Raw genomic sequence first — 114,830 nt, 5'->3', positions numbered from 1 at the left:
GGTGGTCACGGCTGCTTCCAACTCCCCATGCGGAACGGGTGGTTTACGTACATACGCGAGCTATACGGGTCCATTCTCCGCGAGGTCGGCCCAGAGGTGGGCGGCCGTCTCGGCGCCCTTCGCGAGAAGGTCCAGCTCGACCTTCTCGTTGGGCGCGTGCCAGCCGTCGGACGGCACCGAGATGCCCAGGAAGAGCACCGGAGCGCCCAGGACGTCCCGCAGATCGGCCGCCGGTCCCGATCCGCCCTCGCGGGTGAAGCGGATCTTCTGGTCGAACGCCCGCCCCATGGCCCGTACCAGGGACTGAAGGGCGGGGTGGTCCAAGGGGGTCAGGCAGGGGCGGGTCGCGCCCCAGAAGGTGATCTCGTGCCGGATCCCGGCCGGGAGGGACGCCGCGACCCACTCCCGCACCGACCGCTGGACCCGCTCCGTGTCCTGACCGGCCACCAGCCGGAAGGACAGCTTCAGCTGGGCGGTGGACGGCACGATGGTCTTCCCGCCCGGCCCCTGGTAGCCCCCGGCGATGCCGTTGACCTCCGCGGTCGGGCGGGCCCAGATCCGCTCCAGCGTGGTGTACCCGGCCTCGCCGAGCAGGCCGTGCGAATGCGCGGTGCGCAGCCAGCCCGCCTCGTCGAAGGGCAGCTCGGCGAAGAGTTCGCGCTCGCGGTCGGTCAGCTCCACGATGCCGTCGTAGAAGCCCGGGACGGCCACCGTGCGGTCGTCGCCGTGCAGCGCCGCGGCCAGCCGGGCGGCTTCGGTGGCCGGGTTGGGCACCGCGCCGCCGAAGGAGCCGGAGTGGATGTCCTGGTCCGGCCCGTACAGGTCGATCTGGCAGTCCGTGAGGCCCCGCATCCCGGTGCAGACGGTCGGGGTGTCCTCGGACCACATGCCGGTGTCGGAGACGATCACGGTGTCGCAGGCGAGCCGGTCGGCGTGCGCCCGGACCAGCTCGGGGAAGTGCGGGGAGCCCGACTCCTCCTCGCCCTCGATCAGCAGCTTGAGGTCGACGGCGGGCGCGGTGCGGCCGGTCGCGGCCAGATGGGCGCGCACCCCCAGGGTGTGGAAGAGGACCTGCCCCTTGTCGTCCGCGGCGCCGCGCGCGTACAGCCTGCCGTCCTCGACGACCGGGTCGAAGGGGTCGGTGTGCCAGCCGTCCTCGCGGGCGGCGGGCTGGACGTCGTGGTGCCCGTAGACGAGCACGGTGGGGGCGTCCGGGTCGCCGGACGGCCAGGCGGCGAACACCGCCGGGGCGCCGGGCGTCTCCCAGATCTCGACCTCCGGGAAGCCGGTCGCGGTGAGGTGCGACGCGAGCCACTGGGCGCTGCGGCGGACGTCACCGGCGCGCGCGGGGTCGGCGGATACGGAGGGTATGCGCAGCCACGCGCCGAGGTCGTCGAGGAAGGCCGCGTAGTGGTCGTCGACGAAGGCGCGGACGGCGTTGTCCGTGTCCGGGGTGGTGCTCATGGATGTGAGCCTATCCGGCGCGCGGGAGCGCCAGAGCCTGGGTCTCCGGGCCGCTCATCCGCGGTCGCCCTCGGTCACGGTTCGACGTCGATGAAAGCGTTACGGACATCCTCGGGCTCGCGCGCATCGCCCGCCTCGCCAGGCTCCTCCGCCTCGTCCGCCTCCTCCGCCTCGCCGGTCAGGATGCGTTCCAGCTCCGCGCGGCCGGGCAGCTCCGCGGGGCGCACGATCTCCCCGCTGCGTACATGGAGGAACGCCGCCGAGACCGCCGACAGCGGCAGGTCGTGCTGCTCGGCCCAGGCCAGGCGGTAGATGGCCAGCTGGAGCGGGTCGGCGTCCTGGGAGCGGCCGGTCTTCCAGTCGATGATCTCGTAGCCCTGGCCGCCCCCGGGGCCCGACGCGGGCTCCCGGTACACCGCGTCGATCCGGCCGCGCACCGTCCGCCCCGCCAGCGTCAGCTGGAACGGCACCTCTACGCGGTGCGGGGTGCGCCGGGCGTACGGCGTGCGCGCGAACGCCTCCTTGAGCGCCGCCAGCTCCCGCTCGTCCGCGATCTCCGGCTCGTCGTCCTCGCCGCCGGGCAGCTCGTCCGGGCCGAGGAACGGCAGCGGCAGCGCCTCGAAGCGCGACTCGACCCAGGCGTGGAAGCGAGTGCCGCGGCGGGCTGCGGCGGACCGCGGCGGGCGCGGCATGGGGCGGGCCAGCTCCCGCGCGAAGCCGTCCGGGTCCGCGGCGAGCCGCATCAGCTGGGTGGCGGTCAGGGTGTGCGGTACGGGCACCTCGTGCACGGTCGCGCGGGCACGCCGCAGCTCCCCGGCGAGCGCGTCCAGATCCCGGTCCCAGGAGTCGGCCAGCCGCGCCTCCTCGGGGGCCAGGTCGCCGTCCGGCACGGGGTCGCCGTCCGACGCGGGGTCGCCGTCCGACGCGGGGTCGCCGTCCGGCGCGGGGTCGCCGTCCGACGCGGGGTCGCCGTCCGGCGCGGGGGGCGGGTCGGGCAGCGCATCGGGAGCCGCGTGCTCGGCGTCATACGGGTCGCCGTACGGGGCGTCCTCCTCGTACGCGTACGGGTCGTCGTACGGGTACGCCTCCTCGTCCTCGTACGGATACGGCTCGTCCGCGAACTCCGGCCAGGCCGGGTCGTCCTCCGCAACCGGCCCCTGCAAGGCCGCGGCGGGCGGGCCGTCCGCCGCCTCCAGGCGGGTCAGATGGGCCAGGACCGCGTCCGCGGCCCGGCGGCGGCGGGCCAGGGCGACCGGGTCGAGCGGGAGCGGCCAGGCGCGGTCGGCGGTCGTCTCGCGCAGGGCCGGGTTCTCCGCGCCCTCCTCCGGCTCGTCCGCCCACGCCTCGACCTCGCCGTAACCGGCTTCACAGTGCGCCCGCAGCGCCTCCAGGAAGGAGGACGGGCCACGGCGGCGCTTCTGGGACGGGCCCCACCAGTGCCCGGAGCCCAGCAGCAGCGAACGCGGCCGGGTGAAGGTGACGTAGCCCAGGCGGAGTTCCTCCGTCCGCTGGTGCTCCTTCATGGCGTCCTTGAAGGCGTTCAGCCCCTTGGCGTCCCAGGCCGTGACCTCCGGGAGGGTGGCGGCATCGCCGCGCAGGGCGTGCGGCAGGACCTTGGCGTTCGCCGTCCAGGACTCGCGGCTCTGCTCGCTCGGGAACTGCCCCGCGACCAGTCCGGGCACCGCCACCACGTCCCACTCAAGACCCTTGGATTTGTGCGCGGTGAGCACCTTGACCGTGTTCTCACCGCCGGGGAGCGCGTTGTCGAGCCCCTTCTCGTACTGTGCGGCGGTCCGCAGGAAGCCCAGGAACGACTGAAGGGTGGCCTCGCCGTCCACGGCAGGTCCCGCCTGGGCGGCGAAGGACGCGGCGACGTCCAGGAAGTTGCCCAGCGTCTCGCGGCGGCGGGCGGCCAGGGCGTGGGGCGAGGCGGACAGCTCGACCTCCAGGCCGGTGGTGGCGAGCACCCGGTGGAGGACGTCCATGAGCGGGTCGGCCAGCGAGCGCCGCAGCTCGCGCAGTTCGGCGGCGAGGCGGGCGAAGCGCACCCGGGCCTCGGCCGAGAACGGCAGCCCGTCGTCCGGGCCGCCGCCGGAGTCCAGGAAGGTGTCGAGGGCGTCGGCGAGCGAGATGATCTCCGCCGGGTCGACGCCCTCGACGGCCTCGGCGAGCCGCCGGTCCGGGTCGTCCTCCGCGTCGCCGGGACGGCCGTGGGAGTCGCCGGGACGGCCGTGGGAGACGAGCGCGCGGGCGCGGCGGCCGAGCAGCGCCAGGTCGCGGGGGCCGATGCGCCAGCGCGGGCCGGTGAGCAGCCGGACCAGCGCCGCGTTGGCGCCCGGGTCCTGGAGCACCTCGCAGACCGCCACCAGGTCGGCGATCTCGGGCAGGTGCAGCAGCCCCGACAGGCCCACGACCTCCACCGGAACGTCCCGCTCCACCAAGGCGCCCTGGATCTCGGCGAAGTCACCGGCCGTACGGCACAGGACCGCGATCTCGCCGGGCGGGGTGCCGGTGCGCACCAGGTGGGCGATCGAGTCGGCGAGCCAGGCCAGCTCCTCGGCGTGGGTGGGCAGCAGCGCGCAGCGCACCTGGCCGTCCCGCTCGGCGCCGGGCGCGGGGCGCAGCGCCTCGACGCCGTGGTGCATCGCGCGCAGCGGGGCGGCGAGCCCGTTGGCGAGGTCCAGCAGGCGGCCGCCGCTGCGCCGGTTCTCGCTGAGCGCGTGGCGGCGGGCGGGGCTGCCGTCCTGGTGCGGGAAGTGCGCGGGGAAGTCGTCGAGGTTGGCCACCGAGGCGCCGCGCCAGCCGTAGATGGCCTGGCACGGGTCGCCGACGGCGGTGACGGGGTGTCCGGTGCCGCCGCCGAACAGCCCGGACAGCAGCAGCCGCTGGGCGACGGAGGTGTCCTGGTACTCGTCCAGCAGGACGACCGCGAACTGCTCCCGCAGGATCCGGCCGACCTCCGGGCCGCTGCGGGCCAGGGTGGCGGACAGCGCGATCTGGTCGCCGAAGTCGAGCAGGTCGCGGCGGCTCTTCTCGGCGCGGTACTCCTCGACCAGCCCGAGGAGTTCGCGGCGCGCGCGGGCGGCCTCGGGGACCTTGCGCAGCGCGTCGTTGGTCAGCTTCACCGCGTCGAGGGTGTCCAGCAGCTCGGTGTCGTGGCGGCGGAGCCGCTCGGCGGGGACCAGGTGCTCGGCCAGCTCGGCGTCGAGCGCGAGCAGGTCCGTCACCAGGTCGGCGAAGGGGCGGGTGAGCGCCGGGTAGGGGCCGGGGGCGGTGCGCAGCACGCGCGCGGCGAGCTGGAAGCGGGTGGCGTCGGCGAGCAGCCGGGCGCTGGGCTCCAGGCCGATGCGCAGCCCGTGTTCCTTGAGGAGCTGTCCGGCGAAGGCGTGGTACGTGGAGATGCTGGGCTCGCCCACGGCCTCCTCGGCGGCGCCCGGATCCGGGTCGGGGTCCACGACGCCCGCCTTGATGAGCGCCTTCCGCACCCGCTCGGCCAGTTCGCCCGCGGCCTTGTTGGTGAACGTGAGGCCCAGCACCTGGTCGGGTGCGACCTGGCCGGTGCCGACCAGCCACACGACGCGCGCGGCCATCACCGTGGTCTTGCCGGAGCCCGCTCCGGCGACGATCACCTGCGGGGCGGGCGGCGCGGTGATGCACGCCGTCTGCTCCGGGGTGAACGGAATCCCGAGCAGCTCCTTGAGCTCCTCGGGATCGGCGATGCGGGCTGACACTCCAGTGAGGCTATCGGTCGCCACTGACAAGCCGCGCACAAGGGGGACAAGCGCCCACATCTCCCGCCGACGACAACGGACATGTCCCCACAAGCCATCTCATCCCCCGTCACTCCGCCCCGCGGGTCACTCCACCACGTGGCGGCCCTCCGCGCGGGCGCTGCACGCGGCGCGGAACGCGCAGCGCTCGCAGTGCGCCCCGGTGCTCGGGGCGAAGCGTTCGTCGAGGACGCGTCCGGCCGCGGTGGCGAGGAGTTCGCCGACCCACTCCCCGTCGGGCCCCGCGGGCGGGTCCTGCGCCTGGACCTTGGGGACGGTATCGCCGCCCTCCTTCGTTGGGGCGCCCTGCCGGAGCTGGACCAGTTCGGCGCCGCCGGGTTCGGGGCGGTCGTCGCCGAAGAGGCCGTCGACGGCGCCCTCGCGCACGGCGAGCTGATAGACCGCCAGCTGGGGGTGGTGGGCGACCTCACCTCGGGTCACGGGCTGCTTGCCGGTCTTGAAGTCGACGACGTACGCCCGCCCCTCGCCGTCCGCCTCGACGCGGTCCATGCTGCCGCGGATGCGCACCTGGTAGGTCTCGGCGTCGAGGGTGACGTCGAAGCCGTGCTCGGAGGCGACCGCCGTGCGGCCGCCGCGCTCCATGACATGCCAGCGCAGGAAGCGCTCCAGGGCCGCCCGGGCGTGCTCCTTCTCCTGCCGCGACTTCCAGGGGGCGTCGAAGGCGAGCGCGTCCCATACGGAATCCAGGCGCTCCATCAGGACGGCGAGGTCGGCCGGGGTGCGGCCGGACGCCACCTCGTCGGCGAGGACGTGGACGACGTTGCCGAAGCCCTGGGCGGCGGTCGACGGGGCGTCCGCCTTGACCTCGCGCCCCAGGAACCACTGGAGCGAGCAGGTGTTGACGAGCTGGTCGAGCGCGCTGCCGGACAGGGCCACGGGCCGGTCGCGGTCGCGCAGCGGCACCTCGCTGTGCGTCGGCTCGTGCAGGCCCCACCAGCCGGAGGGGTGGGCCGCGGGGACGAGCGGCCGGCCGTCCTCGTCGCGCAGCGCCGCGAGCCGCGCCAGCCGCTGCGCGGCGGCCTCCCGCAGGGCGTCCGAGGCGTCCGGGTCGACGGTGGTGGCGCGCAGCTCGGCGACGAGCGCGGCGACCGACAGCGGGCGGCGCGGCCGCTGGGTGACGTCGACCGGGGTGACGCCCAGCTCGGTCAGGAACCGCGAGGGCTGGTCGCCGTCGTCGGCGGCGGCCTTGACGGCGGTGACCACCAGCCGGTCCCTGGCGCGGGTCGCCGCCACGTAGAACAGCCGCCGCTCCTCGGCCAGCAGCGCGCCCGGGGTCAGCGGCTCGGCGAGCCCGTCCCGGCCGATCCTGTCCGCCTCCAGGAGCGAGCCGCGGCGCCGCAGGTCCGGCCACAGCCCCTCCTGGACGCCCGCGACGACCACCAGGCGCCACTCCAGCCCCTTGGAACGGTGGGCGGTCATCAGCCGCACGGCGTCGGGGCGGGCGATGCGGCGCGAGAGGGTGTCGGCGGCGATGTCCTGGGCGTCGAGCTGGTCGAGGAAGTTGAGCGCGCCGCGGCCACCGGTGCGCTCCTCCGCGCGCGCGGCGGTCTCGAACAGCGCGCACACCGCGTCCAGGTCGCGGTCGGCGTTGCGCCCGGCGGCCCCGCCGCGCTGGACGGCGCCCTCCAGCCGCCCGGGCCAGGGGGTGCCGTCCCACAACTCCCACAGCGCCTGTTCGGCGGTGCCGCCCCCGGCCAGCGCGTCCAGCGCCGTGCGCAGCAGCAGGCCGAGCCGCTGGGCGCCGCGCGCGTACGCCGGGTCGTGGACGGCCAGCCGCTCGGGCGCGGCCAGCGCCTCGGCGAGCAGGACGTCGGAGGGGCGCGGTACGGCGTGTCCGGCGGCCCTCTCCTCCTCGCGCAGGGCGCGGCCCAGCTTGCGCAGATCGGCGGCGTCCATGCCGCCCAGCGGCGAGGTGAGCAGGGTGAGGGCGGTCTCGACGTCGAGGGCGGCGGACAGCCCCCCGGAGTCGGGCAGCGCGGCCGTCGCGGCGGCCCGCAGCGCCGTCAGCAGGGGGGCCACGGCGGGTTCGTGGCGCAGCGGGATGTCGTCGCCGTCCACCTCGATGGGCACCCCGGCGGAGGTGAGCGCCCGGCGCAGGCCCGGGAGCGAGCGCCCCCCGGCGCGCACCAGGACGGCCATCTCGCTCCAGGGCACCCCGTCCTCCAGATGGGCGCGGCGCAGGATGTCGGCGACGTTGTCGAGTTCGGCGCCCGCGGTGGGGTACGTGAACACCTCGACGCCGCCGCCGTCGCGGGTCGCCGTCAGCTCCCGGTGGGCGCGCACGGCGTGCGCCGGGAGGCGGGTGAGCGGCATCCGGCCGGTGAGGAGCCGGGTCGCGGCGAGCAGCCGGGCGCCCGAGCGGCGCGAGGTGGTGAGGACTTCGACGGGCGCCGGGCGGCCGTCCGCGCGCGGGAAGTCGTCCCGGAAGCCGAGGATGCCGTTCACATCGGCGCCCCGGAAGGCATAGATGGACTGATCGGGGTCGCCGAAGGCCACCAATCTTCTGCCGCCGCCCGCCAGCGCGCGCAGCAGCCGGGTCTGGGCCGCGTCCATGTCCTGGTACTCGTCCACGAACACCGCGTCATAGCGCGCGGCCAGCTCCGCCGATACGTCCGGCCGCTCGGCGAGCAGCACCGCGCGGTGCACCAGCTCCGCGTAGTCCAGCACCCCCTGCGCGTCCAGGACGTCCAGATACTCGGCGAGGAAGGCCGCCGCCGCGCCCCAGTCCGGGCGCCCGGTACGGGCCGCGAACTCCCCCAGCGACCGCGGGCCGAGCCCCAGCTCCCGGCTGCGGGCGAGCACCGCGCGCACCTCGTCGGCGAAGCCGCGGGTGGTCAGGCAGGCGCGCAGATCGTCGGGCCAGCGGGCCGAGGCGCGCCCCGCGCGCTCCAGTTCGGCCTGTCCGGCGAGCAGTTCCCGTACGACGACGTCCTGTTCCGGGCCGGACAGCAGCCGCAGCGGATCCGCGAACAGGTCGACGTCCTGGTGGGCGCGGACCAGCGCGTAACAGAAGGAGTGGAAGGTGGTGGCCCGCGGCCCGGTCGCGCCCTCCAGTCGCACCGTCATCCGGTCGCGCAGCTCGACGGCCGCCTTGCGGCTGAAGGTGAGCACCAGGATCCGCTCCGGGTCGGCGCCCTCGCGCACCCGCCGGGCGACGGCCTCCACGAGCGTCGTGGTCTTCCCCGTGCCCGGCCCGGCGAGCACCAGCAGCGGACCGCCCTCGTGCTCAACCACGGCGCGCTGCCGTGCGTCCAGGACAGGAGAGGCCACCGGATCCGGCCGACTGCGGACCAGGCGGTACGTGCCCGCGGACGGCAGCCGCAGATACGGCTGCCGTCCCCGCCGCTGTCGCGGCAGGGACGAGGAGGAGGTACTCACATGGATCGCCGGTCCTGGTGGGTTGGCTGGGTGCGGGACAGCGTCTCATGTGCCGCGGTACGTCACCCGAATGGCTGTGGACAACCCCTATCCCGCGCTGCCGCCCCCGCCCTCCGTGCCGTCCCAGCGGGCCCGGCGCATGTCGATCCTCGGCAGATGACCCTCGGCCGAGCGCGGCGCCTGGCGCAGCGGAGTGCCCTCCTCGCGGTAGTGGCCGAGCGCCCGCAGTTCGCTGCCGGGCAGCAGCGCGCCGTCCGCGCGCACCACGCGCCACCACGGCACGGCGCCCCCGTAGAGGGCCATCACCCGCCCCACCTGGCGCGGGCCGCCCTCCTCCAGCCACTCGGCGATGTCCCCGTAGGTCATCACGCGGCCCGGCGGGATCAGGTCGGCGACGTCCAGCACCCGCTCCGCGTACGCGGGCAGCTCGTCGTCGGCCCGCGGCTCCTCGCTCTCCCGGCTCATCCCGCCCATCCTGCCGCACACCACCGACACCGACGCCGACACCGCCCCGCGCGGTACCGTCGAAGGCTCTGCGGACGACAGGGGGGTTCGATCACGCATTGTGCGGGAAACCCCTACAGGGCGTACGATCCGAGGCTCACATCCCCGAAATGCACCCTGATGCCCTCCTCCGCAGCCCGGGCATGCCACCATCTTCCGGGCGGTGACTGGTGATACGAGATCAAGAAGAGACGGCGAAGCAGCAGGGTGCGCAGCCTCCGGAAGAGGAGGCCCGCACCCCTGAGGCGCTGCCGCGCTCGAAGGGCTCAGACGGCACCGACGGCACCGACGGTCCGCACGGCCCCGGGGACCACGGCGGCGCCGAGGACCCCGACGGGCCGAACGAGCCGGACGATCCGGACGGCCCCCAGGGGCACAACGAACGGGTCTCGGGCGACGAACCGCTGCTGCCCGCCCGGGTGCACCGCCCCTCCGACCTGATGCGGCTGCTGCTCGGCGCGCTGGGCATCGGCATCGTCCTGGCCCTCGCGGCCTTCGCGCACGGCACCACCGCGGGGCTGGAGAAGGACATCGGCCACGGCGCCAACCAGGCGCCCCCGCTGATGATCGACTTCGCGGGGCTGACGGCCAGCATCGCCGTGCTCGTCCTGCCGGTGGCATTCGCGATCGAGCGGCTGGTCAAACGGGACGGGCTGCGGATCGCGGACGGCGTCCTGGCCGCGGTCCTCGCCCACGGCATCTCCCTCGCCACCGATCTGTGGGTCGCCAGGGCCGCGCCCGACTCGATCCGCGAGGCCCTCACCCAGCCCGCGCCCGGCGGCGCCCTGAGCGATCCCGTGCACGGCTACCTCGCCCCCGTCATCGCCTATATGACGGCCGTCGGCATGGCGCGCCGCCCCCGCTGGCGGGTGGCCATGTGGGGCGTGCTGCTGCTCGACGCGTTCGCGGTGCTCGTCGGCGGCTACACCACCCCGTTCTCGATCATCATCACGGTGCTCATCGGCTGGACCGTCGCCTACGGCACGCTCTACGCCGTCGGCTCCCCCAACGTCCGGCCCACCGGCCAGCACCTGCTGGCCGGGCTGCGCCGGGTCGGCTTCAACCCGGTCAGCGCGGCGCGCGCCGAGGAGGCCGTCGACGAGCACGGCAACCACAGCGACCGGGGCCGCCGCTATCTGGTCACCCTGGAGGACGGGCCGCCGCTGGACGTCACCGTGGTCGACCGCGAACAGCAGGCCCAGGGCTTCTTCTACAGCGTCTGGCAGCGGCTGACGCTGCGCACGATCACCCCGCCGCGCAGCCTCCAGTCGCTGCGCCAAGCCTTGGAGCAGGAGGCGCTGCTCGCGTACGCGGCGATCGCGGCGGGCGCCAACGCGCCCAAGCTGATCGCCACCTCCGAGCTGGGCCCGGACGCCGTGATGCTCATCTACGAGCACATCGGCGGCCGTCCGCTGCACGCCCTGCCGGACGAGGCGATCACCGACGAGCTGCTGGCCGGGGCCTGGCACCAGGTGCAGGCGCTCCAGTCACGGCGCATCGCCCACCGGCGGCTGGACAGCGACGCCCTGATGGTCGACCGCTCCGGCGCGGTCATCCTGACGGATCTGCGCGGAGGCGAGATCGCGGCGGGCGACCTGGTGCTGCGGATGGACATCGCCCAGCTGATGACCACGCTGGGGCTGCGGGTGGGCGCCGAGCGCTCCGTGGCCGCCGCGGTCGACGTCATCGGGCCGGACGCGGTCGCCGACAGCCTCCCCCTGCTCCAGCCCCTCGCCCTGGGCCGGGCCACCCGGGCCACGCTGCGCCACCTCGCCCGGGAGCGCGCCCAGCGGCAGCGGGAAGCGGTGCTGGAGGCGTCCCGCGCCGCCAAGGAGGCCAGGGCGCGGGAGGCCGAGGAGGCCCGGGAACGGGCCCCGGGAGAGGCCGACGGCGGACGCAGGGCCGAACCGGTCGTCAGCGACCGCAAGACGGCCAAGGCCGAGAAGCAGGCCGAGAAGCGGGCGATCGACGAGGCCCTTGAGGAGGCCCGCGAGGAGGATCTGCTCGCCCAGATCCGCCGTCAGGTGCTGCTGGTGCGGCCGCAGGCGCCGATCGAGCCGGTGCGGCTGGAGCGCATCAAGCCGCGCACCCTGGTCAGCTTCTGCGCGGGCGCCTTCGCCGCGTACTTCCTGCTGTCCCAGTTCACCCACCTCAAGCTGGGCGCCCTGGTCGGCGAGGCCAACTGGATCTGGGTGGTGTTCGCGCTCCTCTTCTCCGCGCTCACCTATGTGGCCGCGGCGCTGAGCCTGCTCGGCTTCGTCCCGGAGAAGGTGCCCTTCGGGCGTACGGTGCTGGCGCAGGTCGCCGCCTCGTTCGTGAAGCTGGTGGCCCCCGCGGCGGTCGGCGGCGTCGCCCTCAACGCCCGCTTCCTCCAGCGCGCCGGGGTGCGGCCGGGGCTCGCGGTGGCGAGCGTCGGCGCCTCACAGCTGTTCGGCCTGGCCAGCCACATCGTGCTGCTGGCCACCTTCGGCTACATCACCGGCACCGAGCGCACCCCGACGCTCTCCCCCTCCCGGACCGTGATCGCCGGGCTGCTGACGGGCGCCGTGCTGACCCTCGTGGTCACCGCGGTGCCCGCACTGCGGAAGTTCGTTTCCACCCGGGTGCGTTCGCTGTTCGCCGGCGTCGTGCCGCGCATGCTGGACGTGCTCCAGCGGCCCAGGAAGCTGCTCGCCGGAATCGGCGGCATGCTGCTGCTGACCGCGGCCAACGTGATGTGCCTCGACGCTTCCATCCGCGCGTTCGGCGGCGACCTGAGCTACGCGAGCATCGCGGTCGTCTTCCTCGCGGGCAACGCCCTGGGATCGGCCGCGCCCACCCCGGGCGGCGTCGGCGCCGTCGAGGCCGCCCTGATCGCCGGACTCACCTTCGCCGGGCTGCCGTACGAGACGGCTGCGCCCGCGGTGCTGCTGTTCCGGCTGATGGTCTTCTGGCTGCCGGTGCTGCCCGGCTGGCTGGCGTTCACCCACCTCACCCGCCGAGAGGCGCTGTAGCCGCGCCGACGGCCTTGCGTCGCGTCTTCACACGGCCCGCCGGGCGCCCTCACCCGTACGCCCGCGCTGTGCGCGCGCGACCCCGCCGGGGCCCGCAGGATGGCGGTACGCCGCCACCCCGGGAGAGCCGCCGTGTCCCGACCCCTGCGCACCGGTGCGCTGTCCGCCGCCGCCCTGCTGCTCGCCGCCACCGCCGGATGCGGCGGCGACCCCGGACGGCCGGACACCACCGCGGGCCAGAAGCTCCGCTGGAGCACCTGCCCCGCCCCCTCCGACAGCGAGGACGGGGCGACCACCAAGGCCCCGGGCCGGGAGTGGGAGTGCGCGACCCTGCACGTTCCGCTCGACTACACGAAGCCGAGCGGCGCCACCGTCGGCATCGCGATGATCCGCGCCAAGGCCACCGACCCCAAGAAGAGGATCGGCTCGCTGATCTTCAACTTCGGCGGCCCCGGCGGCTCCGGCGTCGCCACGCTCCCCGCCCTCGCGGGCACCTACCAACAGCTGCGCACCCGCTACGACCTGGTCAGCTTCGATCCGCGCGGGGTCGGCCGCAGCAAGGGGGTGCACTGCCTCGGCGACCGGCAGCTCGACGCCTACTACGCGGCCGACGCCACCCCGGACGACTCCGCCGAGGTCACGTCCCTGGTGCGCCGGGTCAAGGGCTACGCCGCCGGGTGCGAGAAGCGGTCCGGCGCAGTGCTCCCGTACGTCGGCACCACCAACGCCGCCCGCGACATGGAGCTGATGCGCCGCGTCCTCGGCGACCGCAAGCTGTACTACTTCGGCGTCTCCTACGGCACCGAACTGGGCGGCGTCTACGCCCATCTGTACCCGAAGAAGGTGGGCCGGGCGCTCTTCGACGGGGTCGTGGACCCCACCCAGAACCCCGAACAGGGCGCCCTCGGCCAGGCGAAGGGGTTCCAGCTGGCGCTGGGCGACTACCTGAAGGAGTGCCGCGGCACCGCCGCGGCCGGCTGTCCGACCCAGGCCCAGATCCAGGCCCTGCTGAAGCGCCTCGACCGCCATCCGGTCGCGGGCAGCGGCAACCGGAAGCTGACCCAGTCGCTGGCCGACGGGGGCATCGCGCAGGCCCTGTACTCACGGGACTTCTGGCCGTACCTCACCCAGGGGGTCGCCGCGGCCCGGCAGGGCGACGGCGGGATCCTGCTGGCCCTCGGCGACGCCATGAACGGGCGCGACGAGAACGGCGACTACAGCACCCTCCAGTCCTCGCTCAACGCCGTCACCTGCGCCGACTTCAAACAGCGCTACACCCTGGCCGACATCCGGGAGAAGCTGCCCACCTTCCGCAAGGCGTCCCCGGTGTTCGGCGACTTCATGGCCTGGAGCCTCACCCAGTGCACCGACTGGCCCGTCCGCGGCGCCTGGACCACACCCGACGTGAGCGCCCGCGGCGCCGCCCCCATCCTGATCGTCGGCAACACCGGCGACCCGGCCACGCCGTACGCCGGGGCGCGCAAGATGGCCGAAGAACTGGGGCCCGGGGTCGGCGTCCAGCTCACCTACAAGGGCGAGGGCCACGGGGCGTACGACAGCGGCAGCAGCTGTGTGCGCAAAGCCGTGAACGCGTATCTGCTGGACGGCCGGGTGCCGGAAAACGGCAAGGTCTGCACCTAGATTCCCGGGGCCCGACCGTCGCGGCTGTGACCGTATGGAGAACAAGCGCGCACACTCCCGCTCATACCATCCTCATAGGATCACCGACCATGTCGAGTTCCCTCCGCACGATACGGACCAGGGCGACCAAGGCGCTGGTCTCCGCGACCGCCGCGGTCACCCTCATCGCCGTCGCCGGCTGTAGCGGCGGCGGAAAGGACCAGGGCAAGGCGTCGGCCACCCCGTCCTCCGGCCGCTCGTCCACCGCCCCGGCCGCGCCTCCGGGCTCCCCCGGCCTGCCGGGCTCGCTCACGGGCCAGAAGCCGCGCTGGAAGGGGTGCGAGGCGCCGACCGCGCTCCAGGGCACCGGCAAGGCGCCGGGCGGCGACTGGGAGTGCGCCGACCTCGCGGTGCCGCTGGACTGGGCCAAGCCGAACGGCGCGACCATCGACCTCGCGATGATCCGCGCCAAGGCCACCGACCGGGACAAACGGATCGGCTCCCTGGTGTTCAACTTCGGCGGCCCCGGCGGTTCCGGGGTCTCCTCCCTGCCCGGATTCAGCGGGGATTACGAGAAACTGCGCTCCCGCTATGACCTGGTCAGCTTCGATCCGCGCGGGGTCGGCGAAAGCGAGGGCGTGACCTGCCGGAGCGACAAGGAGATCGACGCCGCGGAGGCGGTGGACGGCACTCCGGACGACGCCGCCGAAATCAAGGCGGCGACGGCGGACGCGAAGAAATACATCGCCGGATGCGAAAAGCGGTCCGGAAAGATGCTGCCCCACGTCGACACCGTGAGCGCCGCCCGCGACATGGACCTCATGCGGCAGGTGCTGGGCGACCGGAAACTCTCGTATTTCGGCATCTCCTACGGCACCGAACTCGGCGGCGTCTACGCCCATCTGTACCCGCGGCATGTGGCCCGCGCGGTCCTCGACGCCGTGGTCGACCCGTCCGCGGACACCGAACAGGGCTCCCTCGCCCAGGCCAGGGGGTTCCAGCTCGCGCTGGACAACTACCTCCGGGACTGCGCCAAGAAGGGACTCGGCTGCCCGGTCGGCAACGATCCGAAAGCGGGCGCCGAGAAAATTGTCACGCTGCTGAAGAAACTCGACAAGAAGCCGCTGGACACCGACAGCGGCCGCAAGCTCACACAAGGCGGGGCGCTCGGCGGTATCGCCGCCGCGCTCTACTCCAAGGACAGCTGGAAATACCTGACGCTGGGCCTTCAGGAAGTGCTGATGCTCGACAAGGGCAATCTGCTGCTCGCGATGGCGGATTCGATGTCCGGACGCGATGACAAGGGCCGCTACAGCAATGTCAACGCGGCCAATACGGCGGTCAACTGCGCCGACGAGAAGAAGCGCTATACGGTGAGCGAGGTCAAGGAGCGGTTGCCGCGGTTCCGGAAGACCTCGAAGGTCTTCGGCGACTATCTGGCCTGGTCGCTGCTCGCCTGCACCGGCTGGCCGGTCGCCGGTAAGGCCGACACCCCGGACGTGAGCGCCGAGGGCTCCGCGCCGATCCTCGTCGTCGGGAACACCGGCGACCCGGCCACCCCCTACGAGGGGGCCCGGACCATGGCCCGCGAACTGGGCCGGGGCGTGGGCGTCGAGGTCACGTACCGGGGGCAGGGCCATGGCGCATACAACAGCGGCAACGCCTGCATGACGAAGACCGTGAACGGCTATCTGCTCGACGGGAAGGTGCCCGCGAGCGGCAAAACCTGCGGGTGAACGACGAGGGGCCCGGACCGCCGGTCCGGGCCCCTCGCGCACACAGCGGTCAGTAGACCGGCTTGTCGGGCTCGATCTGGTTGACCCAGCCGATCACGCCGCCGCCCACGTGGACGGCGTCGGAGAAGCCCGCGGACTTCAGCACGGCCAGGACTTCCGCGGATCGGACACCCGTCTTGCAATGCAAGACGATCTTCTTGTCCTGCGGCATGTCCTGGAGGGCGGTGCCCATCAAGAACTCGTTCTTCGGGATCAGCCGGGCGCCCGGGATCGAGACGATCTCGTACTCGTTCGGCTCGCGGACGTCGATGATGTCGATGGCCTCGCCGTCGTCGATCCACTCCTTGAGCTGCTTGGGAGTGATCGTCGCACCGGCCGCCGCCTCCTGGGCCTCGTCCGAGACGACACCGCAGAAGGCCTCGTAGTCGATGAGTTCCTTGACCGTGGCGTTCGGGCCACAGACCGCGCAGTCCGGGTCCTTGCGGACCTTGACCTGCCGGTAGGTCATCTCCAGGGCGTCGTAGATCATCAGGCGGCCGACCATCGGGTCACCGGCCCCGGTGAGCACCTTGATGGCCTCGGTGACCTGGATGGAGCCGATGGATGCGCACAGCACGCCCAGGACGCCGCCCTCGGCGCAGGAGGGGACCATGCCGGGCGGCGGGGGCTCCGGGTACAGGCAGCGGTAGCAGGGGCCGTGCTCGGACCAGAACACCGACGCCTGGCCGTCGAAGCGGTAGATCGAACCCCAGACGTACGGCTTGTTCAGCAGCACGCACGCGTCGTTGACGAGGTAGCGGGTGGCGAAGTTGTCCGTACCGTCGACGATCAGGTCGTACTGGGAGAAGATCTCCATCACGTTGTCGGCTTCGAGGCGGCCCTCGTGCAGCACGACGTTCGTGTACGGGTTGATGCCGAGGACGGTGTCGCGCGCGGACTGCGCCTTCGGGCGACCGATGTCCGCCTGGCTGTGGATGATCTGGCGCTGGAGGTTGGACTCGTCGACCTCGTCGAATTCGATGATGCCGAGCGTGCCCACACCGGCGGCGGCCAGGTACATCAGGGCGGGCGAACCGAGACCGCCCGCGCCCACACAGAGCACCTTGGCGTTCTTCAGCCGCTTCTGGCCCTCCATACCGACATCCGGGATGATCAGATGGCGCGAGTACCTGCGGACCTCGTCGACGGTGAGCTCGGCAGCCGGCTCGACCAGGGGTGGCAGCGACACAAGGACTCCGTAGTGGGTAGGAGCGGTGGTCAGCCCCGCGTGAGCGGGGATTGTCTTCTCGTCTCCTCGTAACACTGCCACGCCCCATCTCATTCCATGACACACGGTCCGATGCGCGAGACGAGGTCGTCCCAGTGTCCGGGCAGCGTCTCCCAGAGGGCGGCGGAGTCGGAGCGCCGGCCCGGGCGGGTCGTACGGTCCGTGAAGAAGACCGTGCCCGCCCCCTGCCAGCGGGCGATGCGCAGCGCCTCGTCCAGATGCGGCCGGGGCACCCCGTGCACCAGATGGCAGAACCGTTCGGGCGGATAGCCCGCCGTCCACTCCGCGACCTGGGACCAACGGTAGTCGGCCCACCGGCCGCGGAAGGTCACCAGCTGGTCGGCGATCTCCGCGTACTCCTGGTACGGATGGGTGTCCTGGCCCAGCACCGTGAACGCCCCGCCGCGCAGCGTGCGCAGCGTGGTGACGATCCGGCTGACCTCCGCCAGGCCCGGGCGCTCCGACGGGCAGCGGTCCAGATAGAAGCCGTCGGGCCGGTACCAGTCCAGGTAGCGGCCCGCGTCCGAGACCAGCTCGCCGAACGGGCGGGTGCCGAACCTCACGTCCAGCCGCCCCAGCACCCGGACGCCCGCGGCCCGCAGCCGGGCCACCGCGGTGGCGCAGTACGGGTCCGGGCACGAGCCGGGGCCGCGCGCGACGTCCAGGACCGCCCAGTGCACCGGGGTGCCGCGGCGGGTCAGCTCACCCCATTCGACGGGCGCGACCAGCGGGTGCGCCCAGCCCGGCACCCCCAGGCCGAGCCCCGCGGCGGGCGGCGGCGCCGGGCCGGGCCGGGGCCCCGGGGAGATCAGATGCGACACGCGGCCTCCATCCAGATGTCTGCGAGGGACTCCTCCAGCGGAATCCGGGCGCGCCAGCCGAGCCGGTCGCGCGCGGTGCGCACATCGGCCTGCTGCCAGCTGCCGCAGCCGTCCGGGTACGGGTAGGCGGTGGCGCCGCCGTGCTCCCCCGGTCCGGGGGCGTGACCGGGGGCGTGCGGGGCGGGGGCCGGAGCGTGACCGGGGGCATGCGCCGGGGCCGGGATGTGGGCGGCCGGGTGCAGCGGATTGCGCCCGGGCGGGGCGTCGACCTCGTGCAGGGTGCCGCCGAAGCCCGCCACCCGGGCCAGCACGGAGGCCGCCTCGCGCAGCCGGACGGCGCGCCCGGTGCCGATGTTGACGACGCCCTGCGCGGCCGACAGCGAGGCCGCGTGCACCGCCCGCGCCACGTCCCGTACGTCCACGAAGTCCCGCTGCACCCCGAGGCCGCTCAGCTTCAGCTCGCTGTCCCCGGACTGCATCGCGCGCCGCATCGCCTCGGCGAGCCGGCCGAGCGGGGAACCGGCCGGGGTGCCGGGCCCGACCGGCGAGAAGACCCGCAGCACCACCGCGTCCAGACCGGAGCCGAGCACCAGCTCGGTCGCGGCCAGCTTGCTCACCCCGTACGGGCCGCCGGGGCGCGGCACGGCGTCCTCGGCAGTGGACGAACCCGGCTGGGAGGGCCCGTACTCGGAGGAGCAGCCGATCTGGACGAGCCGGGCGCCGCAGCCGCTGCGGCGCAGCGACTCGCAGACGGTCGCGACGGCCACGGTGTTGTGCCGGGTCAGCTCGCGGGCCCCGCCGCGGGTCGCGCCCGCGCAGTTGATCACCACGCCGGGGTGGACCGCGTTCAGGAAGCGGGTGAGCGCGCCGGGGCTGCCGTTGGACAGGTCGAACCGCACGTCGGCGTCGTCGCCGCGGCCGAGCGCGGTGAGCTGGACGGCGGGGTCGGCCAGCAGGTGTTCGGCGACGTAGCGGCCCAGGTAGCCGCCGGAGCCGAGCAGCAGGACTCTCATCGTCGTGCCTCCCCGGGGATGGCGTGTGGGGCGGTCGTCTCGACGCTCATGGAGGTGCTCCTCGTAGGGATGGGAGGGGGTGACGGTGTGGGGGGCGTGGTGGGGGCGGTGTGGGCCGAGGCGCGGGACAGCGCGGCGCACGCGTACACCAGCAGCGCGAGCGCGGCGGCCCCGCAGGCCACGGCGGGCACGGCGGCCGTGCCGTGGGCGGCGGCCAGCCGCCGCACCGGCTCGCCGAGCGCCGCGCAGCCCGGCAGCCGGGCGGCCGCGGCGGCGGCCGGCACGGCCGCCTCGGCGGCGCAGGCCACGGCGGTGCCGGTGGCCGCGGCGGCGCGGAAGCCGTGGACGGTGAGCAGCCGGGCGAGGAACAGCAGCCCGGCCAGCGCGGCGACGCCGGCCTCGGTGGTGGGGTCCGCGGCGGCGCCGGGCACCGTGAGCCGGGCCGTGAGCACCAGCGGCGGCAGGGCGAGCAGGAAGGCCAGGGCGACGGCCGCGCACAGCGGACGGACGCCCGCCGCGAACTCGTCCAGCCCACTGCTGGCGGCCAGCCTGCGGCGCGCCCGTACGGCGAACCAGCGGGCGCACCACGCGGCGGGCGCGACGGCGAGGCCGAGGACGACGGCGGCCTCGCACGCCACCGCCGGGTCGTACGGCCCGGGGGCGAACGGTCCGGGCGCGCCGTCCGTACGGCCGGTGAGCCCGGCCAGCAGCCAGTCGCCGCAGGCGGCGTAGGCGAGCAGCCAGCCGGTGCACAGCGCTCCGGGCAGGGCCGCGAAGAGGGCCGCGAGCAGGCCCGCGAACCGGCCCGCGCGCCGAGGCGTCCGGCCGCGCCGTCCGCCGGTGCCGAGCGGGCCGCGGCGCAGGCACGGCCACAGCGCGCCCGCCGTCAGCGCGGCACCGGCCGCGGCCACGGCGACGGCTCCGGTCCGGTACGTGCCGATCACGGTCGCCGCGGCCAGCGCGCCGGGCAGCAGCCGGAGCAGCCCGAGCGCCGCCCGCACGGCCCGGGGACGGGCCGGGGCGGTCGCCTGGCGGGGCGCGCCGTCCCCGGCGTCGCCGTCGCGCGGGACCCGGGCGTACAGCTCCTCGGCGAGCGAGAAGACATCGCGGTGCCGGAAGCGGGCGGCGGTGCGGTCGGTCACCCCGTGGGCCTCCAGACCGGCCGCGATCTCCAGCGGATCGACGGCCCGGGCGCACAGCTCGCGGTGGCGGTGCATCAGCGCCCGCACCGGATCCACCGAGCCGCGCCGCGCCTTGGCGCCCCGCTCATGGGCCGACGCCGGGGCGCTGGGCTGTTCGCGTCGTGCCCCGGACGCCCCCGGCCGGTGGTCGGGCCCGGTCATGCGCCCTCCTCGGACAGGGCGGCCAGGGGCTGCCGCGGCGGCGGCCGGTCCTCCGCCCAGCGGGGGGTGTGCGCGAGCCGCCGGCCCGCGGTCCAGCGGCCCGGGATGTGGGCCTCCGCCGGGCGGGCGAACGGCAGCGGCGCACCGCCCGCGCCGACCTCCTCGCGGCGCACCGGGCAGTGCGACATCAGCTCCAGGTAGATGCCCCGGAAGGCGACCACGTTCTGCTCGGCGGTGAAGAGTTCCAGCGCCCGGGCGCGCGCGGCGGCGCCCAGGCGGGCGCGGCGCTCGGGGTCGCGCAACAGCGCGAGGCACGCGTCGGCGAGCGCCCTGGGGTTGCGCGGCGGCACGACCAGGCCGGTGCCGCCGATGGCCTCGCAGACGGCGCCCGCGTCCGTCGAGACCGTGGCACGGCCGCAGAACATCGCCTCGACCAGCCCCACTGGAAAGCCCTCGACCACGCTGGAGAGCACGACGACGGCGCCTGCCGCGTACGCGTCCGCCAGGGTGGGCACCTCGGGGTCGCCGACGTGCTCGAAGGAGACCGGGTTGTCCCCGGGCGTATGGGCGTTCGCGGCCTCGTCGGGGAAGAGGTGGTCGGCCAGGGCACGGCAGTGGGCCGGGTAGCCGTCGCCGGGGGTGTCATGGCCGGACGGGGCGTGACCCGACGGGCCGTGGCCGGACGGGCCGTCGCCGGGCCGGGTCTCGATGACGCGCAGCCGCGCGTCCGGCTGCCGGCGGCGCACCTCGGCGAAGGCGTGCAGCAGCGCGACGACGTCCTTGGCGGGTTCGAGCCGCCCCACCCACACCAGCGTCCGGTCGTCCGCGGCCGCGGCCGCCGCGCCGCCCTCGCCGACCTCGGCGAAGCGGGCGGCGTCCATGCCCGGGTAGACGGTGCGCAGCCGCTCCGGGGAGGCGCCGCACCGCTCCTGCCAGCGGCGGGCGTGGGTATTGCCGGGGGTGATCAGCGCGGCCTGGGCGTACGCCTCGGCGGCCAGCCTCCCCTGGAAGGCGGCCAGCAGGGCGCGGACCGGCCCGGAGCGGCCGTCGCGCCCGGCGGTGCTCCGCAGGTAGTGCTCGCGCAGCCGTACGCCGTACTCGGTGACCAGCAGCGGCGTACCGAACCGGCGCTTGGCCAGCAGCCCGGGGAGCGCGGCCGCGCCGCCGGAGGTGGCGTGGCACAGGTCCACGCCGGACAGCCCGGGGTCGCGGCCACCGCCGCCGTACCAGTCGAGCGAAAGGGGGCGCAGCGCCCGCTCCAGCGCCTCGGTCACGGCCAGCAGATCGGTGACCCGCGCCCGGTGGGCAGCGCGCGGCGCGCCGGGGGTGTGGCAGGCGCGCTCCAGGGTGCGGACGGCGTCCTCGGAGCGGAGCGCGGCGGGCAGTCCGCCGGTGTCGCGGGCGAGGTCGGCGAGGCCGTGGAGACCACTGGCGAAACGGTCCGCCTGGGCGCTGTCGGGCCCGCCCGGGACGCTGATCGCCACCGCCAGCTCCCCGAAGTGCTCGGCGAACCGCCGCCGCTGCCGCCGCCCGTACGACCGCCGCCGCCCGGTCGGCTCGCCCCACAGCGGCGCGGTGCGCACCCGGCGCACCTGCGCGGGCAGCTCCGCCCGGCCCGCGGCCTCCTGGCGGGCGTCGCGGCTCAGCGCGTAGACCTCGAAGTCGTGCTGGTCCAGCCCGCGCACCAGCCGGTCGCACCACACCCGCCCCTCACCGGTCGCATACGGGTACCCACCCTCCGTAAGCAGTCCCACGCGCATGAGCGCACCCCCGATCTCCCATGTGGGCAAGCCGTCATGCCGCGGTTCGGCACGTCGGGCAGCGGGAGCACGTTATGCGCGCACGGCCATGGCGCGACGGACGGTTGTCCGTCGCGCCACCGGAAGGGGTGAACACCCGTGACCTTCCTGGTCTTCAGGCGTTGTCGGGCGCTATAGGGGCCGTCAGCGGCCGGTCGCCCCCTGGGGAACGGCCGTCAGCCCTTGGGGAACGGCCAGGCGTTGGGGCGGCACGTGACGCCGTCCGTCGCGAGGAACTTGGTCTGCTGCATCATCACCGGGGCGAGCGCGCCCTGCTCGGTGCACGTCTCGTGGTTGTGCCCGAGCCGGTGCCCGACCTCGTGGTTGATGAGCATCTGGCGGTACTCGTTCATCCTGTCGTCACCGAACGTACGGGCGCCCTGCGCCCACCGATAGGCGTTGATCATGACGCGCTCGGTGGACGCCGAGTCGCACGAGACGTTGTCCTCGGTGGTGTCCAGGCCGGACTTCCCGCACCACACCGCGGTGGTGCCGGGGCTCGCCAGGGTGATGACGAAGTCGGGGCGTCCGGACGAGACCCGCTCGAAGGTGCGGGTGCCGCCGTGGCCCCAACTGCGGTCGTCGTTGAGCGTCTTGTGCACCGCCTCGGCGAACAGCGCGCCGTCGAGCGGCAGCCCCTTCTCGACGTCCACCCGGTAGCGCATGACCTGGCCCTTGCCGGGCGCCTTGTCCTGCCCGGGGACGGTCGTGAAGGCGCCCGAGCCCTTGAGCTTCGGGTCGAGCGGATACGGGGCGGCCATCTTCTGGCCGTACGTGGCGAGTTCGGGGGACGCGGAGGCGGACGGGGTGGCCCCGCCGTCCGTACGGGACGACGCGGCGCCCCCGTCGCCGCGCTCGGGACCGCCCTTGGACTGCGCCTTGCCGTCGCTCTGCGGGCCGTTCGCCACCTGCCCGGCCACGACGACGGCCAGCACGGTGGTCACGGCCGCGGCGGCGACACCGGTGAACGTGCGCCCCTTGCCGCCCCTGGCAACCCCGCGCGCGTTCTTCCCCGGCGGCTCGGTCCCGTCGTCCCCGTCGGCCGCCGCGGCGTCATCGAGGCCATCCGAGGCGTTCTCATGGCCGTCATCGGCGCCCGCGCCGGGGCGGGTACGGCGCGGCGGCGGCACCGCTCCGGGCGCACCGGCGGCGAAGACGTCCTCGCCGTCGGCGTCCCCGGCATCGGGGGCGTCAGGGGCCTCGAACGCCTCCAGGTACTCCTTGCGCGGTCCGGGCATCAGCCCGCCCGCACCACCGCCCGGTGCGCCGCTGCCCGGTGCGCCACCGGCGGCGGGTCCTCCGGCGGACCCGCCGGGGCGCTGCGGCGCGTTCATGGTGGCGGTGCCGAAGGCGCTCCAGCCGCCGCCCTGTTCACGGCGTCCGGGGTGCCCGGCGGGGCCGGGGTGTCCGGGCGGCCCGGGGTGGCCCGGGTGTCCTGGATGGCCGCCCCTGGAGCGCGCCGGGGGCGAGGCCGCTCCGAGGGCCGTCCGCGGCATGCCCTGCGGCGGCGTCACGGCCGGGTCCTGGGCGCCGGGCGCGGCGGAGCGCCGCCGCCGTCCCGCACCGGGGCCGGAATCCGCCTCGGCGGACCCGGGGTCCCGGTCCTCCTGGCTGCTCCGTGCGCTGTGCTTACCCACGCGCCGCACCGCTCCCGTCTGTTCCGGGCACCGGTACGCCCCGTATCTTCCGGCTGTCCCGTCCGTCTCGTACTTCTTGTGCTTCTTGTGCTTCTTGCCCGTCTCGTACGCCGACCGGTCGACCGTCGACGTCGTCGAGCAGTTCGCGCATGCTCCGCGCCACCGCTCCGGGGTACTCCATCATCGCCACGTGTCCGGCGTCCAACAGCGTCAACAGACGCGAGTCGCGGAAGGTTGCGCTCGCCCGCCGGGCCATCCGGAAGGACACCAGCTGGTCGCGCATCCCGTAGACGAGCAGCGTGGGCGCGAGGACCCGCTCGGCCTGCCGCCACATCGCGTGCTGGCCGCCGAGCGCGTAGGTGTCGATGAGGCCGCGCGCCGAACGGGCGAGCGCGTCCCAGAAGTACGGCAGGGCGAGCCGCCGCTCGTACTCCTCGACCGCCAGCGCGAAGTCCTCCTGGCTGACCTGCCGGGGGTCGCCGTAGGTGAGCGCCAGCAGCTCCCGGGTGCGCCGCTCCGCGTCCCAGTCGCGGGTCGCGCGACTGAAGAGGCGGGTCGCCCCGGGGATCGCGAGCAGCCCGGTGGGCACCGCGGTGCGCTGCGGGCGCCGCTCGGGCAGCGCGGGCGAGACGAGGGTGAGACTGCGCACCAGGTCCGGCCGCACGGCCGCGACGCGGATGGCGATCGTGCCGCCCATGGAATTTCCGGCCAGATGCACGGGGGCGCGGCCGCTCGCGTCGAGGTGGCGGATGACGGCCCGGGCGTGACCGGCTATGGAGTAGTCGCCGTCGTCGGGCGGCGGGGAATCGCCGAATCCGGGCAGGTCGGGGGCTTCGATATCGAGCCGGTCCGCGAGCTGTTCCATCAGCACCGACCAGTTCTGGGAACAGCCGCCCAGACCGTGGAGAAAAACCGCGGGCGGCAGCCCTGAAACCGCCGGCGGGCGGGTACGCACGTTCAGTGTGAGACCGGGCAGGCTGGTGGTACGCAGCTTTTCACCCGCTCCGACCCGCACGGGCCGCGCGGGGGGCACCGCGGCAACGATGCGGGCTTCCGGCGGCTCGGTCGAAGACATGCCGCAATGTTACGAGACGATCACATGGCTGACCGTGTGTTCACCCTCACAGACCACGTAGCGTCCGAAAGTGACCTCTCCTAGGCTCGTTATACACAGGGGCGATCATCTGCCTCTGGGAAGGGGAGTACATGTCCGTCGATCCGAGCGACCCCGAGACCTTCGCGAACGACCTCGAGAACCTCGAGAACAACGACAGCTCCGCCCCCTACGGCGTAGAAGCCCCCGAGGCGGACGCCGCCGAACAGCACCACGACCTCGTCCCCCACCGCGACGACCGCCGGACCGCCGACGAACCGCTGGAGGCCAATGAGGCCGACCGCGCGGAGCAGGCCAGGGTCGTCGAGGAGAACGAGGAGGACTACCGATGACCAGCACCCTTGGTGGGCCTTTCATAGAGTCCAGTCCGTGAAATTCTCCGCACGGACCGCGCGCGGCCCTGTTACCCAAAAGTACGATGGCGGGCGCGGTGGACACCGTGCTCGGAACATTCAATGGGAGGCGGCGTGACAGCCATCGAGCAGACCGAGGCGCGCCCGCGGGGTACGCGCCTGCCGCGCCGAGCCCGACGCAATCAGCTCCTGGGGGCAGCCCAGGAGGTCTTTGTCGCACAGGGCTATCACGCGGCTGCGATGGACGACATCGCCGAGCGCGCGGGAGTCAGCAAGCCCGTGCTCTACCAGCACTTCCCGGGCAAGCTGGAGCTGTATCTCGCCCTGCTCGACCAGCACTGCGAGGCGCTGCTCCAGGCGGTGCGCACCGCGCTCGCCTCGACGACCGAGAACAAGCAGCGGGTCGCCGCCACGATGGACGCGTACTTCGCGTACGTCGAGGAGGAGGGCGGCGCCTTCCGGCTCGTCTTCGAGTCCGACCTCACCAACGAGCCCGCCGTGCGCGAGCGCGTGGACCGGGTCTCGCTCCAGTGCGCCGAGGCGATCAGCGAAGTCATCGCCGAGGACACCGGGCTCTCCAAGGACGAGTCCATGCTGCTGGCCGTCGGGCTCGGCGGCGTCTCGCAGGTCGTCGCGCGCTACTGGCTCTCCAGCGGCAGCGCCGTCCCCCGGGACACCGCTGTGCAGTTGCTCACCTCGCTCGCCTGGCGCGGTATCGCGGGCTTCCCGCTGCACGGAGCGGAGAGCGGACACTGACCGTGTTCGCTGCGGGCTTGTCCCGCACCGCCCAGCGGGCCCGATTCCCGGGCTAATGTGTGCTGCGTACAGCGCGGACGGCCGCGCACCAAATGACCGTCGGAGGGACAAGGCCGTGGAGGTCAAGATCGGCGTGCAGCACGCGCCCCGCGAGATCACCTTGGAGAGCGGGCAGTCCGTCGAGGACGTCGAGCGCGCGGTGTCCGACGCGCTCGCCGGCAAGGCGCCGGTGCTGAGCCTGGTGGACGAACACGGCCGCAAGGTCCTGGTTCCGGCCGACCGGCTCGCCTACGTCGAGATCGGCGAGCCGAGCGCCCGCAAGGTCGGCTTCAGCGCGCTCTGAGGCGTTGCCGCAACGGCGGCGGGGCCCGGTGGGAAAGATCCCACCGGGCCCCGCCGCCGTTGTGCCCACCGGCCCCGCCGCCGTTGTGCCCACCGGCCCCGCAGCCGTTGTGCGCCGGTACGCCGCAGCCCGCCCCCTCGATCAGGGTTGCCCCCGCGTGGGCCCGGGTAGGACCGGCAGGACCGACGCGTGATCACGCTTCGGTCCCGATCCGCTCACGGGAAGGACGCGCCATGATCTTCTGGGAAGCGCTCGGCTCGGTACTGATCGGTCTCGCCGTCGCGTACGGAGCGAGCCGACGGCTGCCCCTCCGGCTGCCCGCCACGCCCCTCGTCCTGTCCACCGGCCCCGGCGCGGCGCTCTTCGGCGCGATGATCGCGCACACGGTGCTGGGTTCGGGCTACCCGGCCGTCGTCCTGCTGGTCGCGCTCGGCTTCGCCGCGGCCCTGCTGTCGCTGCTCATCCGGCCCCGCGCCGGCCGCCGCCGCTCGGTCCCGGCCTGAGCCGTCCGCCGAATCCGAGCCGTCCCCGGCTCGCCGGGGCGCGGCGCGCGAAGGGCTCCGGAATCCCGGAGCCCTTGCCCACACCCGCGGCCCGCGGGGTCCTAGGCCGCCAGGCCCAGCGCCGACATCCGCTTGGTGTGGGCCTCGGTGATCCGCGAGAACATCCGGCCGACCTCGGCCAGGTCGAAGCCGTCGGCCAGCCCGCCCACCAGCATCGTGGACAGCGCGTCGCGGTCCGCGACCACCCGCTGCGCCTGCGACAGCGCCTCGCCCATCAGCCGCCGGGCCCACAGCGCCAGCCGTCCGCCGACCCGCGGGTCGGCCTCGATCGCGGCGCGCACCTTCTCCACCGCGAAGCTCGCGTGGCCGGTGTCGTCCAGCACCTGGAGCACCAGGGCGCGGGTGTCCGAGTCGAGCCGGGCCGCCACCTCGCGGTAGAAGTCACTGGCGATCGAGTCGCCGACGTACGCCTTGACCAGGCCCTCCAGCCAGTCGGACGGCGCGGTCTGGCGATGGAACCCGTCCAGCGCCGCCGCGAACGGCTCCATCGCCGCGGTCGGCTCCTCGCCGACCGCCGCCAGCCGGTCCCGCAGTCGCTCGAAGTGGTGGAACTCGGCCGACGCCATCTTCGCCAGCTCCGCCTTGTCCTCCAGCGTGGGCGCCAGCTTGGCGTCCTCCGCGAGCCGCTCGAAGGCGGCCAGCTCGCCATAGGCGAGCGCCCCGAGCAGGTCCACCACCGCGGCCCGGTACTGCGGTTCGGCGGCGGCCGTGTCCCAGTCCTGGGCGGCGATCCCGGTCGGGGTCTTCTCGGTCTCAGGCGTGTCAGACGTCTCCATGGAGCGCACAATAGTCCGCCCGGCGGGGCGAGGAAGGGCCTGGTCAGCCAAGTCACCCCCCGCCTCGGTTCGGGTTGGCCGGTCACAGATGCGCACTTCCGGGGTACAGTGGTATTTGCACCCGTCGAGTATCGGCGGGTCGTTCCACGAATGCGGATGCCCGGTCGGTGGCCCGATCGGCTCCTAACACCCGACCGCCCTCCGCGCGGCGCGCATCTCATGCGTACGGCAGGAGGGACCCGCTCGCGGCGTGAGCGCTCGAGCGAGGGCAGTGGTCCCGCGCCGAACCGGCCGCCCAAAGCCGGTGTACCCCGGGCGCCGTGCGACCCCCTTCGCCGCCTCTCGCCGCGTCTCACAGAAGAGGCAAGCATCCTGACCACGTTCCGAGAACTCGGGATCCTCCCCGAGACAGCCGAGGCCCTCGAGGCCGTCGGCATCACGTCCCCGTTCCCCATCCAAGAGATGACGCTTCCGGTGGCCCTCTCCGGCTCCGACGTCATCGGTCAGGCCAAGACCGGCACCGGCAAGACGCTGGGCTTCGGCCTCCCGCTGCTGGAGCGCGTCGTCGTCCCCGCGGACATCGAGGCGGGCCGGGCCGAGCCCGACCAGCTGACCGACGCCCCGCAGGCGCTCGTGGTCGTCCCCACCCGCGAGCTGTGCCAGCAGGTCACCAACGACCTGCTGACCGCCGGTAAGGTCCGCGCCGTCCGCGTCGTGTCGATCTACGGCGGCCGCGCGTACGAACCGCAGGTCGAGGCCCTGAAGAAGGGCGTCGACGTGGTCGTCGGCACCCCCGGCCGGCTGCTCGACCTCGCGGGCCAGAAGAAGCTGCGGCTCTCGTCCGTCAGGGCACTGGTCCTCGACGAGGCCGACGAGATGCTCGACCTGGGCTTCCTGCCCGACGTCGAGAAGATCATCCAGCTGCTGCCCGCCAAGCGCCAGACCATGCTGTTCTCGGCGACCATGCCGGGCCAGGTCATCTCCCTGGCCCGGCGCTACATGTCGCAGCCCACGCACATCCGCGCCACCGCGCCGGACGACGAGGGCCAGACCGTCGCCAACACCACCCAGCACGTCTTCCGGGCCCACTCCCTGGACAAGCCGGAGGTCGTGGCGCGCGTGCTCCAGGCCGAGGGCCGCGGGCTCGCGATGATCTTCTGCCGTACGAAGCGGACCGCCGCCGACATCGCCGACCAGCTCTCCCGCCGCGGGTTCGCCTCCGGCGCGGTCCACGGCGACCTCGGCCAGGGCGCCCGCGAGCAGGCGCTGCGCGCCTTCCGCAACGGCAAGGTCGACGTCCTGGTCTGCACCGACGTCGCCGCGCGCGGTATCGACGTCGAGGGCGTCACCCATGTGATCAACTACCAGTCCCCCGAGGACGAGAAGACCTACCTGCACCGCATCGGCCGCACCGGCCGCGCGGGCGCCTCGGGTACGGCCATCACGCTGGTCGACTGGGACGACATCCCGCGCTGGCAGCTGATCAACAAGGCGCTGGACCTGCCGTTCAACGACCCGGAGGAGACGTACTCGACCTCCGCCCATCTGTTCGAGCTGCTGGGCATCCCGAAGGGCACCACCGGTGTCCTGCCGCGCGCCGAGCGCACCCGGGCCGGGCTGGCGGCCGAGGAGATCGAGGACCTCGGTGAGACCGGCGGCCGCGGCCGCCGCTCCTCCACCACGGAGGAGCGCCCCGCGCGCCGCACCCGCACCCCGCGGGTCCGCCGCCGCACCCGCGGTGGCCAGACGGTGGACGCCACGGCTCCCACGGAGACGGAGGGCACCGAGTCGGCGACCGAACCGCGCCGCCCGCGCCGCCGTCGCCGCACCCGTTCCGGTGCGGCGGTCGAGGCGGACACCGCGGCCGTGACCGCCGTCGACACGGCGGAGGCCCCGGCAGAGGCCCCGGCGGAGGAGACTCCCGCCAAGCCCCGCCGCCGTACCCGTACGAAGGCCGACGCCGCCGAGACTGCCGTCGCCACGGCTGAGGGCGCGACCGAGGCAGCCGAGGAGGCCCCGGCCAAGCCCCGCCGCCGCACCCGCACCAAGGCGGCCACCGCCGAAACGGCCGTAGCCACCGCCGAGGGCACGACCGAAACGGCCGAGGAAGCCCCCGCCAAGCCCCGCCGCCGCACCCGCACCAAGGCGACGGAGACGGCCGGGACCGAGGCGGCGGAAGCCGCCACGACCACGCCGCGGCGCCGTACCCGGGCCAAGGCCGCCACCGCCGAGACGGCGGTCGCGGAGGCCGAGGCCCCCGCCAAGCCGCGCCGTCGTACCCGTACGACGGCCAAGGCCGCGGAGCCGACCGCGACGCAGCCCGACGAGGCCGAGGCGAAGCCCGTACGCCGCCGTACCCGCACCAAGGCCGCGGCGGACACCACCCCCGAGGCCTGACGGCACCCAGCACCCCACGGGGCCTGATCCGCACCGCGGATCAGGCCCCGGGCGCGTCCAGGCCCGGTGCGTCGGCTCCTGGTGCACCGGACCACCGGCGCGCAGGCCCACCGGGCAGCCACCGTTGCGCGCCCTACGCCGGGTTCCCGCAGGGGCGTTCGTACGCCCCCGCCGAACCTGCGGGGCGGGCCCGCGCCCCCGAAGCACCGTCCCCGGCGCACCAGCCAGCCCATCGGGTACGCCAGCCCCAGGACGCCAGGCACCAGCACGCCAGCCCCCGAGGAGCCCGCCCGAGCGCACCAACCCCTCGGGTACGCCACTCTCATCACGCCAGGCCACCCGCACGCCCCGAGGCCCCCGGGCCGGCACGCCCGAGGTACATCGGCGGCCGCAGGCGCGGCCCCGCCCGCCCCGCGACAGGCCCGGGCGTGCGTGCACCCCCGCGCGGAGCGGGCCCGGCGGGGCCTCCAGGGCCCTGCCCCCGAAACCCCTGCGGAAGGCACAACGCAGTGTTCACGCCGCGTTCTCAGCGTCCTGTATAGCCTCGTCCTCATGAGCAGGCCGCCGTTTCTCACCCTTCCCTCGGGCGCCCGCGCCCTTCGGCTGTCGACCGCGCGCGGCGAGTTCGCCGTGCATGACGCGCGGCCCGGGCGCGCGGCGCGGGGGACCGTGCTGCTGGTGCCGGGGTTCACCGGGAGCAAGGAGGACTTCATCGCGCTGCTGGAGCCGCTGGCCGCCGCCGGGTTCCGGGCGGTCGCGGTCGACGGGCGGGGGCAGCACGAGAGCCGCGGGCCGCGCGACGAGGCCGCGTACGCGCAGGACGAGCTGGCGCGGGATCTGCTGGCCCAGGCCACGGCGCTGGCGGACGGCGCGGGGCCGGTGCACGTGCTGGGGCACTCGCTCGGCGGGCTGATCGCACGGGCCGCCGTGCTCCGCTCCCCCGCCGCCTTCGCCTCGCTCACGATCATGAGTTCCGGGCCAGCGGCCATCGCGCCTCCGCAGCAGACCCGCACCAAGCTGCTGATCGACGCGCTGGGCACGATGGACATGGGGTCCGTGTGGCAGGCGATGCGCGAACTCGATCCGCCCGAGGCTGCCGATGAGGTGACCCCGCCCGGCGTACGGGACTTTCTCCACACGCGCTGGATGGGCACCGTTCCGGAACAGCTGATGGCCACCGGGCGGCAGCTGAACGGCGAGCCGGACCGGGTCGGGGAGCTGGCCGCGACGGCGCTCCCCAAGCATGTGCTGTCGGGCGAGGTGGACTACGCCTGGCCGGTGCCGCTGATGGACGCGATGGCGGAACGGCTGTCCGCCCACCGGACCGTGATCGAGGGCGCGGAGCACTCCCCCAACGCGGAGCGGCCGCATCCCACGGCGGACGCGCTGATCACGTTCTGGGAGAGCATCGCCTAATACTGCGCCTGGAGGTGCTCCCAGAAGCCGTCCCGCAGCGCGCGCCGCAGGTCGGCGTGGGCGCGCAGGGACAGCCGCAGCATCCCCTCCGCGTCGATCAGCAGCTCCTGGTCGACCGAGCCGGGCAGATAGGGGTGGCCGGGCAGCAGGTCGGCGAGGTTTTCGCGGCCGCGTGCGGAGAGCCACTGGGCGGCGATCTGGGCGCCGATGAAGCGCACCTCGTCGCGGGAGGGCGCGGGCCCGCACAGCGGTGTGTCGCCGTTCGGCTCGTAACCGGTGGCCCGCCGGGTGACGTACGGCTTGCAGAAGTCGAGGTCGAAGGTGCGCTGGCTGTCGACCTCCCACAGCAGCGGCTCGGCCTGGTTGCGCCCGTCGAGGGCCTCGATGCCCCACAGGTGGACGCGCGCTCCGTAGCCCTGCGCGGCCTCGACGGCGGAGACCAGGTCCTCGTCGCCGCCGATGAGCACGGCGTCGCCGATGGCCCGGTGCCGGGCGAGGGATTCGAGGTCGGAGCGGATGAGTGAGTCGACGCCCTTCTGCTGGTTGTTGGCGTTGAGGTTGCCCAGCCGGACCTTGACGTCGGGCAGCTCGGCGATGCTCTGCTGCTCCGGGGTGTGGATGCGGCGCCGGGCCCCGTCGAACCAGTAGACCCGCAGCAGCCGGCTGTCCGGGAAGATCGTCCGGGCCTTGTCGATGAACGCCTCGATGATCCCCTCGGCGTCCAGTTCGAAGGCCCGGCGGTCCTCCGTTCCGGCGACGAGCCGCCCGGCGGCCGCGTAGACATATCCGGCGTCCACGAAGATCGCATGAGTGGAGGGCGTGGTCGCGACCTCGGCCAGCACACGCTGGAGCAGCTCATTGGTGCGCTCGATGCCGTCGACGATCGAGGCGAGGTCTGGTTGGCCCGGGGGCATCACGTCACTCATACGCGGTTCATTCTCCGGGCCCCTTCCGGAGGGGCACAACCGGACTCCGTCCGATCGGCGCCCGACCAGGGAATGCTTAGTCTGGCGAAAAATTTCATTAGCGTAGGGAATGTTTTCGAGGCATGCTTCGTTGAACAGGTTGTGGAACGCGCGGCAGCGACGCCGCGCGTCTCCCGTACCCACCAGTTCTCCAGCAGGAGGATCAGACGAAGGGAGAAGCCTTGCAGCGCTTCGAGATCATGCGTCTTGACGATGTCGACGGCAACGCCGTGGACAGCACCGTCGTGGACGCCGCCTCCGTCAACCGGATCGTGCAGCAGGCCGCCGCGATCGGCCAGCGCATCTACATCCGTCCAGCCGAAACCGCAGCCCGGTAGCAGCACCGACGCAGAAGCAGCAACAGCAGACACGGACGCAGACGGGTCACCGACGAGACGAGAGTGACCGCACCCGACGCATTACCGCAGCCGCCCCCGTACGCCGTCGTACGGGGGCGCTTCGCGTGGGGGTGGGTCCTTCTGGCGGATCTCCGTGGGAGAAGGAGCGGCGTCCGGTGCGTGCTCTCGGCGTGCCGCGCGGAAGCCCTCGTAGCGGAGCTACTTGGGGTTTCGTGCGGTGCGGTGAGAGTGCGTGCAGGGCGTCGCGACGCCGCGGAGATCCGTCAGGAGGGCCCTCGCGCCGCCCGGCGCACGATCTCGGCGTAGACCTCGGGGTCGGTGGTGTACTCGCCGAGCCGACAGGCCTTACGGCTGCCGTGGTAGTCGCTGGAGCCCGTGGTGAGCAGCCCATGCTCGGCGGCGATCGCGCGCAGCCGGGCCCTCGTCGGCTCGTCGTGGTCCATGTGGTCGACCTCGATGCCGTCGAGACCGGCCGCGGCCAGCTCCCCGATCGCGCTCTCCGGTACGCATTCGCCGCGCTTGACGGCCAGCGGATGCGCGAAGACGGCGACCCCGCCCGCGCCCTTGATCAGCCGGACCGCCTCGAAGGGGTCCAGCTCGTGCTTCTCCACGTACGCCCGGCCGCCGTTCGCCAGCCACTCCGAGGAGAACGCGTCCGAGACGCTCTCCACGACGCCCGCCTCGACCATCGCGGTCGCAACGTGCGGCCGTCCGACGGCCCCGTCCCCGGCGATCTCCGCCACCCGCTCCCAGGTCACGGGCACGCCCAGTTCGCGCAGCTTCGCGACCATCCCCTTGGCCCGGGGCACCCGGTCGTCGCGCACCAGCTCGCGCTCGCGCGCCAGCTCGGGTTCGGCCGGATCGAAGAGGTACGCCAGCATGTGCAGGCTCACCCCGCCCAGGCGGCAGGACAGCTCGGCGCCGGTGACCAGCGTCAGCCCCTCCGGCAGCGCCCCGGCCGCCTCCTCGTAACCGCCGACCGTGTCGTGATCGGTGAGCGCGACGACGTCCAGACCGGCCGCGGCGGCATTGCGCACCAGCTCGGCGGGGGTGTCCGTACCGTCCGACGCGGTGGAGTGGGTGTGCAGGTCGATGCGCACGAACGCGGGCTCCCAGCGGTAACAGGGTGAACAAGCAGCCTGCTTCAGGGTAGCCGCAGTCCCGGGCATGCCCCGCGTCAGGGGGTGATCATCGCGGTGCTCGTCACGTACGTCAGGACAGCAGCCGCGGCGACAAGGCACCGCACGGCACCAGGTCCACCTCGGCGCCCGCGTCCCGCAGATCGGTGAGCACCATCTCGTCGTACATCAGCAGCCCGGTCTGCTCGGGCCAGACCACCGCCCACAGCCACAGCCCGCACGCCTCGCCCGCGAAGACCGCGCGGTCGTCCGGGGTGCCCTCGACGTGCCACAGCGGGGTGGGCCGCCCGGCGGCCAGCACCTTGACGTGCGGCGGCTTGTCCACCCGCATCCCGGGTCCGGGGTCGGGGCCGGGGATGCCCGCGTACCGCGCGCCGAGCCCCACGCCCAGCTCCTCCGCGATCAGCAGCAGTTCCCCCGGGCCGCCCAGCGGGCCGGGGCCCGAGCAGGCCACGACGGTGGCGCGGCCGCCGCTGCGGTCGTCACCGGCGCACGCGACCCCGGTGAACAGCCAGCCGACGGGCAGCGGCCACGGCATCCATACGGGCACCCGGGCGCGGTTGGTGACCACCACGAGTGCTTCCACGCTCGGCGGGACGACCGGCTGAACGGGGTGCACCGTGCCGTGCACACCGCACTGCCAGGAGTCGGCGAAGAGACCGGGCGCACGCACCCGGCCACCGCACTTCGGGCAACTGGGTTCGCCCCTCATAGGGCCCCACGGTCCTCCCCGCCCGTCCCCACGTCAAGGACGATCACCCGTGTGGAGGGAACGGGCGTCCGACGGGCACACGACGGGCACACGACTCGTTTCCGGCGGGCTTCACACGAGCGGCACACCGGACCTGGCCGGGTCGCGGAGGTCCGTGCCGTGCCGCAGCCAGCGGTCCTGGAGCGCGCCGGCACCGTGGACCCGCTTCCACGCCGCCTCGTTGCCGGTCATCGGCAGCAGCGGCAGGAAGCGCACCGGCTCCATCGGCTCGATCAGCTCCAAGTCCTGGACCAGGCCGCCCGGTTCACCGACGAGTACGGAGGTGAAGGGCGCCCCGGGCCACAGCGGGCCGCCCAGGTCCAGGGACGCGCCCGGGGCCACCACCACGCCCTCGACCTGCGGCGAGGCGGCCAGTACGGCGAGCGGGCGCAGCACCTCGTCCAGGACGGCGGAGGCGGGGCCGGGGGCGCCGCTGCGCATTGTGAGGACCAGCTCGGCGCGCGGGCCGCGGAGCTGGTCGGCGACGGCGGCGGTGGGGTCGGTCATCGGATGGTCCGACATGCCGAGGGTGACGTACCGCACGACGTTCCCGTCCGCGCGGAAACGCAGCACCTCGATGCGGTCCGTACCGACGAACGTGACGGCGGCGCGGGCGTCCGGCTCGCCCAGCGCCGTGATCAACCGGGCCTCGACCAGCTGCGTGACGTCTGACATGCGGTGAGCATAGATCGCGTATCGAACGGGCAAAGCGGCGGCTTAACGGTTCTGCCGACTGATAGCCTGGCTGCCTGCCCAGGGAAATACGTCGTCCCCCAAGGGGGACCGGCCGGAGGAGGTGGGGCTGCGGTGGATCCGAGTCGACCGTGCAGTACCGACAGTTCTCCCGTCGTTTCCCCTTGGTATGCGGCTTCATGATCTGAAACCTTCCGTACCCCACCGCCTCGCGGTGAAACACGTGAAGTCTTCTCGCATCAAGGGCATGTGACGGCAGAGCGCCTTCGTATCGCATCTGTTCTTTGTTCTCCGCGAACTTCCGTCAGCGCCATCGCACGGAGCGCCGCCCGCTTTGCGGACGTACGCCTCAAGGGAGTGCCGTACGTCCACCTTCCGGGCGCCGCGCTGCGCCGCGCGCCCGCCGCTGACGGCCGGCCCGTGAAGGAGCCCGTCATGTCGATGATCCGTGACCTGCGTGCAGCCGTCCGCCCCGCCCTGCGCCTGACCCACAAGGCCAGCAACTACGACACCACCCGCGACCCGTCCGTCACCAGCGCGATCGTCGACTGCGCCGTCTACCGCGACGGGAAGCGGGTCAGCGACCACGTCAGCCCGGCGCAGGCGATGGAGCGGGTGCGCGCCGAGGGCGGCTTCGCGTGGATCGGTCTGCACGAGCCGAACGAGCGCGAGTTCGCGGGCATCGCGCAGGAGTTCGGACTGCACCCACTGGCCGTCGAGGACGCGGTGCAGGCGCACCAGCGGCCGAAGCTGGAGCGGTACGACGACAGCCTCTTCACCGTCTTCAAGACCATCCACTACGTGGAGCACGCCGAACTCACCGCGACCAGCGAGGTCGTGGAGACCGGCGAGGTGATGTGCTTCACCGGCCACAACTTCATCGTGACCGTGCGGCACGGCGGCCAAGGCTCGCTGCGCGCCCTGCGGCACCGGCTCCAGGAGGACCCGGAGCTGCTGGTCAAGGGCCCCTCGGCGGTGCTGCACGCCATCGCCGACCAGGTCGTGGACGGGTACCTGGCGGTCGCCGACGCCGTCCAGGACGACATCGACGAGGTCGAGATCGAGGTCTTCTCGCAGGCCACCTCCCGGCGCGGCGGCGACGCGGGCCGGATCTACCAGCTCAAGCGGGAGGTGCTGGAGTTCAAGCGGGCCGTCTCGCCGCTGCTGCGGCCGATGCAGCTGCTGAGCGAGCGTCCGATGCGGCTGGTGGACCCCGACATCCAGAAGTACTTCCGGGACGTCGCGGACCACCTGGCCCGGGTCAACGAGCAGGTGCTGGGCTTCGACGACCTGCTGAACTCGATCCTCCAGGCGAACCTGGCGCAGGCGACGGTCGCCCAGAACGAGGACATGCGCAAGATCACATCCTGGGCGGCGATCTGCGCCGTTCCGACGATGATCGCCGGGATCTACGGCATGAACTTCGACTACATGCCGGAGCTGCACTGGAGGTTCGGCTACCCGATGGTGCTCGCCGTCACGGTGGGGATCTGCGTCACGATCCACCGCGGGTTCAAGCGGAACGGCTGGCTCTAGGGGGTGTCTCGCCGATCATGCCGGGCTCCCGACGTCTGGCACGGCACCTCGCGGCCCCGCACTCGTCGCTCCCCCAGCTACCGCTGGGCGGTGCCCCCTCGCGCCTCCCCCAGCTACCGCTGGGAGGTGCCCCCTGACGCCGCTCGCTGATCCGGCCTGATCGACAGGACACCCCTTAGTCGGCCGTGCGCGGGTCGTCCCGCGGCTGCTTGCGGTCCGCCAGGACCACCAGGGCGAGCCCGCCGAGGATCACCACGAGCGCCGGGTAGGCGGCGACCGGCGGCTGCTGGCCCAGCCACACCGCCGCGATCAGCGCCGCGCCCGGCGTCTCCAGCAGGATCGCGGTCGACGTCACGGACGGGCCCAGGCCCTTGACCACCCGGTTGATCAGCGTGTGCCCGAGCAGCTGCGCGGTGACCATCAGCAGCACCAGCTTCAGCCAGGTGTCCCCGCCGTAGCCGTGCAGCCGCGCGCCCGCGGCCAGGCAGGTCAGCAGCAGGCACACGCTGGTCGTGGAGTAGCAGACGTAGGTGTACGCGGTCGTGCTCGCCACCCGGCGCACCTCCGCCCCCAGCAGCACGTACCCGGCCGCGGCCACGCCGCCCACCAGGGCGAGCGCGTCGCCCGCGAGGGCCTGCGGGGAGGCGGACAGGTCGACCCCGGTGAGGATCACCACACCGAGGAACGCGAGCACCGTGCCGAGGGTCGCCGCCGGGGGCGGGCGGTGGCCGCGCAGCCGCAGCAGCAGCGCGGTCCAGATCGGGGTCGTGGTCACCAGCGCGGTCGAGGAGGCCACGGACGTCATGTGCAGGCTCGGCAGCCAGGTCCCGAAGTGCACGGCGAGCAGCGCCCCCGAGGCGGCCGAGAGCGCCACCGCCCGGCGCCCCATCCGGCGCAGCTCGCCCCGGTGCCGCCACAGCGCGAGCGGGGTGAGGGCGCCGACCGCCAGGGCGTTGCGCCAGAACGCGACGGCGAGGGCCGGGGCCGCGGTCGCGGCGGCCAGCGGGGCGGAGAGCGACACCCCGGCGACGGCGACGGCCAGCAGGGCCGCGTCCAGGGACGGGTGCGGTGCGGTGGTGGCGGCGGTGGGTGTGCGGGAGGGGCGGGTGGAGCGCGTCGTGGGCACACCGCTCAGCGTAAGGTGCGTGTGCCGCGTATGGAACTGTCATCCCGCTGGATGGGATGCGCGGAGGGCACCGGCCGCGCTGTCCTAGGCTGTTCGCATGACGCAGACGCCGACGCCGCTGGACGCCATGGACCCCATCGACCGCGCCCTGGTCGAGGAGGCGTCCAAGAAGTCCGCCCTGGTCTGGGTTCAGGGCTCCGAGGGCGCCGCCCGCGCCCTGTGGCACATCTGGCACGAGGGCGCCGTCTGCCTCGTCGGGGACGGCCCCGACGAGCAGCCGCTGACGGGGCTCGGGCTGGTGGACGGCGGCACCGCGACGGTGACCGTGCGCAGCAAGGACAAGGGCGGGCGGCTGGTCGGCTGGCCCGCGCGGGTGGTCGAACTCACCCCGGGCGGCGAGGCGTGGACCGCGGCCGTCGGCGAACTGAAGGGCAAGCGGCTGAACGCGGTGGACGCGGACGCGATCGAGGACCGGTGGGCGCGGGAGTGCCGGGTGCTGCGGTTGGAGCCGGTGGCTGACGCGGCGCTGGTGTCGGCGGGGACGGGGTCGCTGGCCGCGGCGCCCCTGCCGTCGCCCGCCGTGACGCGGCGGCCGATTCCGGCGGGGTTGCCGAAGCTGTTGGCGCGGGGGAAGCGGGGGCGGAAGGCGGGCTGACTTTCCCCACCCCGCCCCTTCCCGCAGTACCGGTATGCGGCTCCGCCGCGTGGCGGGGCAAGCCCCCGGCCCCCCGATGCGGGGCTCCGCCCCTGGACCCCGCTCCTCAAACGCCGGAGGGGCTGGGGGTTACGCCCGGAGGGGCTGGGTGCCCGGAGGGCTGGGGGTTACGCCCGGAGGGCTGGGGGTTACGCCCGGAGGGCTGGGGGTTGCGGTGAGGCTGGGGTGCCTGCGGGGCTGGAACTACGTCCCCGTGGGGATCTGCCGGCCGTAGTCGACCACGTGGTCCTCGTCCGGCGCGGACAGCTTGAAGTCCTTGTTCCAGTCCTCCAGCCGGATCACCCCCGCGCCCCCCGCGCGCTGGAGCCGCAGCGGGTACGGGCGGCCCTTCAGGGAGACGTCGAGGGAGCCGCCGTCGCCCTCCTTGCCGCCCAGGATGCGGATCGTGCGGATGCCGCCGACCTCGCCCCGCTCGCCCGCGGTGATGGTGCCGTGCAGGCCGAGCAGCCCGTCCAGCATGACGCTCTTGTCCGTGAAGCCGCTGAGCCGCTTGTAGGAGGGGTCCCCGGACGGCACCTTCACGTACTTGTCGTCGAGCTTGTCCGCGGCGGCCGCGTCGCCGCTGTGGCCGCCGCTGGCGCCCTGGTGGGCCCAGAAGCCCGCGTCCGCCTTGAGGTACAGCTCCTCGCCCACCCGCAGCAGTTCGTAGCGGGAGCCCTTGGTGGAGACGACGCCGGTGCCGCCGTCGCCCTTCAGCTTCATGTCGAGCTTGTAGGTGCGGCCCTTGGAGACGAGGCTGCCGGACAGATGGACCGCGTCCGCGCTCCCCGCCGCCGTCCGGGCCTTGCTCTCGATCTTCTTGGCGGGGAACTTGCCCACGCCGTTCGTTCCCGCGTCGGGGTCCGCCTTCTCCCCTTCGCCGCCGCACGCGGTGAGCGCGGCCAGTCCCGCGCACATCACCGCGACGAGAGCCGTGTTCCGGATGCGCACGTCCGCTCTGCCTCCTGATGCCGGTCCGGTGCAGTACGGCAGCGTACCGGTGCCGTACGGAAGTGTGCGCAGGGTCCCGGGGGCCGTTCGTCCGGCGGCGGGGCAGAACGGGGCAGGCTAGCCTGAACCCGGTGAATACGCACCGATGCGTAGCGGGCCACCACGCAGCGGGAAGGAGGCGCATGACATGCCGGCAGGCGCCTCACGGATCTATGTCTCGCATCTGGCCGGTGTCGCCGTCTTCGACCCGAACGGCGACCAGGTCGGGCGGGTCCGCGATCTGGTGGCGATGCTGCGGCTGGCGGGGCGGCCGCCGCGGGTGCTCGGGCTGGTCGTCGAAGTGGTCACCCGCCGCCGCATCTTCCTGCCCATGACGCGGGTGACCGGCGTGGAGTCGGGCCAGGTCATCACCACTGGCGTGGTCAACATGCGGCGCTTCGAGCAGCGCCCCACCGAGACGCTGGTCCTCGGCGAACTGCTGGACCGCACGGTGCGGGTGGTGGAGACCGGCGAGCAGGTCACGGTCCTGGACGTGGGGATGGCCCAGCTGCCCGCGCGCCGCGAGTGGGAAATCGACAAGGTCTTCGTGCGCCGCGGCAAGAGCGGTGCGCTGCGCCGCCGCGGCGAGACGCTGACCGTGGACTGGTCGGCCGTCACCGGATTTTCGCTGGAGGAGCACGGGCAGGGCGCGGAGAACCTGCTGGCCACCTTCGAGCAGCTGCGCCCCGCCGACCTCGCCAACGTCCTGCACCACCTCTCCGCCAAGCGGCGCGGCGAGGTCGCGGCGGCACTGGACGACGAACGGCTCGCGGACGTCCTGGAGGAGCTGCCCGACGACGACCAGGTGGAGATCCTCGGCAAGCTCGAGGAGGAGCGCGCGGCCGACGTCCTGGAGGCCATGGACCCGGACGACGCGGCCGACCTGCTGTCCGAGCTGCCCGAACGGGACAAGGAGCGGCTGCTGACCCTGATGCGGCCCCGGGACGCGGCCGACATGCGGCGGCTGATGTCGTACGAGGAGGGCTCGGCGGGCGGGCTGATGACGACCGAGCCGATCGTGCTGCGGCCGGACGCCACGGTCGCGGACGCCCTCGCGCGGGTGCGCAACCAGGACCTCACCCCGGCGCTCGCCGCCCAGGTGTATGTGTGCCGCCCGCCCGACGAGACGCCCACCGGGCGCTATCTGGGCACCATCCACTTCCAACGGCTGCTGCGCGACCCGCCGTTCACCCTCGTCGGCGCGGCCGTGGACACCGATCTGCGGCCGCTGCGCCCGGACACCCCCCTGCCCGTGGTCGCCGGGCACCTGGCGACGTACAACCTGCTGGCGGCGCCGGTCGTGGACGAGGGCGGGGCGCTGCTGGGCGCGGTGACCGTGGACGACGTCCTGGACCATCTGCTGCCCCCCGACTGGCGGGAGCGCGAGCTGTACGGCGGCGTGAACGTGCCGGAGGTGGGCGGTGGACGGTGACGGCGGCCGCCTCGACCGGCCCAGGGAGCCCCGCCGCAGTCCGCTGCCGCGCTGGGACCCGGAGGCGTTCGGCAGGGCGTCGGAGCTGATCGCCCGCTTCCTGGGCACCGGCCGCTTCATCGCCTGGATGACGGTCTTCGTCGTCGCCTGGCTGGCCTGGAACACCCTGGCCCCGGGCCCGCTGCGGTTCGACCCGTTCCCGTTCATCTTCCTGACGCTGATGCTGTCGCTCCAGGCGTCGTACTCGGCGCCGCTGATCCTGCTCGCCCAGTACCGGCAGGCCGACCGCGACCGCGTCAACTACGAGCAGGACCGGGCGCGGGACGAGCGGTCCATCGCCGACACCGAGTTCCTGACCCGGGAGATCGCGTCACTGCGCGCCGGGCTCGGCGAGGTCGCGACGCGGGACTGGATCCGCTCCGAGTTCGAGGCACTGGTCCGGGAACTGGACGAGGGGCGGGCCGAGCCGTCGCGCGCTCCCTCGCGTGAGGAACGCGACCGCTGACGGGCTTACCGACGCGTACCCCCGGCGCCGTACCATCTCTTTATGGCTACCGACACTGTCCCGGCACCGAGCGAAGACGCGGTGCGCGCCGCGCTCGCCACGGTCAACGACCCGGAGATCCACAAGCCGATCACCGACCTCGGCATGGTCAAATCCGTCGCGATCGCGTCGGACGGCACCGTCGCGGTGGAGGTCTACCTCACGGTCGCCGGCTGTCCGATGCGGGAAACGATCACCAGCCGGGTGCGGGACGCGGTCGGCCAGGTCGGCGGGGTGACGGGCGTCACGGTCGAGCTGGACGTGATGAGCGACGAGCAGCGGCGCGAGCTGGCGACCTCGCTGCGCGGCGGCCAGGCCGAGCGCGAGGTGCCCTTCGCCAAGCCCGGCTCGCTGACCCGGGTGTACGCGGTCGCGTCCGGCAAGGGCGGCGTCGGCAAGTCCTCGGTGACGGTCAACCTGGCCGCCGCGATGGCCGACGACGGGCTCAAGGTCGGCGTCGTGGACGCCGACATCTACGGCCACTCGGTGCCGCGCATGCTGGGCGCCGACGGGAAGCCGACCCAGGTCGAGGACATGATCATGCCGCCGTCGGCGAACGGCGTGAAGGTGATCTCGATCGGGATGTTCACCCCGGGCAACGCCCCGGTGGTGTGGCGCGGGCCGATGCTGCACCGCGCCCTCCAGCAGTTCCTGGCCGACGTCTACTGGGGCGACCTCGACGTCCTGCTGCTGGACCTGCCGCCGGGCACCGGTGACATCGCGATCTCCGTCGCCCAGCTGGTGCCGGGCGCCGAGATCCTGGTGGTGACGACGCCGCAGCAGGCCGCCGCCGAGGTGGCCGAGCGGGCGGGCTCGATCGCCGTCCAGACCCATCAGAAGATCGTCGGCGTGGTGGAGAACATGTCCGGGCTGCCCTGCCCGCACTGCGACGAGATGGTCGACGTCTTCGGCACCGGCGGCGGGCAGACCGTCGCCGAGGGCCTGTCCCGGACCACCGGGACGACGGTGCCCGTGCTGGGCGCCATCCCGATCGACGTCCGGCTGCGGGAGGGCGGCGACGACGGCAAGCCGGTCGTACTGTCCGACCCCGACTCCCCCGCGGGCAGCGCGCTGCGCGCGATCGCGGGCAAGATCGGCGGGCGGCAGCGGGGCCTGGCGGGCATGTCGCTGGGCGTCACGCCGCGCAACAAGTTCTGAGCGGTCGTACGGGCGCGGGGGCGGCCTCATGGGCTCATCCATGAGGCCGCCCCCGCGCAGCCGTACCGCTATGCGTCGTAGCCGGTGATGTCCTTGATCACCGAGAAGCCCAGGCCGTAGGCGCTCATCCCGCGCCCGTACGCCCCGATGTGCACGCTCTCGCCCGCCGACCCGGCCAGCACCCAGCCGTACTCCGACTCGCGGTAGTGGAAGTCGGTCGGCACGCCGTCCACCGGCAGCGACAGCGCGGACCACTCCTCGCCGTCCAGGGCGTCCGCCAGCTCCCAGGCGATCGCGGTCTGCTGGTCCAGCCAGTCCTGGCGCAGTCCCCGCTCCATACGGGTCGGCCAGGTACATGACAGCAGGCCCGAGCCGGCCAGCCAGGCGGCCGAGGAGACCGAGGTGGCCTCCAGCTTGCCGGTGCCGTCCGCGCTGTCGCGCACGGGGCGGCCGCCGACGGTCACCACGACCGTGAAGCGCTGCTGGTCCATATCGGTCTCGACGCGGAGCGACGGCTCCTCGCCGTGCCCGGTCGAGCCGTATTCCACCCGGCCGTCGGCGGCCGTACCCACCTGCATGAGCCAGCGCGGCCCGGTGAACGCCTCGTCAAGGCCGTACCAGGGGAAGGCGGCCATCAGATAGCCGTCGACGCTCCGCCGAGCCTCGGCGGGCTTCCCCTGCGCCGTACCGTCCACCCCATGCACCCCTAGCCGACTCGTCGTGCCCATGTGCGCGGAGCCTCCTCGTTGCCCTTCGTCGTGGGCGGCCCGCCCCCCTTCGGGCGACCTCACCCCGGACAAAGGGAGGATAGCCATACGGGTCAACCAGCCCGGGCATACGGGGGGATCAAGTGGCGTCGGAGTCGAAAGGCGGACGGTCCTCGCGAGGCTGGTCATCACGCTTGCGCAGCAGGTCAGGGGTGCCGGAATCGCCCTTGGACAGGGACGGCGGAGTGGCGCCGGAGCCCCCTGAAGAGCCGTGTGCGACGTCACTCTCCCGGCCGTTCACGGAGTCGGCGACCTCGGCCATCTCCTTGCGGAGGTCGAACCCGTTCTGGATCTCCTTCAGGCCCAGCTCATCGGAGTCGAGCACATGCTTGCGCACGAAGGTCTTGGGGTTCAGGTCCTCGAATTCGAAGTCCTTGAACTCGGGCCCCAACTCGGAGCGGATGTCCTCCTTGGCGCTGTCGGAGAACTCCCGGATTTTGCGGATGAACTGCGACACGTCCCGGATGACCTTCGGAAGCTTGTCCGGGCCGAAGATGAGCACCGCAAGGACAACGAGCGCGATGAGCTCGAGAGGTCCTATGTCCAACACCTTGCAGCTCCTAGAAGACGTCCGAAACCCTGCGTGGGCCACTCAATACCGTACCTGTCGGCGGGGGCGCCGCGGGAGACGCCCGGGCCAACATCGGGCGCCAGGGAGCCGTCTCCGGCCGCCCTGGCGCCCCGGCCGTCATCCAGTCTCGGCCCTCAGCCGTCGCCTCCAGGGGGCCTTGTCGATCAGGCTGGATCAGCGAGCGGCGTCAGGGGGCACCTCCCAGCGGTAGCTGGGGGAGGCGCTGCGCGCGACGAGCGCGGCGCCGCGAGGTGCCGCCCGCCGCGGCAGCGGCTGATGTCACAGCGGCGTCGGGAGCCCGGCATGATCGGCGAGACACCCCCTAGCCGTCGCTGCTCGCCGAGCCCAGCGTCAGCTCCACGGTGCGCTCGTCGCCGTCCCGTTTGAGGGTCAGCCGGAGCCGGTCGCCGGGGCGGTGACTGCGGATCTTGACGATCAGCTCCTGGCCGCTGTGCACCCGGACGCCGTCCACCTCGGTGATCACGTCACCGGCCTCGATCCCCGCCTTGTCGCCCGGCCCGTCCGGGGTCACCGGCGGCCCGGCGGCGCCCTTGCCGTTCACCCGGGCGCCGTCGCCCGTGTACTCCATGTTGAGCGTGACGCCGATCACGGGGTGGGTGGCCTTGCCGGTGTTGATCAGCTCCTCGGCGACCCGCTTGCCCTGGTTGATCGGGATCGCGAAGCCCAGGCCGATGGAGCCGCCCTGACCGCCCAGCTCGGCGCCGTCGTCGGCGGCCCGGATGGCGCTGTTGATCCCGATGACCCGTGCCTTGCCGTCGACCAGCGGGCCGCCGGAGTTGCCCGGGTTGATCGGGGCGTCGGTCTGGAGCGCGTCGACATACGAGATGTCGCTGCCGTCCTCCTTCTCGCCGCCCGCGGTGATCGGGCGCTCCTTGGCGCTGATGATCCCGGAGGTGACCGTGCCCGCCAGGTCGAACGGGGCGCCGATCGCCACCACCGGGTCGCCGACCTGGACCGATTCGGAGTTGCCCAGCGGCAGCGGGCTCAGCCCGGAGACGCCATCGACCCGGATGACCGCCAGGTCGTACCCGGCGTCCCGGCCGACCAGCTTGGCGCGGGCGGTCTGGCCGCCGTTGAACGTCACCGATATGTCGCCCTCGGAGCCCGCGGGCGCCACGACATGGTTGTTGGTGAGGATGTGGCCCTGCTTGTCGAGGACGAACCCGGTGCCGGTGCCCTCCTCGGAACTGCCGCTGACATGGATGGTCACCACGCCCGGCAGCGCGCTGGAGGCGATGCCCGCGACGCTGCCCGGAGGGCGGGTGCCCTTCTCCAGCGGGGCCTGCGGAAGCTTCACGTCGACGCCGCCCGAGGCCCGGTCGCGCTCGACGTACGCGCCGATGCCGCCGCCCAGGCACCCCGCGATCAGCGCGATCAGCAGGACGGCGACGAACGCGCGGCGGCGGGAGACTACCTTGCGCTCGGCGGGCGGCGGGGCCGCGGTCCAGGGGTCGTAGGCCTGCCACTGGGCGGGGACCGGGGCGCCCTCGGCGGGAGGCGGCATCTCGGAGTGCGGAGCGGGTGGCGGCGGCGCGCCAACGCCGCCGGGCGGCAGCTGGGTGCCGTGCGCCGGGGTCATCATCCCGGGCTGAGCGGCCCCGGGCTGCGGCATCCCGGGCTGCGGAGCGGGCTGCGGTACGGCGCCCGGGGGCAGCTGCGTGCCGTGCGCCGGGGTCGCGCCCGGGTGCTGTACGGGCGGGGCCGGGGCCCAGGGGCCGGGGCCGCCGTAGGGCGGGGTGCTGTACGGATCGGGATCGTGGAGCGGGCGCCCGGCGCCCGCACGGGCCCCGTCCACCGCCTCGCGTCTGTCGTCGGCACCGCCCGGCCGCTCGGGCTCCGGCCCGGACGGCACCGCCCGCTCGGCCGCCGACTCCGCTGCCGTCTCCGCCGGGGGCTCCGCGCCGGTCTCCGCCGCGTCGTCCGACTGCCGGTCGCCGGGCCCTGCGACCGGACGGCTCCACCACTTCGGCTTGGGCCCGGGGGCCTTCCGCTCGTCCATGATCTCCCCAAGTTCCCGCAAGCGGGCGCCCATCGCGCCGCCCGGGTCATACGTCACCGCGACTCTTCGGCTCACCCGCGGCCACCGTCGGGGGTGCCCCCGACAGGGCAGGGCTGCCCGAAAGCGATTCAATCAGTCCGCCCGGGCCCGCGTGCGCGGAACGAGGGGAACGACCGGACGTGTGAGCGATATTGCGCAGAATCCCACGATCCCCGGAATCCACGTGATCCCCAGGGGGTGTCTTGTCGGTCAGGCCGGATCAGCGAGCGGCGTCAGGGGGCACCTCCCAGCGGTAGCTGGGGGAGGCGCTGCGCGCGACGAGCGCGGGGCCGCGAGGTGCCGCCCGCCGCGGCAGCGGCTGATGTCGCAGCGGCGTCGCGAGCCCGGCATGATCGGCGAGACACTCCCTAGTGCCGCGTCACCGAGTAGGCCCACTACGAGGCCGATCCGGCGCCTTGCATCTGACCGCACCAGGACGCCTCGCTACCGGGCAAACCTTGACTGACGCGGCACTAGGGCGGGGGTGTGCTGAAGCCCAGGTAGGGGGTGCTCGACGCGGGCTGGGTCGGGCCCTCCAGCTGGGTCGGCGCGGGCGCCGCCGGGGTGGAGGTCGGGGCCCGCAGCAGGTCCGTGACCGACAGGACCGGCTGTATCAGCGGGTTCACCGCGGCACCGGAAGGGCTCAGCACCGGACGGCTCGGGGTCGCGCTGGGGGACAGGAGCCCGGCCGGGCGCGTCTCGGTGGTGGCCAGCAGGCCCACGTCGCGGCCGGTCCGCTCGCGGGTGCCCGTGCCGACGGCGTCGGCGTCGACCGGGGTGACCGCGGTGTCCGAGCCATCCGCGCGGGGGCCGGGGTCGACCGCCGCCTCCAACGGCAGGGCCGCGCCGAGCGCGAAGGCGGCCAGGGACACCGCGCCCGCGGCCGCGAAGGCGAAGCGGCGGCGCGGCGCGGGGCGCTCAACCTCATGGATCCGGAAGCCGCGCTCCCGGTGTGCCGACACCGCGGCGACCGGGTCCACCGGTGCCACCGCGGGCAGATAGGCGAACGTCTGCTCCCGTCTGCGCTCCGACGGCCGCACCTCCGGTGCGTCGCTCCGTACGTCCCGCGCGCCGCCGCGCAGGCCGATGACGCCCGGGTCCGCGAAGGGGGAACCGCTTCCCGGGCCGTCGTCGCCGCCGATGGCCGGGAGGCCCTGGAGACGGGCGAGGAAACCTTCGGACGGCCCCGGGGGCGCCGTCTCGGCGAACACGCTCTTCAGCCGCCGCTGCGCGTCGGCCTCCGCCTTGCACTTACAGCACGTCGCCAGGTGTGCGAGGACGCGCTCACGCGCGTCATGCCCGAGTTCACCGTCGACCAGAGCCGCAAGGCGGTCGCCGAGATGCTGCTCGGCGGGGGACGGACCGCCTGATCGGGTCACGCGATCCCGACCTCCCCACTCAGCCGCGGTCCGGAGACCCGCGGCGCCACCGGGGCGACCTCGCGCTGCTGCTCGGCACGCGCGCCCGCCGGAGCACGGTGCTGGAGCGCCTTGCGCAGATGGGAGCGGCCCCGGTGGATCCGGCTGCGCACGGTGCCCAGCTTGACACCGAGCGTCGCGGCGATCTCCTCGTACGACAGCCCCTCGATGTCACAGAGCACGACGGCCGCGCGGAACTCCGGCGCGAGGGTGTCGAGCGCCTGCTGCACATCGGCGTCGAAGTGGGTGTCGTTGAAGTGCTGCTGGGGGGAGGGCTCGCGGCTGGGGAGCCGCTCGGCCGCGTCCTCGGCGAGGGCGTCGAAGCGGATGCGCTGACGACGGCGGACCATGTCGAGGAAGAGATTGGTGGTGATGCGGTGCAGCCAGCCCTCGAAGGTGCCCGGGGTGTACGTCGACAGCGAGCGGAAGACGCGGACGAACACCTCCTGGGTGAGGTCCTCGGCGTCGTGCTGGTTACCGGTGAGCCGGTAGGCGAGGCGGTAGACCCGTGCGCTGTGCGTGCTGACGATCTCCTCCCAGGTGGGAGGCGTCCACGCCGGGGAATCCCCCTCCGCACCGAACGACGCGGTAGTGGCAAAGGTCGCGGTGGTGGAGTCGGCGGAACGGGAACGGTCAGCGGTGTCGGTCACGGATTTCGGCTCGCCCGCTGACCTGCGAAAGCGCCTCAGCACTCTCCGGTCACCGGCCGTAGCCGCACCTCCCCTGTCGGCTCTGGTGGTGTCCAGTAGAGCCCCTACCATATCCACCTCGCCCGTTAGCTCCGGATAAGTATTTTTGACCTGCATTTGGCCGTGATCCATACGGTCCCCCCTTCTCCCCTCAACGCTTGGTCCCATCTGCGGGTTCCCGTGCGCAGCGGATACAGTCACCGTTGCGCCAACTACGGGGACAGGAGAGGGTCATTACCGGCAACCGGCAGACGAGCTGGGCGTTCGCCGACGCGTTCGTCGCCGAGGACGAAGCCCTTCACTGGGCCCGTGACCGGGCCCGGGAGGCAGGGCTGCGCTCGGTGTCCGCGGGCACCGGCGCTGCGCTGCGCCTGCTCGCCGCCGCCGCGGACGCCAAGGCCGTCGCCGAGATCGGCACCGGGACCGGCGTCTCCGGCATCCATCTGCTGCACGGGATGCGCCCCGACGGCGTGCTGACCACCGTAGACACCGAACCCGAGATGCAGCAGTTCGCCCGGCAGGCCTTCCGGGCCGCCGGCTTCGCCGGCAACCGGGCGCGCTTCATCCCCGGCCGCGCCCTGGACGTCCTCCCCCGGCTCGCCGACGGCGGTTACGACCTGGTGTTCTGCGACGGTGACCGGCTGGAGTGCCTGGACTACCTGGAGGAAGCCCTGCGGCTGCTGCGGCCGGGCGGTCTGGTCTGCTTCGAGGGGGTCTTCGCCAACGGGCGGACCGTGGACTCCGCCGCCCAGCCCGCCGAGGTGCTGCGGCTGCGCGAGCTGCTGCGCACCGTACGCGAGTCCACCGTGCTCCAGTCCTCGCTGCTCCCGGTCGGGGACGGCCTGCTGTGCGCGGTCAACCGCGGCGGCTGAGACCGAACCGGAACCCTACGGCGGCGGCCCGAGGCCCCGCACGTGTCCCGCACACAGCGCCGCCCCGGCGTCCGGTTACCTCTGACCGGACGCCGGGGCGGGGCTCGGGTGATGGGGGCCGGTGGCTCAGCCGACAACCTTCTTCAGTGCATCGCCGAGCGCGTCGGCCTCGTCGGGTGTCAGCTCGACGACGAGCCGACCGCCGCCTTCGAGCGGAACGCGCATGACGATGCCCCGCCCCTCCTTGGTCACCTCGAGCGGGCCGTCGCCCGTCCGCGGCTTCATGGCCGCCATGCTCGTTCCCCTTCCTGAAACCAGCTCATCGCAGCCGACAACCCAGGCGTCACCGGCATCGAACACGTTGCTTCTCATTCATTATCCCGCATGCCATGACCCGATGACCAACATCGGTCGGCAACCCCCGTGCACGGCGCTCCCCCAAAACCACTCAATTCGGGGAGGCGATCGCGATAACGTACGCCCGCCGCGTCCGAACACCTGCCCACGGGAGGGCCGCATATGACCGACACCGTGCTCTACGACCTGGCCGACGGCCTCGCGACGATCACTCTGAACCGTCCCGACGCCATGAACGCGCTCAACATCGACACCAAGGTGGCACTGCGCGACGCGCTGCTCCAGGCCGCGGAGGATCCGGCGGTCCGGGCCGTCCTGCTCATCGGCACCGGGCGCGCGTTCTGCGTCGGGCAGGACCTCAAGGAGCACATCGGGCTGCTGGCCGCCGACCGCGAGGCGCACGCCCACGGGGACCAGGGCGAGGGCGCGACGATGAGCACCGTCTCGCTGCACTACAACCCGATCGTGACCGCGATCGCCGGGATGCCGAAGCCGGTGGTCGCCGCGGTGAACGGGGTCGCGGCCGGGGCCGGGGCGGGCTTCGCCTTCGCCGCCGACTACCGGATCGTGGCCGACACCGCCTCGTTCAACACCTCGTTCGCGGGCGTCGCGCTCACCGCCGACTCCGGCGTCTCCTGGACCCTCCAGCGCCTGATCGGCCACGGCCGCGCCGCCGACCTGCTGCTCTTCCCGCGCAACGTGAGTTCGGCGGAGGCGCTGGAGCTGGGCATGGTCAATCGGGTCGTGCCCGCCGCGGAGCTGCCCGCCGAGGCGGCGGCGGTCGCCCGGCGGCTGGCCGAGGGCCCGACCGCGGCCTATGCGGCGATCAAGGAGTCGCTGGGCTACGCGGCCTGCCACGGCCTCACCGACTCCCTGACCAAGGAGGACGAGCTACAGCGCCGGGCGGGCGCCTCGGAGGACCACCGCACCGCGGTGGACGCCTTCGTCCAGAAGCAGCAGCCGCGGTTCACGGGCCGCTGACCCGCCGCGGGGCGCCGGGTCCCGGCGGTCAGACGCGATCGCGGACGTGGCAGTCGGCCAGGTGGTCGTTGACCAGGCCGCAGGCCTGCATCAGCGCGTAGGCCGTGGTGGGGCCGACGAAGCGGAAGCCGCGCTTCTTCAGCGCTTTGCTGAGCGCCGTGGACTCCGGGGTGATCGCCGGGACGTCGGCGAAGGTGCGCGGGACCGGGCGGGTGGCGGGGTCGGGGGCATGGGACCAGATCAGCTCGTCCAGCTCGCCCTCGGCCATCTCCGCCGCCGCCCGGGCGTTCCCGATCGTGGCCGAGATCTTGGCCCGGTTGCGGATGATGCCCGGGTCGGCGAGCAGCCGCTGCTCGTCGGCCTCGGTGAACTCCGCGACCGCCTTGATCCGGAAGTCGGCGAAGGCCGCCCGGAACCCCTCCCGGCGGCGCAGGATCGTGATCCAGGACAGCCCGGACTGAAACGCCTCCAGAGAGATCCGCTCGTACAGCGCGTCATCGCCGCGGACCTGACGGGCCCACTCCGTGTCGTGGTACACCCGGTAGTCCGCCATGGACTCGGTCTCCAGCCCCCACGGGCAGCGCGCCAGGCCGTCCGCTCCGACGACCGTCCCCTGACCGCTCACGATCCGCTCCCCTCGAAATCCGCCGGATAGTCCGGCGGGTAGTCCCCCGGCCCCTCGGCCGGCTCGCCGCCCCCGAAGCCCGGGGTCCGCGCGCCCGCCAGGGCCTCCTCCAGCTCGGCGATCCGGGCGTCCCGCTCGGCCAGCTCGGCACCGAGCCGCCCCAGCACATCGTCCACGTCCGCCATCCGGTAGCCGCGCAGTGTCATCGGCAGCCGCAGCGCCTCCACGTCCGCCCGGTCCAGCGGCCGGTCGGCGGGCAGCGGGTCGTCCAGCCGGTCGGGCGGCGCCTCGGACAGCTGGCCCCCGTCGCCGCCGCCGACGACGGCGAGGGTGACTGCGCCGACCACGACGACCAGCGTGATCAGCAAGAACAGGAACACGGTGATCGTTCTCCTCGGTTAGGACGGCCCGGCCATGACGCCGCGAGGGGCGTCGGCCCCGTCAACTGTCTGACCCGATCGTGCCATGCCCCACTGACAGTTATCGTCGCTGCCGGACACCTGAGAGGAAGTACGCATGCTGCGGCTTGGCCGACGCGAGTTCGACGAGAACGAGCGAGTGATCATGGCGATCGTCAACCGGACCCCGGACTCGTTCTACGACCAGGGTGCGACCTTCCGCGACGAGCCCGCGCTCACCCGCGTCGAGCAGGCCGTCGCGGACGGCGCGGCGATCATCGACGTCGGCGGGGTGAAGGCCGGTCCCGGGGACGAGGTGAGCGCGGACGAGGAGGCGCGGCGCACGGTCGGCTTCGTGGCCGAGGTGCGGCGGCGCCATCCGGACGTGGTGATCAGCGTGGACACCTGGCGGCACGAGGTCGGCGAGGCGGTCTGCGCGGCGGGCGCGGACGTGCTCAACGACGCCTGGGGCGGGGTCGACCCCAGGCTCGCCGAGGTCGCCGCCCGGTACGGCGCCGGGCTGGTCTGTACGCACGCGGGCGGGGCCGAACCGCGCACCCGGCCGCACCGGGTCGGCTACGACGACGTGGTGGCGGACATCCTGCGGGTCACCGTGGGGCTCGCGGAGCGCGCGGCCGCGCTGGGCGTCCGGCGCGACGGGATCATGATCGACCCGGGCCATGACTTCGGGAAGAACACCCGCCACTCGCTGGAGGCCACCCGTCGGCTCGGGGAGCTGCGGGAGACCGGCTGGCCGGTGCTGGTCTCGCTGTCCAACAAGGACTTCGTGGGCGAGACGCTGGACCGCCCGGTCAAGGAGCGGGTGATCGGGACGCTCGCCACGACCGCGGTCTCCGCCTGGCTGGGCGCCCAGGTCTACCGGGTGCACGAGGTGGCCGAGACCCGTCAGGTGCTGGACATGGTGTCGTCCATCGCGGGCCACCGGCCCCCGGCGGTCGCCCGCCGGGGACTGGCCTGAGGCCGGTCACGCCCCCCGGGGGGCGTCAGCCGGACTCCTTGGTCACCAGGTCGACCACCTCGTCGATGTCGTCGGTGAGGTGGAACAGCTCCAGGTCCTGCTGGGACGCCTTGCCCTGGCCGATCAGCGTGTTCTCCAGCCAGTCGACCAGACCGCCCCAGTAGGAGTTGCCGAAGAGGACGATCGGGAACCGGGTCACCTTCTTCGTCTGCACCAGGGTCAGCGCCTCGAAGCACTCGTCGAGGGTGCCGAGACCGCCGGGCAGCACCACGAACCCCTGCGCGTACTTCACGAACATCGTCTTCCGCACGAAGAAGTAGCGGAAGTTCACGCCGATGTCGACGTACGGGTTCAGCCCCTGCTCGTACGGCAGCTCGATGCCGAGGCCGACGGAGACCCCGCCCGCCTCGCTCGCGCCGCGGTTGGCCGCCTCCATCGCGCCGGGGCCACCCCCGGTGATCACCCCGAACCCGGCCTCGGCCAGGGCCCGCCCGATCTTCACCCCGGCCTCGTACTCCGGTGACCCCTCGGGCGTACGGGCGGAGCCGAACACGCTGACCGCCTTGCCCAGTTCGGCCAGGGTGCCGAAGCCCTCGACGAACTCCGACTGGATGCGCATCACCCGGAACGGGTCCTCGTGCACCCAGTGGGTGGCGCCCTGGCTGTCCAGCAGCCGCTGGTCGGTCGTACCGGGCCGCATCTGGTGGCGACGGCGCACGACCGGGCCCAGACGCTGCTCGTGCAGCGCTCGCTCTTCCTCGGCGTTGCCCATCACTGTGCTCCCTTCGCCAAGATCTGCCAAAGATCTGTGGTTCAGCGTAGGCCCACCGGGCGGCGAAAAGCCGAAATCCGCGCCACGCTCATCTGTTCTCTGATCTGCGAAGAAGCGGATGCCGGGGTTCGGCTCAGCTGGTCAGCCAGACCCGCAGCCGCTCCTCGGCCGCCAGGATCAGGGCCGTGTCCACGTGCTCCTCGCGGGTGTGGGCCAGCTTGGGGTCGCCGGGTCCGTAATTGACGGCGGGCACGCCGAGGGCCGAGAAGCGGGCCACATCGGTCCAGCCGAACTTGGGGGCCGCGTCCTCGCCGATCGCCGCCACGAAGGCGGCGGCCGACGGGTGGGACAGCCCGGGCAGGGCGCCGGGCGCGGAGTCGGTGGCGGTCACCTCGAAGCCGTCGAAGACCTCGCGGACGTGGGCCAGCGCCTCGGCCTCCGAACGGTCCGGCGCGAAGCGGTAGTTCACGGTCACGGCGCAGGCGTCGGGGATGACGTTGCCCGCGATCCCGCCCTCGATCCCCACCGCGTTCAGCCCCTCGCGGTAGGTGAGCCCGTCGATGTCCACGTGCCGCGGCTCGTACGCGGCCAGCCGGTCCAGGATCGGGGCGGCCTTGTGGATGGCGTTCTCGCCGAGCCAGCCGCGCGCGGAGTGGGAGCGGTGCCCGCTCGTGGTCACCCGCACCCGGAGCGTGCCCTGGCAGCCGCCCTCGACCTTGCCCTCGGTGCCCTCCAGCAGCACGGCGAAGTCGGCGGCCAGCCACTCGGGGTGGTGCTCGGACAGCCGCTTCAGCCCGTTCAGCTCGGCGGCGACCTCCTCGTGGTCGTAGAAGACGAAGGTGAGGTCGCGGTTGGGCTCGGGCACGGTCGCGGCGATGCGCAGCTGCACCGCGACGCCGGACTTCATGTCGGAGGTGCCGCAGCCCCACAGCGTGCCGTCCTCGTCCAGCCGGGAGGGCACGTTGTCGGCGATGGGCACGGTGTCGAGGTGTCCGGCCAGCACGACCCGTTCGGCACGCCCCAGGTCGGTGCGGGCGACGACGGCGTCCCCGTCCCGGTCGACGGTCAGGTGCGGCAGGGCGCGCAGGGCCTGCTCGACGGCGTCGGCGAGCGCCTTCTCGTCGCCGCTGACCGAGGGGAAGTCGACGAGCCGGGCGGTGAGCCGGGCCGCGTCCAGGGACAGGTCGAGTGCTGGGTGTGCCATACCCGCGACCCTAGCCCGTCCGTTCCGGCGGCCCGGCGCCAGGAGTGCCGGGCGTGGCCTTCCCCACCCGCGGCCCCTGTGCGGCACCGGTGTCGGAGCCACCCAGTAACGTGGTCGGCGTGCCCCGGTCCGTGTTCTCCAGCCGTCCCCGCCTGCTCCGAGCCGCGGTCGCGTGTGCCGTACTGCTGGGGCTCGCCGCGTACGTAGCGGTACACCTGCTGACCGGTGGCAGCGGGCCGCCGCGCTGTGTCGCGCGGGCGGAGGGCGGCGACGTGCTGCTCGACCCCGAACAGGCCGTGAACGCCGCGACGATCGAGGCCGTGGCCGCCTCCCGCGGGCTGCCCGAACGGGCCGTCACCATCGCGCTCGCGACCGCGCTCCAGGAGTCGGGGCTGCGCAACATCACCCACGGCGACCGGGATTCGCTCGGCCTGTTCCAGCAGCGCCCGTCGCAGGGCTGGGGCACGGCACGGCAGATCCAGGATCCGGTGTACGCGGCCGGGAAGTTCTACGACCACCTGGTCAAGGTGCCCGGCTACTCGCGGCTGCCGCTCACGGTGGCGGCCCAGCGGGTGCAGTACAGCGGCTTCCCGCAGGCGTACGCCAAGCACGAGACGGAGGCCGTCGTGCTGACGGCCACCCTCACCGGGCGATCGGCGGCGGCCTTCAGCTGCCCGGGGCCGCCGGACGACGGGAAGGCGGGCGATCCGGGGCGCGTCCGGGCGGCGCTGGAGCGGGAGTTCGGGGCGGACGCCCGGTCGCGGCTGAGCGTGACGGGGCCGGGCGGCGGCAAGCACGCGACGGTCCCCCGGGAGGTGCTGGTCCCGGTGGCGGACGCCTCGGCGCGCGGCGGCCGGACGGAGCGCGGCTGGGAGCTCGCCTATTGGGCGGTGGCTCACTCGGACGAGTTGCGCATCGAACGGGTCTCTTACGGCAAGCACGTATGGAGCGCGCGGAATTCAGGGGACGGCTGGCGCACGTCCGACAAGAGTTCCGGGTCGGATATACGCCTCGGCCTGACCCGATAACGGGAGAGATCGCCGCAGCTCAGCGCCGTTGACGGGGCGTTGGGCCGCCGTTGTGGGCGCACGTTTTGCGCGTAAACGGATAATGTGACGCATTATCAATTCTTTACCTTGAACTACCGCAACCTTCGCGCGGCTCACGCGATATTCACTGCGTCCGATCGCTGGACACTTCACGCTAAATGTCCCCCCGTCAAAGGAGAATCATGTCCCTCCCTCTCACGCGTCGGATCGCTCGGGCCGCCCTGTTGGTCGCAGCGAGCGCGACCCCCGTGGTCGGTGCCGCCGACGCCGCGAGTGCGGTGGATCCGGCCCTGCCGCACACCCCCAAGCTGGGCGGGCTGAGCTCGCTGGACCCCTCCTCCGTCGGTGAGCTGGCCGACAGCGCGTCGCAGCAGGCCGGGCGGACCGTCAAGGCGATTCTCCCGGCCAAGGCCGCCCCGGCGCAGACCGCTCCGGCCAAGTCCGCCCCGGCGGAGAAGGCCGCCCCGGCCAAGAGCACCCCGGCCAAGAGCAAGGGGAAGGGCGGCGCCCACGCCAAGGGCAAGGGCGCCCTGCACGCCAAGGGCAAGGGCAAGGCGGCGGGCATGAGCAAGGGCCTGGCCAAGGGCAAGGGTGCCCACGCCAAGGGCGCCCCGGTCCGCCCCGCCCCGGCTCCGCTCCCCGCCCCCGCCGCTGCCCCGGCGCCCGCTCCGGCGCCGCAGCAGGCCGCGCCGAGCACCCCGCAGCAGGCCGACGAGCTCCCGGTCAAGGGCCTGCCCTCGATGAACGGGCTGCCGCTGCTGGGCTGACCCCGTCCTTTTAGGGGCTCGGGCCAGGCGCCCCTGCTCCGGCCGCTGCGGCGGCGGGGCAGGGGCGCCCTGTATGCGTCTCGTCAGGCGGTCAGGCGGTCAGGCGGTCAGGCGGCGGACCGCCGCCGCCACGCGTTCGTCCGTCGCGGTGAACGCGACGCGGACGTACGCCCCGCCCGCCGCGCCGTAGAACTCGCCGGGCGCCACCAGGATGCCCAGCTCGGCCAGCGCGCCCACGGTGTCCCAGCACGGCTCGTCGCGGGTCGCCCACAGGTACAGCGACGCCTCGCTGTGCTCGACCCGGAAGCCGTACCCTTCCAGCGCGCCGCGCAGCGCCGCCCGCCGCGCCTCGTAGCGCTCGCGCTGCTCCGCGACGTGCTTGTCGTCGCCGAGCGCGGCGACCGTCGCGGCCTGCACCGGAGCGGGCACGATCATCCCGCCGTGCTTGCGGATCTTCAGCAGTTCGCCGAGCACGCTCGCGTCACCGGCGAGGAACGCCGCGCGGTAGCCCGCCAGGTTGGACCGCTTGGACAGCGAGTGGACCGCGACCAGCCCGTCGAAGCTCCCGCCGGAGATCTCCGGGTGCAGGACGGACATCGGGTCCGCCTCCCAGCCCAGCTCCAGGTAGCACTCGTCGCTGACCAGCAGCACCCCGTGCGCCCGCGCCCACGCGACCGCGGCCCGCAGCTCGTCCTGGGACAGCACCCGGCCGGTGGGGTTGGACGGCGAGTTCAGCCACAGCAGCTTCAGCCCCGCCGGGTCCAGCTCCGTAGGCTCGTCGTACGGCACCGGCTCGGCGCCCGCGAGCCGCGCGCCCACCTCGTACGTCGGGTAGGCGAGCCGCGGGAAGGCGACCTTGTCGCCGGGGCCGAGGCCGAGCTGTGCGGGCAGCGAGGCCACCAGCTCCTTCGAGCCGACCACCGGCAGCACCTGCGTATGGGTGACCCCCTCCGCGCCCAGCCGCCGCTCGACCCAGCCGGTCAGCGCGTCCCGCAGCGCGGGGGTGCCCCAGACGGTCGGATAGCCGGGGCTGTCCGCGGCGCCGGCGAGCGCGGTGCGGATCAGCTCGGGGACCGGGTCGACGGGGGTGCCCACCGAGAGGTCGACGATGCCGTCCGGATGGGCGGCGGCGGTCGCCTTGTACGGTTCGAGCCGGTCCCAGGGGAAGACCGGGAGGCGGGCGGAGACGGGTGGCACGGGGGCTCGCTTTCTTTCTCTTTTCCACGGCCCGGGAAACAGCCCGGTCCCGCAGGCCACATGCCATACGGGACCGAAGGCCGCGCCGGGTCTACTTCCCGGGCAGGGTCACTCGTCGTGCTCCTGCGGCGGAAGCGCGGCGATGAACGGGTGGTCGCGCTCGATCAGGCCGAGCTTGCTCGCACCGCCGGGCGAACCGAGCTCGTCGAAGAACTCGACGTTCGCCTTGTAGTAGTCCTTCCACTCCTCCGGAGTGTCGTCCTCGTAGAAGATCGCCTCGACCGGGCAGACCGGCTCACAAGCCCCGCAGTCGACGCATTCGTCCGGGTGGATGTACAAGGACCGCTGGCCCTCGTAGATACAGTCGACGGGGCACTCCTCGATGCACGCCTTGTCCTTCAGGTCGACACAAGGCTGCGCGATGACGTAGGTCACGCTGTCGTTCCTCCTCTTAGGGCTGTATCGCGCGGGAGCGCGGCGTCGTCGATGCCCGCACCTAGTATCTCCGTTCCTGGGCACCAGACGCACATGAGGGGTTGGCAGAGCAGTGGATTTCACCACCGGCGGACGACTCGAAGTCCGAATCACCCCCGATGACGTGCACAAACGAGTATCCGTGAGGCTGCTTACGGGCGACCTGAGCGGCCCGGATAAGTTCACGGACGTGGTCGGGGTTCTCACATCGTGGACCGGGGGTGTGCTGCACATCACCCGGCGCACCGGCGAGTCCGTCCGGATCGAGGAGTCGTCGCTGGTCGCCGGCAAGGTGGTGCCCGCCGCACCGGCCCGCCGCCGGGGCCCGGCGGCGAACGCGCGCGAGCTGGACCGGGTCGCCGCGCGCGGCTGGCCGCCGACCGAGCGCGAGCCGCTGGGCGAGTGGGAGCTGCGCGCGTCCGGCGGGTTCACCCGGCGCGCCAACTCCGTCCTGCCGCTCGGTGACCCCGGCTGCGGTCTCGACGAGGCGCTGCGCCGGGTGACCGGCTGGTACGCCGAGCGCGGGCTGCCCGCGTACGTCCAGGTCAGCACGGGCGCCGAGGGCACCCAGGAGTCGCTGGCCGCGGAGCTGGAGACGCGCGGCTGGACCCGGGAGGTCTCCGCGCAGGTGCGCATCGCGGCCCTGGCCCCGATCGCCGACCAGGACGCCGACGTCGCGGCGGTGACGCTCTCCCGGCAGATCGACGAAGCCTGGCTGGCCCGCTACCAGCGCTCCTCCCGACCCACCCCCGAGGCGCTGTCGGTGCTCTCCGGCGGCCCGTCGGTGTGGTTCGCGACCATACGCGGCGAGATGACGGAGGCTGCCCCGGCCGCGATCGGGCGCTGTGTGGTGGACGGCCGCTGGGCCGGGTTCGCGGCGGTGGAGACCGCGCCGGAGCAACGGCGGCAGGGGCTGGCCCGGGCCGTGATGACCGCGCTGGCCCGCCGGGCGCTGGAGGAGGGCGCCTCGGCCGCGTACCTCCAGGTCGAGACGGACAACGGCGGTGCCCACGCCCTCTACGAGGGCATGGGGTTCACCCTCCACCACAGCTACCACCACTGGCGCGCGCCCAGCACCGACAGCGCATGAAGGACATGAACGACACGGACGAGACGTCACCACGCCGCAGATTCGCCGACGCGGCCCGCGAGGAGCGCCCCGACCTGGCCCTGCTGTGCCTGCTGATGGGCATGGAGGCCGACGACGGGCTGGACGAGGCCGGGCTGGACGAGGCGCAGATCGAGCTCGACCGGCTGGCCGGTGAGGTTCCGTTCGCCCCCGGCGGGCCCGCCGCCTGGGCCGACGCCCTCGCCCGGGTGCTCGGCGAGCGGTACGGCTTCCGGGGCTCCGCGGCCGACTACCGGCGGCTGGACTCCTCGCTGCTGCACCAGGTGCTGCGGCGCCGCCGCGGGCTGCCGATCCTGCTGTCGCTGGTGTGGATGGAGGTCGCGCGGCGGGCGGGCGCACCGGTGTACGGGGTCGCGCTGCCGGGCCACTTCGTGGTCGGCTTCGGCGATCCGTACGGGGACCATGTGCTGGCCGACCCGTTCGACGGCGGCCGGAGGCTGTCCGGCCAGGACGCGGCGCTGCTGGTGTCGGGGGTCACCGGCGCGCCGCCGGAGCCGTCGGTGCTGGGCCCGGCCGATCCGCTGGACATCATGCTGCGGATCCTCAACAACGTCCGCGCGTGGGCCGCCGCCCGCCCCGAGCGCACCGATGTCCAGCTGTGGGCGGTCGAGCTGGCGCTGCTGCTGCCCAGCCATCCCGCGCGGCTGCGCTACGAGCGCGCGCAGCTGCTGGTCGAGCGCGGTGACTTCCTCACCGGGGCGCGGGAGCTGGAGGAGTACGCGGAGGTGGTGGCCGTGATGGAGCCGGAGGCGGCGGAGGCGGTACGGCGCCAGGCGCGCGCGGCCCGGGCGCGGCTCAACTGAACCCTCTTACAGCCAGCCCTTGTCGCGGGCGATGCGGACCGCCTCGGCCCGGTTGCGGGCGGCCGTCTTCTGGATGGCCGTGGAGAGATAGTTGCGGACCGTGCCCTGCGACAGGTTCAGCGCCCGGGCCAGCTCGGCGTTGGTCGAGCCGTCCGCGGAGGCGCCCAGCACCTCGCGCTCCCGCGCGGTCAGCGGGCTGGCCCCGTCCACCAGGGCGGCCGCGGCCAGGGTCGGGTCGATGACCCGCTCGCCGCCCAGCACCCGCCGTATCGCGTCGGCGAGCTGGGCGGCGGGGGCGTCCTTGACCAGGAAGGCGTCGGCGCCGGACTCCATGGCGCGGCGCAGATAGCCGGGGCGGCCGAAGGTCGTCAGGATCACGATCCGCACCCCGGGCTCCGCCGTGTGCAGCGCGGCGGCGGCGTCGATGCCGCCGAGGCCCGGCATCTCGATGTCCAGCAGCGCGACATCGGGCCGGTGGGCCCGGGCCGCGTCCACGACCTCGTCACCGCGGGCCACCTGGGCGACGACCTCGATCTCGTCCTCCAGCCCGAGCAGCGCGGCCAGCGCCTCGCGCACCATGGACTGGTCCTCGGCCAGCAGTACCCGGATCATCCGGGCAGCGTATCGGGCGGCGGGCGGTCAGGGCTCGGGGGCGTGTTCGACGGGGGGCAGATCCGCGCCGCTCCGGGACAGCGGGGCCAGGGCGCGGAGGGTGAAGCCGCCGTGGTCGTTCGGGCCGGTCTCCAGGCGGCCGTCGGCCAGCTGGAGCCGCTCGGCGAGGCCGGTCAGCCCGTTGCCGTGCGGGCCGGTCGCGCCGCGGCCGTCGTCGGTGACGGTCAGGCACAGCTCGTCGCCCACCTCGGTGAGGACCACGGTGCAGCGGCGCGCCCCGCTGTGCCGGACCACGTTGGTGACGGCCTCGCGCAGCGCCCAGGCCAGCGCGCCCTCCTGGTCGGGCGGCAGGTCCGGGTGGTGGGCGCCGGCCCGGTGCAGGTCGGCGGTGATGCCCGCGGCGGCGAGCGCGGTGCGGGCCCCGGCCAGCTCGGCCTCCAGGGTGGGGCGGCGGAAGCCGCTCACCGCCTCCCGCACGTCGACCAGGGCCTGTCGGCTGACCCGTTCGATGTCGGCGACCTGCTGCGCCGCCTGTTCGGGCTTGCCGGGCAGCATCCGCCCCGCCAGCTCGCTCTTGAGCGTGATCAGCGAGAGCGAGTGGCCCAGCAGGTCGTGCAGGTCGCGGGCGAGCCGCAGCCGCTCCTCGTTGGCGGCGAGCTGGGCGACGGTGGCGCGGGCCTCGCGCAGCGCCCGGGTCGTACGGACCATCTGCCCCACCGCGCTCATCGCGAAGCCGCCGAGCAGGGAGGGGACGACCAGGGCGGACATGAGATCGTGCGAGCTGCGGACCAGCAGGCCGACGCCCACCATGGCGACGGTGTTCAGCGGGATCGCCCACCGGGCGAGCCGCGGCTTCAGGACCGCGCCGAAGGCGACGGAGACATAGACGGCGAGCACCAGCCAGGCGTCGCCCAGGGTGACCGTGAGGACGGCGGCGAGCGCGCAGATCGCCCCCAGCGCCCGGGTGATGGCGGTCCGGTCCAGGTTCCGGCCGGTGTACCGGAACACCAGCAGCAGATAGACGGTGACGAAGACCAGCAGGCCGAGCGCGCCGAACACGGTGGCGGGCACGGTGTGGTGGCCCTCCGCGAGGTCGCTCACCGGCGCGCCCAGGTAGGCCATCCAGATCCCGATCCACATCAGCTTGATCAGGGCCTGCCGGCGGTTCTCGGGGCTCCGGCCGATGGCCGGAGCGTTCGTGTCCTCGTCGTCGGCCGCCGCGTCGCGCCACCAGGTCGGCCGGTTCATGTCGTGCGGGTGTCCTTGCGGTACAGCCAGGCCGCCGCGCCCGCGAAGAGGACCAGATAGCCGGCGAGCAGGGCCACGTCCCTCGCGTGCGGGGCGTTGCCCACCTCGATGGCCTGGCCGAGGGCGGCGTAGGCGTGGGTGGGCAGCCAGGCGCCGATGTCCCGCAGCCACTGCGGGTAGGAGGCCATCGGCATCCACAGGCCGCCGAGGATCGACAGACCGAAGTAGATGATCATCGTCAGGGGCCGCACCGCGTCGCCGGTGGCCAGATAGCCGATGGCCACGCCCAGGGCGGCGAAGACGAGCGAGCCCGCCCAGATGGCGCCGGTCAGCGCGAGCCACTGCCAGGCGGCGTCCAGCCGCACGCCCTTGGCGGTGGCGGCCACGATGAAGACGATCACGATGGAGGGCAGGGTGGAGACCGCGGCCGAGGCGATCTTGGCCGTCACATAGCCGCGTCCGGGCAGCGAGGTGAGCCGCAGCTGCCGCACCCAGCCGCCCTCGCGCTCCTTGGCGATCTGCTCGCTGTTGCCCATCAGGGCGGCGGTCAGCGCGCCGAAGGAGGCCATCGCGACCATGTAGTAGAGCGGCATCGACAGAGGGGTGCCGGGGGCGATGTCCGTCTTCTTCGAGGCGCCCGCGATCATCAGGAAGAGCAACGACGGGTAGATGACCGTGAAGAACATGAACCTCTTGTTGCGCAGTGCGCGGACGATCTCCAGCTTGGCCAGGGTCGTCATCGTCACGCCTCCTCGGGCGTCGTGGCGGCGTCGGTGATGGCGAGGAACGCCTGCTCCAGGCCGAGCCCGGCGACCTCCAGGCCGCGCGGGTAGAGCCCGAGTCCGTACATCGCGTGCACGGTCGCGTCCGCGTCGGTGGACCGCATCCGTACCGTACGCCCCGCTACGTCGAGGCCGGTCAGGGCGGGGAGGGCGCGCAGCGCCGCCTCGTCGGGCGGCCCGTCCAGGGTGAAGGAGATCCGCCGGACCCCGGCCATCTCCTTGATCTCGGCGGACGAGCCGTCCGCCAGCACCCGGCCGCGGTGCAGCACGATCACCCGGTCGGCGATCTCGTCGGCCTCTTCGAGGTAGTGGGTGGCGAACAGGATGGTGCGGCCCTGCCGGGCCTGGTCGCGCATCGAGCCCCAGAAGGACTGCCGGGACGAGACGTCCATCCCGGTCGTCGGCTCGTCCAGCACGATCAGGTCGGAGGCGCCCGCGGTGGCGAAGGCGAAGCGCAGCCGCTGCTCCTGGCCGCCGGAGAGCTTGTTCACCTTGCGGCCGGCGATCTCGGTGAGGTCCGCCCGCTCCAGGACCTCGTCGACCGGGTGGCCGTGGGGGTGCAGATCGCAGGCGAGCCGCACCAGCTCGCGGACGGTGACTTCCTGCATGAGGCAGCCGCTCTGGAGCATCGCGCCGACCCGGCCGCGGGCGATGGCCTGCCGCGGGGTGGTGCCGAAGACCTCGACGCGGCCGCTGTCGGGGGTGCGCAGTCCGAGCAGCAGATCGAGGGTGGAGGACTTGCCCGCGCCGTTGGGTCCCAGCAGGGCGACGGTCTCGCCCGGGTGGAGGTGGAGGTCGAGGCCGTCCACGGCGCGCACGGTGCCGTAGCTCTTGCTGACGCCGGTGAAGCCGACCACCGGCGGGGAGGCCGCGGTGTCGGCCCGCTCGCCGGTGGCGGAGGGTGCGGTGGTCGCTGTCATGGCCCCGAGCTTCACCGAGCGGGGACCTCCGGCGGCAGTGTCTGTGGTCGTGACCTGGAGATGACAGATGTCATGGGTCAAGACCGCGGCCCCCGCCCGGCGGTGCCGGGCGGGGGCCGTCATGACCTGACGGACGCCGCTAGTTGGGCGAGGTCTCGATGACCGCCGTCCGGTCGGCGGGGGTCTTGCCCCGCAGCGCGGTCTGCATGGCGATGGCCACTTCCTGCGGGGTGACCGGCTTCTTGGCGCCGTTGGCGCGCTCGATCAGCACCCCGTCGAAGGTCTGGCCGTAGAGCCTCTTGATCGCGTCCAGGTCGAAGTGCGGCTGGAGCTTGCCGTTGATCGGGCGCATCGAGAGGATCTGCGGCAGCGAGCGGTCCGGGCCGAACTGGATGGCATGCGCGTCATCGGTCTTGATCGTGACCAGACCGGACATCGCGGGCTCCGCGAAGGACTTCATCTTCGCGTTCACCTCGGACTTGCTGATCGTCGGCCGCTTGGCGACGACCGGCAGGTCCACCGGCTTGTCCTTGCCGGTCTCCGCCCGCTCGCGGTACGCGTCGGAGACGGCCGTGACCGCCTTGTCGATGTCCAGGCCCCGGCCCTCCCGGCCGTAGACGGGGACCGCCTTGCCCGGCTTGAACGTGATCGTGCCCTCGCGCGCCGTGCCCGAGTTGCCCGCGAGCCGCCCGAGGGCGTCCCGCAGCTTCTCCTCGTCGACCGTCACGGTGGGCTCGACCTCGTGGGTGCCGCCGAAGAGCGAGCCGATGACCGTCATCGGGTTGTAGTCGCGGCCCGCGACGTTCCGCACGGTGGCCTCGGTGTCCAGGGTCAGGCCCGCGACGGACGGCTTGACCTCCTTCTGATCGCCGTCCACGGTCACCTTCAGCGGGGCACCGGTGCGGCCGCCGAGCGCGGTGTCCAGCTTGTCGATGGCCACCTGCTTGGAGGAGCCGCCGATGTCGACGCCGAGGACGGTGGTGCCGTTGGGCACGTCCGCGTGGTTCATCACCAGGCCCGCGGTGTACGCGACACCGGCCGCGGCCACCAGCAGGGCGCCCAGCATGACGAGCTTGGAGCGGCCCTTCTTCTTGGGCTTGCCCGCCTTGCCCGCCGCGGGCGCCTTGGGCGCCGGGCTGCTCGGCGGGGCGCCGTCCCCGGCGGGCGGCCCGGCCCGGCCGGGCCCGGCGGGCGGACCGGCGGCATCGGCCGGAGGCACCACGGGCACCCCGCTGACCAGGGTGTCGCTGGACGCCTGGTCCGCCCCGCCGGGGGAGGTGAACTCGGGGTCGCGGAAGAGCGACGGCGACGGGTCGGCGTCCGCACCGGGACCGCCCAGCGGACCGGCCGGACCGGGCTGCACCATCGGGGTCGCGCCCGTGGTGGCGCCGAGGCTGCCCAGCGGCGAGCCGCCGGGCGGGGTCGGGGGCTGCCCGGCCGCGCCGTTCAGCGGCCCCACGCCCGAACTGTCGGGCAGGCCCGGGCCGGTCGGCGCGCCCGGACCGGGCGGCGCCAGCAGGTCCTCGTCCCGCGCCGGAGCGCCGGGCATCCGCATCTCGCCGGTGACCGGGCCGGTCGTCGGGCCGCTGGGCTCCGGCGCTCCGGGGAGGCCGCCGCCGTCCGTGAAGTACGGCAGGTCGGCCTGCGTTCCGCCGCCCAGGGGCGGGGCGGGGAACTGCTGGGTGGTCTCCGGCGCCGGAGGCAGCGGGGTGCTCTGGGTGGTCGAGGAGCCCTTGGGGCGGCGGGGCGGCGCGAACCAGTCGCTGGTCTTGTCGCCGTCACCCTTGCCGCCCTTGCCGCCCTTCTCGCGGCTCTCGCGGTCCTTGGCGTCCGCGCGCCCCTCCGCTGCCGCCGCGCCCAGCTCCGGGCTGCGGACGGCATCGGGCCGGGGCGTGGCTCCGGTGCGCTCGTCGTCCCCGTCGTCCTCACCGGAGCGGGGTGCGGGCACGCCCTCCCCGTCGACGGTCTTGCGCATGACGACCGGCGGAATGGGCCGCGAACCCGGGATGTTGATCCGGATGCGGGTCGTCAGAGTGGTTTCGGTCTTCGGATCCTCCGGCTTGGCCGCGGCATCCGCCTCACCGTCACCGACGCCGCCCTGGAGGGCCTCCGGCGACGGGGACAGGCGGGATCCGTACGGCGGGGTGCCCGACGGATAGGCGGCACCGCCGCTACCCCCCCGGGCCCCGGAGGACGAACTGTCAGATTCACGGCTCAAAGCAGGTTCTCCCAGTTAGCTCCGCCGCCCGTCAGACCTCGCGCGGGCGGCTCGGCGGCGCGCACCACCATACTGGGCGCCGCGGTCGCGTACTTGACGGCCGCCCCATGACCGCACCGTGTGGGCCTCGTGCATCGGCGGAGGACCGTCCGGGATCCCGGGAACATCGCGCCGGGCCCCGGGGGCGTCACGCCGTAAACGTCACGTCACTTACCAAGTCGGGCGGCCAGTGCGCCCGGTTGCGAGACCACCGGCAGGGTGGCACACATCACACCGACGAACATGCCGCCCAGCAGGAAGACGTACGACCCCAGGCCCGCGCCGAAGAGGAAGTCCCCTTCCGGGCGGGGGCTGGTCAGCAGCAGGACCACCAGCGTCCACGCCCCGGCGGGCAGGCCGCCGCCCATGCGCCGGTCGGTCGCCTTCACGCCGCCGTAGCAGACGGCCGCGAGGCCGAGCAGCGCGAGCAGCAACCCGCCGGGGAACCAGAGCCCTTGGACCACCGCGCCCGCGACGGCGACCAGGGCCCCGAGAGCGGCGAGCAGCGCGTATCCCGCGAGACGGGCGACCGTCATGCCGTCACCCCCGCGAACAGGTCGTCCTCGCGCTCCGCTCCCGGCTCGCCACTGACGAGCCGGTAGTGCTCGTGGACGAACAGCGGCTGGCCCAGGTCGTTGGAGAGCGCGAAGAACGGCGCGTCCACCGCGATCTGGGTGGCGTGGGCGCGCATCGCGGCGATCTTGGCGTCGGCGTACGCGGTGCCGTCGATCACCGCCGAGACCTCCGCGTCCTCCACCACGCCGGGGATGTCGTCGGCGGTGGCGACACCGGGGAAGGGGGCCTCCTCGCCCGCCGCCCGCAGCCGCGCGAAGCCCTCCTCGACGGCCGAGCGCGGCACACAGTTCCAGTAGACCTTGCGCATCTCGTGCGGATCGCCCAGGTCACGGCGGAAGACCGGCTCCGCGGCCAGCTCCACCGCGCGCATGGCGACGCGATGCGCCTGGATGTGGTCGGGGTGTCCGTAGCCCCCGTCGGCGTCGTACGCCACCAGGACCTGCGGCCGGATCTCGCGGATCACGGCCACCAGGTGGGAGGCGGCCTCGTCGAGGTCGGCCTGCCAGAAACAGTCGGGGCGGCCGTTCTGCGGGGCGCCCATCATGCCCGAGTCGCGATATCTGCCCGGACCGCCCAGGAAACGGTGGTCGTGGACGCCCAACGCCTTCATGGCCGCGGCGAGTTCACCGATCCGGTGGCTGCCGAGGGTGTCGTCGCGGTCGGCGGCGAGGTGGGCCAGGTCCGCCGGAATGACCTCGCCTTCCTCACCGAGGGTGCAGGTCACCAGGGTGACGTGGGCGCCCTCGGCCGCGTACTTGGCCATGGTCGCGCCGTTGTTGATCGACTCGTCATCCGGATGCGCGTGTACCAGGAGCAGACGACGGGCGGGAAGAGCGGTCATGACCACAGCCTACGATTCGCCCACCGGTGCCCGCGGACCGCGGGCACGGGCCCCCGTGGATCATCGCTTGTGTGTCGCCGGTGGTTCCCGGTGGCTCAGAGCTTCACGTCTCCGATCATGTTCGCCACGTTGGTGGTGAGGTCGTCGATCGTCGGTGCGACCGACGAGCTGGCCAGGTAGAAGCCGAGCAGCACACAGATGAGCGCGTGCGCGGTTTTCAGCCCGGCCTTGTTGACGAGCATGACGACGATGATCAGCAGCAGCACAGACAACGAGATCGAGAGCGCCACAGCGACTCACCTCCAGGAACACGCGCTCGGACAGACAACATATTGATGCCACACGGGGCCTACCCACTATGCGCAATCGATCATAACTATCGGCGCGTGCGCACGAGTCGGTGCACGGGAGCATGACAGGGGCGCATGCCTGATCGCACGAACTGGCGCCTGGCCAGGGAGACTTCCCGCTGCTTATCCGCCATCTCGCCGCCGCCGAAGCTGGCTTGTTCTCACCCCCGGGACGGCTGGACCGTGCCCCTGGCAAGAGAGGGCAAGGGCCCCGGGCACGCGACCGCACGGGCCGGTCCGGCCCGATCGATACGACACCCCTTGCGGCCCCGACGCGTGTACCGGTCAGTACGCCCCTCGCGATCTTCATGACCCGTACGCTCGCCCTATGACCGGACAGCTCTCCTTCCCTCGGCAGCACGCGCGCACCCAGCGCTTCACCCTCGGAGCGCCCCGGGCCTTCAGCGTGGCCCCCGACGACTCCCGCGTGGTCTTCCTGCGGTCCCGCGGCGGCACCGACCGGGCGGGCCTGCTGTGGGTGTACGACGTCGCCGGGCAGCGGGAGTACCCGGCCGCCGATCCGGTGGCCCTGCTCGGCGGCGCGGACGAGGAACTGTCCGCCGAGGAGCGGGCGCGCCGCGAGCGCAGCCGCGAGGGGTCGGCCGGGGTCGTCGGCTACGCGGTGGACCAGGCCGTCGAAACGGCGGCCTTCGCCCTCTCCGGGCGGCTGTTCGTCTCCGATCTGATCGGCGGCCAGTCCCGTGAGCTGCCCGCGCCGGGTCCCGTCGTGGACCCGCGCCCCTCCCCCGACGGCCGCCACGTCGCCTATGTGGCGGGCGGCGCGCTGCGCGTCACGGGCGCGGACGGCGACGGCGACCGGGCGCTCGCCGAACCGGAGGCCGACACCGTCACCTACGGTCTCGCGGAGTTCATCGCGGCCGAGGAGATGGACCGCACGCGCGGCTTCTGGTGGTCCCCCGACGGCGACGCCCTGCTGGTCGCCCGCGCCGACGACGCCCCCGTACGCCGCTGGTGGATCGCCGACCCCGCCCACCCCGGCCAGGCGCCCACCGAGGTCGCCTACCCGGCCGCCGGCACCGCCGACGCCGAGGTGCGGCTCGTCCTGCTGGGCCTGGACGGCTCCCGTACGGAGATCGAGTGGGACCGGCAGCGCTACCCCTACCTCGCCCGGGTGCACTGGTCGGCCTACGGTCCGCCGCTGCTCCTCGTCCAGGCCCGGGACCAGCGCAGTCAGCTCTACCTGGCCGTGGACACCGGGAGCGGGCGGACCAGCACCGTGCACGCCGACGAGGACGCGGTATGGCTGGATCTCTTCCCCGGCGTGCCCGCCTGGACCCCCGACGGGCGGCTCGTCCGGATCGCGGACGAGGGCGGCGCCCGGGCCCTGATGGTCGGCGACCGCAAGCTCACCTCCGGCGCCCTCCAGGTGCGCGCGGTGCTCTCCGTCGGCGAGGACGACGTGCTGTTCTCCGCCGCCCCCGGCGCCGAGGCCGCGCTGCCCGACCAGCCCGGCGAGCTCGACGTCCACCGCGCCTGGTTCCGCGGCAGCGGCGACCAGGGCGGCTGGGAGCCGGTCGGCAAGCGGCCCTTCCCCGCGGTGCACTCCGCCGTGCGCGGCGACCGGCTCATCGTGCTCAGCCACGCCGGGACGGAGCGGCCCGGTGCCCGCGTGGAGCTGCTGCGGGCCGCGGACCACGGGGCGGGCGAGACGGTCGCCGAGATCGCCTCGTACGCCGAGACCCCCGTCATCACCGCACGCCCGCGGCTCACCTTCGCGGGCAAGGACGACATCCCCTGCGCGGTGCTCCTGCCGACCGGGTACGACGAGGGCGACGGGCCGCTGCCGGTCCTGATGGACCCGTACGGCGGACCGCACGGCCAGCGCGTGGTCGCCGCCCACAACGCGTACGTCACCTCGCAGTGGTTCGCCGACCAGGGCTTCGCGGTGATCGTCGCCGACGGGCGCGGCAGCCCCGGGCGCTCCCCCGCCTGGGAGAAGGCCGTCCGCGACGACCTCGCCGCCGTCACCCTGGAGGACCAGGTCGAGGCGCTCACCGCGCTCGCCGGGCGCTACCCGCTGGACCTCGGCCGGGTCGCCATCCGCGGCTGGTCCTACGGCGGCTACCTCGCCGGGCTCGCCGCGCTGCGCCGCCCCGACGTCTTCCACGCGGCGGTGGTGGGCGCGCCGGTCACCGACTGGCGGCTGTACGACACCCACTACACCGAGCGCTACCTGGGCCACCCCGACGAGCAGCCCGCGGTGTACGCGGCGAACTCGCTGGTGACGGACGAGGGGCTGTCCGGCGTGGCGGAGGGCCCGGCCCGCCCGATGATGATCATCCACGGGCTGGCGGACGACAACGTGGTCGTCGCCCACTCGCTGCGGCTCTCCTCGGCCCTGCTGGCCGCCGGGCACCCCCATGAGGTGCTGCCGCTGTCCGGGGTCACGCACATGACCCCGCAGGAGCAGGTCGCCGAGAACCTGCTCCTGCTCCAGGTCGATTTCCTGAAGCGGTCGCTCGGGCTGAGCTGACTCACCACCCCGGCGGCGGGGACGGCGGAGGCGGCGGGGCCGTGGGCGGCGCGGTCGGCGGAGGCGGGGCGTAGCCCGGCGGAGCGGCGGGCGGCGGGGCGTAGCCGCCGCCGTAGCCGCCGTGGCTCCCCGCCCCGTACGCCGGGGCCGGGGCGTCCGCCTCGCCCCGCCGCGCCAGCACGAGCAGCGCCACGAGCCCCGCGAGCAGTTCGAAGAACGCGGTCAGCACCGACAGCACCCCGACGGTCGGCAGATCGTCGAAGTGCTCGACGTACTCCCGCTTGATGTAGAGCGAGACCGCGCTCACCCCGGTCGCCAGCACCAGCGCCGCGGCCACCATCCCCAGCGGCCGTGACAGCGGGGCGCGGCCCAGGGCGGCGGCGGCCGCCACCAGGCAGAGCGCGACGAGGGCCCAGGCCTGCCAGGCGGAGGGCGGCGAGAGCAGCGTGATCAGGCTGTGCTTGCCGGTCAGCTGGTACTTGTACATGTCCCACTCGGCCTTCTGCGCCCAGTAGATCTGCCAGGCCCCGAGGACCGCCCCCGACGCCCCCAGCAGCAGCGCACCCGTCATCGCGGCCCCCGGCGCCGGCCGCCCGGGCGGCTGGTCGGCGGGCGTGGCGGCGTACCCGTCGGCGGGCCGCCGGGCCGCGGCGACGGTGGCCAGCAGCAGCGCCCCGAGCACCACCCCGGCCCAGGCGGTCAGATCGGCCCGCGTCTTGAGGTCGTCGGGGATGCCCTGCATCCAGTCCGCGTTCAGGTTCCACAGGCTCGGCAGCCGCAGCACGACGGTGACGGCCGCGACGGCACCGAGCGCCCCCGCGGCGGCCGGTGAGCGCAGCGCGGCGAACCCGGCGACGACGCAGAGCGCGAGCAGGACCAGATCGAAGAGGGAGGAGCCGAAGAGGCTCCCCGAGGCCCGGAACGGCATTCCGGACCATGTCCACCACAGGTGGCTCGCCTTGTCCGCCTTGTCCAGGTCCCGGACGATCCACGCCAGTGAGATCATTCCGAGCACCGCGCAGACGAGTGCGCCGAAAACACGCGCTCCGCGTGTGAGTATCCGTCCCTGCCCCATAGCCGTAGGTTTCCCCCACCGCACACCCCGGGCAATCGTCGCGACGCGAAGAAGCCCAAAAAAGCCGAAGAAGTGCGCGGATCGTGACCAACCGGATGCCGGCCGGGGCGACATGGCGCACCCCGGCCGGTTTACGGCACCCGCACGGCCGTACGCAGTTCAGCCTGGCGCGTCCGTATATCGGTGTGACGTCGGTCGAGTTGCCTGTGCGTTAACGCGATTTCTCCATGGTGACCACGCTTCGTGGCCATTTCGCGATCGCTGTCAAGCACGCCCGGACCTCGATCTGCCAAATGTTCGCTCAAGACTTACGAAGCCGGGCACATCCGCTCTTGCCCGCCCCTTGACCCGACTGTGAATACGTTGCGACAGTCCGCTGAACCCGCCACAACGCGGGTAGATAAACACCGAGTTGACGGTTTGTGCGACGGGGCGGATCACCATGGGGGGCGCTACGCGATGACGACTCCATCCCAGCTCACCGTGGCCGGGAAGACCGCACCGGCCGGGGAGGACGGACTGGGCGGGCAACCGACCGGCTTATCGCCGCGCCAGCTGATGTGGCGGCGCTTCAAGCGCGACCGGACGGGCGTGATCTCCGCCTGTGTGGTGCTGTTCTTCTTCGCCGTCGCCGTGCTGGCCCCGGTGATCTCCTCGCTGTACGGCAAGGACCCGTACACGACGTACGGCCTCGACCGGCCCGAGCTGCTGGATCCGCTCACCGGCTATCCGATGAAGCCCAACGGCGGCATCGACGGCGAGTTCTGGTTCGGCATCGAGCCCAAGCTCGGCCGGGACGTGCTGACGCAGCTGGTGTACGGCATCCGCACCTCGCTGCTGATCGGGCTGGCCGCGACGCTGCTGTCCACGCTCACCGGCATCGTCATCGGCGTCGTCGCGGGCTATCTGGGCGGGCGCACGGACTACTTCCTGGGCCGGCTGATCGATCTGCTGCTGTCCTTTCCGCAGCAGCTGTTCTTCGTCGCCTTCATGCCGGTGGTCACCGCGCTGTTCGTCAGCCCGCAGAAGGAGACCCCCACCTATTTCCGGGTGACGGCCCTGGTCACGGTGTTGTGGCTGCTGGGCTGGATGCAGCTGGCCCGGCTGCTGCGCGGTCAGGTGCTGTCGCTGCGGGAGCGCGAGTTCGTCGAGGCCGCGAAGGTGACGGGGGCCTCGCCGTGGCGGATCGTCCGCAAGGAGCTGCTGCCGAATCTGGGCACGCCGATCCTGGTGCAGTCGACCTTGATGCTGCCCAACTTCGTGACGACGGAGGCGGCCCTGTCGTTCCTCGGCGTCGGGGTGGTCGAGCCGACCCCCGACTGGGGCCGGATGTTCGCCAAGGGCGCCAACTTCTACGAGGGCGACATCACCTACATGTTCTTCCCCGGCATCGCCATGGTGATCTTCGTTGTCGCCTTCAACCTGCTCGGGGACTCGGTCCGGGACGCCATGGACCCGAAGACCACGCGTTGACCAGCACCACCCTTCCGTCCGACGAGCTCCAGCGAGGCAGGTGCATCGACCACCATGACGTTGAACAGCAGGCGCAGAGCACGCAGTTACGCCGCCGCCCTGGCCGCGGGGGCGCTGGCGCTCTCGGCGTGCAGCAGCGGGGGCGGCTCGGCCCCGAAGCAGTCCAGCGAACCGAAGATGACGGCGCAGGGGATCACCCTGGGCAGCGCCGCCGACTCCACCGGACCCGCCAAGGAGCTGCCGGGCGCGAAGAAGGGCGGCACGGTGTCGGTGCTCCAGCGCGACGCGTTCGAGCACCTGGATCCTGGCCAGATCTATGTCAGCGATGAGCTGATCATGCAGACCCTCTACAACCGGACGCTGACGAACTACCGGATCGACGACAAGACCGGGAAGGTCACGCTGGTCGGCGATCTGGCGACCGACACCGGGAAGTCCTCCGACGGCGGCCGGACGTGGACGTACACGCTCAAGGACGGGCTGAAGTTCGAGGACGGCACGCCGATCACCTCCAAGGACGTCCGGCACGCGGTGGAGCGGCTCTACGCCCCGTATCAGACCAACGGGCCGACGTACCTCCAGCAGTGGCTCTCGGGCGAGGGCCAGAAGTACCGCAAGGCGCTGCCGGACGGCCCGTACAAGGGCAAGCACCTGCCGAAGACGGTGCTGGACACGCCGGACGAGAAGACGGTCGTCTTCCACTTCGACCAGCCGCGGGCCGAGGTGCCGTTCGCCGTGGCCATGCCCAACATCGGCGCGGTGCCGCCGGGCAAGGACACCAAGGAGAAGTACGACAAGGCGCCGGTGGCCAGCGGCCCGTACAAGATCAAGAACTTTAAGCCGGGCAAGGGCATCCAGTTCGTCAAGAACGATCAGTGGGACCCCAAGACCGATCCGATACGCCATCAGTACGTGAACAGCTTCGATGTCTCCTTCGGTCATCAGTGGGTGGACTCCACCCGCCGCCTGGTGGCCGACAAGGGCGCCGACAAGAACGGCATGACCTGGACCAACGCGGTCGATCCCTCGCAGATCTCGGCGGTCCTCAAGAACAAGGACGCGATGGCCCGGTCGATGACCGAGACCCAGCCCTATGTGGACGTCGTCTCGATCAATATGGACCGGGTCAAGAACAAGAAGGTGCGCGAGGCGATCGCCTGGGCGTTCCCCAGCGGTCAGTACCTCCAGCAGTTCGGCGGCCCCAAGGGCGGTGAGATCGCGGGCGGCCTGGTCGGCCCGACGCTCAAGGGCTACAACCCCGACTTCGACCCGTTCCAGAAGAAGAAGTACCCCGGCGGCAACGCCAAGAAGGCCAAGGAGCTGCTGAAGGAGGCGGGCGAGGAGGGCTACGAGCTGGTCTACGCGTACGGCAACGGCGACACCCACCAGGACGCCTCGGTCGTCGTCCAGCAGGCCCTGGAGCGGGCCGGGTTCACGGTCCAGAAGAAGGAGATCGACCAGACCACCTACTACACCCAGATCGGGAAGGTGGACAACAAGTACGACCTCTACCGGTCCTCCTGGTCCGCCGACTGGCCCTCCGCCTCGACCGTCGTTCCTCCGGTGTACGGCGGAAAGAACGTCTACAACGGCTCGGCGAACTACAGCCATCTGAACGTCCCGGCGGTCGACAAGGAGATCGACCGGGTCGCCAAGGTCGGCGACCTCGGCAAGGCCACCACGGAGTGGATGAAGCTCGGCGAGAAGGTCCTCACCGACGAGGTACCGGCGGTCCCGACCTTCTACAACCGGCTGTTCACCCTCTGGGGCTCGGGCATCGACGGGACGAAGTGGAACCCGATCTACGGGGCCGTGGACCCGACGGCCGTCTTCATCAAGTAGCGGCGGCCGCTCCCAGCCGTCGTCAGGAGCCCGGCCGCGCCGTCACCGCCGTACGATCCGGCGGCGCGGCGCGGCCGGTACCCGCCCCGACCGGAAGATCCATGACGCCATGTTGAGATTCCTCGCCCGCCGCTCCCTCGGCGCGATCGTGATCCTCCTGCTGATCAGCGCGATCACCTTCTTCCTCTTCTTCGCCCTGCCCGCCGAGCCCGCCCGGCTCGCCTGCGGCAAGAGCTGCGACCCCGCCTCGCTCGCGATCATCAACAAGAACCTCGGCCTGGACGAGCCGGTGCCGGTGCAGTACGTGAAGTTCATGGCCGGGATCGTCGCCGGGCGCGACTTCGCGGTCGGGCACTGCGACGCCCCCTGCTTCGGCTACTCCTTCGTCAGCCAGGAGCCGGTGTGGGGCACCATCGTCGACCGCTTCCCGACCACCCTCTCGCTCGCCCTGGGCGGCGCCGCGGTGTTCCTGGTCTGCGGGATCGGCATCGGGATGGTCGCGGCCTGGCGGCGCGGCACCTGGATCGACAAGTTCTTCAGCTCGCTGTCGCTGCTGGGCGCGTCCCTACAGATCTACTTCGTCGGCGTGCTGTGCCTGGCCTGGTTCGTCAGCGGGCTGGGGATCATGGACCAGCCCGCCTACTACCCCTTCACCGACAACCCGGCGAAGTGGTTCAGCGGCATGCTGCTGCCCTGGCTGGTGCTTTCGCTGATCTTCATGGCCAACTACAGCCGCATGACCCGCTCCCAGATGGTCGAGCAGCTCCAGGAGGACCACGTCCGCACGGCCAGGGCCAAGGGCCTCTCCAGCCGGACGGTCTTCTTCCGCTACGCCTGGCGCGGCGCCATCGCCCCCATCGTCACCATCTTCGGCATCGACCTCGGCTCGCTCTTCGGCGGGGCGATGGTCACCGAGTACACCTTCACCCTGCACGGCATCGGACGGCTCGCCGTGGAGTCCGTCCAGCTGACCGATCTGCCGATGCTGATGGGCGTGATGCTGGTCAGCGCCGCGGCCATCGTGGCGTTCACCATCCTGGTCGACGCCGCCTACGCCGTCATCGACCCGCGCGTACGCCTCGCCTAGAAGGACGCCCGACGTGACCACCGACGCGACCCCAGCCTTCCTGTCCGTGACCGACCTGCACGTCCGCTTCGCCACCGAGGACGGCACCGTCAAGGCCGTGGACGGCCTCTCCTTCGACCTCGAACGCGGCCGGACGCTCGGCATCGTCGGCGAGTCCGGCTCCGGCAAGTCCGTCACCAACCTCACCGTGCTCGGCCTCCACGACCCGCGCACCACCACGGTCACCGGCGAGATCCGCCTCGACGGGCAGGAGCTGACCGGCGCGCCCGAACGCACCCTGGAGCGGCTGCGCGGCAACACCATGGCGATGATCTTCCAGGATCCGCTGACCGCCCTCTCGCCGTACTACACCGTCGGCCGCCAGATCGCCGAGCCGTACCGCAAGCACACCGGCGCCTCCAAGCGGGACGCCCGGCTGCGCGCCATCGAGATGCTGGAGAAGGTCGGCATCCCCAACCCGCGGCTGCGGGTGGACGACTATCCGCACCAGTTCTCCGGCGGGATGCGGCAGCGCGCCATGATCGCGATGGCGCTGGTCTGCGACCCCGATCTGCTGATCGCCGACGAGCCGACCACCGCCCTCGACGTCACCGTCCAGGCGCAGATCCTGGACCTCCTCAAGGAGCTCCAGCAGGAGTTCGGCTCCGCGATCATCCTGATCACCCACGATCTGGGCGTGGTCGCCAACACCGCCGACGACCTGCTGGTGATGTACGCGGGCCGGGCCGTCGAGCGCGGTACGGTCCGCGAGGTGCTGCGGGCGCCCCGGCATCCGTACACCTGGGGGCTGCTCAGCTCCATGCCGCGGCTGTCCTCCGCGGTCGACGAACCGCTCAGTCCCATCCCCGGCACCCCGCCGAGCCTCCTCGCCCCACCCCCCGGCTGCCCGTTCCACCCCCGGTGCGGGTACGTGGCGCAGGTGACCGATGACCGCTGCCGGGGCGAGCGCCCCGCGCTCCCGGACGGCCGGGGCGCCGCCTGCCACCTGGGCGCCGAGCGGACACAGACCCTGTTCACCGAGCAGATCAAGCCCCGGCTGGGCTGAGGAGCGCCTTCATGAGCATCGAGTCGGGCACCCCCGAACCCCTGCTGGTCGCCGAGAAGCTGACCAAGCACTTCCCGATCATGGGCGGCTTCCCCTTCCGGCGGAAGGTGGGCGCCGTCCAGGCCGTCGACGGCATCGACCTGACCGTGCACCCGGGCGAGAGCTTCGGGCTGGTCGGCGAGTCCGGCTGCGGCAAGTCCACCACCGGGCGGCTGCTGACCCGGCTGCTGGAGCCCACCGCCGGGCGGATCACCTACCGGGGCCGGGACATCACCCACGCGGACCGCAAACAGCTGGCGCCGGTCCGCTCCGAGATCCAGATGATCTTCCAGGATCCGTACTCCTCGCTGAACCCCCGGCAGACCGTCGGCACCATCATCTCCGGGCCCATGGAGATCAACGACATCCGCCCGCCCGGCGGCCGCGAGGCGCGGGTGCGCGAACTGCTGGAGACCGTCGGCCTCAACCCCGAGCACTACAACCGCTTCCCGCACGAGTTCTCCGGCGGCCAGCGCCAGCGCATCGGGGTCGCCCGCGCCCTCGCCCTCGAACCCCGGCTGATCGTCGCCGACGAGCCGGTCTCGGCGCTCGACGTCTCGATCCAGGCCCAGGTCGTCAACCTGCTCCAGCAACTCCAGCGCGAGCTGGGCATCGCGTTCCTCTTCATCGCCCATGACCTCGCCGTCGTACGGCACTTCTCGCAGCGCGTCGCGGTCATGTACCTCGGGAAGATCGTCGAGGTCGGCGACCGCGACTCCATCTACCGCCGCCCCCGCCACCCGTACACCCACGCCCTGCTGTCCGCCGTCCCGGACGCGGCCGTGGTGATGGACGACGACTCCCCCGCCGCCCACCGCGAACGCATCCGCCTCGCCGGCGACGTCCCCTCCCCCGTCGCCCCGCCCTCCGGCTGCCGCTTCCGCACCCGCTGCTGGAAGGCCCAGGACCTCTGCGCGCAGCAGGAGCCCCCGCTGCTGCGCATCGAGGGCAACCGCGAGGGCCACCTGTCCGCCTGCCACTTCCCCGAGGCCCCCACCACCGAGGCCCGCGACCAGGACATCGTCCTCGACCCGGCGCTGACCGCGGCCGACCGTTCGGGCAAGGACTGAACCGGGAACGTGTCGGAAAACCTTGACACGTCGGGAATCCCCGACGCATAGTGACGGTCATGGCGGCAGTCGATGTGTTCAGCGCTCTGGCCAATCCCGTACGACGCAAGCTGCTGGAAGTCCTCCAGGCCGGGCCGCGCTCGGCGGGCGACCTGGCGGGTGAGTTCGAGCTCAGCAGACCCGCGGTCTCCGAACACCTCACGGTGCTCAAGAACGCCCGGCTGGTGCGCGAGGAGCCCCGGGGGCGGCATCGCTACTACCACCTGGAAGCGGCGCCGCTCGCGGAAGTGGGCGAGTGGCTCCATCCCTTCGAGCACTACTGGCGCGCCCGCATGGGGGCGCTGCGCGATCTGATCGACGAGGAGAACCCGTGACCACCGACGACCCGGCCGCCATCCACTGCGACCAGTTCATCGCCCATCCGCCCGCCACCGTCTGGAAGGCCCTGACCGAGCCCGAGCTGCACGCGCGCTGGTGGGCCGCCGGGGACGTACGGCCGGTGGTGGGCCACCGGTTCACCCTGGACATGGGGAAGTGGGGGCAGCAGCCGTGCGAGGTGCTGGACGCCGAGCCCGAGCGCCTGCTGCGCTACAGCTTCGCCACGGGCACCCTCGACACCACGATCACCTGGCGGCTGGAGCCCGAGGGCACCGGCACTCGCCTCTTCCTCGAACACTGCGGCTTCGACCTCGACTCCCCGCTCGGCAGGACCGCGCTCGACGGCATGGGCGGCGGCTGGCCCGGCGTCCTCCGGACCATCGAATCGGCCCTGACCGCCGCCCAGCGCTAGGGGGTGTCCGCAAAGTCGCGTTGGATCAGCCCGCGGCGTCAGGGGGCACCTCCCAGCGGTAGCTGGGGGAGCGTGCCAGGCGTCGCGGGCCCGACGGGACTTTGCGGACACCCCCTGGTCAGCGGAAGCGCGAGAAGACGTGGGAGCGGCCCACGGTGGTGAAGCCGCGGCGCGCGTACCAGTGGCGCGGCCAGTCCTCCCCGTCGGCCACCAGGAACCGCAGGGCGCACCCCGCGGCCGCCGCCCGCTGGAGGGCGCCGGACAGCACGGCGTCGGCGTACCCGCGGCGCCGGGCGTGTTCGGCCGTGGCCACCTCCTCGATCTGGGCGATGCCGTCGGCGGGCTCCATGTAGAGGTCGGCCCAGGACGCGACCTCGCCGTCCTCGTCGTGCACGGCCAGGAACCGCACGTCCTCGGCCCCGTTCCGCCGGGCCGCCCGCCGTCCCACCATCTGACGCACCGTCTCCTCGTCGGCATCGGGCATCCACAGCCGCTGCTGGTTCGCCAGCGCCCGCCACAGCGGCCCGTACGGATCGGGCCCGAGGTCCATCTCCACGACCTGCCCCCGCCCGGGGGCCGGTTCCGGCACCGGTCCGGTGTGCGTCATCACCAGCTCGACCCCGTGCTCGTACCCCGCCAGGGTCAGCGCGGGCGCGCACGCGAGCCCGAGCCGGTCGTCGTGGACGCTGATCCGCCGGTGCGGCAGGTCCGCCATCGCCGCGTCCACGACGGCCGGTAGCTCCGTCGGATCGACGGGCCCGTCGATGTGGATCTCGTTGTGCTCGTGCGAGCGCGCGTACTGGTCGTGCCGCACCAGGAAGCCGCCCGGCACCGGCCTGACCTCGGCGGACTGGCGCCGCGCGAAGAGGAGCCGGAAGTCGACGGCGCGCTGAAGATCGTAGGGTCGTGCCATGGCTGTTTCTCGCCCTCCGGTCTATCAGGAGTACTACACCCGCACACCTTTTCAGTTTTTCTCGGGCGTCGGCTGGAAGCGGCTGGTCGCCTTCCGGGCCGATGAGCAAGGCGTCTTCTTGGGCGGCCCCCCGATCCGCTACCACAAGTTCAGCGTCACCGTGCCGTGGAGGGACATCGAGGCACTCGTCCTGTGGACGACGAAAAAGTTCATGGAGAAGCGGATCCGGCGCATCGGCCTGAAGCTCCGGCCGGACGTACCACACCTTCCCGGCCCCGACGAGAACATCTCGCCGGGACTCGCCGCGAGCGTCGCACCGCACATCGAGTATGAGGTCGTCAGAAACAACCGCGTCATCGCCTTCTGGAAGGTCGACCACGCCCGGCTCGCCACCGCCGTCCAGGCGTTCGCTCCCGATGTGCGGCGGGTCACCCACCCGCTGTACCGGCTCGACGACCGGAAGGGCGGCGGACCGGCGGACGTGCCCGATGTGCCCGACGTCTTCGGTCTCTTCTGAGGTCAGACGGCGGCGCGCTCCTCCGCGAAGTGGCACGCCGACGGGTGCGCGGCCCCGCCCGTCAGGGCCGTCGGCACCGCCAGGGCCGGGGCCTCCGCCGCGCAGCGGGCCTCGGCTCGCCAGCAGCGGGTGCGGAAGCGGCAGCCGGTGGGCGGGTCGGCCGGGGAGGGGACGTCGCCGGGGAGGAGGATGCGGGTCCGCACCTCCCGCGCCTCCGGGTCGGGGACCGGGACGGCGGACAGCAGGGCCTGGGTGTACGGGTGGGTCGGGTGGTCGTAGATCTCGGGGCCGGTGCCGGTCTCCGCGAAGCGGCCCAGGTACATCACGGCGACCCGGTCGCTGATGTGCCGGACCACCGACAGGTCGTGGGCGATGAAGACGTAGGAGAGGCCGAATGCGTCCTGGAGGCGTTCCAGCAGGTTGACCACCTGGGCCTGCACCGAGACGTCGAGCGCCGACACCGGTTCGTCCGCGACGATGACCTCGGGGCGCAGGGCCAGCCCGCGGGCGATGCCGATGCGCTGGCGCTGGCCGCCGGAGAACTGGTGCGGATAGCGGTTGATGTGCTCGGGGTTGAGGCCGACGACGTCCAGCAGCTCCTGGACCGCGCGTCGGCGGTCGCTCTTGGGGGCGGCCTCGGGGTGGATCTCGTACGGCTCTCCGACGATGTCCCCGACCGTCATCCGGGGGTTGAGCGAGGTGTACGGGTCCTGGAAGACCATCTGGATGTTGCGGTGGACGGCCCGCAGGGCGCGCCCGGACAGCCGCGCGATGTCCTCGCCCCGGTAGCGGATCGAACCGGCGGTCGGCCGCTCCAGACCGACCAGCAGCCGGGCGAGGGTGGACTTGCCGCAGCCGGACTCGCCGACGACACCGAGCGTCTCGCCGCGCCGCAGGTCGAAGGAGACCGTGTCGACCGCCCGGACCGCTCCGGTCTGCCGCTTGATCAGGGCGCCCCGGGTCAGCGGGTAGAGCTTGGCGAGGTCGCGTACTTCGAGGACGGGCGGGGCGGGGTCAGCCGCCGAGGGGGCCGACGGTACCGGCGGTGCCGAGGGGGTCGAGGGGGTCGAGGCCATGCAGCTCCTCCTTCCAGAAGTGGCAGGCGCTGGCCCGCCCCCGGGCCCCGGCATCGGTCACCTCGTACAGCGGCGGCCGGTCGGTGCGGCAGACGTCGCGGGCGCGCGGACAGCGGGGGTTGAAGGGGCAGCCCTGGGGAAGTGCGAGCGGGCTGGGCGGCAGCCCCTTGATCGCGTACAGCTCGCCGCCGCGCTGGTCCACGCGCGGGATGGAGTCGAGCAGTCCGCGGGTGTACGGGTGGGCGGGGCGCCGGTACAGCTCGCGCACCGGCGCGGTCTCCACGATCCGGCCCGCGTACATCACGGCGATGGTGTCGGCGACGTCGGCGACCACGCCCAGGTCGTGGGTGATGAGGATGAGCCCCATGGCGTACTCGCGGCGCAACTCCGCGAGCAGATCCATGACCTGGGCCTGGACGGTGACGTCGAGCGCGGTGGTCGGCTCGTCGGCGATGATCAGCTCCGGCTCCAGCGCGATCGCCATCGCGATCATGATGCGCTGGCGCATGCCGCCCGAGAACTGGTGCGGGTAGTCCCCGGCCCGCGCCGCCGCGGCCGGGATACGGACCCGGTCCATCAGCTCGACGGCCCGTGCCCGGGCGTCCTTGCGCGACATGCCGCGGTGCACCTGGTACATCTCGGCGAGCTGGGCGCCCACCGGGATCACCGGGTTGAGGGCGGACAGCGCGTCCTGGAAGATCATCGACATCTTGGCGCCGCGGATCCGGCGGCGCTCCTCGCCGCTCAGGGTCAGCAGGTCGCGCCCCTGGAAGAAGACCTTGCCGCCGGTGACGAGGGCGGGCGGGGAGTCGAGGATGCCCATGATCGCCTGGGCGGTCACGGACTTCCCCGACCCCGACTCGCCCAGCACGGCCAGCGTCCGCCCCGCGTCGACGGCGTAGCTCACCCCGCCGACGGCCTCGGCGACGCCGTCCCGGGTGCGGAAGGCGACGCGCAGGTCCCGTACGTCCAGCAGGCGGGCCACGGCTAGCGCAGCTTCGGGTCGAGGGCGTCGCGCACCGCGTCGCCGAGCATGATGAACGCGAGCACGGTGATGCTGAGCGCCGCCGCGGGCCACAGCAGCATGTGCGGGGCGTTGCGGATCTGGGTGGACGCGGACGAGATGTCGATGCCCCAGGAGACGGTGGGCGGCTTCAGCCCCACGCCGAGGAACGACAGGGTCGCCTCCAGCGCGATGTACGTGCCGAGCGCGATGGTGGCGACGACGATGACGGGGGCGACGGCGTTGGGCGCGATGTGCCGCAGCAGCATCCGGCCGTTGCCCGCCCCGAGGGTGCGCGCCGCGAGCACGTAGTCCTGCTGTTTGACGGTGACGACCGAGCCGCGGGCGATGCGGGAGATCTGCGGCCAGCCCAGCAGCACGATGAAGCCGACCACCGGCCACACCGAACCGCTGGTGACCACCGACAGGAAGACCAGGCCGCCGAGCAGGATCGGGATGCCGAAGAAGACGTCGGCGATCCGCGAGAGCAGGGAGTCCCACCAGCCGCCGAAGAATCCGGCGAGGCCGCCCAGCACGCTGCCGAGCAGGGCCGCGCCCGCGGTGGCGCAGATGCCGACGGTGATGGAGGCGCGGGCGCCGTAGACGGTGCGGGTGTAGACGTCCCGGCCCTGGAGGTCGAAGCCGAAGGGATGGCCGGGGGCCGGGCCGTCCTGCGCCTTGGCCAGGTTGCCCTGGTACGGGTTGCCGTCCGCGATCAGCTGCGGCCAGACCGCGATGGTGACGAGGAAGAGGATGACCAGCGCGGAGACCACGAAGACGGGGTTGCGGCGCAGATCGTGCCAGGCGTCGGACCACAGCCCGCGCGACCCGGGCGCCGGGCCACCGCCGGGGGCCGCGCCCCCGGCCGCCGCGCGCCGCGCGGCGAGGCTCAGCCGCAGCCGCGGGAGGGTGAGGCGGCGCCACGGTCGGCCCCGTGGCCCGCCCTCCAGGGTCGCGGTGCCGGTGGCGGCGAGGTCCACCGGCCGGTCGGAGGGCGTATCGGGTGGCGCTTCAAGGGGCTCATAGGGCTCAGGCATACCGGATCCTCGGGTCGAGCACGGCGTAGAGGAGGTCGACGAGCAGATTGGCGAGCAGGAAGACGATCACCAGGATGGTGACGAAGCCGACCACGGTCGGCGAGTTCTGGCGCAGGATGCCCTGGTAGAGCTGGTAGCCCACGCCATGGATGTTGAAGATCCGCTCGGTGACGATGGCCCCGCCCATGAGCGCGCCGATGTCGGTGCCGATGAAGGTCACCACCGGGATCAGCGAGGTGCGCAGCAGATGCCGGACGACGATCCGGCGGCGCGGCAGCCCCTTGGCGACGGCGGTGCGGACGTAGTCGGCGCGGGCGTTCTCGACGAGCGAGGTGCGGGTGAGGCGGGTGGTGTACGCGAGGGACACCAGACCCAGCACCACCCCGGGCAGCAGCAGTTCGGTGAACGGTGCCTCCGGGGCGACGGACGGCCGGGCCCAGCCCCACCGCACGCCGAACACGTACTGGAGCACGGTGCCGCTGACGAACGTCGGGATGGACACCACGACCAGGGTGAGCAGCAGCACCGAGGTGTCCAGGCCGCGGCCGCGGCGCAGTCCGCTGAGCACGCCGAGGGTGATGCCGAGCGCCATCTCGAAGACGACGGCGACGATGGTGAGCCGCAGGGTGACGGGGAACGCGTCGGCCATCAGCTCGGTGACCGGCTGGCCATTGAAGGCGGTGCCGAACCGGCCGCCGAAGACCTGCCCCATGTAGTGGACGTACTGGCTCCACAGCGGTTCGTCGAGGTAGAGGTCCTTGCGGATGCGGGCCGCTGTGGCGGGGTCCGGGGCCTTGTCGCCGAACAGGGCGGCGACCGGGTCGCCGAGCGCGTAGACCATGAAGAAGATCAGGAAGGTGGCGCCGAGGAAGACCGGGATCATCTGCGCCAGCCGCCGCAGCACATAGCGGCCCATGGCTCAGCCGACCCTGATCTGGTGGTAGACGGGCACGCTGAACTGGTTGAGCGTCACGTCGCGGAGCCGGGGCGCATAGCCCGCGCTGCCGTTCTGGTACCACAGCGGGATGGCGGGCATCTGCCGGGCGAGGATCTTCTCGGCGTCCTGGAATGCGGTGATGGAAGCCCCGTCGGCGGACGCCGCGTTGGCCTGGTTCACCAGCCGGTCGAAGCCGGTGTCGCTCCAGTGGCCGTCGTTGGAGGAGGCGTCGGTGTAATACAGCGGCTGGAGGAAGTTCTGGATCAGCGGATAGTCCATCTGCCAGCCCGCCCGGAAGGGGCCGGTCATCCGCTTCCCGGCCATCTTGTTGCGGTAGTCCGCGAAGGTGCCGACCGGTCTGCCGACGCACGCCCGGTCGCTGCGCAGCACGGTGTTGATGCTGTTGCAGACGGCGTCGACCCAGTCCTTGTGGGAGCCGGTGTCGGCGTTGTACGTGATCGTCATCCGGCCGCCGGGCAGCCCGCCGCCCGCCGCGATCAGCTTCCGCGCCCGGCCCGGGTCGTAACGGCAGGCGTCCCCGCACAGCCCCGGCTGGTAGCCGCCCTGGCGGCGCAGCACCGGGGAGGTCCAGTCGGTGGCGGGGGTGCGGGTGCCGCGGAAGATCCGGTCGGTGATCTGCGCGCGGTTGATCGCCATGGAAATGCCGCGGCGCAGCTTCGCCCGGGCGGGACCGCTCCACGCCTTGTCGTACATGGGGAAGGTGAGGGTCTGGATGATCCCGGCGGGCTGGTTGATGTAGCGGTCGCCGAGGTCGGAGCGGACGAACTTCAGCTGCTGGGCCGGGACATCGTCCACCAGATCGAGATTGCCCGCCTGGAGATCGGTGTAGGCGGTGTTGCTGTCGGTGTAGACGCGGAGGTCGACGCCTTTGTTACGGGCCTTGTCGGGGCCCCGGTAACCGTCCCAGGCGCGCAGCTTCATGACCGAGCCCTTGTCGTACGACCGCACCTGGTACGGGCCGTTGCCGACGGGCTTCTTCAGCCATGCCGCGTGGTCCTCGAAGAAGGCCCGGGGCAGCGGCGCGTAGGCGTTGTAGCCGAGCGTCTTGGGCCAGGAGGAGAACTTCTGGGTGAGCCGGACGGTGAAGGTCCGCTCCCCCGTCACCCGCAGCCCGGAGAGGGTGCGGGCGGTGGGGCGGCCGGTGGCGGGGTGGACCTTGGCGTATCCCTCGATGTACTCGAAGAAGTAGGCGTTGCGCTGCTTGTTGTCGAGCAGGGCGCCGTAATTCCAGGCGTCGGTGAAGGACTTCGCGGTAACCTTCTCGCCGTTGCCGAACCGCCGCCCCTTCTTGATGGTGACGGTGTACGTGCGCTGGTCGTCGGTGGTGATCCGGTCCGCGAGCGCGTCCTTGGCCTCGCCGGTCGCCGGATCGTACCGCTTGAGCCCCCGGAAGATCATGTCGAGGACCTTGCCGCCCTGGACGTCGTTGGTGTTGGCGGGCTCCAGCGGGTTCGGCGGGTCGCCCCAGGAGGAGCGGACGATGCCGTCGGCCGAGCCGGAGTCGCTTCCGCAGCCCGCGAGGGCCGGGACGGCGGCCACGCAGAGGGCGCACAGCACACACCGGGCACGCAGGACGTGCTGGGCTCCGCGCATGGCGCCTCCCGAGGATCCGGTCCAAGATCGCCTCAGATCCTCATGACACCCCAGGGCAGGGCGGTGCGCACGCCGGTGACCGCTGTCCGTGGCAGCGGCCCGGTAGCACCCGGAAACGGCATCAGGAACGCCATTGGTAAAGCGCGAGCCGAGCGGTACGTCCCGCGCTCGGCAAGCGCTTTCTATTCACTGTCGCCCATGGAGCCCCATGTTTCAAGAGCGCTTCCACGAGTTGTCATCGATGTGTTAAATCGATTCAAGCACCACCACGCACAAGCGCTTCAGCGATCTTGGGGTGGCCGAGAAGCGGACCGCTCGCCCTGCTCGCGCCGGCCTGGCGGGAGGGGGCGAGGGTCGAGGGGCAGCGCACGGCGATCCGGGGCTGTGCCACGGCTGGGGCGGGCTGCTGCACGACCGGGACCGCGCTGGCGCTGGACGCCTACGCCGAGGGCGGCACCCGGGCCGGGTGGGACATGGCCCTGCTGGTGGCCTGAGGCGGGGAAACGCGAAGGGCACCCGGCCGATGGCCGGGTGCCCCGCGTCGAGCGTCACGCGTGCTACGCGTGCACCACGTCCTTCTCCTCGGCGAAGTGGCACGCCGACTCATGCGCCGCGAGCGAGTCGGTACCGGCGAAGCGCTCGGGGATGGCGAGCAGCGGCACCTCCTTGGCGCACTTGTCCTCGGCCTTCCAGCAGCGGGTGCGGAAGCGGCAGCCCGAGGGCGGGTTGGCCGGGGAGGGGACGTCGCCGGTGAGGATGATGCGCTCCCGGCCCTCGCGCGCCTCCGGGTCCGGGACCGGGACGGCGGACAGCAGGGCCTGGGTGTACGGATGCGTCGGGTGGTCGTAGATCTCGGCGTCGGTGCCGATCTCGGCCATCTTGCCCAGGTACATCACGCCGACCCGGTCGGAGATGTGGCGGACGATGGACAGGTCGTGGGCGATGAAGATGTAGGACAGGTTGAACTCGTCCTGGAGCTTCTCCATCAGGTTGATGACCTGCGCCTGCACCGACACGTCCAGCGCCGAGACCGGCTCGTCGCAGATGATGATCTCCGGGTTGAGCGCGAGGCCGCGGGCGATGCCGATGCGCTGGCGCTGACCGCCGGAGAACTGGTGCGGATAGCGGTTGATGTACTCGGGGTTGAGGCCGACGACGTCCAGCAGCTCCTGGACCTTGCGCCGCCGGTCGCCCTTGGGCGCGGCCTCGGGGTGGATCTCGTACGGCTCGCCGATGATGTCGCCCACCGTCATCCGGGGGTTCAGCGAGGTGTACGGGTCCTGGAACACCATCTGGATGTTGCGGCGGACCGCCCGCAGGGCGCGCCCGGACAGCTTGGTGATGTCCTGGCCCTTGTAGAACACCTCGCCCGCGGTGGCGCTCTCCAGGGTCATCAGCAGCTTGGCGACGGTCGACTTGCCGCAGCCGGACTCGCCCACGATGCCGAGCGTCTCGCCCTGGTAGAGGTCGAAGGAGATGCCGTCGACCGCCTTGACCGCGCCGACCTGCTTCTTGAAGAGGATGCCCTGGGTCAGCGGGAAGTGCTTGACCAGGTTGCGCACCTGGAGGATCGGCTCCCCGCTGCCGACCTCGGCATCGAGGGCGGCCACCGCCTCGTCCTCGGTGGCGGCGTCGACCGTCGTCACCTCGGTGATGCCGTGGGGGGCGGCCGCGGCTTCCGTGGCCTTGGTGACGTCCACGGCCTTGTCGTTCTTCTCCGTCTCAGCCATGGATCGTCTCCTTCCAGAAGTGGCACGCACTGCCGCGGCCCAGCAGTTCGGTACCGTCCTGCTCGGCGACCGCGGCGAGCGCCGGGACCTCCGTGGTGCAGATGTCCTGGGCCTTCGGGCAGCGCGGGTTGAAGGCGCAGCCGGTGGGGATCTTGAGCAGGTTGGGCGGCAGCCCCTTGATCGCGTACAGCTCCTGGCCCTTGTGGTCCAGCCGCGGGATGGAGTCGAGCAGTCCCTTGGTGTACGGGTGGGCGGGGCGCTTGTACAGCTCGTGCACGGGGGCGGTCTCCACGATCCGGCCCGCGTACATCACCGCGATCTTGTCGGCGACGTCCGCGACCACGCCCAGGTCGTGGGTGATCAGGATCAGGCCCATGTTGTACTCGCGCTGGAGTTCCGCGAGCAGGTCCATCACCTGGGCCTGGACGGTCACGTCGAGCGCGGTGGTCGGCTCGTCGGCGATGATCAGGTCCGGCTCCAGGGCCAGCGCCATGGCGATCATGATGCGCTGGCGCATACCGCCGGAGAACTGGTGCGGGTAGTCGCCCACTCGCTGCTTGGCGGCGGGGATGCGGACCCGCTCCATCAGCTCGATGGCCTTGGCCTTGGCGTCCTTCTTGGACAGCCCCTGGTGGACCCGGAACATCTCGCCGAGCTGGTAGCCGACGGAGAGCACCGGGTTCAGCGCGGAGAGCGCGTCCTGGAAGATCATGGCGATCCTGCGGCCGCGGATCTTGCGGCGCTCCTCCGGGACCATGGTGAGCATGTCCTCGCCGCGGAAGAGGATCTGACCCTGCGGGATCTTGCCGGGCGGCATGTCCAGGATGCCCATGATGGCCTGCGCGGTCACGGACTTGCCGGAGCCGGACTCGCCGAGCACGGCGAGGGTCTCGCCCGCGCTCACGGAGTAGCTGACGCCGTTGACGGCCTTGGCGACGCCGTCCCGGGTGTGGAACTCCACGTGCAGATCGCGGACTTCCAGCAGCGGCCCGCCGCCTGTGTCCTCGACGCGCGCGGAGGGCTCCGCGCCGGTCTTCTCGATGGTGGTCACGTACGCCTCCCTCAGCGCAGCTTGGGGTCGAAGGCGTCGCGCACCGCGTCGCCGAGCAGGATGAACGACAGCACGGTCAGGCTCAGGAAGGTGGCCGGGACGAGCAGCACGTGCGGGGCGTCCCGCAGCACGTTCTGCGCGTCCGAGATGTCCACGCCCCACGAGACCGTCGACTGGAGCCCGATGCCCAGGTAGGACAGGGTCGCCTCGGCGGAGACGAAGCCGCCGAGCGCGATGGTCGCCACGACGATCACCGGGGCCAGGGTGTTGGGCAGGATGTGCCGGAGCAAGATGCGGGTGGTGCCCGCGCCGAGCGCCCGGGCCGCCGTCACGAAGTCGGCCTGCTTCTGGGTGATGACCGCGCCGCGCATCACGCGGGCGAGCGGCATCCAGCCGAACGTGGCCAGGGCCAGCACCACGGTCCAGATCGTGCGGTGGGTGAACGCCTGGAGCAGCACCATGCCACCGAGCAGCAGCGGGATGCCGAAGAAGATGTCGGTGAGCCGGGAGAGCAGCGTGTCGAGCAGGCCGCCGAAGTATCCCGCGAACATGCCGATCACACCGCCGACGAGGGTGACCCCGAGGGTCACGCAGAAGCCGATGATGACCGAGGCGCGGGCGCCGTAGATCGTCCGGGCGTAGACGCTCTGGCCCTGGCCGTTGTAGCCGAACCAGTCCGGCTGGAAGAAGTGCCCCCACTCCGGCTTGCCCAGGTAGTGGTTGCGCAGATCGGCGTGGCCCGGGTCGGTGCTGGTGAACAGGCTGGGCACGGCCGCCATCAGCAGGAAGAGCACGAGCAGCACCGCGGAGACCCAGAAGATGGGGTTGCTGCGCAGCTCGCGCCAGGCGTCCTGGCCCAGGCTGCGCGCCTTGGTGATCTCGCTGCCGCCCGGCAGGGGCGCGGCCGCGGCCGCCGTTACGGGCCCGCCCTCGGGGGCCAGAGTTTTCTCAGGCATAGCGGATCCTCGGGTCCAGGACTGCGTACAACAGGTCGACGACCAGGCTGCTCACCAGGTAGACGAGGACGAGCACGGTCACGATGCCGACGACGGTGGGACCCTCACTGGTCTGGATGGCCCGGAAGAGCGTGTTGCCCACACCCTGGATGTTGAAGATGCCCTCGGTGACGATCGCGCCGCCCATCAGGGTGCCGAGGTCGGTGCCGAGGAACGTGACGACGGGGATGAGCGAGTTGCGCATCAGGTGCACGCCGATGATGCGGCGCCGCGGCAGGCCCTTGGCGAGCGCGGTGCGCATGTAGTCGGCGCGCAGGTTCTCCACCACGGTCGTCCGGGTCAGCCGGGACACATAGGCGAGCGACAGCGCGCCCAGCACCAGGGCCGGCGCGAGGAGCTGCTGGATGTCCATGGAGTCCTGGACGGTCGGGGTGATGACCTTCCATTTGAGGCCGAACAGGAACACGGTGACGAAGCCGATCACGAACACCGGGATCGAGGTCACGATCAGGGTGAACACCAGCACGAACCGGTCCAGGAACTTGCCGCGCATCAGACCGGTCACCACGCCCAGGGTGACGCCGATGACGATCTCGATGCCGAAGGCGAGCAGCGCCAGCCGGATGGTGACCGGGAAGGCGTCGGCCATCAGGTCGGCGACCGGGCGGCCGGTGAAGCTCTGCCCGAAGTCGCCCTTGAACAGCCCGGTGATGTAGTCCCAGTACTGGGTCATCAGGGGCTTGTCGAGGCCGAATTGATGGCGCAGTCGCTCGACCGTTGCGGGGTCGGAGGCCCGCTGGCCGAAGAGCGCTTTGACGGGATCGCCGGGCAGCGAATACACCATCAGAAAGATGAGCAGTGTGGTCCCGATGAAGACCGGGATCATCTGGAGCAGTCGCCTCGCGACGTATCGCCCCATGGGTGTCCTCCTGTCGCCGACGCGGCCGGTGACCGCCCGTCCGTGAGGGGACGGGCGGTCACCGGGGCTGCGTCACTGCAATCCGTACGACTACTTCTTGACCTCGACGTCGGTCCAGATCGCCTGGCGGAACGTGTCGAACTTGACGTTCTGGACGTTCTTGGAGTGACCGCCGTTGGTGTGGTCGAAGAAGAGCGGGATGGAGGGCATGGTGTCCTTGAGCTTCGCCTCGGCCTGCGCGTAGAGCTTGTTGGACTCCTCGATGGTCTTGGCCTTGTCGGCCTCCTCCATCAGCTTGTCGAGCTTCTTGTCGCTGAAGCCGGAGTCATTGGCGCCGGCGCCGGTGCGGTACTGCTCGGCGATGAAGTTGGAGATGTTCGGGAAGTCCTGGACCCAGGCCATCCGGAACGCGCTGTTCATCTTGTGCTCGGTGATCTCGGTGCGCAGCTGCTGGAACGTCGCGCGGGGCTCGGCCTCGCACGGGACGCCGGCGTTCTGCTTGATGTCGTTGCAGACCGCCTCCGCCCATTCCTTGTTGCCGCCGTCGGCGTTGTAGGCGATGGTCATCTTGTTGCCGGGGACGCCGCCGCCGTCCTTGATGAACTGCTTCGCCTTCTTCGGGTCGAACTTGCAGTACTCACCGCAGGCGCCTGGCTGGTAGCCCTCGACGACCTTCGGGGTCCAGCCGTCGGCCGCGTCCTTCGAGCCCTTGAGCGCGGTCTTGGCGATGGTCTCGCGGTCGATCGCCATGGACAGACCCTGACGGACCTTGGCCTTCTCCGGCTTCGCCCATTCCTTGTCGTACAGCGGGAAGGCGATGGTGGTGTTGCCGCCGAACATCTGGTCGGCGGCGCGGTCGCCCAGGTCGGTCTTGTAGACGTTGATCGACGACGGCGGGACCTGGTACATCACGTCCAGCTTGTCGGAGACCAGGTCGTTGTAGGCGCTCTCGTCCTTGTTGTAGAACTTGAAGATGATGCCGCCGTTCTTGGGCTTGTCCACACCCGTGTAACCGGCGTACTTCTTCACCTTGAACTGGACCTTGTGCTCCCACTTGCCGTCGACCTCGTAGGGGCCGTTGCCGATGGGGGCCTCGCCGAACTTCTTCGGGTCCTTGTAGAAGGCCTTGGGCAGCGGGTAGAAGGCGTCGTAGAAGAGCCGGTCCTTGAAGGTGGAGACCGGGTGCGACAGATCGATGGTGAACTCGTTGTCGTTCACCACCTTCAGACCCGACATCTTGTCGGCCTTCGGGTCGCCCTTCTCCGGGTGGACCTCGTCGTAGCCCTTGATGTCGGCGAACCAGGAGGAGTTCAGCTGCGCGTTCTTGGCGTTGGCGCCGTAGTTCCAGGCGTCCACGAAGGAGCTGGCCGTCACCGGCTCACCGTTGTGGAACTTCCAGCCCTTCTTCAGCTTCACCGTGAAGTGCTGGTTGTCCTTCGACTCCACGCTCTGGGCGACCTGGTTGCGCAGGTTGCCCTTGACGTCGTAGTCGACGAGGCCGCGGAAGAGGTTCTTCAGGATGTAACCGCCGCCGACCTCGTTGGTGTTGGTCGGGATCAGCGGGTTCTGCGGCTCGACATCCTGATAGGTGTACACACCGTTCGGGTCGACGGCCGCATTCTCGCCGTCACCGCTGTCACCGCCGCCACCACAAGCGGTCGCGCCCAGTGCCACGACCGCGGCCATCGCGACCCACTTGGCGCTCTTGGCACCACGCATGGGTTTGCCTCCTCCGGAGTCCTCTGCTGCTACGAGAGGGGTGTCCGGGAATGCGCTGACACCCCTGACAGCGAAAGGGACCGGACCCCCCAGGTGTGCTCGTAGGTCCGCGCTCCCCACAGCGTGCGACCCGTTGACCCGAGCTCAATGGACCCCATGATTGAGCACGCCAGCCCCGTAAACCACACCTTATGGGTCTCGCTTTGGTCACATCATCTACGCGCGGAGCTTCGAAATCCGGACAAAACTGCCGCAGACAGACACACGCGAAACGGACTGTTAACACATCATGCGGAGCCCGAACTCCGATATCCGGACGCCACGTGCCGGATATCCGCTTGACGGGCAGCCCCCTCCCTGACACGACGGCAGCCCGGGCTCCGCCGAGAAGCGGAAGCCCGGGCTGCCGGGGCGTACGGAGGCGTACGTCAGCGCTCGACACGCACCATCAACGCTTGGCGCGCGACGCGGCGCGGCCGCGCTCCTTCTGGTCGAGCACGACCTTACGGATGCGGACCGTCTCCGGGGTGACCTCGACGCACTCGTCGTCGCGGCAGAACTCCAGGGACTGCTCCAGCGAGAGCAGCCGCGGCGGCACCAGGGACTCGGTCACGTCCGCGGTCGAGGACCGCATGTTGGTGAGCTTCTTCTCCTTGGTGATGTTCACGTCCATGTCGTCGGCGCGCGAGTTCTCGCCGACGATCATGCCCTCGTACACCTCGGTGCCCGGCGAGGTGAAGAGCACGCCGCGCTCCTGGAGGTTGGTCATCGCGAAGGCGGTCACCGCGCCCGAGCGGTCGGCCACCAGGGAGCCGCTGTTACGGGTGCGCAGCTCGCCGAACCACGGCTCGTGGCCCTCGAAGATGGAGTGCGCGATACCGGTGCCGCGGGTCTGGGTCAGGAACTCGGTGCGGAAGCCGATGAGGCCGCGGGACGGCACGATCCACTCCATGCGGATCCAGCCGGAACCGTGGTTGGTCATGGTCTCCATGCGCCCCTTGCGGGTCGCCATCAGCTGGGTGATGGCGCCGAGGTGCTCCTCCGGCGCGTCGATGGTCAGGCGCTCGATCGGCTCGTGGAGCTTGCCGTCGACCTCCTTGGTGACCACCTCGGGCTTGCCGACGGTCAGCTCGAAGCCCTCCCGGCGCATCGTCTCGACCAGGATCGCCAGCGCCAGCTCACCGCGGCCCTGCACCTCCCAGGCGTCGGGGCGCTCGGTCGGCAGCACGCGCAGCGAGACGTTGCCGATCAGCTCCTTCTCGAGGCGGTCCTTGACCAGCCGGGCGGTGACCTTGTGGCCCTTGCCGCCCTTGCCGACCAGCGGCGAGGTGTTGGTGCCGATGGTCATCGAGATCGCGGGCTCGTCGACGGTGATCAGCGGCAGCGCGATCGGGTTCTCCGGGTCGGCCAGGGTCTCGCCGATCATGATGTCCGGGATACCGGCCACGGCGCAGATGTCGCCCGGCCCGGCCACCTCGGCGGGCTTGCGGGTGAGCGCCTCGGTCATCATCAGCTCGGTGATGCGGACGTTGGAGATCGAGCCGTCGCGCTTGATCCAGGCGACGGTCTGGCCCTTCTTCAGCTCGCCCTGCTCGACGCGGAGCAGCGCGATCCGGCCGAGGAAGTTGTCCGCGTCCAGGTTGGTGACGTGGGCCTGGAGCGGGGCGGCCGCGTCGTACTCGGGCGCCGGGACGGTCTCCAGCAGGGTGACGAAGAACGGCCAGAGGCTGTCGCTGTCGGCCGGGACGGTGCCGTCCTCCGGCTTGGTCAGCGAGGCGACGCCGTCACGGGCGCAGGCGTAGACGATCGGGAACTCGATCTGCTCCTCGGTCGCGTCCAGGTCCAGGAACAGGTCGTACGTCTCGTTGACGACGTCGTCGATCCGGGAGTCCGGGCGGTCCGTCTTGTTGATGCACAGGATGACCGGCAGCTTGGCCTGGAGCGCCTTGCGCAGCACGAAGCGGGTCTGCGGCAGCGGGCCCTCGGAGGCGTCCACCAGCAGCACCACGGCGTCGACCATGGACAGACCGCGCTCGACCTCACCGCCGAAGTCGGCGTGGCCGGGGGTGTCGATGATGTTGATGGTGACGGGGTCGCTGCCGTCCGCCGGGTGGTACTTCACCGCGGTGTTCTTCGCGAGAATGGTGATGCCCTTCTCGCGCTCCAGGTCGTTGGAGTCCATGACCCGGTCGTCGACCTGCTGGTGCGCGGCGAACGCGCCGGCCTGCTTGAGCATGGCGTCGACGAGGGTCGTCTTTCCGTGGTCGACGTGGGCGACGATGGCAACGTTACGAATGTCGTGGCGCGTGGGCATACGAGCGCGCTTCTCCCGGTTTCGTGGGTGGCAGCGCGCTCCTTTGTCCGGCGCGCCTTTCCGCCGGGCTGCTTACGCCACGGCCTCACCCCATGGTAAGGGGACGGCGCGGGGACGGATGCCGCCACCCGTCCCCGCGCCGTCCCGCCCGCTCACCGCACGGCTTCTCGCCTACTTACGGAAGCCGATGTCCTGGTAGCGGGGAGTGGCGAAGCCGAACGCTCCGGCGTTGCCCACGGTCTTCCGGACGGCGACCAGCTGCGGGGGCTGGTACAGCGGGATCGACCCGGCCGCCGCCCAGATCCGGGCGTCCGCACGGCCGACCAGGGCGCGCGAGGCGCCGCCGTCCAGCTCGGTGAGCGCCTCGTCGAAGAGCTGGTCGATCTGGTCCGTACCGACCCGGGTGTAGTTCTGCTCCACCACCAGCGAGCCGTCCGCGGCGGGCTGGGGCTTGGCATAGATCGGGCGGCCGTCGGTGGCCGGGTAGGCGGAGGCGGGCCAGGAGTAGAGGGCCAGGTCGTACTTGCCGGTGGCGATGTGGTCCTTGAAGAAGGAGTCGCTCTTCACCTTGGTGATCTCGGTGCGGACGCCGATCTCCTCCAGCATCCGGCCGATGCGCGTCCCGACGGCGCGCAGCGAGCCGCCGGAGTCGGACGGGACGACGAAGCGCAGCACCAGCGGCCGTCCCTTCTTCCGCACGACGCCCGGGCGGGCGCGCCCGGACCGCTCGTCCGTCTTGCCGTCGACGGACTTCTGGCGGGCGGAGGAGCCGCCGGGGCGCCAGCCCGCGTCGGCGAGCAGGGACTGCGCGGCCTGGGTGTCGGGGCCGCCGAGGGCGCCGCTGTGGTCCTTGTAGCCCTTCTGCTCGGACATCAGCAGATGGTTGCCCAGCGGCTCGGTGGGCAGCCCGAACGGCTTCAGCACGAGCTTGGCGAGCGCCTGCCGGTCGATCGCGCGGGCCACCGCGCGGCGCACCCGCTCATCCGCGAGCGGGCCCTTGGTGCCGTTGATGGCGAGCTGGGTGTACGCGGGGTCCAGGGCCGTGCGCAGCGCGTACCGGCGCAGGGCCACCGCCTCGGAGCGCTCGACCCCCTGCGCCTTCCCGGCGTCCGCCCGCTCGGCCTCCGCCCGGGCGCGCGTGGCGTCCGCGGCGTCCTGTCCGTGGGTCTCCAGCCCGGGCGCGCCCGCCTTGCCGGAGGGGTGCAGCCTGGCCCCGGCGGCCCGCTTCCCGGCGGGCTCGGCGGCCTGGATGCGGCGCGCCGTCGACCGGTCGACCTCGGCCATGTCGAGGGTCCCGTCGACCAGGGCGGCGGCCCGCTTGCCCGCCGGGACGGCCTCGAAGACCAGCCGGTTCAGCCGCGCCCGGTCGCCCCACCACGTGGGGTTCCGTACGAGGGTGACGGAGGTGTCCTTCACCGCGCGGACCATGAAGGGGCCGGAGGTGACGGGGAGCCCCTTGCGGGCCCCGGCGTTGAAGACGGCCGGGTTGCTCATCATGCGCTTCGGGTACAGCGGCGTGAACAGCGACCGCCAGTCGGTGTACGGCTTGGCGAAGGTGACCTTGACCTCGTGGTCCTTCTCCCCCGGCTGGATCCTGGCGATGCGGTCGTACCCGGCGTTGCGCGCGGTCCAGTAGGCGTTCTCCGTGCCGCGCAGGGCCTTCCACTGGGCGGAGAAGTCCTCCGCGCCGAGCGGGCGGCCGTCGCTCCACACCGCCTTGGGGTTGAGCTTGTAGACCACGACCTGCTTGGGCTCGCGCGAGACCACCTCGGCGGACTCCAGGTAGTCGCCGTTGCGCTGCGGGCGGCCGCGGGCGTCGAGGGTGTGGAGCGCGGGCAGCACGGCCCCGGCGATCCGCTCGGTGCCGGTGTCGGCGGAGGTCTGGAAGGCGTTGAAGGTCGCGGGCCGGGCGTCCAGCGCCCAGCGCAGCGTGCCGCCGGGGGCGGTCTGCGCACGGGAGGCCGGGGCGATGTCCCGGGCCGCGGGCGACGGAGGTCCGTCGTCGTCGCCGGAGCTGCACCCGGTGAGGGCGGGCAGCGGCAGCAGCACTCCCGCGGCGAGCAGCACGGCGCAGCGTCGCTTGTCGATGGACATGGCTCGTGACCTCCGGGGTGTGCCGATATTAAGCGCATTTCGCACATTTTGACGCCTGTCGCATATACTCCTTACTCAAAGCGACGGATCATGAGACAGCACCTCGGGACGGCCATGGAGGGGACAGGATCACCCGACCGGATCAGTGCGACCGGCGCGCACCCCGGCGCACGGCGGCGTGATCACGCCGGTGACTCCGCCAATCGCGGCAGATCCCTTCCCAACCAGGACTGTGACGCGTAACACTCGCTGTCGCATGAGCGCCGCCAACCGCAACCGCGGAAGTGAGGGCAAGTCATGTCCTTGAACGACGACTTGACGGCCGTCCAACGCTGTCTCGACGAGCTGGTCCGTTCCGTCACCCGGCTGGAAGACCGGGTCGGCGCCGGCGGGCTGGAGATACGACGGGTCCGCACCGATGCGGACCACCTGCGCGAAAGTCTCGCCCTGCTGCGCGATACGGCCCCCGGCGCGGAACGGCCGCGCCCCGAGATGGTCCCGGTCCCCGACGCCCCGTACAACAGCGCGCTGTGGTCGGACGTCGACGACGAGGGTCTCGGCGCGCGCGACCGTCACGCTCCTTAAACGGGGTCGCCCGGCGCGTACCCGGCCCGACGGGTCCGCGCCCGACCGTCCCCCACACCACTCCACCGCGGAGTTTTCCTTGGCCACTGGCACCGACCCCCAAGCCGCCACGCCCTCCGAGCGGGAAGCGGCCACGAGCGGCGTGCGCAGCCCGTCGCGCGCCGCCATCCCCGCCCGCCATCTGCGGACCGACCGCTGGTGGCTGGCGCCCGCGGTCACCGCCGCCGGGCTGTTCGCGTTCATCGTCTACTCGACGTGGCGGGCCTTCGCCGGCGACAACTACTACGCCGAGCCGTACGTCTCCCCGTTCTACTCGCCGTGCATCGCCCAGAACTGCGTCCCCATGAAGGGCGGCGCGAACTGGGAGATCTTCGGCGCGTGGTGGGGCCTGTCCCCCGCCCTGCTGATCCTGATCTTCCCGCTCGGCTTCCGGCTGACCTGCTACTACTACCGCAAGGCGTATTACCGGGGCTTCTGGGCCTCACCACCGGCCTGCGCGGTCGCCGAGCCGCGCGCCAACTACACCGGCGAGACCCGCTTCCCGCTCATCCTCCAGAACATCCACCGCTACTTCTTCTACTTCGCGGTGATCGTCGCGGGGATCCTCACCTATGACGCCGTGCTCGCCTTCCGGGACGAACACGGCCGGTGGGGTCACATGGGCCTCGGCACCCTGGTGCTGCTCGCCAACATCGCGCTGATCTGGGCGTACACCCTCTCCTGCCACTCCTGCCGGCACATCGTCGGCGGCCGGCTCAAGCACTTCTCCCGGCATCCGGTGCGCTACCGGCTCTGGGGCTGGGTCAGCTCGCTCAACGCGCGCCACATGGAGCTGGCCTGGGCGTCGCTGATCAGTGTCGCCGTCGCCGACTTCTATGTGTTCCTGCTGGCGAGCGGCGCCTTCGACGACCCCCGGTTCTTCTAGGAGAGGTGCCTCAACGATGACGCAAGTCGAACGTCAGGCCTGGGACGTGGTCGTGATCGGCGCGGGCGGCGCCGGGCTGCGGGCCGCGATCGAGGCACGCGAACAGGGCATGCGCTGCGCCGTCATCTGCAAGTCGCTGTTCGGCAAGGCCCATACGGTGATGGCCGAGGGCGGCATCGCCGCCAGCATGGGCAATGTCAACGAGGGCGACAACTGGCAGGTGCACTTCCGCGACACCATGCGCGGCGGCAAGTTCCTCAACCACTGGCGGATGGCCGAGCTGCACGCCCAAGAGGCCCCGGACCGGGTCTGGGAGCTGGAGACCTGGGGCGCGCTCTTCGACCGCACCCCGGACGGCAGGATCTCCCAGCGGAACTTCGGCGGCCACGAGTACCCGCGGCTCGCCCACGTCGGCGACCGCACAGGACTGGAGCTGATCCGCACCCTCCAGCAGAAGATCGTCTCCCTCCAGCAGGAGGACAAGGCCGAGACCGGCGACTACGAGTCCCGGCTCAAGGTCTTCCAGGAGTGCACGGTCACCCGCATCGTCAAGGACGCGGCGGGCGAGAAGGTCGCCGGGGTCTTCGGCTACGAACGGGAGTCCGGCCGCTTCTTCGCGATCGAGGCCCCGGCCGTGGTGCTGGCCACCGGCGGCATCGGCAAGTCCTTCAAGGTGACCTCCAACTCCTGGGAGTACACCGGCGACGGCCACGCGCTGGCCCTCCTCGCCGGGGCCCCGCTGATCAACATGGAGTTCGTGCAGTTCCACCCGACCGGCATGGTCTGGCCGCCCTCGGTCAAGGGGATCCTCGTCACCGAGTCGGTGCGCGGTGACGGCGGAGTGCTGCGCAACAGCGACGGCAAGCGGTTCATGTTCGACTACATTCCGGACGTCTTCAAGGAGAAGTACGCCCAGTCCGAGGACGAGGGCGACCGCTGGTACGAGGACCCGGACCACAACCGCCGCCCGCCCGAGCTGCTCCCCCGCGACGAGGTGGCCCGCGCCATCAACTCCGAGGTCAAGGCGGGCCGCGGCTCCCCGCACGGCGGGGTCTTCCTCGACGTCTCCACCCGGATGCCCGCCGAGGTGATCACGCGGCGGCTGCCGTCCATGCACCACCAGTTCAAGGAGCTGGCCGACGTCGACATCACGGCCGAGCCCATGGAGGTCGGCCCCACCTGCCACTACGTGATGGGCGGGGTGGACGTCGACCCGGACACCGCGGCCGCGAGCGGCGTCCCCGGCCTCTTCGCCGCGGGCGAGGTCGCGGGCGGTATGCACGGCTCCAACCGGCTCGGCGGCAACTCCCTCTCCGACCTGCTGGTCTTCGGCCGCCGCGCCGGGCTCCACGCGGCCCGGTACGCACGGGAGACCGCCGCGTCCGGCACCCGCCCGGTGCCCGACGACGCCCAGCTGGACCTGGCGGCGGCCGAGGCGCTGCGGCCGTTCAGCGCCGAGGACGGCGAGGTGCCGTCCCCCGTGTCCGCGGGCTCCGCGGCCGAGCAGCCGCCCGGCCCCGCCGAGAATCCGTACACGCTGCACCAGGAACTCCAGCAGACCATGAACGACCTGGTGGGCATCATCCGGCGGGCCGGTGAGATGGAGGACGCGCTGCACCGGCTGGCGGCGCTGCGGGTCCGGGCGCGGCGGGCCGGGGTCGAGGGCCACCGGCAGTTCAACCCCGGCTGGCACCTGGCCATCGACCTGCGCAACATGCTGCTGGTCAGCGAGTGCGTGGCGCGCGCCGCCCTGGAGCGCACCGAGAGCCGCGGCGGGCACACCCGCGACGACTATCCCGAGATGGACCGCGAATGGCGCCGGGTCAACCTGGTCTGCCGCCTCTCCGACCCGTCGGCCGGTCTCGCCGCGCCGGCCGATCCCGGGCGCGGGCAGATCCGGCTGGAGCGGCGCGAGACGCCGCCCATCCGGCCCGACCTGCTGAACCTGTTCGAAAAGGACGAGCTGGTGAAGTACCTGACGGACGAGGAGCTGACCCAGTGAGCGCGTACGAGGCCCACTTCAGGGTGTGGCGGGGCGATGTGGACGGCGGCGGTCTGCGGGACTTCCGCGTCGAGGTCAATGAGGGCGAAGTCGTTTTGGACATCGTCCACCGCCTCCAGGCGACCCAGGCACCGGACCTGGCGGTCCGCTGGAACTGCAAGGCGGGCAAATGCGGCTCGTGCAGCGCCGAGATCAACGGACGGCCGCGGCTGCTGTGCATGACGCGGATGTCGGTTTTCAGCCGCGACGAGACGATCACCGTGACGCCGCTGCGGGCCTTCCCGGTCGTCCGTGACCTGGTCACGGACGTGTCCTACAACTACACCAAGGCCCGGGAGGTGCCGTCCTTCGTCCCGCCGGAGGGACTGGGCCCGGGCGAGTACCGGATGCAGCAGGAGGACGTGGGGCGCTCGCAGGAGTTCCGCAAGTGCATCGAGTGCTTCCTGTGCCAGGACACCTGTCACGTCCTGCGCGACTTCGAGCAGAACAAGGAGGCGTTCGCGGGTCCGCGCTTCCTGATGCGGGTGTCGGAGCTGGACATGCATCCGCTGGACGCGGCGGGCGAGGCCGGGATCGACCGCAAGCGGACCGCCCAGGACGAGCACGGTCTCGGCTACTGCAACATCACCAAGTGCTGCACGGAGGTCTGCCCCGAGGGGATCAAGATCACCGACAATGCGCTGATCCCGCTCAAGGAGCGGGCCGTGGACCGCAAGTACGACCCCCTGGTCTGGCTGGGCAACAAGATCCGCCGCCGGGAGGGCTAGTCTGGCGTCTCGCGGGCCCGTGGTGACACGGGCCCGCGCCTCACCACAGGCTGAGCAGCGCTTCCACCGAGTCCGGGCCCGAGGACTCGCCGTCCGGGAGGGCCAACTCGAACCAGACCGTCTTGCCGTGCGGGGTGCGGCGGCTGCCCCAGCCCGCGCTGAGGAGGCCGACCAGCTGGAGCCCGCGGCCGCCCTCGTCGGTGTCGCGGGCGCGCCGCCGCCGCGGCTGGACCAGGTTGCCGTCCCAGACCTCGCACACCAGCGTCCGGTCCAGCAGCAGCCGTAGCCGTATCTCGCCCTCGCCGTACCGCAGCGCGTTGGTCACCAGCTCGCTGACCAGCAGCTCGGTGGTGTCGACCAGGCCCTCCATGCCCCAGGACTCCAGCTGCTCACGGGCGAGTTCCCGGGCCCGTCCGACCGACTGCGGGTCACTCGGCAGCTGCCAGTCGCCGACCGACTCGCTCGGCAGGCCCTGCACCCGGGCCATGAGCAGGGCGATGTCGTCCTCGCCGTGGTGGGTGTCGAGGCTGCTCAGGACGTGGTCGCAGATGTCCTCCAGCGAACTGTCGGGCCGGTCGGCGCCCTCGCGTGTGGACAGGGCGTTACGGAGGTCCTGGAGCCCCTCGTCCAGGGCGTGGTCACGGGATTCGACGAGGCCGTCGGTGTAGAGGGCCAGCAGCGCGCCGTCCGGCAGCTCGACCTCGATCTCCTCGAAGGGCTCGCCGCCGACCCCGAGCGGCATCCCCGGCGGCACCTCCATCAGCAGGGCGCCCTCCCCCGGTTCGATGATGGCGGGCGGCAGATGGCCCGCGTTGGCGAAGGTGCAGCGCCGGGTGACCGGGTCGTAGACGGCGTAGACGCAGGTGGCGAGGTAGACCTCGGACAGGTCGGAGGAGCCGTCGAAGGACCGCCCCGCGGCCCGGGCGCCCGCGTTCGAGCCGGCGGGCGCGCCGAGCCCCCGGGCGATCTCGTCCAGCGCGGAGAGCACCTCGGCGGGCTCCACGTCCAGCAGGGCGAGGGTGCGGACGGCGGTGCGCAGCTCGCCCATCGCGACGGCGGCCCGCAGGCCGCGTCCCATCACGTCGCCGACCACCAGCGCGGTGCGGTGCCCGGGCAGTTCGATGACGTCGAACCAGTCACCGCCCACCTCGGTGGCCGCGTTGCCCGGCAGATAGCGGCAGGCGATGTCGAGCCCGGCGGCCTCCGGGTCGCCGGGCGGGAGCAGGCTGCGCTGGAGGATCAGCGCGCGTTCGTGTTCTCTGCGGTAGAGCCGGGCGTTGTCGATGGAGACGGCGGCGCGGGCGGCCAGTTCGACGGCGAGCGCCCGGTCCCGTTCGCCGAAGGGTTCGCTGCCCTTCGTACGGGAGAACTGGGCGAGGCCGACGACGGTGTCGCGCGCGACCATCGGCACCAGGAGGGTGGACTGGAGCATGGCGCCGAGCTCCATGCCCTCGCCGCTGTCGCGGCCGGTGACGACCCGGACCTGGGCGGTGCGCAGGGCGTGGGCGCACAGCGAGTGGAAGGGGTAGCGGTGCACCTCGCCGACCTCGATGGGCTTGGGCAGCTCGTCCTGGCCGCTGTCCTCGGTGCGGTAGATGTCGCCGAAGGCGACGGGGCCGTCCGAGACGGCGCTGGCGAAGGCGACGCGGCGCAGTTCGGCGCTGCCGTCGGCGAGCCCGGGCGGGGTCTCGTCGCCGGACAGCAGCCCCTGGTAGAGGTCGACGGAGGCCAGGTCGCAGAACTGCGGGACGGCCACGTCCAGGAGTTCGCGGGCGGTGGTCTCCAGGTCCAGCGAGGTGCCTATTCGGGCCCCGGCCTCGTTCAGCAGCGCCAGGTTGCGGCGTACGCCCGCGGCCTCCTGCTCGGCGCGGCGGCGGCCGGTGACGTCGGTGGCGAGCCCGGCGATGCCGATGGGGCGGCCCGATCCGCTGTGCAGCCGGTACAGCGACACCGACCAGCGGCGCCGGTCATGGCTGCCGGGGACCGGGCCCACGATCGGCATGTCCGTCAGGGAGCTTCCGCTGTCCAGGACTTGGCGCAGGGCGGCGGCGAGCCGGTCGGCCTCGCCCCGGGGCAACAGATCGTGGGCGGTGGCACCGCGGTACTCCTCGACCGGGCGGCCGAAAACCGTCGCAAAGCGCTCGTTGACGCGGAGCATGCGCAAATCTGTACCGAAGAGAAAGAAACCAAGCGGAGATTGACCGAAAACGGCCTGTGAGGCGGCAAGATCGGTTTCCAGCCCGCGCAGCGCGCCCACATCGACGGCGATACAGAGCGCGGTGCGCTCCCCGTCCTCGTCCTGGCTCGGCATCACATACACCTCGGCGATGCTGACTCCGCCGGGCGCCCGGGGGCTGCGGTAGGGGACCAGGCCGGTCCACTCCCGGCCGTCCAGGATGTCGGCGACCTTGCGGCGGCCGGTCTCCCGCAGCTCAGCCGGTACGAAGGCGTCCACCGGGTCCTTGCCGAGGGCCTGGGCCGCCGTCAGTCCCAGCAGCTCGGCGGCGCGTTCACTCCACTGTGCGATGCGGCCGTCGGACCCGAGCGAGAAGGAGGCGATACGGATGTAGTCATAGATCGACCCGGGCGGACTGCTCTGCCACACATCGGACAGCGAACCCAGCATCGCCCCCGGCACCGGTACGGACGCCGACGTCGACGTCGACGCAGACGCCGATTCCGGCGTCGATGACATTTGCGACACGGGCGACACCTGCGAACCGACCGTCTCCTCGGGGATATCCGCCCCCGCTGGCTTCTCGCTCATGCGCCCGTCCCCTCCGGCTCAGGTGCTCCGACCGGCTACAGATAGCCGAGTATCCAGCACCACGGCCATCCGGAGTACGGTCTTCACGATCACAGCACTATCTCAGCCCGCAATCCGTTTCCGTCCCGGCTTTTGATGAAGCGCTCAAGATCAGCGCTCCCCCTCACTCCTAACCGGGGAGAGGCAGCTCGAACCACACCGTTTTTCCGGCCCGGCCCCGACGGGTACCCCAGCGCAGTGCGGCCCGGGCGATCAACTCCAGCCCCCGGCCGCTCTCGTCCTCCGGGGACGCCGTACGCGCGTGCGGCGGGTCGTCCAGCGGGTCGGAGACCTCGACCATCAGCACGGAACGCGGCACGCCGGTTTCGCGACGGGCGTACATGCGCAGCCCGATCGGGCCACTCGCGTACCGCAGGGCGTTGGTGACCAGTTCGCTCACCAGCAGCTCCGTCACATCGCCCAGCGCCGACAGACCCCAGTCCTCCAGCGCCTGCCGGACCAGGCAGCGGGCGGCGCGCACGGATCCCGGCTCGGCGGGGAAGACCCACTCGACGAAACCGGGGGTGGGCCCGGCGGCGGTTCCTGCGCTCTCACTCACGCCGATCACTTCCCAGCCGCTTCCAGCCGCCGCACCGCCCTGCCGAAATGGAGGGATTCAGACGGTTCAGAGGGGTTAATCAGCACATACCCGAATTCCGGGCCGCGGTATCGCCCCGGGGCGCCCCGGCAGGGCCGAATGAGCTCACAAGGGATCAGCGGGCGCGCGGACGGGGGTGTTCCGCGGCGCGCAGCCTCCGGACCGCCTCCGCGACCGCGGGCCGGTCCTCGTCCAGCCAGTCGACCTCGTCCACCCGGTCGGGGGTCAGCCAGCGCAGCTCGTCATGGTCCTCCAGCGGACGCGGCTCGCCGGAGCGCAGCGCGGCGGTCCACACCCGCAGGACATAGCCGGGCTTCAGCGGCCACTCGCCGGGCAGCGGCTCCAGCGGCTCGACCTCGACGCCCAGCTCCTCGCGCAGCTCCCGCACCAGGGCCTGCCGCGGGGTCTCGCCGGGCTCGGCCTTGCCGCCGGGCAGCTCCCAGCGCCCGGCCAGCTCGGGCGGGGCGCTGCGCCGCGCGGCCAGCAGCCGCCCCTGGTCGAACACCGCTCCGCCCACCACCACGCGCACCGTCATGCCCGCACTCTAGGGGGCGTCCGCGCGGCGCCGCCGGGGCGCCGGCGCAGAGCCCGGCGGGCCGGATTCTCCCGCCCGGACGAACGGGAGACTCCGGCCCGCCGGCGGCAAGGCCTCTTACAGGTTGTACGGACGGCGGCTCGGACGGGCCGCGTCAGCCCGCCTGCCCGGTCGCGGCGGTCCGCTCGACGACGTAGAGCTGCTCCTGCCCCTGGTCGTCCAGTCGGTCGGCGACCTCCTGGGCCTCCGTCCGCGTGGCGTAACGGCCGACGCGATAGCGGTTGCCGTTGCCGTCCTGGCGGATGACGAGCCATGGCAGCACAGCGTTGCCGTCACTCATCTCTCCGCCCCCTCCGTCGTGGCGCACCCGGGCACGCGTCTGGGCGACACCGTCAAGGAAATCCCGTTCCGCATATGCCCGAGCCTACGCCCTACCTTCACGCAGCGGATACGTGTTCTCACAACGAGGCACGCATCCGGCCACGCGCTCAACGGCGCGTGGAGACCGTCTCCCGGTCCGCCTCGCCGGTCAGTTCCTCGGCCGTGGTGTCGGCCAGCTCGCGCTCGGCCTCCAGCAGCGTGGGATTGCGCCATGCGCTGCGCACGCCCCAGACGTAGAAGCCGAGGGCGATCAGGGTGACGACCAGGATGTCCCAGCCCTCCGGCAGATAGCCGCGGCCGCCGAACTCCTTGCCGCCGGCCCACGACACCGCGGCCATGACCAGCAGGTACGCCACCATCCAGGCGCCCGCCGCCAGATGCGGCTTCAGCTCGGCCCACGGCTTGCGCAGCTCGTACCAGGCCCAGATCGGCAGGCCGATCGCCATGATGAAGATGACCTTGCCGGTGAGCGGCCAGCGGGCCCAGTAGAGGACGAGCGAGCCGAAGACCATCGCGATCGGCGCGATGACCGGCATCGCGCGCAGCTTCACCGGGCGCGGCAGGTCCGGGGAGAGCCGCCGCAGCGACATCACGGCGACCGGTCCGGTGATGTACGAGATGACGGTCGCCACGGAGACGATCTCGGCCAGCGAGCCCCAGCCGCGGAAGACCGCGAGGAACACGAACGCGATCACCAGGTTGAGCACCAGCGCCGGACGCGGAATGCCGGTCTTCGGGTCGACCTTGCCGAAGACGCCGGGCAGATGGCCGTTCTCCTGGACGCCCTGGACCATGCGGGAGGTGGTGGCCGCGTAGATCATGCCGGTGCCGGACGGGGAGACGAAGGCGTCCGCGTACAGCAGCAGCGCCAGCCAGTTCAGCCCCCAGGCGAGGGAGAGGTCGGCGAGCGGGGAGTCGTACGAGAGCTTCGCCCAGCCGCCGTGCGCGAGGTCGGCCGCCGGGACCGCGGTCAGGAACGCGACCTGGAGGGCCACGTAGATCACCAGCGCGATGAGGATGGAGCTGATGACGGCCTTGGGCAGCGACTTGCCCGGGTTGCGGGCCTCGCCCGCCATGTTCAGCGGCGACTGGAAGCCGTTGTACGCCCAGACGATGCCGGAGACGGCGACGGCGGTGAACACCGAGTTCCAGCCGTTCGGCGTGAAGCCGCCGTTGCCGGTGACGTTGCCGGTGTCGAAGTGCGCCATCAGCAGGGCGCCCGCGGTCAGCGTGGGAACGACGACCTTGAAGACGGTGATCGCGGTGTTGGTCTTCGCGAAGAGGGTGATCGCGAACCAGTTGAGGAAGAAGTAGAAGACGAGCAGCACGGACGCGAGCGCGACACCGCTGCCGGTCAGCTCCTTCCCGTCGTACAGCTCCTTGGCCCAGCCGAAGTCCCAGGAGCTCATGTACTGGACGGACGCGGTCGCCTCACCGGGGATGACGGAGACGATCGCGATCCAGTTGGCCCAGGCCGCAAGGTATCCGGCCAGCGAGCCGTGCGAGTACTGGCCGTACCGCACCATGCCGCCGGCCTTGGGGAACATCGAACCGAGTTCGGAGTACGTCAGGGCGATGGTCAGGGCGACCGCCGCGCCGATCACCCAGGCAAAGATGGCCGCCGGACCCGCCAGCGCCGCGGCCCGCGCGGCACCGAACAACCAGCCGGAGCCGATGATCGAACCGAGGCCCACCGCGGTGAGGGCCACCGTGCCGAGTGACCGTTTGTAATGCGAGTGGGAACCCTGCTCCGTGGTCAACGCCCCTCACGCTCCTTTCGCCCCCCAGACCTGATGCAAACCGCGCCATCGTACAAGCGAAATAAGGGTGCGCTTTACGGGCTTGAGGACGATCTGAGCTATCGGACATCGCGTGTGATCTATGCAACACGCTTATCGGGCATCGCACGAAGGTGCTGGCCAGACGGTACGGGACGGCACTGGCCGCGGCGCCCTCACTGACGCTGCCATTCCGCTGCGATATCGCCGAATGTGCCCGATTCGATACGTCACGCGCATCGATTCCAACGCATGGGTTTTGAATAGCGAGGGACGGGGAACAAGGCGCCATCCACGAAACAACAAGCTCAAAGCTGGCTCAAGTTGGCCGCGAGCCGGAGAAAAGAACAGCCGAATAAATTACCCGCCTTTTACCCGTCGTTCGCCCGTACCGTGGGCACGGTCGGCACCGGCAACAGCACCGGCACGCTCTGCGCACCCTTGGGGCGCTTGCGGCAGGCGTCGCCGCACTCGGCGTCCAGCGAGCAGCACAGCGAGCACACCGCCCCGGCCCGCACCGGGCAGTCGGCGATGTCCGGCAGCTCGTACGCCGTCTCGCACTCCGCACAGGTGTGGACGGCGGTGATGTCCGGCACCTCCACCCCCGGCCCGTTCACCGGGTTCGGCCGGGCCAGGTAGTAGCGCCCGCCGGTGAGCCAGGCCAGCAGCGGGCTGAGCACCAGCGCCAGACCGCAGGCGATGAAGGTGGAGAACGCCTCGGCCACCTCGCCGAACACCCCGAAGAAGGCGATGATCGAGACCGTCGAGGCGATCACCATCGCACCGAACCCCGCCGGGTTCACCGCGTACAGATACGCGCGCTTGAACTCGATGTACTTCGGGCTCAGCCCCAGCGGCTTGTTGATCACCAGATCGGCGGTGACCGCCGCGATCCAGGCGATGCCGACGTTGGAGTAGAAGCCCAGCAGCTTGTTGAGCGCCGCGAACATGTTCATCTCCATCAGCGCCAGCGCGATGGCGAGGTTGAGGAAGATGTACCAGACCCGGCCGGGGTGACGATGGGTCACCCGGGAGAAGAAGTTGGACCAGGACAGCGAGCCGCTGTAGGCGTTGGTCACGTTGATCTTGATCTGGGAGACCACGACGAACAGCGCGGCCGCCGGCAGCGCGACCGAGCCGAGCCAGGGCTTCAACGCCTCGATCTGCGGGGCGATCGGCTCCAGGGCATGGGTCGTGCCGACCGCGCCGAGCGCGACGAAGGCCAGGAACGCGCCGCCGAGTTGCTTGGCCGCGCCGATCACCACCCAGCCGGGCCCGGCGGCCAGCACCGCCAGATTCCAGCGCCGCCGGTTCTGCTCGGTCTTGGCGGGCATGAAGCGCAGATAGTCGGCCTGCTCACCGATCTGGGCGATCAGCGAGAGCGCCACGCCGGTGCCCAGCCCGTACCCGATCCAGTCGAACCCGGAGCCCGCCCCCTCCGTACCGCCGAAGGAGGCGAACGAGGCCCAGGCGTCCGGCCGTTCGAAGGCCAGCACCACGAACGGCAGCACCAGCCCGACCAGCCACAGCGGCTGCGTCCACGCCTGCACCTTGGCGAGCGCGCCCATTCCGCGGAAGACGATCGGGATGACGATGAGAGTGGTGATCAGATACCCGATGGGGAGCGGGATGTGGAGGGCCTGATGCATGGCCTGCGCCATGATCGAGCCCTCCAGCGCGAAGAAGATGAAGGTGAAGCTCGCGTAGATGAGCGAGGTCAGCGTCGATCCGAAGTAGCCGAATCCGGCGCCGCGGGTGATCAGATCCATGTCCAGCCCGTAGGTCGCACAGGCGCGAGCGATCGGGATGCCGGTCAGGAAGATGATCGTCGCCGCGGTGAGGATCGAGGCGAGACCGCTGGTGAAGCCGTACGTGAAGACGATGGACGCGCCGATCGCGAAGTCGGCGAGATAGGCGATACCGCCGAGCGCCGTCGACGCGACCATGGTCGGCGACCAACGGCGGTAGGAGTGCGGCGCGTAGCGCAGCGAATAGTCCTCGCGGCTCTCGTCGGCGGCGAGCCGGGCGTAACTGCGCCGCGGCGCGGGGGTTCCTGTCGGCCCCGTCTGCGTCTGGTCGGGTGTGACCGTGTCCGTCATGGCGGCTTCCCCTGTCGTCCGGCGCGTGAGCGGTACGCCAGAGGAAGCTAGGCCGGTCACATGTCGGCAGCCCGCGAGCGGGTGTTGCCGGTCCGTTACGGCGAGGAGCCGGACGTAAACTCGCGGTCACGACCTCACTTCACCGGCAGGTGGTACGCGACCCGGTAGCGCTCGGCCAGCGTCACCACGTCCGCCGTCTCGACGGGCCGACCGCCCGCGAAGTACGTACGGGAGACCACGAGCACCACATGGCCCGGCACCCCGCCGAGCGCCAGCACCTCCTCGGCGAGGCCCGGACGCGCCCCGACCTCCTCCGCCACGTTGTCCACCACGATGTCGACGGCCGCCATCCGGTCGACCACCCCGCGCCCGGCCAACGGCCCCTCCTCGGGCAGCATCACGGGCGTGCGGCCGGTGACGGCGAGCGGTTCCCAGGACGTGGAGAGCATCACCGGCTCGCCCGCAGCCCGGAACAGATACCGGGTGCGCATGACGCGCTCGCCCGGCGCGACCCGCAGCCGCTCGGCGATCTCCGGGCTCGCCCCCTCCTGTTCGCTCCCGCACTCCCAGGTGCCGCTGACCCGGTCGTCCCCCTGCTCCTGCCGGAACGGACTGGACTCGCCCCGGGGGTGGTAGCCGGTGCGCATCAGACGGCGCGGAACGGGCTGCTCACGGACGTACGTACCCGACCCGGAACGGCCCTCGACCAGGCCCTCGGCCATGAGCACCTTGCGCGCTTCGAGGGCGACGGTGTCGGAGACCCCGTACTCCTCGCGGATCCGCGCCTGGGAGGGAAGGCGGGCGTGCGGTGGCAGATCGCCCGCGACGATCTTCTTCCGGAGGTCGTCGGCGACACGGAGGTATGCGGGCTGGTCACCAAAGGCCACGTGCACTCCCAGTGGTTGACAGTCAGCAACAGCTTGACAACCGTCGGTTGTCCCTAGCAACTGACGGCCAGAGCTTCACTAGAAGTGGTGAACTCCAGTTCGGGGACGTTTATATCGACAGGCATCCGGTTCACCCGGTTTGATGGTGATCATGAACCCGCAGGCCGCCCACCCGAGGAGAACCGTGCCCCAGCGACCCGCACGCCTCCTTCGCGGCGCCCTGCTCATGGCCCCGCTCCTGCTGCTGAGCGCGTCCTGCACCGGACCGTCCCACGAGGCGCCCCCGACCCCGGGCGCGGCGGGCAAGGGCGACCCCCTCTTCCCCCGCCTCGGCAACGGCGGCTACGACGTCACCCACTACCGCCTCGCCCTCGACTACACACCCGGCACCCACCGGCTGCGCGGCACCGCCCGGATCACCGCCCGCGCCACCCGCGCCCTCAGCTCCTTCCACCTCGACCTGGCCGGGCTGCACGTCCGCAAGACCACCGTGAACGGCCGCCCCGCCCGCGCCACCCGCGACGGCACCGAGCTGGCCCTCACCCCCGCCACCGCCCTCCCCGAGGGCCGCGCCTTCACGACCTCCGTGGTCTACGACGGCGAGCCGAAGGCCATCACCGACCCGGACGGCTCCCGCGAGGGCTGGCTCCGCACCGCCGACGGCGCCGTGGGACTCGGCGAGCCAACCGGATCGATGACCTGGTTCCCCGGCAACAACCACCCCTCCGACAAGGCCACGTACGACATCACCGTCACCGTCCCCCGGGGCTACGCGGCCGTCTCCAACGGCGAACTCACCCGCCGCAACACCCGCCACGGCCGCACCACCCACCACTGGCGCACCCGCGACCCCATGGCCACCTACCTGGCCACCGTCGCGATCGGCCGCTTCGACATCCACACCACCACCGCCCACGGCCTCCCCCAGTACGTCGCCATCGACCCCGACGAGGCCGATGCCTCCCGCGACCTCCCCGCCCGGATCACCACGATCACCGCATGGGAACGCCGCACCTTCGGCCCCTACCCCTTCGCCTCCACCGGCGCCATCGTCGACCGCCTCCCCGAGCTCGGCTACGCCCTGGAAACCCAGACGAAGCCCTACTTCGCCGCCGCCCCCGACGAGCGCCTGATCGTCCACGAACTCGCCCACCAGTGGTTCGGCAACTCGGTCACCCCGCGCACCTGGAAGGACATGTGGCTCAACGAGGGCTTCGCCACCTACGCCGAATGGCTCTGGACCGAACAGCACCACGGCCGCACCGCGCAGCAGACCTTCGACGCCTTCTACGACGGCACGGACGAGGAGAGCAAGGGCATCTGGTCCTTCCCACCCGCCATCCCGCCCTCCCCCGGCCACATCTCCGACCCACCGGTCTACGGCCGCGGCGCGATGGCCCTCCACCAACTCCGCCGCACCGTCGGCGACCCCACCTTCTTCCACATCCTCCGCACCTGGCTACGGGACCACCGCCACGGCAACGCCGACACCCGGCAGTTCACCACCCTCGCCGAACGCCTCTCCGGCAAGGACCTCGGCACGCTGTTCACCACCTGGCTCTACGCCAAGGGCAAGCCGAACCGATAGGGCGACGGGCCGAGCCCGGTAGCGGGCTACGAAGGAGCGGGTTCCTTTCCCGGCTCGTCGACGGGTCGTGACGCGGTCCTCCCCAGAGCGAAGAGCAGTCTCAGGCGTGCCTCGACCATCAGCAGGCCGACGACGGGGACGTCACTTTTCATCGACCGATAGGGGGTCACGGTTCAAAGCACGCCGACACCCGCCTCGTGAGCACTTTTGGAGACGGTAAGCGGCGGGGCCGGGCCACGCGCGCTGGAGGCCCGGCCCCTGGACCATTCGGGCGGCGTCACCGCGTCCGCCCGGGTGTGGTGGGCGTCCGAACGGCTCACCTGCGTGGCGTCCAGCGGATCCGGCCCGGCCGCGGTACCTACCGTCGCCATAGAGCAGAAGCTCGCGTCGGACGATCGTGCCTCATTCCGACTGGGGCGCCCGGGTACGAGGGAGAGCGGAAATGGCAGTGCGAACGATGTGGGATCCCAGCGCGGGAAAGGGGGCGAAAAAGGAGGTCACTCGCGCGGTTTCGGTGTGCACGGCCGCCCTGGCGTTTCTCGGCGCCAGCTGTCCGCCGGCACCCGCGGCGAATTCCCGGGCGGCCTCGCCCCGCTTGTGCGCGACGAAACCAGCCCCGCCGTCCGGCAATTCCGGCAGGGCGCACAGTGCGACCACCCCGGCATCGACCACCTCGGGAAGCGATGTGTGGAACTTCGCGTCCGCGCCACGCCTCCATCCCATGCGGGTCACGGTGACCACGCGCAAGCCCGGGACGGCTCCCGGAAACATCTTTGTCGCGCCCTACAGCGCCGGCACGGTCGCCGGCCAGACCGGCTCGCTGATCCTCGACGACTCGGGTGATCCGGTCTGGTTCCGTCCGCTCCCCTCCGCCAACCTCCAGAACGCCGACTTCAAGGTGCAGAGCTACCGCAATCCGAAAACCGGCAGAACACAGCCGGTGCTCACCTGGTGGCAGGGGACCCTCGCCATTCCGCCGACCTATACGAACCTGCCGTCCGGGGCTCCGGAACCAGGTGGGTGCTACTACATCTACGACTCCCACTACCGCCTGCTGAAGACGGTCTTCGCCCGTCACGGGTTCTCTCCCGACGAGCATGAATTCCTGCTGACCCGCAGGGGGACGGCGCTGTTCCTCGCGTCGAAACCGGTCCCGATGGATCTCACCCGCTACGGAGGGCCGAAGAACGGGGCGATCCTGGACAGCCAGATCCAGGAGGTCGACCTCGCCACGGGGAGGCTCGTCTTCTCCTGGGACATGCTGGAGCACGTCGACCCCGCCGATTCCAAGGTGTCGGCGTCCGACCTGTCATCGTCCGGCGGAGTGTGGGACGCCTACCACGTGAACTCGATCGACGAGGGACCGGGCGGTCAACTGCTGGTCTCGGCCCGTGACATGTGGGCCGTTTACAACGTCTCCAGGAAGACCGGGAAAATCCGCTGGCAGCTCGGCGGCAAGAAGAGCGATTTCTCCTTCGCCCGGAACGCGAAATTCTTCTGGCAGCACGATGCGCGGTTCCGGCCGCGACACGAGATCAGCATGTTCGACGACGGATGCTGCGACCTACCGGACGGCGCACCCGAGCAGAAGTCCCACGGTCTGATCCTCAAGCTCGACTTCCGCAGCCACCGGGCGACGGTCGCGAGAGCCTTCTACCACGATCCGACGCTGTTCTCGGCGACCCAGGGAAACACCCAGGCACTCTCCAACGGCAACGAATTCATCGGATGGGGCCAGAGTCCCTACTACTCCGAATACGCGGGTGCCGGGAATTCGGAGCACACCCCCTCACGAAACCTGCTCTACGACGTGAGGATGCCGGGCTCGAACATCTCCTACCGGGCGTTCCGCGACACCTGGGTCGGCACGCCCTACTACCGGCCCGCGGCGGCGGTGCGGGCGAGCGGACCGCACAGCGTCGTCTACGCCTCCTGGAACGGCTCGACACGGACCAGGGCGTGGCAGGTGCTCGCCGGACCGAACCCCCGGTCCCTGTCCGTGGTTGTCGGGCACGCCCGGCGGACCGGCTTCGAGACGGCCGTCACGACCCCGGCCCACGGGCCGTACTTCCAGGTAAGGGCTCTGGAAGCGGCAGGGAAGGTCCTGCGGGCGTCCAAGGTCGTGAAGCTCGACCGCACTGCGTGATGAGCCCCATCAGCCGTGCTCGGTCAGGGCGGCGAAGGTCCGGGCGATGCGGGTGCGGTCGTGACAGCCGCCTTGAGCCGGACATCAGCATCGAGGGCCATACCAAGCTATGGTTGATGTATGGCTACCAAGAAGGTGACTATCACTCTCGACGAATCCCTGGTCGAAGCCCTGGCCGGAGCCGCCGAGGAAGAAGGCATCCCGCTCTCCCGACTCGTCGCCGGAGCAGCCGAACGCGAGCTGCGCTTGCGGGCCGGCCGGGCCGTCATCCAGGAGTGGCAGGCGGAACACGGCGCCTTCACCCCGGAAGAGCTCGCGGCCGCCCGCGCGGACCTGGCCGCCGCCGACGCCGAGTACCTCAGCAGTTCGGGAGCCTCGGCCGCGTGAACATCCCCTACCTGTACGACGCCGGGGTACTCATCGCCATCGACAACAACGACCGACGCATGTGGGCACGCCACAGCCTGGCCCTGGAAGACGGACGGGACATCCACGTCCCGTCCGTCGTCGTCAGCCAGGCATGGCGGGACTCCCGCCGCCAGGTCAGACTCGGCAAGTTCCTCGCCGGGTGCCACGTCGCACCCGGCGGCCTCGAAACCGCCAAAGCCGCAGGCATTCTCTGCGGCAAGGCCGGCACCTCCGACATCGTCGACGCCACTGTCGTGACCATGGCCGCCAGCCTCGGCGCCATCATCTGGACCTCGGACCCGGACGACATCCGCACCCTCATCGACGCCCAGGACATCAAAGCCGCCCCTGTCATCCGCACCGTCTGACCACCGACGATCTCCGATGGGCCCCGCTATCGCAGGGGTGGTCTCATCCGGGAAACCCCTGCTTCCCTCCGCCGCCGATGGCCCGCGACGTGCTGGCTGCTGAGATGCCGTGGAGCCCCGGTTCGAGCTGACGGTCGACGCGCTTCAGCAGTCTTTCGCGTGAACAAGCCCTGGCGCGCGGCCTGCTCTTCCCGCGCCGCGATCACACGTTGAAGCGGAACTCCACCACAACCACTCTGACCTGCGGTTATGTGGGCGCATCCCAGCACCATCCCAGCACGGGTTTCACTGCAAAGTACGAGAAGATCCAGAAGCGCCAAGACTACGCGTCAACGCCCGCCTCGGATACAGACCGAGCAGCACTCCAGACGCTGTAATAGTTTCTGTACTAGACTTGCGGCCATGAAGTCACCCCGCCCCGGCGGCACGGAGAACATCTCCGTGTCGATGCCCTCGGAACTCCTCGGTGCTCTGCGCACCCGCACAGGTAAGCGCGGCGTGTCCGCGTACGTGACGGCGGCGGTCCGGCATCAGCTCGCCATGGACGGCCTCGCCGAGATCGTGGCCGCCTACGAAGCCGAGCACGAGCCGCTGAGCGAGGCCGAGGTCCAGGCCGCGCAGCGCGACCTGTTCGGTGACGCACCGGCGCCCTACGCATCGGACGACAGCGCCGCATGAAGGAACCCGCGGCCAGGTCCCTGGTACTCGACTCCCAGGCACTGTCGCTGCTCCTGCGCAACGACCGCCAGATGATCGCCCGGATCGAGGCCGCTCGACGCGTGGGGGTGCCCGTCCTCGTGTCGGCCCTGACGGTGGTGGAGGCCGTCTACGGGAAAACGGACGCCGCTCGGCTGCACTGGGTGCTCTCCCGGCTTCAGGTCCAGGACGTCACCCAGGCGGACAGCCTCACCGCGGTGCAACTGCTGAGCGACGCCGGTGGCCTGCATGGCCACAAGTACGCCATCGACGCCCTCGTCGCCGCGATGGCGCTCCG

General features: G+C 72.0%; 103 protein-coding genes (2 of these 103 running past the window's edge). 42 read left to right on the top strand and 61 right to left on the bottom strand.

Translation table 11 applies throughout. The features are described 5' to 3' along the window. The 5 genes from nudC to LCH29_RS17095 all read right to left on the bottom strand — a co-directional run. On the bottom strand, positions 1–9 hold the beginning of the coding sequence (gene nudC, locus LCH29_RS17115) for an NAD(+) diphosphatase (RefSeq protein WP_446462591.1). Its footprint begins 927 nt before the window's first position; only the first 9 of its 936 coding nucleotides appear in the window; it begins with the start codon at positions 7–9; its stop codon lies beyond the left edge, outside the window. Positions 10–60: 51 nt separating this feature from the next. Beyond that, on the bottom strand, positions 61–1,464 hold the full coding sequence (locus tag LCH29_RS17110; protein WP_446462590.1) for a dipeptidase: 1,404 nt from the start codon (positions 1,462–1,464) through the stop codon (positions 61–63). Between the two features lie 74 nt (positions 1,465–1,538). Further along, positions 1,539–5,195 carry a UvrD-helicase domain-containing protein gene (locus LCH29_RS17105; RefSeq protein ID WP_446462589.1) on the bottom strand — a complete coding sequence of 1,219 codons (3,657 nt, stop codon included), beginning with the start codon at positions 5,193–5,195 and terminating at the stop codon, positions 1,539–1,541. A gap of 126 nt (positions 5,196–5,321) precedes the next feature. After that, on the bottom strand, positions 5,322–8,633 hold the full coding sequence (locus LCH29_RS17100) for an ATP-dependent helicase (RefSeq protein WP_446462588.1): 3,312 nt from the start codon (positions 8,631–8,633) through the stop codon (positions 5,322–5,324). Between the two features lie 87 nt (positions 8,634–8,720). Then, complete coding sequence (locus LCH29_RS17095) at positions 8,721–9,107, bottom strand: MGMT family protein (protein WP_446462587.1); 387 nt, start codon at positions 9,105–9,107, stop codon at positions 8,721–8,723. A gap of 200 nt (positions 9,108–9,307) precedes the next feature. On the opposite strand from LCH29_RS17095, the gene LCH29_RS17090 reads away from it, so the two are divergent. The 3 genes from LCH29_RS17090 to LCH29_RS17080 all read left to right on the top strand — a co-directional run bounded on the left by LCH29_RS17090 (position 9,308) and on the right by LCH29_RS17080 (position 15,486). After that, positions 9,308–12,130, top strand: coding sequence for a lysylphosphatidylglycerol synthase transmembrane domain-containing protein (locus LCH29_RS17090; protein WP_446462586.1), 2,823 nt, complete (start codon positions 9,308–9,310; stop codon positions 12,128–12,130). Between the two features lie 99 nt (positions 12,131–12,229). Next, a complete protein-coding gene (locus LCH29_RS17085; protein WP_446462585.1) occupies positions 12,230–13,771 on the top strand; it encodes an alpha/beta hydrolase in 1,542 nt (513 codons plus the stop codon). Positions 13,772–13,860: 89 nt separating this feature from the next. Beyond that, complete coding sequence (locus LCH29_RS17080) at positions 13,861–15,486, top strand: alpha/beta hydrolase (RefSeq protein ID WP_446462584.1); 1,626 nt, start codon at positions 13,861–13,863, stop codon at positions 15,484–15,486. Between the two features lie 49 nt (positions 15,487–15,535). Here LCH29_RS17080 and moeZ read toward each other — a convergent pair whose 3' ends face one another. The 7 genes from moeZ to LCH29_RS17045 form a co-directional block, all read right to left on the bottom strand. Beyond that, a complete protein-coding gene (moeZ, locus tag LCH29_RS17075) occupies positions 15,536–16,714 on the bottom strand; it encodes an adenylyltransferase/sulfurtransferase MoeZ (protein WP_123102658.1) in 1,179 nt (392 codons plus the stop codon). An 89-nt stretch (positions 16,715–16,803) separates the two neighbouring features. Beyond that, positions 16,804–17,565, bottom strand: a complete 762-nt coding sequence (locus LCH29_RS17070; protein WP_446462740.1) for a spherulation-specific family 4 protein — start codon at positions 17,563–17,565, stop codon at positions 16,804–16,806. After that, positions 17,562–18,587: an NAD-dependent epimerase/dehydratase family protein gene (locus LCH29_RS17065; RefSeq protein ID WP_446462583.1), complete on the bottom strand. Its 1,026-nt coding sequence runs from the start codon at positions 18,585–18,587 to the stop codon at positions 17,562–17,564. Before LCH29_RS17065 ends, LCH29_RS17070 begins: the two co-directional genes overlap by 4 nt. Continuing rightward, on the bottom strand, positions 18,584–19,930 hold the full coding sequence (locus LCH29_RS17060) for a hypothetical protein (protein WP_446462582.1): 1,347 nt from the start codon (positions 19,928–19,930) through the stop codon (positions 18,584–18,586). Before LCH29_RS17060 ends, LCH29_RS17065 begins: the two co-directional genes overlap by 4 nt. Beyond that, on the bottom strand, positions 19,927–21,690 hold the full coding sequence (locus LCH29_RS17055; protein WP_446462581.1) for a DUF3492 domain-containing protein: 1,764 nt from the start codon (positions 21,688–21,690) through the stop codon (positions 19,927–19,929). Before LCH29_RS17055 ends, LCH29_RS17060 begins: the two co-directional genes overlap by 4 nt. Positions 21,691–21,905: 215 nt before the next feature. Further along, entirely contained in the window at positions 21,906–23,366 is a 1,461-nt protein-coding gene (locus LCH29_RS17050; protein ID WP_446462580.1) for a DUF3152 domain-containing protein, read from the bottom strand. Then, entirely contained in the window at positions 23,359–24,441 is a 1,083-nt protein-coding gene (locus tag LCH29_RS17045; RefSeq protein WP_446462579.1) for an alpha/beta fold hydrolase, read from the bottom strand. The genes LCH29_RS17050 and LCH29_RS17045 overlap by 8 nt, the downstream gene beginning before the upstream one ends. Before the next feature lie 131 nt (positions 24,442–24,572). Here LCH29_RS17045 and LCH29_RS17040 point away from each other — a divergent pair, with 131 nt between their 5' ends. The 4 genes from LCH29_RS17040 (at position 24,573) to LCH29_RS17025 (ending at position 26,435) form a co-directional block, all read left to right on the top strand. After that, positions 24,573–24,812 carry a hypothetical protein gene (locus LCH29_RS17040; RefSeq protein ID WP_446462578.1) on the top strand — a complete coding sequence of 80 codons (240 nt, stop codon included), beginning with the start codon at positions 24,573–24,575 and terminating at the stop codon, positions 24,810–24,812. A 135-nt stretch (positions 24,813–24,947) separates the two neighbouring features. Next, positions 24,948–25,589 carry a TetR/AcrR family transcriptional regulator gene (locus LCH29_RS17035; protein WP_123106289.1) on the top strand — a complete coding sequence of 214 codons (642 nt, stop codon included), beginning with the start codon at positions 24,948–24,950 and terminating at the stop codon, positions 25,587–25,589. A 115-nt stretch (positions 25,590–25,704) separates the two neighbouring features. After that, positions 25,705–25,932, top strand: a complete 228-nt coding sequence (locus LCH29_RS17030) for a DUF3107 domain-containing protein (RefSeq protein WP_179936632.1) — start codon at positions 25,705–25,707, stop codon at positions 25,930–25,932. Between the two features lie 233 nt (positions 25,933–26,165). Continuing rightward, the gene (locus LCH29_RS17025; RefSeq protein ID WP_446462577.1) at positions 26,166–26,435 is read left to right on the top strand and encodes a hypothetical protein; all 270 of its coding nucleotides are present in this window, start codon (positions 26,166–26,168) and stop codon (positions 26,433–26,435) included. 101 nt (positions 26,436–26,536) lie between these two features. On the opposite strand, the gene LCH29_RS17020 is transcribed toward LCH29_RS17025, so the two are convergent. Then, entirely contained in the window at positions 26,537–27,271 is a 735-nt protein-coding gene (locus LCH29_RS17020; RefSeq protein ID WP_446462576.1) for a ferritin-like fold-containing protein, read from the bottom strand. Positions 27,272–27,733: 462 nt separating this feature from the next. Here LCH29_RS17020 and LCH29_RS17015 point away from each other — a divergent pair, with 462 nt between their 5' ends. Together LCH29_RS17015 and LCH29_RS17010 are read left to right on the top strand one after the other, a co-directional pair. Beyond that, complete coding sequence (locus LCH29_RS17015) at positions 27,734–29,668, top strand: DEAD/DEAH box helicase (RefSeq protein WP_446462575.1); 1,935 nt, start codon at positions 27,734–27,736, stop codon at positions 29,666–29,668. Positions 29,669–30,220: 552 nt separating this feature from the next. Continuing rightward, positions 30,221–31,084: an alpha/beta fold hydrolase gene (locus tag LCH29_RS17010; RefSeq protein WP_446462574.1), complete on the top strand. Its 864-nt coding sequence runs from the start codon at positions 30,221–30,223 to the stop codon at positions 31,082–31,084. Here LCH29_RS17010 and LCH29_RS17005 read toward each other — a convergent pair. Beyond that, complete coding sequence (locus LCH29_RS17005) at positions 31,081–32,010, bottom strand: NYN domain-containing protein (protein WP_446462573.1); 930 nt, start codon at positions 32,008–32,010, stop codon at positions 31,081–31,083. The two genes, LCH29_RS17010 and LCH29_RS17005, sit on opposite strands and share 4 nt — an antisense overlap. 221 nt (positions 32,011–32,231) lie before the next feature. Between LCH29_RS17005 and LCH29_RS17000 the strand changes: the two genes are divergently transcribed. Further along, positions 32,232–32,387, top strand: a complete 156-nt coding sequence (locus LCH29_RS17000; protein WP_009715242.1) for a hypothetical protein — start codon at positions 32,232–32,234, stop codon at positions 32,385–32,387. A 284-nt stretch (positions 32,388–32,671) separates the two neighbouring features. Here LCH29_RS17000 and LCH29_RS16995 read toward each other — a convergent pair whose 3' ends face one another. From LCH29_RS16995 to LCH29_RS16985, 3 genes are all read right to left on the bottom strand, one after another. Continuing rightward, positions 32,672–33,508, bottom strand: a complete 837-nt coding sequence (locus LCH29_RS16995; protein ID WP_446462572.1) for a PHP domain-containing protein — start codon at positions 33,506–33,508, stop codon at positions 32,672–32,674. A gap of 112 nt (positions 33,509–33,620) precedes the next feature. Continuing rightward, positions 33,621–34,259: a DUF6758 family protein gene (locus tag LCH29_RS16990; RefSeq protein WP_123106551.1), complete on the bottom strand. Its 639-nt coding sequence runs from the start codon at positions 34,257–34,259 to the stop codon at positions 33,621–33,623. Positions 34,260–34,370: 111 nt separating this feature from the next. Then, on the bottom strand, positions 34,371–34,973 hold the full coding sequence (locus LCH29_RS16985; RefSeq protein WP_446462571.1) for a suppressor of fused domain protein: 603 nt from the start codon (positions 34,971–34,973) through the stop codon (positions 34,371–34,373). A gap of 453 nt (positions 34,974–35,426) precedes the next feature. Between LCH29_RS16985 and LCH29_RS16980 the strand changes: the two genes are divergently transcribed. Beyond that, positions 35,427–36,527, top strand: coding sequence for a magnesium and cobalt transport protein CorA (locus tag LCH29_RS16980; RefSeq protein ID WP_446462570.1), 1,101 nt, complete (start codon positions 35,427–35,429; stop codon positions 36,525–36,527). A 175-nt stretch (positions 36,528–36,702) separates the two neighbouring features. On the opposite strand, the gene LCH29_RS16975 is transcribed toward LCH29_RS16980, so the two are convergent. After that, complete coding sequence (locus LCH29_RS16975; RefSeq protein ID WP_446462569.1) at positions 36,703–37,653, bottom strand: DMT family transporter; 951 nt, start codon at positions 37,651–37,653, stop codon at positions 36,703–36,705. Between the two features lie 97 nt (positions 37,654–37,750). Between LCH29_RS16975 and LCH29_RS16970 the strand changes: the two genes are divergently transcribed. Further along, positions 37,751–38,308, top strand: coding sequence for a hypothetical protein (locus tag LCH29_RS16970; RefSeq protein WP_446462568.1), 558 nt, complete (start codon positions 37,751–37,753; stop codon positions 38,306–38,308). Positions 38,309–38,551: 243 nt separating this feature from the next. Here the strand turns inward: LCH29_RS16970 and LCH29_RS16965 are convergent, their stop codons facing one another. Next, positions 38,552–39,298, bottom strand: a complete 747-nt coding sequence (locus tag LCH29_RS16965; protein ID WP_446462567.1) for a hypothetical protein — start codon at positions 39,296–39,298, stop codon at positions 38,552–38,554. A gap of 187 nt (positions 39,299–39,485) precedes the next feature. Here LCH29_RS16965 and LCH29_RS16960 point away from each other — a divergent pair, with 187 nt between their 5' ends. The 3 genes from LCH29_RS16960 to LCH29_RS16950 are packed head-to-tail and all read left to right on the top strand — an operon-like array spanning position 39,486 to position 42,471. Further along, positions 39,486–40,769 (top strand): magnesium transporter MgtE N-terminal domain-containing protein, encoded by a 1,284-nt coding sequence (locus LCH29_RS16960; RefSeq protein WP_446462566.1) that lies wholly within the window; start codon positions 39,486–39,488, stop codon positions 40,767–40,769. Then, positions 40,759–41,274: a DUF1003 domain-containing protein gene (locus LCH29_RS16955; protein ID WP_446462565.1), complete on the top strand. Its 516-nt coding sequence runs from the start codon at positions 40,759–40,761 to the stop codon at positions 41,272–41,274. Before LCH29_RS16960 ends, LCH29_RS16955 begins: the two co-directional genes overlap by 11 nt. A 42-nt stretch (positions 41,275–41,316) precedes the next feature. Further along, a complete protein-coding gene (locus tag LCH29_RS16950) occupies positions 41,317–42,471 on the top strand; it encodes an Mrp/NBP35 family ATP-binding protein (protein ID WP_446462564.1) in 1,155 nt (384 codons plus the stop codon). Positions 42,472–42,539: 68 nt separating this feature from the next. On the opposite strand, the gene LCH29_RS16945 is transcribed toward LCH29_RS16950, so the two are convergent. The 5 genes from LCH29_RS16945 to sigE form a co-directional block, all read right to left on the bottom strand. Further along, positions 42,540–43,199: a hypothetical protein gene (locus LCH29_RS16945; protein WP_446462563.1), complete on the bottom strand. Its 660-nt coding sequence runs from the start codon at positions 43,197–43,199 to the stop codon at positions 42,540–42,542. A 118-nt stretch (positions 43,200–43,317) separates the two neighbouring features. Beyond that, positions 43,318–43,788, bottom strand: a complete 471-nt coding sequence (locus tag LCH29_RS16940) for a sec-independent translocase (protein ID WP_179936620.1) — start codon at positions 43,786–43,788, stop codon at positions 43,318–43,320. A gap of 343 nt (positions 43,789–44,131) precedes the next feature. Beyond that, the gene (locus LCH29_RS16935) at positions 44,132–45,829 is read right to left on the bottom strand and encodes a trypsin-like peptidase domain-containing protein (protein WP_446462739.1); all 1,698 of its coding nucleotides are present in this window, start codon (positions 45,827–45,829) and stop codon (positions 44,132–44,134) included. Between the two features lie 512 nt (positions 45,830–46,341). After that, positions 46,342–47,247 carry an anti-sigma factor family protein gene (locus LCH29_RS16930; protein ID WP_446462562.1) on the bottom strand — a complete coding sequence of 302 codons (906 nt, stop codon included), beginning with the start codon at positions 47,245–47,247 and terminating at the stop codon, positions 46,342–46,344. Further along, positions 47,244–48,047 (bottom strand): RNA polymerase sigma factor SigE, encoded by an 804-nt coding sequence (sigE, locus tag LCH29_RS16925; protein ID WP_446462561.1) that lies wholly within the window; start codon positions 48,045–48,047, stop codon positions 47,244–47,246. Before sigE ends, LCH29_RS16930 begins: the two co-directional genes overlap by 4 nt. A gap of 131 nt (positions 48,048–48,178) precedes the next feature. Between sigE and LCH29_RS16920 the strand changes: the two genes are divergently transcribed. Next, positions 48,179–48,847 (top strand): O-methyltransferase, encoded by a 669-nt coding sequence (locus tag LCH29_RS16920; protein WP_055548063.1) that lies wholly within the window; start codon positions 48,179–48,181, stop codon positions 48,845–48,847. Between the two features lie 126 nt (positions 48,848–48,973). Here the strand turns inward: LCH29_RS16920 and LCH29_RS16915 are convergent, their stop codons facing one another. Beyond that, entirely contained in the window at positions 48,974–49,141 is a 168-nt protein-coding gene (locus LCH29_RS16915; RefSeq protein ID WP_003966491.1) for a DUF3117 domain-containing protein, read from the bottom strand. A gap of 225 nt (positions 49,142–49,366) precedes the next feature. Between LCH29_RS16915 and chcB the strand changes: the two genes are divergently transcribed. Beyond that, on the top strand, positions 49,367–50,185 hold the full coding sequence (gene chcB, locus LCH29_RS16910) for a 2-cyclohexenylcarbonyl CoA isomerase (RefSeq protein ID WP_446462560.1): 819 nt from the start codon (positions 49,367–49,369) through the stop codon (positions 50,183–50,185). Between the two features lie 28 nt (positions 50,186–50,213). Here the strand turns inward: chcB and LCH29_RS16905 are convergent, their stop codons facing one another. Together LCH29_RS16905 and LCH29_RS16900 are read right to left on the bottom strand one after the other, a co-directional pair. Next, positions 50,214–50,810, bottom strand: a complete 597-nt coding sequence (locus LCH29_RS16905; protein ID WP_446462559.1) for a DNA-3-methyladenine glycosylase I — start codon at positions 50,808–50,810, stop codon at positions 50,214–50,216. Then, the gene (locus tag LCH29_RS16900) at positions 50,807–51,196 is read right to left on the bottom strand and encodes a DivIVA domain-containing protein (protein ID WP_446462738.1); all 390 of its coding nucleotides are present in this window, start codon (positions 51,194–51,196) and stop codon (positions 50,807–50,809) included. Before LCH29_RS16900 ends, LCH29_RS16905 begins: the two co-directional genes overlap by 4 nt. 130 nt (positions 51,197–51,326) lie before the next feature. On the opposite strand from LCH29_RS16900, the gene folP reads away from it, so the two are divergent. Further along, entirely contained in the window at positions 51,327–52,187 is an 861-nt protein-coding gene (folP, locus tag LCH29_RS16895) for a dihydropteroate synthase (RefSeq protein WP_446462558.1), read from the top strand. A 25-nt stretch (positions 52,188–52,212) separates the two neighbouring features. Here folP and LCH29_RS16890 read toward each other — a convergent pair whose 3' ends face one another. Further along, complete coding sequence (locus LCH29_RS16890; RefSeq protein WP_446462557.1) at positions 52,213–52,959, bottom strand: LOG family protein; 747 nt, start codon at positions 52,957–52,959, stop codon at positions 52,213–52,215. Positions 52,960–53,092: 133 nt separating this feature from the next. Then, complete coding sequence (gene dapE, locus LCH29_RS16885) at positions 53,093–54,163, bottom strand: succinyl-diaminopimelate desuccinylase (protein ID WP_123102151.1); 1,071 nt, start codon at positions 54,161–54,163, stop codon at positions 53,093–53,095. Positions 54,164–54,273: 110 nt separating this feature from the next. On the opposite strand from dapE, the gene LCH29_RS16880 reads away from it, so the two are divergent. Beyond that, entirely contained in the window at positions 54,274–55,191 is a 918-nt protein-coding gene (locus tag LCH29_RS16880) for a hypothetical protein (RefSeq protein ID WP_446462737.1), read from the top strand. A gap of 203 nt (positions 55,192–55,394) precedes the next feature. Further along, a complete protein-coding gene (locus LCH29_RS16875) occupies positions 55,395–55,979 on the top strand; it encodes an ATP-binding protein (protein WP_446462556.1) in 585 nt (194 codons plus the stop codon). Between the two features lie 99 nt (positions 55,980–56,078). Here the strand turns inward: LCH29_RS16875 and dapC are convergent, their stop codons facing one another. Both dapC and fdxA read right to left on the bottom strand, forming a co-directional pair. Then, a complete protein-coding gene (dapC, locus tag LCH29_RS16870; RefSeq protein ID WP_446462555.1) occupies positions 56,079–57,176 on the bottom strand; it encodes a succinyldiaminopimelate transaminase in 1,098 nt (365 codons plus the stop codon). Positions 57,177–57,284: 108 nt separating this feature from the next. Then, complete coding sequence (gene fdxA, locus LCH29_RS16865) at positions 57,285–57,611, bottom strand: ferredoxin (RefSeq protein WP_014054705.1); 327 nt, start codon at positions 57,609–57,611, stop codon at positions 57,285–57,287. A gap of 112 nt (positions 57,612–57,723) precedes the next feature. Between fdxA and LCH29_RS16860 the strand changes: the two genes are divergently transcribed. Then, a complete protein-coding gene (locus LCH29_RS16860) occupies positions 57,724–58,740 on the top strand; it encodes a GNAT family N-acetyltransferase (protein WP_446462554.1) in 1,017 nt (338 codons plus the stop codon). A gap of 5 nt (positions 58,741–58,745) precedes the next feature. Then, positions 58,746–59,582: a transglutaminase-like domain-containing protein gene (locus LCH29_RS16855; protein WP_446462553.1), complete on the top strand. Its 837-nt coding sequence runs from the start codon at positions 58,746–58,748 to the stop codon at positions 59,580–59,582. Between the two features lie 6 nt (positions 59,583–59,588). Here LCH29_RS16855 and LCH29_RS16850 read toward each other — a convergent pair whose 3' ends face one another. The 8 genes from LCH29_RS16850 to LCH29_RS16815 form a co-directional block, all read right to left on the bottom strand. Next, positions 59,589–60,194 (bottom strand): response regulator, encoded by a 606-nt coding sequence (locus LCH29_RS16850; protein ID WP_446462552.1) that lies wholly within the window; start codon positions 60,192–60,194, stop codon positions 59,589–59,591. 27 nt (positions 60,195–60,221) lie between these two features. Continuing rightward, positions 60,222–61,442 carry a sensor histidine kinase gene (locus LCH29_RS16845; protein WP_446462551.1) on the bottom strand — a complete coding sequence of 407 codons (1,221 nt, stop codon included), beginning with the start codon at positions 61,440–61,442 and terminating at the stop codon, positions 60,222–60,224. Then, complete coding sequence (locus tag LCH29_RS16840; protein ID WP_039937743.1) at positions 61,439–62,182, bottom strand: ABC transporter permease; 744 nt, start codon at positions 62,180–62,182, stop codon at positions 61,439–61,441. Before LCH29_RS16840 ends, LCH29_RS16845 begins: the two co-directional genes overlap by 4 nt. Positions 62,183–62,184: 2 nt before the next feature. Further along, positions 62,185–63,144, bottom strand: a complete 960-nt coding sequence (locus tag LCH29_RS16835) for an ABC transporter ATP-binding protein (protein WP_446462550.1) — start codon at positions 63,142–63,144, stop codon at positions 62,185–62,187. Positions 63,145–63,283: 139 nt separating this feature from the next. Continuing rightward, positions 63,284–65,362 carry a hypothetical protein gene (locus LCH29_RS16830; protein WP_446462549.1) on the bottom strand — a complete coding sequence of 693 codons (2,079 nt, stop codon included), beginning with the start codon at positions 65,360–65,362 and terminating at the stop codon, positions 63,284–63,286. Between the two features lie 206 nt (positions 65,363–65,568). Further along, positions 65,569–65,937 (bottom strand): DUF6113 family protein, encoded by a 369-nt coding sequence (locus LCH29_RS16825; protein ID WP_446462548.1) that lies wholly within the window; start codon positions 65,935–65,937, stop codon positions 65,569–65,571. After that, entirely contained in the window at positions 65,934–66,818 is an 885-nt protein-coding gene (gene mshB / locus LCH29_RS16820) for an N-acetyl-1-D-myo-inositol-2-amino-2-deoxy-alpha-D-glucopyranoside deacetylase (protein ID WP_446462547.1), read from the bottom strand. The genes LCH29_RS16825 and mshB overlap by 4 nt, the downstream gene beginning before the upstream one ends. A 95-nt stretch (positions 66,819–66,913) precedes the next feature. Next, positions 66,914–67,108 (bottom strand): hypothetical protein, encoded by a 195-nt coding sequence (locus tag LCH29_RS16815; RefSeq protein WP_009715279.1) that lies wholly within the window; start codon positions 67,106–67,108, stop codon positions 66,914–66,916. 388 nt (positions 67,109–67,496) lie between these two features. Between LCH29_RS16815 and LCH29_RS16810 the strand changes: the two genes are divergently transcribed. Next, positions 67,497–69,662: an alpha/beta fold hydrolase gene (locus tag LCH29_RS16810; protein ID WP_446462546.1), complete on the top strand. Its 2,166-nt coding sequence runs from the start codon at positions 67,497–67,499 to the stop codon at positions 69,660–69,662. 1 nt (position 69,663) lies between these two features. Here LCH29_RS16810 and LCH29_RS16805 read toward each other — a convergent pair whose 3' ends face one another. Beyond that, complete coding sequence (locus tag LCH29_RS16805) at positions 69,664–70,668, bottom strand: hypothetical protein (protein ID WP_446462545.1); 1,005 nt, start codon at positions 70,666–70,668, stop codon at positions 69,664–69,666. A 528-nt stretch (positions 70,669–71,196) separates the two neighbouring features. Here LCH29_RS16805 and LCH29_RS16800 point away from each other — a divergent pair. From LCH29_RS16800 to LCH29_RS16770, 7 genes are all read left to right on the top strand, one after another. Next, positions 71,197–72,210: an ABC transporter permease gene (locus tag LCH29_RS16800; RefSeq protein WP_446462544.1), complete on the top strand. Its 1,014-nt coding sequence runs from the start codon at positions 71,197–71,199 to the stop codon at positions 72,208–72,210. A gap of 54 nt (positions 72,211–72,264) precedes the next feature. Then, the gene (locus LCH29_RS16795) at positions 72,265–74,052 is read left to right on the top strand and encodes an ABC transporter substrate-binding protein (protein ID WP_446462543.1); all 1,788 of its coding nucleotides are present in this window, start codon (positions 72,265–72,267) and stop codon (positions 74,050–74,052) included. A 109-nt stretch (positions 74,053–74,161) separates the two neighbouring features. Continuing rightward, a complete protein-coding gene (locus tag LCH29_RS16790) occupies positions 74,162–75,139 on the top strand; it encodes an ABC transporter permease (protein WP_446462542.1) in 978 nt (325 codons plus the stop codon). 13 nt (positions 75,140–75,152) lie between these two features. After that, positions 75,153–76,184, top strand: a complete 1,032-nt coding sequence (locus tag LCH29_RS16785; protein ID WP_446462541.1) for an ABC transporter ATP-binding protein — start codon at positions 75,153–75,155, stop codon at positions 76,182–76,184. 11 nt (positions 76,185–76,195) lie between these two features. Then, a complete protein-coding gene (locus LCH29_RS16780) occupies positions 76,196–77,293 on the top strand; it encodes an ABC transporter ATP-binding protein (RefSeq protein ID WP_446462540.1) in 1,098 nt (365 codons plus the stop codon). A gap of 59 nt (positions 77,294–77,352) precedes the next feature. Then, positions 77,353–77,667 (top strand): ArsR/SmtB family transcription factor, encoded by a 315-nt coding sequence (locus LCH29_RS16775; RefSeq protein ID WP_446462539.1) that lies wholly within the window; start codon positions 77,353–77,355, stop codon positions 77,665–77,667. After that, positions 77,664–78,083, top strand: coding sequence for an SRPBCC family protein (locus LCH29_RS16770; RefSeq protein ID WP_446462538.1), 420 nt, complete (start codon positions 77,664–77,666; stop codon positions 78,081–78,083). The genes LCH29_RS16775 and LCH29_RS16770 overlap by 4 nt, the downstream gene beginning before the upstream one ends. 118 nt (positions 78,084–78,201) lie before the next feature. On the opposite strand, the gene LCH29_RS16765 is transcribed toward LCH29_RS16770, so the two are convergent. Continuing rightward, positions 78,202–78,996 carry a GNAT family N-acetyltransferase gene (locus tag LCH29_RS16765; protein ID WP_446462537.1) on the bottom strand — a complete coding sequence of 265 codons (795 nt, stop codon included), beginning with the start codon at positions 78,994–78,996 and terminating at the stop codon, positions 78,202–78,204. Between LCH29_RS16765 and LCH29_RS16760 the strand changes: the two genes are divergently transcribed. Beyond that, entirely contained in the window at positions 78,995–79,513 is a 519-nt protein-coding gene (locus LCH29_RS16760) for a hypothetical protein (protein WP_446462536.1), read from the top strand. The two genes, LCH29_RS16765 and LCH29_RS16760, sit on opposite strands and share 2 nt — an antisense overlap. Before the next feature lie 2 nt (positions 79,514–79,515). Here LCH29_RS16760 and LCH29_RS16755 read toward each other — a convergent pair whose 3' ends face one another. Genes LCH29_RS16755 through LCH29_RS16735 form a run of 5 tightly spaced genes read right to left on the bottom strand, consistent with a single transcriptional unit; the run spans position 79,516 to position 85,180 of the window. After that, positions 79,516–80,589 (bottom strand): ABC transporter ATP-binding protein, encoded by a 1,074-nt coding sequence (locus LCH29_RS16755; protein ID WP_446462535.1) that lies wholly within the window; start codon positions 80,587–80,589, stop codon positions 79,516–79,518. After that, a complete protein-coding gene (locus tag LCH29_RS16750; RefSeq protein ID WP_446462534.1) occupies positions 80,528–81,574 on the bottom strand; it encodes an ABC transporter ATP-binding protein in 1,047 nt (348 codons plus the stop codon). Before LCH29_RS16750 ends, LCH29_RS16755 begins: the two co-directional genes overlap by 62 nt. Before the next feature lie 2 nt (positions 81,575–81,576). Next, positions 81,577–82,629 carry an ABC transporter permease gene (locus LCH29_RS16745; protein ID WP_446462533.1) on the bottom strand — a complete coding sequence of 351 codons (1,053 nt, stop codon included), beginning with the start codon at positions 82,627–82,629 and terminating at the stop codon, positions 81,577–81,579. Further along, positions 82,622–83,545 carry an ABC transporter permease gene (locus LCH29_RS16740; RefSeq protein WP_123107861.1) on the bottom strand — a complete coding sequence of 308 codons (924 nt, stop codon included), beginning with the start codon at positions 83,543–83,545 and terminating at the stop codon, positions 82,622–82,624. The genes LCH29_RS16745 and LCH29_RS16740 overlap by 8 nt, the downstream gene beginning before the upstream one ends. 3 nt (positions 83,546–83,548) lie before the next feature. Then, the gene (locus LCH29_RS16735; protein WP_446462532.1) at positions 83,549–85,180 is read right to left on the bottom strand and encodes a peptide ABC transporter substrate-binding protein; all 1,632 of its coding nucleotides are present in this window, start codon (positions 85,178–85,180) and stop codon (positions 83,549–83,551) included. 290 nt (positions 85,181–85,470) lie between these two features. On the opposite strand from LCH29_RS16735, the gene LCH29_RS16730 reads away from it, so the two are divergent. Then, entirely contained in the window at positions 85,471–85,674 is a 204-nt protein-coding gene (locus LCH29_RS16730) for a hypothetical protein (protein ID WP_446462531.1), read from the top strand. 63 nt (positions 85,675–85,737) lie between these two features. Here the strand turns inward: LCH29_RS16730 and LCH29_RS16725 are convergent, their stop codons facing one another. The 7 genes from LCH29_RS16725 to LCH29_RS16695 form a co-directional block, all read right to left on the bottom strand. After that, complete coding sequence (locus LCH29_RS16725) at positions 85,738–86,910, bottom strand: ABC transporter ATP-binding protein (protein WP_446462530.1); 1,173 nt, start codon at positions 86,908–86,910, stop codon at positions 85,738–85,740. Beyond that, positions 86,903–87,961, bottom strand: coding sequence for an ABC transporter ATP-binding protein (locus tag LCH29_RS16720; RefSeq protein ID WP_446462529.1), 1,059 nt, complete (start codon positions 87,959–87,961; stop codon positions 86,903–86,905). The genes LCH29_RS16725 and LCH29_RS16720 overlap by 8 nt, the downstream gene beginning before the upstream one ends. Positions 87,962–87,972: 11 nt before the next feature. Then, entirely contained in the window at positions 87,973–88,917 is a 945-nt protein-coding gene (locus tag LCH29_RS16715) for an ABC transporter permease (RefSeq protein ID WP_446462528.1), read from the bottom strand. After that, positions 88,910–89,836: an ABC transporter permease gene (locus tag LCH29_RS16710; RefSeq protein WP_446462527.1), complete on the bottom strand. Its 927-nt coding sequence runs from the start codon at positions 89,834–89,836 to the stop codon at positions 88,910–88,912. The genes LCH29_RS16715 and LCH29_RS16710 overlap by 8 nt, the downstream gene beginning before the upstream one ends. 90 nt (positions 89,837–89,926) lie before the next feature. After that, the gene (locus LCH29_RS16705) at positions 89,927–91,555 is read right to left on the bottom strand and encodes a peptide ABC transporter substrate-binding protein (RefSeq protein ID WP_446462526.1); all 1,629 of its coding nucleotides are present in this window, start codon (positions 91,553–91,555) and stop codon (positions 89,927–89,929) included. A 448-nt stretch (positions 91,556–92,003) separates the two neighbouring features. Beyond that, complete coding sequence (gene typA / locus LCH29_RS16700) at positions 92,004–93,869, bottom strand: translational GTPase TypA (protein WP_446462525.1); 1,866 nt, start codon at positions 93,867–93,869, stop codon at positions 92,004–92,006. A gap of 171 nt (positions 93,870–94,040) precedes the next feature. Continuing rightward, positions 94,041–95,963: an ABC transporter family substrate-binding protein gene (locus tag LCH29_RS16695; protein ID WP_446462524.1), complete on the bottom strand. Its 1,923-nt coding sequence runs from the start codon at positions 95,961–95,963 to the stop codon at positions 94,041–94,043. 297 nt (positions 95,964–96,260) lie between these two features. Here LCH29_RS16695 and LCH29_RS16690 point away from each other — a divergent pair, with 297 nt between their 5' ends. The 4 genes from LCH29_RS16690 (at position 96,261) to LCH29_RS16675 (ending at position 100,242) form a co-directional block, all read left to right on the top strand. Further along, complete coding sequence (locus LCH29_RS16690; protein WP_009715311.1) at positions 96,261–96,548, top strand: hypothetical protein; 288 nt, start codon at positions 96,261–96,263, stop codon at positions 96,546–96,548. 79 nt (positions 96,549–96,627) lie between these two features. After that, entirely contained in the window at positions 96,628–97,473 is an 846-nt protein-coding gene (locus tag LCH29_RS16685) for a hypothetical protein (protein WP_446462523.1), read from the top strand. A 16-nt stretch (positions 97,474–97,489) separates the two neighbouring features. Continuing rightward, positions 97,490–99,475 (top strand): fumarate reductase/succinate dehydrogenase flavoprotein subunit, encoded by a 1,986-nt coding sequence (locus LCH29_RS16680; RefSeq protein ID WP_446462522.1) that lies wholly within the window; start codon positions 97,490–97,492, stop codon positions 99,473–99,475. Then, positions 99,472–100,242, top strand: coding sequence for a succinate dehydrogenase/fumarate reductase iron-sulfur subunit (locus LCH29_RS16675; protein ID WP_446462521.1), 771 nt, complete (start codon positions 99,472–99,474; stop codon positions 100,240–100,242). Before LCH29_RS16680 ends, LCH29_RS16675 begins: the two co-directional genes overlap by 4 nt. Before the next feature lie 40 nt (positions 100,243–100,282). Here the strand turns inward: LCH29_RS16675 and LCH29_RS16670 are convergent, their stop codons facing one another. From LCH29_RS16670 to LCH29_RS16640, 7 genes are all read right to left on the bottom strand, one after another. Continuing rightward, the gene (locus LCH29_RS16670; RefSeq protein WP_446462520.1) at positions 100,283–103,009 is read right to left on the bottom strand and encodes a SpoIIE family protein phosphatase; all 2,727 of its coding nucleotides are present in this window, start codon (positions 103,007–103,009) and stop codon (positions 100,283–100,285) included. Positions 103,010–103,178: 169 nt separating this feature from the next. Further along, positions 103,179–103,616 carry an ATP-binding protein gene (locus LCH29_RS16665; RefSeq protein WP_446462519.1) on the bottom strand — a complete coding sequence of 146 codons (438 nt, stop codon included), beginning with the start codon at positions 103,614–103,616 and terminating at the stop codon, positions 103,179–103,181. 145 nt (positions 103,617–103,761) lie between these two features. Further along, positions 103,762–104,181: a (deoxy)nucleoside triphosphate pyrophosphohydrolase gene (locus LCH29_RS16660; RefSeq protein WP_063735772.1), complete on the bottom strand. Its 420-nt coding sequence runs from the start codon at positions 104,179–104,181 to the stop codon at positions 103,762–103,764. Between the two features lie 154 nt (positions 104,182–104,335). Beyond that, positions 104,336–104,521, bottom strand: a complete 186-nt coding sequence (locus LCH29_RS16655; protein ID WP_063735773.1) for an SPOR domain-containing protein — start codon at positions 104,519–104,521, stop codon at positions 104,336–104,338. 148 nt (positions 104,522–104,669) lie between these two features. Continuing rightward, positions 104,670–106,322, bottom strand: coding sequence for an APC family permease (locus LCH29_RS16650; protein ID WP_446462518.1), 1,653 nt, complete (start codon positions 106,320–106,322; stop codon positions 104,670–104,672). A 389-nt stretch (positions 106,323–106,711) separates the two neighbouring features. Further along, entirely contained in the window at positions 106,712–108,439 is a 1,728-nt protein-coding gene (locus LCH29_RS16645) for a purine-cytosine permease family protein (protein ID WP_446462517.1), read from the bottom strand. Between the two features lie 134 nt (positions 108,440–108,573). Then, positions 108,574–109,326 (bottom strand): GntR family transcriptional regulator, encoded by a 753-nt coding sequence (locus LCH29_RS16640; RefSeq protein ID WP_446462516.1) that lies wholly within the window; start codon positions 109,324–109,326, stop codon positions 108,574–108,576. A 151-nt stretch (positions 109,327–109,477) separates the two neighbouring features. On the opposite strand from LCH29_RS16640, the gene LCH29_RS16635 reads away from it, so the two are divergent. Next, positions 109,478–110,914 (top strand): M1 family metallopeptidase, encoded by a 1,437-nt coding sequence (locus LCH29_RS16635; protein ID WP_446462515.1) that lies wholly within the window; start codon positions 109,478–109,480, stop codon positions 110,912–110,914. 402 nt (positions 110,915–111,316) lie between these two features. Here the strand turns inward: LCH29_RS16635 and LCH29_RS16630 are convergent, their stop codons facing one another. Then, the gene (locus LCH29_RS16630) at positions 111,317–111,661 is read right to left on the bottom strand and encodes a hypothetical protein (RefSeq protein ID WP_446462514.1); all 345 of its coding nucleotides are present in this window, start codon (positions 111,659–111,661) and stop codon (positions 111,317–111,319) included. Here LCH29_RS16630 and LCH29_RS16625 point away from each other — a divergent pair. From LCH29_RS16625 to LCH29_RS16605, 5 genes are all read left to right on the top strand, one after another. Then, positions 111,648–113,060: an arylsulfotransferase family protein gene (locus LCH29_RS16625; RefSeq protein ID WP_446462513.1), complete on the top strand. Its 1,413-nt coding sequence runs from the start codon at positions 111,648–111,650 to the stop codon at positions 113,058–113,060. The two genes, LCH29_RS16630 and LCH29_RS16625, sit on opposite strands and share 14 nt — an antisense overlap. A 120-nt stretch (positions 113,061–113,180) precedes the next feature. Continuing rightward, a complete protein-coding gene (locus LCH29_RS16620; RefSeq protein WP_093779986.1) occupies positions 113,181–113,447 on the top strand; it encodes a hypothetical protein in 267 nt (88 codons plus the stop codon). Then, complete coding sequence (locus tag LCH29_RS16615) at positions 113,444–113,836, top strand: twitching motility protein PilT (protein ID WP_446462512.1); 393 nt, start codon at positions 113,444–113,446, stop codon at positions 113,834–113,836. Before LCH29_RS16620 ends, LCH29_RS16615 begins: the two co-directional genes overlap by 4 nt. Before the next feature lie 402 nt (positions 113,837–114,238). Beyond that, positions 114,239–114,514: a hypothetical protein gene (locus LCH29_RS16610; protein ID WP_446462511.1), complete on the top strand. Its 276-nt coding sequence runs from the start codon at positions 114,239–114,241 to the stop codon at positions 114,512–114,514. Next, positions 114,511–114,830, top strand: partial view of a PIN domain-containing protein gene (locus tag LCH29_RS16605; RefSeq protein ID WP_446462510.1) — the 5' portion only. It continues 88 nt past the right edge of the window; the window shows 320 of its 408 coding nt (coding positions 1–320); the start codon lies at positions 114,511–114,513; its stop codon lies beyond the right edge, outside the window. The genes LCH29_RS16610 and LCH29_RS16605 overlap by 4 nt, the downstream gene beginning before the upstream one ends.

The sequence above is a fragment of the Streptomyces sp. BRA346 genome (assembly GCF_052851135.1).
The sequence above is the reverse complement of the archived record's forward strand: the minus strand, read 5'-3'. Positions and strand labels throughout refer to the sequence as shown.

Excerpts from the sequence above, each read along its gene's own strand:
- LCH29_RS16890 (WP_446462557.1), bottom strand. The coding sequence starts at position 52,959 with ATGGGCAACGCCGAGGAAGAGCGAGCGCTGCACGAGCAGCGTCTGGGC.
- LCH29_RS16670 (WP_446462520.1), bottom strand. The coding sequence starts at position 103,009 with ATGAGCGAGAAGCCAGCGGGGGCGGATATCCCCGAGGAGACGGTCGGT.
- LCH29_RS16655 (WP_063735773.1), bottom strand. The coding sequence starts at position 104,521 with ATGAGTGACGGCAACGCTGTGCTGCCATGGCTCGTCATCCGCCAGGAC.
- LCH29_RS16950 (WP_446462564.1), top strand. The coding sequence starts at position 41,317 with ATGGCTACCGACACTGTCCCGGCACCGAGCGAAGACGCGGTGCGCGCC.
- mshB (WP_446462547.1), bottom strand. The coding sequence starts at position 66,818 with ATGACCGCTCTTCCCGCCCGTCGTCTGCTCCTGGTACACGCGCATCCG.
- LCH29_RS16800 (WP_446462544.1), top strand. The coding sequence starts at position 71,197 with ATGACGACTCCATCCCAGCTCACCGTGGCCGGGAAGACCGCACCGGCC.
- sigE (WP_446462561.1), bottom strand. The coding sequence starts at position 48,047 with ATGGTAGGGGCTCTACTGGACACCACCAGAGCCGACAGGGGAGGTGCG.
- LCH29_RS17080 (WP_446462584.1), top strand. The coding sequence starts at position 13,861 with ATGTCGAGTTCCCTCCGCACGATACGGACCAGGGCGACCAAGGCGCTG.
- LCH29_RS16810 (WP_446462546.1), top strand. The coding sequence starts at position 67,497 with ATGACCGGACAGCTCTCCTTCCCTCGGCAGCACGCGCGCACCCAGCGC.
- LCH29_RS16715 (WP_446462528.1), bottom strand. The coding sequence starts at position 88,917 with ATGCCTGAGAAAACTCTGGCCCCCGAGGGCGGGCCCGTAACGGCGGCC.
- LCH29_RS17060 (WP_446462582.1), bottom strand. The coding sequence starts at position 19,930 with ATGACCGGGCCCGACCACCGGCCGGGGGCGTCCGGGGCACGACGCGAA.
- LCH29_RS16935 (WP_446462739.1), bottom strand. The coding sequence starts at position 45,829 with ATGGACGAGCGGAAGGCCCCCGGGCCCAAGCCGAAGTGGTGGAGCCGT.
- LCH29_RS16710 (WP_446462527.1), bottom strand. The coding sequence starts at position 89,836 with ATGGGGCGATACGTCGCGAGGCGACTGCTCCAGATGATCCCGGTCTTC.
- LCH29_RS16855 (WP_446462553.1), top strand. The coding sequence starts at position 58,746 with ATGAACGACACGGACGAGACGTCACCACGCCGCAGATTCGCCGACGCG.
- LCH29_RS16960 (WP_446462566.1), top strand. The coding sequence starts at position 39,486 with ATGCCGGCAGGCGCCTCACGGATCTATGTCTCGCATCTGGCCGGTGTC.
- LCH29_RS16620 (WP_093779986.1), top strand. The coding sequence starts at position 113,181 with ATGGCTACCAAGAAGGTGACTATCACTCTCGACGAATCCCTGGTCGAA.
- LCH29_RS16840 (WP_039937743.1), bottom strand. The coding sequence starts at position 62,182 with ATGACGACCCTGGCCAAGCTGGAGATCGTCCGCGCACTGCGCAACAAG.
- LCH29_RS16875 (WP_446462556.1), top strand. The coding sequence starts at position 55,395 with ATGTCCCTCCCTCTCACGCGTCGGATCGCTCGGGCCGCCCTGTTGGTC.
- LCH29_RS16745 (WP_446462533.1), bottom strand. The coding sequence starts at position 82,629 with ATGCCTGAGCCCTATGAGCCCCTTGAAGCGCCACCCGATACGCCCTCC.
- LCH29_RS17025 (WP_446462577.1), top strand. The coding sequence starts at position 26,166 with ATGATCTTCTGGGAAGCGCTCGGCTCGGTACTGATCGGTCTCGCCGTC.
- LCH29_RS17085 (WP_446462585.1), top strand. The coding sequence starts at position 12,230 with ATGGCGGTACGCCGCCACCCCGGGAGAGCCGCCGTGTCCCGACCCCTG.
- LCH29_RS16985 (WP_446462571.1), bottom strand. The coding sequence starts at position 34,973 with ATGTCAGACGTCACGCAGCTGGTCGAGGCCCGGTTGATCACGGCGCTG.
- LCH29_RS17045 (WP_446462579.1), bottom strand. The coding sequence starts at position 24,441 with ATGTCTTCGACCGAGCCGCCGGAAGCCCGCATCGTTGCCGCGGTGCCC.
- LCH29_RS16705 (WP_446462526.1), bottom strand. The coding sequence starts at position 91,555 with ATGCGTGGTGCCAAGAGCGCCAAGTGGGTCGCGATGGCCGCGGTCGTG.
- LCH29_RS16765 (WP_446462537.1), bottom strand. The coding sequence starts at position 78,996 with ATGGCACGACCCTACGATCTTCAGCGCGCCGTCGACTTCCGGCTCCTC.
- LCH29_RS17020 (WP_446462576.1), bottom strand. The coding sequence starts at position 27,271 with ATGGAGACGTCTGACACGCCTGAGACCGAGAAGACCCCGACCGGGATC.
- LCH29_RS17010 (WP_446462574.1), top strand. The coding sequence starts at position 30,221 with ATGAGCAGGCCGCCGTTTCTCACCCTTCCCTCGGGCGCCCGCGCCCTT.
- LCH29_RS16835 (WP_446462550.1), bottom strand. The coding sequence starts at position 63,144 with ATGACAGCGACCACCGCACCCTCCGCCACCGGCGAGCGGGCCGACACC.
- LCH29_RS16735 (WP_446462532.1), bottom strand. The coding sequence starts at position 85,180 with ATGCGCGGAGCCCAGCACGTCCTGCGTGCCCGGTGTGTGCTGTGCGCC.
- LCH29_RS17065 (WP_446462583.1), bottom strand. The coding sequence starts at position 18,587 with ATGAGAGTCCTGCTGCTCGGCTCCGGCGGCTACCTGGGCCGCTACGTC.
- LCH29_RS17015 (WP_446462575.1), top strand. The coding sequence starts at position 27,734 with ATGACGCTTCCGGTGGCCCTCTCCGGCTCCGACGTCATCGGTCAGGCC.
- LCH29_RS17110 (WP_446462590.1), bottom strand. The coding sequence starts at position 1,464 with ATGAGCACCACCCCGGACACGGACAACGCCGTCCGCGCCTTCGTCGAC.
- LCH29_RS16725 (WP_446462530.1), bottom strand. The coding sequence starts at position 86,910 with ATGGCTGAGACGGAGAAGAACGACAAGGCCGTGGACGTCACCAAGGCC.
- LCH29_RS16845 (WP_446462551.1), bottom strand. The coding sequence starts at position 61,442 with ATGAACCGGCCGACCTGGTGGCGCGACGCGGCGGCCGACGACGAGGAC.
- LCH29_RS16990 (WP_123106551.1), bottom strand. The coding sequence starts at position 34,259 with ATGAGGGGCGAACCCAGTTGCCCGAAGTGCGGTGGCCGGGTGCGTGCG.
- LCH29_RS16690 (WP_009715311.1), top strand. The coding sequence starts at position 96,261 with ATGTCCTTGAACGACGACTTGACGGCCGTCCAACGCTGTCTCGACGAG.
- LCH29_RS16805 (WP_446462545.1), bottom strand. The coding sequence starts at position 70,668 with ATGATCTCACTGGCGTGGATCGTCCGGGACCTGGACAAGGCGGACAAG.
- LCH29_RS16970 (WP_446462568.1), top strand. The coding sequence starts at position 37,751 with ATGACGCAGACGCCGACGCCGCTGGACGCCATGGACCCCATCGACCGC.
- LCH29_RS17005 (WP_446462573.1), bottom strand. The coding sequence starts at position 32,010 with ATGAGTGACGTGATGCCCCCGGGCCAACCAGACCTCGCCTCGATCGTC.
- dapE (WP_123102151.1), bottom strand. The coding sequence starts at position 54,163 with ATGGCACACCCAGCACTCGACCTGTCCCTGGACGCGGCCCGGCTCACC.
- LCH29_RS16660 (WP_063735772.1), bottom strand. The coding sequence starts at position 104,181 with ATGACGGTGCGCGTGGTGGTGGGCGGAGCGGTGTTCGACCAGGGGCGG.
- LCH29_RS16755 (WP_446462535.1), bottom strand. The coding sequence starts at position 80,589 with ATGGCCTCGACCCCCTCGACCCCCTCGGCACCGCCGGTACCGTCGGCC.
- LCH29_RS16915 (WP_003966491.1), bottom strand. The coding sequence starts at position 49,141 with ATGGCGGCCATGAAGCCGCGGACGGGCGACGGCCCGCTCGAGGTGACC.
- LCH29_RS16790 (WP_446462542.1), top strand. The coding sequence starts at position 74,162 with ATGTTGAGATTCCTCGCCCGCCGCTCCCTCGGCGCGATCGTGATCCTC.
- LCH29_RS16780 (WP_446462540.1), top strand. The coding sequence starts at position 76,196 with ATGAGCATCGAGTCGGGCACCCCCGAACCCCTGCTGGTCGCCGAGAAG.
- typA (WP_446462525.1), bottom strand. The coding sequence starts at position 93,869 with ATGCCCACGCGCCACGACATTCGTAACGTTGCCATCGTCGCCCACGTC.
- LCH29_RS16610 (WP_446462511.1), top strand. The coding sequence starts at position 114,239 with ATGAAGTCACCCCGCCCCGGCGGCACGGAGAACATCTCCGTGTCGATG.
- LCH29_RS16760 (WP_446462536.1), top strand. The coding sequence starts at position 78,995 with ATGGCTGTTTCTCGCCCTCCGGTCTATCAGGAGTACTACACCCGCACA.
- LCH29_RS16795 (WP_446462543.1), top strand. The coding sequence starts at position 72,265 with ATGACGTTGAACAGCAGGCGCAGAGCACGCAGTTACGCCGCCGCCCTG.
- LCH29_RS16825 (WP_446462548.1), bottom strand. The coding sequence starts at position 65,937 with ATGACGGTCGCCCGTCTCGCGGGATACGCGCTGCTCGCCGCTCTCGGG.
- chcB (WP_446462560.1), top strand. The coding sequence starts at position 49,367 with ATGACCGACACCGTGCTCTACGACCTGGCCGACGGCCTCGCGACGATC.
- LCH29_RS16645 (WP_446462517.1), bottom strand. The coding sequence starts at position 108,439 with ATGACGGACACGGTCACACCCGACCAGACGCAGACGGGGCCGACAGGA.
- LCH29_RS16980 (WP_446462570.1), top strand. The coding sequence starts at position 35,427 with ATGTCGATGATCCGTGACCTGCGTGCAGCCGTCCGCCCCGCCCTGCGC.
- LCH29_RS16740 (WP_123107861.1), bottom strand. The coding sequence starts at position 83,545 with ATGGGCCGCTATGTGCTGCGGCGGCTGGCGCAGATGATCCCGGTCTTC.
- LCH29_RS16945 (WP_446462563.1), bottom strand. The coding sequence starts at position 43,199 with ATGGGCACGACGAGTCGGCTAGGGGTGCATGGGGTGGACGGTACGGCG.
- LCH29_RS17095 (WP_446462587.1), bottom strand. The coding sequence starts at position 9,107 with ATGGGCGGGATGAGCCGGGAGAGCGAGGAGCCGCGGGCCGACGACGAG.
- LCH29_RS16850 (WP_446462552.1), bottom strand. The coding sequence starts at position 60,194 with ATGATCCGGGTACTGCTGGCCGAGGACCAGTCCATGGTGCGCGAGGCG.
- LCH29_RS16775 (WP_446462539.1), top strand. The coding sequence starts at position 77,353 with ATGGCGGCAGTCGATGTGTTCAGCGCTCTGGCCAATCCCGTACGACGC.
- LCH29_RS17055 (WP_446462581.1), bottom strand. The coding sequence starts at position 21,690 with ATGCGCGTGGGACTGCTTACGGAGGGTGGGTACCCGTATGCGACCGGT.
- LCH29_RS16635 (WP_446462515.1), top strand. The coding sequence starts at position 109,478 with ATGAACCCGCAGGCCGCCCACCCGAGGAGAACCGTGCCCCAGCGACCC.
- folP (WP_446462558.1), top strand. The coding sequence starts at position 51,327 with ATGCTGCGGCTTGGCCGACGCGAGTTCGACGAGAACGAGCGAGTGATC.
- LCH29_RS16680 (WP_446462522.1), top strand. The coding sequence starts at position 97,490 with ATGACGCAAGTCGAACGTCAGGCCTGGGACGTGGTCGTGATCGGCGCG.
- LCH29_RS16695 (WP_446462524.1), bottom strand. The coding sequence starts at position 95,963 with ATGTCCATCGACAAGCGACGCTGCGCCGTGCTGCTCGCCGCGGGAGTG.
- LCH29_RS17040 (WP_446462578.1), top strand. The coding sequence starts at position 24,573 with ATGTCCGTCGATCCGAGCGACCCCGAGACCTTCGCGAACGACCTCGAG.